108 protein-coding genes and 1 riboswitch (1 of these 109 cut by a window edge) are annotated in these 113,639 nt (G+C 63.3%); of the genes, 49 read left to right on the top strand and 59 right to left on the bottom strand.

Annotation, left to right across the window (positions count from 1 at the left end):
- Window positions 1-29: 29 nt before the first annotated feature.
- The 10 genes from pheT to infC form a co-directional block, all read right to left on the bottom strand.
- A complete protein-coding gene (gene pheT, locus V6765_RS15870; protein ID WP_448430460.1) occupies window positions 30-2,471 on the bottom strand; it encodes a phenylalanine--tRNA ligase subunit beta in 2,442 nt (813 codons plus the stop codon).
- Window positions 2,472-2,586: 115 nt separating this feature from the next.
- Window positions 2,587-2,862 (bottom strand): DUF2442 domain-containing protein, encoded by a 276-nt coding sequence (locus tag V6765_RS15865; RefSeq protein WP_200335658.1) that lies wholly within the window; start codon window positions 2,860-2,862, stop codon window positions 2,587-2,589.
- Complete coding sequence (locus V6765_RS15860; RefSeq protein ID WP_448430458.1) at window positions 2,837-3,079, bottom strand: DUF4160 domain-containing protein; 243 nt, start codon at window positions 3,077-3,079, stop codon at window positions 2,837-2,839. The genes V6765_RS15865 and V6765_RS15860 overlap by 26 nt, the downstream gene beginning before the upstream one ends.
- 7 nt (window positions 3,080-3,086) lie before the next feature.
- Entirely contained in the window at window positions 3,087-3,362 is a 276-nt protein-coding gene (locus V6765_RS15855; protein WP_448430456.1) for a DUF2442 domain-containing protein, read from the bottom strand.
- Window positions 3,343-3,579, bottom strand: coding sequence for a DUF4160 domain-containing protein (locus tag V6765_RS15850; RefSeq protein ID WP_448430454.1), 237 nt, complete (start codon window positions 3,577-3,579; stop codon window positions 3,343-3,345). Before V6765_RS15850 ends, V6765_RS15855 begins: the two co-directional genes overlap by 20 nt.
- A gap of 7 nt (window positions 3,580-3,586) precedes the next feature.
- Window positions 3,587-4,018, bottom strand: a complete 432-nt coding sequence (locus V6765_RS15845) for an ASCH domain-containing protein (RefSeq protein ID WP_448430452.1) — start codon at window positions 4,016-4,018, stop codon at window positions 3,587-3,589.
- The gene (pheS, locus tag V6765_RS15840; RefSeq protein ID WP_448430450.1) at window positions 4,015-5,097 is read right to left on the bottom strand and encodes a phenylalanine--tRNA ligase subunit alpha; all 1,083 of its coding nucleotides are present in this window, start codon (window positions 5,095-5,097) and stop codon (window positions 4,015-4,017) included. The genes V6765_RS15845 and pheS overlap by 4 nt, the downstream gene beginning before the upstream one ends.
- Before the next feature lie 128 nt (window positions 5,098-5,225).
- A complete protein-coding gene (gene rplT / locus V6765_RS15835) occupies window positions 5,226-5,630 on the bottom strand; it encodes a 50S ribosomal protein L20 (RefSeq protein ID WP_448430448.1) in 405 nt (134 codons plus the stop codon).
- Window positions 5,631-5,667: 37 nt separating this feature from the next.
- Window positions 5,668-5,868 carry a 50S ribosomal protein L35 gene (gene rpmI / locus V6765_RS15830; RefSeq protein WP_448430446.1) on the bottom strand — a complete coding sequence of 67 codons (201 nt, stop codon included), beginning with the start codon at window positions 5,866-5,868 and terminating at the stop codon, window positions 5,668-5,670.
- A 209-nt stretch (window positions 5,869-6,077) separates the two neighbouring features.
- On the bottom strand, window positions 6,078-6,614 hold the full coding sequence (gene infC, locus V6765_RS15825; protein ID WP_448430932.1) for a translation initiation factor IF-3: 537 nt from the start codon (window positions 6,612-6,614) through the stop codon (window positions 6,078-6,080).
- Window positions 6,615-6,837: 223 nt separating this feature from the next.
- Between infC and V6765_RS15820 the strand changes: the two genes are divergently transcribed.
- The 5 genes from V6765_RS15820 (at window position 6,838) to V6765_RS15800 (ending at window position 13,300) form a co-directional block, all read left to right on the top strand.
- A complete protein-coding gene (locus V6765_RS15820; protein WP_448430444.1) occupies window positions 6,838-7,647 on the top strand; it encodes an alpha/beta hydrolase in 810 nt (269 codons plus the stop codon).
- Between the two features lie 148 nt (window positions 7,648-7,795).
- Entirely contained in the window at window positions 7,796-8,356 is a 561-nt protein-coding gene (locus V6765_RS15815) for a transglutaminase-like cysteine peptidase (protein WP_448430930.1), read from the top strand.
- A gap of 46 nt (window positions 8,357-8,402) precedes the next feature.
- Window positions 8,403-9,113, top strand: coding sequence for an NAD-dependent deacylase (locus V6765_RS15810; protein WP_448430442.1), 711 nt, complete (start codon window positions 8,403-8,405; stop codon window positions 9,111-9,113).
- 66 nt (window positions 9,114-9,179) lie between these two features.
- A complete protein-coding gene (gene mbfA, locus V6765_RS15805; RefSeq protein WP_448430440.1) occupies window positions 9,180-10,163 on the top strand; it encodes an iron exporter MbfA in 984 nt (327 codons plus the stop codon).
- A gap of 170 nt (window positions 10,164-10,333) precedes the next feature.
- Window positions 10,334-13,300, top strand: a complete 2,967-nt coding sequence (locus V6765_RS15800; protein WP_448430438.1) for a diguanylate cyclase — start codon at window positions 10,334-10,336, stop codon at window positions 13,298-13,300.
- Window positions 13,301-13,329: 29 nt separating this feature from the next.
- Here the strand turns inward: V6765_RS15800 and V6765_RS15795 are convergent, their stop codons facing one another.
- Window positions 13,330-14,238, bottom strand: a complete 909-nt coding sequence (locus V6765_RS15795) for a polyprenyl synthetase family protein (RefSeq protein ID WP_448430436.1) — start codon at window positions 14,236-14,238, stop codon at window positions 13,330-13,332.
- 135 nt (window positions 14,239-14,373) lie between these two features.
- Between V6765_RS15795 and V6765_RS15790 the strand changes: the two genes are divergently transcribed.
- From V6765_RS15790 to rpmF, 3 genes are all read left to right on the top strand, one after another.
- Entirely contained in the window at window positions 14,374-15,099 is a 726-nt protein-coding gene (locus V6765_RS15790; protein ID WP_448430434.1) for a biosynthetic peptidoglycan transglycosylase, read from the top strand.
- Between the two features lie 69 nt (window positions 15,100-15,168).
- Entirely contained in the window at window positions 15,169-15,816 is a 648-nt protein-coding gene (locus V6765_RS15785) for a glutathione S-transferase family protein (RefSeq protein WP_448430432.1), read from the top strand.
- A 168-nt stretch (window positions 15,817-15,984) separates the two neighbouring features.
- A complete protein-coding gene (rpmF, locus tag V6765_RS15780) occupies window positions 15,985-16,170 on the top strand; it encodes a 50S ribosomal protein L32 (RefSeq protein WP_133282438.1) in 186 nt (61 codons plus the stop codon).
- A gap of 98 nt (window positions 16,171-16,268) precedes the next feature.
- On the opposite strand, the gene phaR is transcribed toward rpmF, so the two are convergent.
- On the bottom strand, window positions 16,269-16,820 hold the full coding sequence (gene phaR / locus V6765_RS15775) for a polyhydroxyalkanoate synthesis repressor PhaR (protein WP_448430430.1): 552 nt from the start codon (window positions 16,818-16,820) through the stop codon (window positions 16,269-16,271).
- A gap of 199 nt (window positions 16,821-17,019) precedes the next feature.
- On the opposite strand from phaR, the gene V6765_RS15770 reads away from it, so the two are divergent.
- Window positions 17,020-18,201 (top strand): acetyl-CoA C-acetyltransferase, encoded by a 1,182-nt coding sequence (locus V6765_RS15770; RefSeq protein ID WP_448430428.1) that lies wholly within the window; start codon window positions 17,020-17,022, stop codon window positions 18,199-18,201.
- Between the two features lie 147 nt (window positions 18,202-18,348).
- Here the strand turns inward: V6765_RS15770 and V6765_RS15765 are convergent, their stop codons facing one another.
- The 3 genes from V6765_RS15765 to V6765_RS15755 all read right to left on the bottom strand — a co-directional run bounded on the left by V6765_RS15765 (window position 18,349) and on the right by V6765_RS15755 (window position 19,473).
- Entirely contained in the window at window positions 18,349-18,534 is a 186-nt protein-coding gene (locus tag V6765_RS15765; RefSeq protein WP_448430426.1) for a hypothetical protein, read from the bottom strand.
- Between the two features lie 32 nt (window positions 18,535-18,566).
- Window positions 18,567-18,722, bottom strand: a complete 156-nt coding sequence (locus V6765_RS15760) for a DUF3309 family protein (RefSeq protein WP_018067473.1) — start codon at window positions 18,720-18,722, stop codon at window positions 18,567-18,569.
- A 238-nt stretch (window positions 18,723-18,960) separates the two neighbouring features.
- Window positions 18,961-19,473 carry a DUF6622 family protein gene (locus V6765_RS15755; protein ID WP_448430424.1) on the bottom strand — a complete coding sequence of 171 codons (513 nt, stop codon included), beginning with the start codon at window positions 19,471-19,473 and terminating at the stop codon, window positions 18,961-18,963.
- A gap of 79 nt (window positions 19,474-19,552) precedes the next feature.
- Here V6765_RS15755 and V6765_RS15750 point away from each other — a divergent pair, with 79 nt between their 5' ends.
- The 6 genes from V6765_RS15750 to V6765_RS15725 all read left to right on the top strand — a co-directional run bounded on the left by V6765_RS15750 (window position 19,553) and on the right by V6765_RS15725 (window position 26,847).
- Entirely contained in the window at window positions 19,553-20,362 is an 810-nt protein-coding gene (locus V6765_RS15750; protein WP_448430422.1) for a LytTR family DNA-binding domain-containing protein, read from the top strand.
- Between the two features lie 362 nt (window positions 20,363-20,724).
- A complete protein-coding gene (locus V6765_RS15745) occupies window positions 20,725-23,856 on the top strand; it encodes a helicase-related protein (RefSeq protein WP_448430928.1) in 3,132 nt (1,043 codons plus the stop codon).
- Window positions 23,857-23,860: 4 nt separating this feature from the next.
- Complete coding sequence (locus tag V6765_RS15740) at window positions 23,861-24,244, top strand: RNA-binding S4 domain-containing protein (protein ID WP_448430420.1); 384 nt, start codon at window positions 23,861-23,863, stop codon at window positions 24,242-24,244.
- A gap of 177 nt (window positions 24,245-24,421) precedes the next feature.
- The gene (gene fdxA, locus V6765_RS15735; protein WP_230720070.1) at window positions 24,422-24,760 is read left to right on the top strand and encodes a ferredoxin FdxA; all 339 of its coding nucleotides are present in this window, start codon (window positions 24,422-24,424) and stop codon (window positions 24,758-24,760) included.
- A 443-nt stretch (window positions 24,761-25,203) separates the two neighbouring features.
- Window positions 25,204-25,776 carry a CarD family transcriptional regulator gene (locus V6765_RS15730; protein ID WP_230720069.1) on the top strand — a complete coding sequence of 191 codons (573 nt, stop codon included), beginning with the start codon at window positions 25,204-25,206 and terminating at the stop codon, window positions 25,774-25,776.
- A 207-nt stretch (window positions 25,777-25,983) separates the two neighbouring features.
- Window positions 25,984-26,847, top strand: coding sequence for an RNA polymerase factor sigma-32 (locus tag V6765_RS15725; RefSeq protein WP_448430417.1), 864 nt, complete (start codon window positions 25,984-25,986; stop codon window positions 26,845-26,847).
- A gap of 17 nt (window positions 26,848-26,864) precedes the next feature.
- On the opposite strand, the gene V6765_RS15720 is transcribed toward V6765_RS15725, so the two are convergent.
- The 4 genes from V6765_RS15720 to thiB all read right to left on the bottom strand — a co-directional run bounded on the left by V6765_RS15720 (window position 26,865) and on the right by thiB (window position 32,141).
- Window positions 26,865-28,373, bottom strand: a complete 1,509-nt coding sequence (locus V6765_RS15720; RefSeq protein WP_448430415.1) for a M48 family metalloprotease — start codon at window positions 28,371-28,373, stop codon at window positions 26,865-26,867.
- 103 nt (window positions 28,374-28,476) lie between these two features.
- Window positions 28,477-29,124 (bottom strand): thiamine ABC transporter ATP-binding protein, encoded by a 648-nt coding sequence (locus V6765_RS15715; protein WP_448430413.1) that lies wholly within the window; start codon window positions 29,122-29,124, stop codon window positions 28,477-28,479.
- Window positions 29,125-29,138: 14 nt separating this feature from the next.
- Window positions 29,139-30,755 carry a thiamine/thiamine pyrophosphate ABC transporter permease gene (gene thiP, locus V6765_RS15710; RefSeq protein WP_448430411.1) on the bottom strand — a complete coding sequence of 539 codons (1,617 nt, stop codon included), beginning with the start codon at window positions 30,753-30,755 and terminating at the stop codon, window positions 29,139-29,141.
- Between the two features lie 375 nt (window positions 30,756-31,130).
- A complete protein-coding gene (thiB, locus tag V6765_RS15705) occupies window positions 31,131-32,141 on the bottom strand; it encodes a thiamine ABC transporter substrate binding subunit (RefSeq protein WP_448430409.1) in 1,011 nt (336 codons plus the stop codon).
- Between the two features lie 36 nt (window positions 32,142-32,177).
- Window positions 32,178-32,276, bottom strand: a riboswitch (TPP riboswitch).
- Window positions 32,277-32,504: 228 nt separating this feature from the next.
- Between thiB and V6765_RS15700 the strand changes: the two genes are divergently transcribed.
- From V6765_RS15700 to V6765_RS15680, 5 genes are all read left to right on the top strand, one after another.
- Window positions 32,505-32,942, top strand: a complete 438-nt coding sequence (locus V6765_RS15700; RefSeq protein WP_018064943.1) for an FKBP-type peptidyl-prolyl cis-trans isomerase — start codon at window positions 32,505-32,507, stop codon at window positions 32,940-32,942.
- Window positions 32,943-33,315: 373 nt separating this feature from the next.
- On the top strand, window positions 33,316-34,935 hold the full coding sequence (locus V6765_RS15695; protein ID WP_448430407.1) for a glucan biosynthesis protein: 1,620 nt from the start codon (window positions 33,316-33,318) through the stop codon (window positions 34,933-34,935).
- Window positions 34,919-35,095 carry a hypothetical protein gene (locus V6765_RS15690; protein WP_448430405.1) on the top strand — a complete coding sequence of 59 codons (177 nt, stop codon included), beginning with the start codon at window positions 34,919-34,921 and terminating at the stop codon, window positions 35,093-35,095. Before V6765_RS15695 ends, V6765_RS15690 begins: the two co-directional genes overlap by 17 nt.
- 74 nt (window positions 35,096-35,169) lie before the next feature.
- Window positions 35,170-36,981: a glucans biosynthesis glucosyltransferase MdoH gene (gene mdoH / locus V6765_RS15685; RefSeq protein WP_448430403.1), complete on the top strand. Its 1,812-nt coding sequence runs from the start codon at window positions 35,170-35,172 to the stop codon at window positions 36,979-36,981.
- A 5-nt stretch (window positions 36,982-36,986) separates the two neighbouring features.
- On the top strand, window positions 36,987-38,174 hold the full coding sequence (locus V6765_RS15680; RefSeq protein WP_448430401.1) for an OpgC family protein: 1,188 nt from the start codon (window positions 36,987-36,989) through the stop codon (window positions 38,172-38,174).
- Here the strand turns inward: V6765_RS15680 and V6765_RS15675 are convergent.
- Entirely contained in the window at window positions 38,166-39,677 is a 1,512-nt protein-coding gene (locus V6765_RS15675; RefSeq protein ID WP_448430926.1) for an MDR family MFS transporter, read from the bottom strand. The two genes, V6765_RS15680 and V6765_RS15675, sit on opposite strands and share 9 nt — an antisense overlap.
- A gap of 121 nt (window positions 39,678-39,798) precedes the next feature.
- Between V6765_RS15675 and V6765_RS15670 the strand changes: the two genes are divergently transcribed.
- The 11 genes from V6765_RS15670 (at window position 39,799) to V6765_RS15620 (ending at window position 52,859) form a co-directional block, all read left to right on the top strand.
- Window positions 39,799-40,341, top strand: coding sequence for a MarR family winged helix-turn-helix transcriptional regulator (locus V6765_RS15670; protein WP_448430399.1), 543 nt, complete (start codon window positions 39,799-39,801; stop codon window positions 40,339-40,341).
- Window positions 40,342-40,440: 99 nt separating this feature from the next.
- Window positions 40,441-41,091, top strand: coding sequence for a thiamine diphosphokinase (locus V6765_RS15665; protein WP_448430397.1), 651 nt, complete (start codon window positions 40,441-40,443; stop codon window positions 41,089-41,091).
- A gap of 6 nt (window positions 41,092-41,097) precedes the next feature.
- Window positions 41,098-42,915, top strand: coding sequence for an ABC-F family ATP-binding cassette domain-containing protein (locus tag V6765_RS15660; protein ID WP_448430395.1), 1,818 nt, complete (start codon window positions 41,098-41,100; stop codon window positions 42,913-42,915).
- On the top strand, window positions 42,915-43,469 hold the full coding sequence (locus V6765_RS15655; protein WP_448430393.1) for a gamma-glutamylcyclotransferase family protein: 555 nt from the start codon (window positions 42,915-42,917) through the stop codon (window positions 43,467-43,469). Before V6765_RS15660 ends, V6765_RS15655 begins: the two co-directional genes overlap by 1 nt.
- Before the next feature lie 59 nt (window positions 43,470-43,528).
- Entirely contained in the window at window positions 43,529-44,707 is a 1,179-nt protein-coding gene (locus V6765_RS15650) for an AI-2E family transporter (protein WP_448430391.1), read from the top strand.
- 224 nt (window positions 44,708-44,931) lie between these two features.
- Window positions 44,932-46,458: a sugar ABC transporter ATP-binding protein gene (locus V6765_RS15645; RefSeq protein WP_448430389.1), complete on the top strand. Its 1,527-nt coding sequence runs from the start codon at window positions 44,932-44,934 to the stop codon at window positions 46,456-46,458.
- A gap of 29 nt (window positions 46,459-46,487) precedes the next feature.
- Complete coding sequence (locus V6765_RS15640; protein ID WP_448430924.1) at window positions 46,488-47,456, top strand: ABC transporter permease; 969 nt, start codon at window positions 46,488-46,490, stop codon at window positions 47,454-47,456.
- A gap of 108 nt (window positions 47,457-47,564) precedes the next feature.
- Window positions 47,565-48,479 carry a substrate-binding domain-containing protein gene (locus V6765_RS15635; RefSeq protein WP_448430922.1) on the top strand — a complete coding sequence of 305 codons (915 nt, stop codon included), beginning with the start codon at window positions 47,565-47,567 and terminating at the stop codon, window positions 48,477-48,479.
- A 140-nt stretch (window positions 48,480-48,619) separates the two neighbouring features.
- Window positions 48,620-49,672 (top strand): sugar phosphate isomerase/epimerase family protein, encoded by a 1,053-nt coding sequence (locus V6765_RS15630; RefSeq protein WP_448430387.1) that lies wholly within the window; start codon window positions 48,620-48,622, stop codon window positions 49,670-49,672.
- A 393-nt stretch (window positions 49,673-50,065) separates the two neighbouring features.
- Window positions 50,066-51,250 (top strand): Gfo/Idh/MocA family protein, encoded by a 1,185-nt coding sequence (locus V6765_RS15625; protein WP_448430385.1) that lies wholly within the window; start codon window positions 50,066-50,068, stop codon window positions 51,248-51,250.
- 241 nt (window positions 51,251-51,491) lie between these two features.
- Complete coding sequence (locus tag V6765_RS15620; protein WP_448430383.1) at window positions 51,492-52,859, top strand: GH1 family beta-glucosidase; 1,368 nt, start codon at window positions 51,492-51,494, stop codon at window positions 52,857-52,859.
- A 54-nt stretch (window positions 52,860-52,913) separates the two neighbouring features.
- Here V6765_RS15620 and V6765_RS15615 read toward each other — a convergent pair whose 3' ends face one another.
- The 12 genes from V6765_RS15615 to V6765_RS15560 all read right to left on the bottom strand — a co-directional run bounded on the left by V6765_RS15615 (window position 52,914) and on the right by V6765_RS15560 (window position 62,813).
- On the bottom strand, window positions 52,914-54,050 hold the full coding sequence (locus V6765_RS15615; RefSeq protein WP_448430381.1) for an ABC transporter ATP-binding protein: 1,137 nt from the start codon (window positions 54,048-54,050) through the stop codon (window positions 52,914-52,916).
- Window positions 54,051-54,137: 87 nt separating this feature from the next.
- Window positions 54,138-55,355, bottom strand: coding sequence for an ABC transporter substrate-binding protein (locus V6765_RS15610; RefSeq protein WP_448430379.1), 1,218 nt, complete (start codon window positions 55,353-55,355; stop codon window positions 54,138-54,140).
- Window positions 55,356-55,510: 155 nt separating this feature from the next.
- Entirely contained in the window at window positions 55,511-56,368 is an 858-nt protein-coding gene (locus tag V6765_RS15605; protein WP_448430377.1) for a carbohydrate ABC transporter permease, read from the bottom strand.
- Window positions 56,365-57,249 (bottom strand): carbohydrate ABC transporter permease, encoded by an 885-nt coding sequence (locus V6765_RS15600; protein WP_448430375.1) that lies wholly within the window; start codon window positions 57,247-57,249, stop codon window positions 56,365-56,367. The genes V6765_RS15605 and V6765_RS15600 overlap by 4 nt, the downstream gene beginning before the upstream one ends.
- 11 nt (window positions 57,250-57,260) lie before the next feature.
- Window positions 57,261-58,439, bottom strand: coding sequence for a Gfo/Idh/MocA family protein (locus V6765_RS15595; RefSeq protein WP_448430373.1), 1,179 nt, complete (start codon window positions 58,437-58,439; stop codon window positions 57,261-57,263).
- A 295-nt stretch (window positions 58,440-58,734) separates the two neighbouring features.
- Window positions 58,735-58,944, bottom strand: a complete 210-nt coding sequence (locus tag V6765_RS15590; protein ID WP_448430371.1) for a hypothetical protein — start codon at window positions 58,942-58,944, stop codon at window positions 58,735-58,737.
- Between the two features lie 60 nt (window positions 58,945-59,004).
- A complete protein-coding gene (locus V6765_RS15585; RefSeq protein WP_448430369.1) occupies window positions 59,005-59,241 on the bottom strand; it encodes a hypothetical protein in 237 nt (78 codons plus the stop codon).
- Between the two features lie 58 nt (window positions 59,242-59,299).
- Window positions 59,300-59,536, bottom strand: a complete 237-nt coding sequence (locus V6765_RS15580) for a hypothetical protein (RefSeq protein WP_448430367.1) — start codon at window positions 59,534-59,536, stop codon at window positions 59,300-59,302.
- Between the two features lie 67 nt (window positions 59,537-59,603).
- Window positions 59,604-59,840 (bottom strand): hypothetical protein, encoded by a 237-nt coding sequence (locus V6765_RS15575; protein ID WP_448430365.1) that lies wholly within the window; start codon window positions 59,838-59,840, stop codon window positions 59,604-59,606.
- Window positions 59,841-60,145: 305 nt separating this feature from the next.
- Entirely contained in the window at window positions 60,146-61,102 is a 957-nt protein-coding gene (tal, locus tag V6765_RS15570; RefSeq protein ID WP_448430363.1) for a transaldolase, read from the bottom strand.
- 265 nt (window positions 61,103-61,367) lie between these two features.
- Entirely contained in the window at window positions 61,368-62,252 is an 885-nt protein-coding gene (locus tag V6765_RS15565; protein ID WP_448430361.1) for a methylated-DNA--[protein]-cysteine S-methyltransferase, read from the bottom strand.
- Between the two features lie 75 nt (window positions 62,253-62,327).
- Complete coding sequence (locus V6765_RS15560; RefSeq protein WP_448430359.1) at window positions 62,328-62,813, bottom strand: DUF2244 domain-containing protein; 486 nt, start codon at window positions 62,811-62,813, stop codon at window positions 62,328-62,330.
- A 24-nt stretch (window positions 62,814-62,837) separates the two neighbouring features.
- Here V6765_RS15560 and nth point away from each other — a divergent pair, with 24 nt between their 5' ends.
- The gene (nth, locus tag V6765_RS15555) at window positions 62,838-63,569 is read left to right on the top strand and encodes an endonuclease III (protein WP_448430357.1); all 732 of its coding nucleotides are present in this window, start codon (window positions 62,838-62,840) and stop codon (window positions 63,567-63,569) included.
- 19 nt (window positions 63,570-63,588) lie between these two features.
- On the opposite strand, the gene fdhA is transcribed toward nth, so the two are convergent.
- The 6 genes from fdhA to pgi form a co-directional block, all read right to left on the bottom strand.
- On the bottom strand, window positions 63,589-64,785 hold the full coding sequence (gene fdhA / locus V6765_RS15550; RefSeq protein WP_448430355.1) for a formaldehyde dehydrogenase, glutathione-independent: 1,197 nt from the start codon (window positions 64,783-64,785) through the stop codon (window positions 63,589-63,591).
- A gap of 367 nt (window positions 64,786-65,152) precedes the next feature.
- On the bottom strand, window positions 65,153-66,010 hold the full coding sequence (locus tag V6765_RS15545) for a D-amino-acid transaminase (RefSeq protein WP_448430353.1): 858 nt from the start codon (window positions 66,008-66,010) through the stop codon (window positions 65,153-65,155).
- Window positions 66,011-66,122: 112 nt separating this feature from the next.
- A complete protein-coding gene (locus tag V6765_RS15540) occupies window positions 66,123-66,824 on the bottom strand; it encodes a sulfate transporter family protein (RefSeq protein ID WP_448430351.1) in 702 nt (233 codons plus the stop codon).
- Window positions 66,825-66,915: 91 nt separating this feature from the next.
- Window positions 66,916-67,452 (bottom strand): hypothetical protein, encoded by a 537-nt coding sequence (locus tag V6765_RS15535; RefSeq protein WP_448430349.1) that lies wholly within the window; start codon window positions 67,450-67,452, stop codon window positions 66,916-66,918.
- 429 nt (window positions 67,453-67,881) lie between these two features.
- Window positions 67,882-70,050, bottom strand: coding sequence for a malate synthase G (locus V6765_RS15530; RefSeq protein ID WP_448430347.1), 2,169 nt, complete (start codon window positions 70,048-70,050; stop codon window positions 67,882-67,884).
- A gap of 291 nt (window positions 70,051-70,341) precedes the next feature.
- Window positions 70,342-71,967, bottom strand: a complete 1,626-nt coding sequence (gene pgi, locus V6765_RS15525; protein ID WP_448430345.1) for a glucose-6-phosphate isomerase — start codon at window positions 71,965-71,967, stop codon at window positions 70,342-70,344.
- A gap of 460 nt (window positions 71,968-72,427) precedes the next feature.
- Here pgi and V6765_RS15520 point away from each other — a divergent pair, with 460 nt between their 5' ends.
- Window positions 72,428-73,357 carry an IS110 family transposase gene (locus V6765_RS15520; RefSeq protein WP_448430343.1) on the top strand — a complete coding sequence of 310 codons (930 nt, stop codon included), beginning with the start codon at window positions 72,428-72,430 and terminating at the stop codon, window positions 73,355-73,357.
- Window positions 73,358-73,439: 82 nt separating this feature from the next.
- Here the strand turns inward: V6765_RS15520 and V6765_RS15515 are convergent, their stop codons facing one another.
- From V6765_RS15515 to V6765_RS15475, 9 genes are all read right to left on the bottom strand, one after another.
- On the bottom strand, window positions 73,440-74,129 hold the full coding sequence (locus V6765_RS15515) for an ABC transporter ATP-binding protein (protein ID WP_448430341.1): 690 nt from the start codon (window positions 74,127-74,129) through the stop codon (window positions 73,440-73,442).
- Window positions 74,126-74,875: an ABC transporter ATP-binding protein gene (locus V6765_RS15510; protein WP_448430339.1), complete on the bottom strand. Its 750-nt coding sequence runs from the start codon at window positions 74,873-74,875 to the stop codon at window positions 74,126-74,128. The genes V6765_RS15515 and V6765_RS15510 overlap by 4 nt, the downstream gene beginning before the upstream one ends.
- Window positions 74,868-75,863 (bottom strand): branched-chain amino acid ABC transporter permease, encoded by a 996-nt coding sequence (locus tag V6765_RS15505; protein ID WP_448430337.1) that lies wholly within the window; start codon window positions 75,861-75,863, stop codon window positions 74,868-74,870. Before V6765_RS15505 ends, V6765_RS15510 begins: the two co-directional genes overlap by 8 nt.
- Window positions 75,860-76,774, bottom strand: coding sequence for a branched-chain amino acid ABC transporter permease (locus V6765_RS15500; RefSeq protein WP_448430335.1), 915 nt, complete (start codon window positions 76,772-76,774; stop codon window positions 75,860-75,862). Before V6765_RS15500 ends, V6765_RS15505 begins: the two co-directional genes overlap by 4 nt.
- 75 nt (window positions 76,775-76,849) lie before the next feature.
- Window positions 76,850-78,001, bottom strand: coding sequence for an ABC transporter substrate-binding protein (locus tag V6765_RS15495; protein WP_448430333.1), 1,152 nt, complete (start codon window positions 77,999-78,001; stop codon window positions 76,850-76,852).
- A gap of 397 nt (window positions 78,002-78,398) precedes the next feature.
- Window positions 78,399-79,277 (bottom strand): alpha/beta hydrolase, encoded by an 879-nt coding sequence (locus V6765_RS15490; protein ID WP_448430331.1) that lies wholly within the window; start codon window positions 79,275-79,277, stop codon window positions 78,399-78,401.
- The gene (locus V6765_RS15485; RefSeq protein WP_448430329.1) at window positions 79,274-79,669 is read right to left on the bottom strand and encodes an acyl-CoA thioesterase; all 396 of its coding nucleotides are present in this window, start codon (window positions 79,667-79,669) and stop codon (window positions 79,274-79,276) included. Before V6765_RS15485 ends, V6765_RS15490 begins: the two co-directional genes overlap by 4 nt.
- A 23-nt stretch (window positions 79,670-79,692) precedes the next feature.
- Window positions 79,693-81,315, bottom strand: coding sequence for an AMP-binding protein (locus tag V6765_RS15480; protein WP_448430327.1), 1,623 nt, complete (start codon window positions 81,313-81,315; stop codon window positions 79,693-79,695).
- A 49-nt stretch (window positions 81,316-81,364) separates the two neighbouring features.
- On the bottom strand, window positions 81,365-81,778 hold the full coding sequence (locus V6765_RS15475) for an acyl-CoA thioesterase (RefSeq protein WP_448430325.1): 414 nt from the start codon (window positions 81,776-81,778) through the stop codon (window positions 81,365-81,367).
- A gap of 460 nt (window positions 81,779-82,238) precedes the next feature.
- Between V6765_RS15475 and V6765_RS15470 the strand changes: the two genes are divergently transcribed.
- From V6765_RS15470 to V6765_RS15455, 4 genes are all read left to right on the top strand, one after another.
- Window positions 82,239-84,518: a bifunctional salicylyl-CoA 5-hydroxylase/oxidoreductase gene (locus V6765_RS15470; RefSeq protein ID WP_448430323.1), complete on the top strand. Its 2,280-nt coding sequence runs from the start codon at window positions 82,239-82,241 to the stop codon at window positions 84,516-84,518.
- Window positions 84,515-85,258, top strand: coding sequence for an SDR family NAD(P)-dependent oxidoreductase (locus V6765_RS15465; RefSeq protein ID WP_448430321.1), 744 nt, complete (start codon window positions 84,515-84,517; stop codon window positions 85,256-85,258). The genes V6765_RS15470 and V6765_RS15465 overlap by 4 nt, the downstream gene beginning before the upstream one ends.
- A 68-nt stretch (window positions 85,259-85,326) precedes the next feature.
- A complete protein-coding gene (locus tag V6765_RS15460; RefSeq protein ID WP_448430319.1) occupies window positions 85,327-85,746 on the top strand; it encodes a RidA family protein in 420 nt (139 codons plus the stop codon).
- Between the two features lie 72 nt (window positions 85,747-85,818).
- Window positions 85,819-86,280, top strand: coding sequence for a MarR family winged helix-turn-helix transcriptional regulator (locus tag V6765_RS15455; RefSeq protein ID WP_448430317.1), 462 nt, complete (start codon window positions 85,819-85,821; stop codon window positions 86,278-86,280).
- Window positions 86,281-86,545: 265 nt separating this feature from the next.
- Here V6765_RS15455 and V6765_RS15450 read toward each other — a convergent pair whose 3' ends face one another.
- From V6765_RS15450 to V6765_RS15420, 7 genes are all read right to left on the bottom strand, one after another.
- Entirely contained in the window at window positions 86,546-87,349 is an 804-nt protein-coding gene (locus V6765_RS15450) for an SDR family NAD(P)-dependent oxidoreductase (protein WP_448430315.1), read from the bottom strand.
- Window positions 87,346-88,188 (bottom strand): fumarylacetoacetate hydrolase family protein, encoded by an 843-nt coding sequence (locus tag V6765_RS15445; RefSeq protein WP_448430313.1) that lies wholly within the window; start codon window positions 88,186-88,188, stop codon window positions 87,346-87,348. The genes V6765_RS15450 and V6765_RS15445 overlap by 4 nt, the downstream gene beginning before the upstream one ends.
- Window positions 88,189-88,216: 28 nt before the next feature.
- On the bottom strand, window positions 88,217-88,642 hold the full coding sequence (locus V6765_RS15440) for a cupin domain-containing protein (protein ID WP_448430311.1): 426 nt from the start codon (window positions 88,640-88,642) through the stop codon (window positions 88,217-88,219).
- Between the two features lie 339 nt (window positions 88,643-88,981).
- A complete protein-coding gene (locus V6765_RS15435) occupies window positions 88,982-89,914 on the bottom strand; it encodes a TIM barrel protein (protein WP_448430920.1) in 933 nt (310 codons plus the stop codon).
- A gap of 23 nt (window positions 89,915-89,937) precedes the next feature.
- Window positions 89,938-91,440, bottom strand: a complete 1,503-nt coding sequence (locus V6765_RS15430; protein WP_448430309.1) for a glycerol-3-phosphate dehydrogenase — start codon at window positions 91,438-91,440, stop codon at window positions 89,938-89,940.
- Window positions 91,437-93,050, bottom strand: coding sequence for an FGGY family carbohydrate kinase (locus V6765_RS15425; RefSeq protein WP_448430307.1), 1,614 nt, complete (start codon window positions 93,048-93,050; stop codon window positions 91,437-91,439). Before V6765_RS15425 ends, V6765_RS15430 begins: the two co-directional genes overlap by 4 nt.
- 12 nt (window positions 93,051-93,062) lie before the next feature.
- The gene (locus V6765_RS15420) at window positions 93,063-94,028 is read right to left on the bottom strand and encodes a sugar-binding transcriptional regulator (protein WP_448430305.1); all 966 of its coding nucleotides are present in this window, start codon (window positions 94,026-94,028) and stop codon (window positions 93,063-93,065) included.
- A 479-nt stretch (window positions 94,029-94,507) separates the two neighbouring features.
- On the opposite strand from V6765_RS15420, the gene V6765_RS15415 reads away from it, so the two are divergent.
- The 8 genes from V6765_RS15415 to V6765_RS15380 all read left to right on the top strand — a co-directional run bounded on the left by V6765_RS15415 (window position 94,508) and on the right by V6765_RS15380 (window position 104,102).
- On the top strand, window positions 94,508-95,176 hold the full coding sequence (locus V6765_RS15415; protein ID WP_448430303.1) for a DUF2291 family protein: 669 nt from the start codon (window positions 94,508-94,510) through the stop codon (window positions 95,174-95,176).
- On the top strand, window positions 95,173-96,714 hold the full coding sequence (locus tag V6765_RS15410; protein ID WP_448430301.1) for a sugar ABC transporter ATP-binding protein: 1,542 nt from the start codon (window positions 95,173-95,175) through the stop codon (window positions 96,712-96,714). Before V6765_RS15415 ends, V6765_RS15410 begins: the two co-directional genes overlap by 4 nt.
- A 28-nt stretch (window positions 96,715-96,742) precedes the next feature.
- Window positions 96,743-97,855 (top strand): ABC transporter permease, encoded by a 1,113-nt coding sequence (locus V6765_RS15405; protein ID WP_347446378.1) that lies wholly within the window; start codon window positions 96,743-96,745, stop codon window positions 97,853-97,855.
- A 76-nt stretch (window positions 97,856-97,931) separates the two neighbouring features.
- Window positions 97,932-98,885, top strand: coding sequence for a substrate-binding domain-containing protein (locus tag V6765_RS15400; protein WP_448430299.1), 954 nt, complete (start codon window positions 97,932-97,934; stop codon window positions 98,883-98,885).
- A gap of 323 nt (window positions 98,886-99,208) precedes the next feature.
- Window positions 99,209-100,063, top strand: coding sequence for a DeoR/GlpR family DNA-binding transcription regulator (locus V6765_RS15395; RefSeq protein ID WP_448430297.1), 855 nt, complete (start codon window positions 99,209-99,211; stop codon window positions 100,061-100,063).
- Window positions 100,064-100,141: 78 nt separating this feature from the next.
- Window positions 100,142-101,671, top strand: a complete 1,530-nt coding sequence (locus tag V6765_RS15390) for an FGGY-family carbohydrate kinase (RefSeq protein ID WP_448430294.1) — start codon at window positions 100,142-100,144, stop codon at window positions 101,669-101,671.
- The gene (locus tag V6765_RS15385; protein WP_448430292.1) at window positions 101,668-102,444 is read left to right on the top strand and encodes a DeoR/GlpR family DNA-binding transcription regulator; all 777 of its coding nucleotides are present in this window, start codon (window positions 101,668-101,670) and stop codon (window positions 102,442-102,444) included. Before V6765_RS15390 ends, V6765_RS15385 begins: the two co-directional genes overlap by 4 nt.
- Window positions 102,441-104,102 carry a glycerol-3-phosphate dehydrogenase/oxidase gene (locus V6765_RS15380; RefSeq protein WP_448430290.1) on the top strand — a complete coding sequence of 554 codons (1,662 nt, stop codon included), beginning with the start codon at window positions 102,441-102,443 and terminating at the stop codon, window positions 104,100-104,102. Before V6765_RS15385 ends, V6765_RS15380 begins: the two co-directional genes overlap by 4 nt.
- Window positions 104,103-104,219: 117 nt before the next feature.
- Here the strand turns inward: V6765_RS15380 and V6765_RS15375 are convergent, their stop codons facing one another.
- From V6765_RS15375 to V6765_RS15355, 5 genes are read right to left on the bottom strand one after another with little or no spacing between them, the layout of a single operon-like run.
- The gene (locus V6765_RS15375; RefSeq protein WP_448430288.1) at window positions 104,220-105,065 is read right to left on the bottom strand and encodes a dipeptide ABC transporter ATP-binding protein; all 846 of its coding nucleotides are present in this window, start codon (window positions 105,063-105,065) and stop codon (window positions 104,220-104,222) included.
- Window positions 105,062-105,907 carry an ABC transporter ATP-binding protein gene (locus V6765_RS15370; RefSeq protein ID WP_448430286.1) on the bottom strand — a complete coding sequence of 282 codons (846 nt, stop codon included), beginning with the start codon at window positions 105,905-105,907 and terminating at the stop codon, window positions 105,062-105,064. The genes V6765_RS15375 and V6765_RS15370 overlap by 4 nt, the downstream gene beginning before the upstream one ends.
- Before the next feature lie 5 nt (window positions 105,908-105,912).
- The gene (locus V6765_RS15365; protein ID WP_448430284.1) at window positions 105,913-106,821 is read right to left on the bottom strand and encodes an ABC transporter permease subunit; all 909 of its coding nucleotides are present in this window, start codon (window positions 106,819-106,821) and stop codon (window positions 105,913-105,915) included.
- A gap of 10 nt (window positions 106,822-106,831) precedes the next feature.
- Window positions 106,832-107,839: an ABC transporter permease subunit gene (locus V6765_RS15360; RefSeq protein WP_448430282.1), complete on the bottom strand. Its 1,008-nt coding sequence runs from the start codon at window positions 107,837-107,839 to the stop codon at window positions 106,832-106,834.
- Window positions 107,840-107,898: 59 nt separating this feature from the next.
- Window positions 107,899-109,494 carry an ABC transporter substrate-binding protein gene (locus tag V6765_RS15355; protein ID WP_448430280.1) on the bottom strand — a complete coding sequence of 532 codons (1,596 nt, stop codon included), beginning with the start codon at window positions 109,492-109,494 and terminating at the stop codon, window positions 107,899-107,901.
- Between the two features lie 399 nt (window positions 109,495-109,893).
- Between V6765_RS15355 and V6765_RS15350 the strand changes: the two genes are divergently transcribed.
- From V6765_RS15350 to V6765_RS15335, 4 genes are all read left to right on the top strand, one after another.
- A complete protein-coding gene (locus V6765_RS15350; protein ID WP_448430278.1) occupies window positions 109,894-110,424 on the top strand; it encodes an NUDIX hydrolase in 531 nt (176 codons plus the stop codon).
- Between the two features lie 40 nt (window positions 110,425-110,464).
- Complete coding sequence (locus tag V6765_RS15345) at window positions 110,465-111,361, top strand: NUDIX hydrolase (RefSeq protein ID WP_448430276.1); 897 nt, start codon at window positions 110,465-110,467, stop codon at window positions 111,359-111,361.
- 154 nt (window positions 111,362-111,515) lie between these two features.
- A complete protein-coding gene (nadA, locus tag V6765_RS15340) occupies window positions 111,516-112,487 on the top strand; it encodes a quinolinate synthase NadA (protein ID WP_448430274.1) in 972 nt (323 codons plus the stop codon).
- On the top strand, window positions 112,484-113,639 hold the 5' portion of the coding sequence (locus V6765_RS15335; RefSeq protein WP_448430272.1) for an L-aspartate oxidase. 362 nt of this gene lie beyond the right edge of the window; only the first 1,156 of its 1,518 coding nucleotides appear in the window; its start codon is at window positions 112,484-112,486; its stop codon lies beyond the right edge, outside the window. The genes nadA and V6765_RS15335 overlap by 4 nt, the downstream gene beginning before the upstream one ends.

Genomic DNA, 113,639 nt, shown 5'->3' with positions numbered 1-113,639 from the left:
GCGCGCACCTGCCTCCCGCAAGGGGCCGTTTACGCCCGGATCACGCCGCCGGTCGATTTACCGACATTGGCGACGATCTTCTTCGTCAGCGCCTCGAAATCCTCATCCGTCAGCGTGCACTCGGCCGGCTGGATCGCGACTTCGATCGCCACCGACTTCTTGCCCTCGCCGAGCGAGGCGCCCTCGAAGATATCGAAGACGGTGACGCCAGTGATCAGCTTGCGGTCGGCGCCGGCCGCCGCGCGCTCGATTGCGCCTGCTTCGATCGTGCGGTCGACCACGAAGGCGAAGTCGCGTGTCACCGTCTGGAACGGCGACAGCGTCAGCGCCGGCTTGGTGCGGGTCGGCTTCTTCTTCGGCTCCGGCATGGCGTCGATGAAGATCTCGAAACCTGCCAGCTTGCCGGAAACGTCCAGCGCTTCCAGCGCCTTCGGGTGAAACTCGCCGAAATGGCCGAGCACGATCTTCGGGCCCATCCTGATGGTGCCGGAACGGCCGGGGTGATACCAGTCCGGCCCGCCGGCAACGATCTGGACATTGCCCATCGGCACGCCGCAGGCCTCGATCACGGCCAGCGCATCGGCCTTGGCGTCGAACACGCCGACGGCGCGTCCCGCGCCGGTCTCGCCGTTCGACCACATCCGGCCGGAGCCGGAAAGCGTTGCCGTGCCGCGGCGGATGCCGCCGGCAACCCGGCGCTGGCCTTCCGGCCTGTCGTTTTCGTAGGTTGCCGCGACCTCGAACAGGGCGACATCGCCATGGCCGATCGCGGCATTGCGCCGGGCAGCCGTTAGCAGGCCGGGCAGCAGCGAGGGACGCATGTCCGACATATCGGCGGCAATCGGGTTCGACAGCTTCAGCGCCGGCGCGCCGCCGCCGAATAGCCTCGCCTGATCCTCCGGAATGAAGGACCAGGTGACCGCCTCCAGCATGCCGCGCGCGGCAAGCTCGCGCCGGGCCGCGCGCGAGCGGATCTGCAGCGTGGTCAGGATCTTCTCGTTGACAGCGCCGGCCGCCGGCAGCGGTTCCGGCCTGATGTTGTCGACGCCATGGATGCGCATGACCTCTTCCACCAGATCGGCCTTGCCCTCGATATCCGGCCGCCATGACGGCACCTTGACGAACACGCGCTCGCCCGCGCCATCGACGGTGAAGCCGAGGCGAGTCAGAATATCGCTGCTTTCGCGCGGCGAGACATCGAGCCCGGTGAGGCGCTTCACCTCGGAGAACGGATAATCGATCACCTTCGGCGCATAGCCGTCATAGCCCTCGACCTTCTTCTCCGCAGCCGTGCCGCCGCACAGTTCCAGCACCAGTTCGGTCGTCCGCTCCAGCCCGGGCACCATATATTCCGGATCGACGCCGCGCTCGAAGCGATAGCGGGCATCGGTGATGATGCCGAGATCACGGCCCGAACGGGCGATGTTCATCGGGTCCCACAGCGCCGATTCGATCAGCACATCGGTGGTGTTCTCGTCGCAGCCGGAATGCTCGCCGCCCATGATGCCGCCGATCGATTCGACGCCGTTGTCGTCGGCGATGACGACATTGTCATGGTTCAATTCATAGTCGCGCTCATCGAGCGCCAGCAGCGTTTCGCCTTCCTTCGCCCGGCGCACCACGAGCCCGCCCTTGACCTTGGCCGCGTCGAAGACATGCATCGGCCGGCCCTGGTCGAAGGTCATGTAATTGGTGATGTCGACCAGCGCGTTGATGGGGCGAAGGCCGATCGCGATCAGGCGCTGCTGCATCCATTTCGGGCTCGGCCCGTTCTTCACGCCGCGGACCAGCCGCAGCGCGAAGCCGGGGCAGAGGTGCTTGTCTTCGGCGGCGAAATCGAGCGTGAGGTCAACCGAGGTCTCGCCTTCGGTTTTGAAGGAAGGCGCTGGCCGCGTCTTCAACGTGCCAAGGCCGGAGGCGGCAAGATCGCGGGCGATGCCATAGATGCTGGTGCAATCCGGCCGGTTCGGCGTCAGGTTGATCTCGATGACCGGATCATCAAGCCCTGCATATTCGGCGAAGCTTGCGCCCACCGGCGCATCCTCCGGCAGGTCGATGATGCCGTCGTGGTTGTCCGACATGTCGAGCTCTTTTTCCGAGCACATCATGCCCTGGCTCTCGACGCCGCGGATCTTGCCGACCGACAGCGTGACATCGATGCCCGGCACATAGGTCCCCGGCAGCGCCAGCGCGCCGACAAGCCCGGTGCGCGCATTCGGCGCGCCGCAGACGATCTGAAGCGGCTTGCCGCCATTGACCGCCGGCCCGGCATCGACGGTGAGCACCCGCAGCCTGTCGGCATCCGGATGCTGCTTCGCCTCGGTCACGCGGGCAATGGTAAATGGCCTGTAGGCCGCCTTGTCATCGACCTCTTCAACCTCAAGCCCGATCGTCGTCAGCCGATCGCAGATTTCCTCAAGCGAAGCCTCGGTCTCAAGATGGTCCTTCAACCAGGACAGTGTGAATTTCATTGTCGTCTTCCTGTATTTCCGCCCGGACCATCCCCAGGCTTATATGCTCACAACATCGCGTCAGAGAGGATTGGATGCTCGGGCCAAGCCCGAGCACGACGCATGTGGTATTTCGTCAAGCTACTTCCCTCGGCTCAACCGCGTTCGGATACTTCCACCCACTCAGCATCCCGCGAACGGACAGGTCTTCATCCACATCAGGCCAATGAACGCCATCAAGCATCAGCTCGACATTGTTCCGCTCGGCCGGGCTTGCCGCCAGGAGCCGGGGATACCACCAGAGCGGCGTCACCACTTCGCGGTCATCAGCGAGGCGCACATGCACATGCGCCGGATCGCACCATGCTGCGACCGGTCGCTCATGTTCAGGATACGGATCCGAAGAAGTCATCCCATGCCTCCAAAAACTCGACCTTGTGTTCTTCAACCACCGACAGAATACGCTTCACATCGACGGTATTGAAGCCTTTGCATTCCGCCATCTCGCCGGAATGGAGCCAGACCTTTGCCTTTCCGCCCTGACCGGACGCATGGATATGCGGCGGCTCGCCCATGTCCGAACCGTAGAAGTGGAAACGTATGCCGTATTTTCGAAGAACCGTGGGCATCGCATTCCTACGCCACCCCTTCCGGTTCTTTGGCTCCCGGCATTTTCTGCCCAAGAAACATACTCTTCACCGAAATCCCCTCGTCGGCCCGCGTCCACCAGATGCCCTCATACATGAGCTCGATATCGTTCAGTCCATCCGCATCAAGTCCGTTCAGAAACGGATACCACCAGAGCGGGACGGATATGGTGCGGCCGTCGGCGAGGGTCACATGGACCTCACCATTCGTGCACCATGCTTTCACCGGACGCATTGCCTCGGTCTCAAATTCCAAAGAAGTCATTCCACACTCCGATCCACTCGTTTCGGTGTTCGGCGATGACCGCCCGTACCCTTTCGATCTCGCGTTCATTGTACCCAATGTTGCGGGCGACGGCCATTGTCTCCAACCAGACCTTAAGGGACTTTCCATCCTTCACGACATGAACATGCGCCGGCTCGCCCTGATCGAGGGCGTAAAACCGAAACTTGTAGCCATGCCAGATCAGCAGTGTCGGCATTCCTTCCTCACGACTCCGCCCCGCGCCTGTATTCACCCAGCGTCTCCACCAGCCGGAACCGTTCGCAGATCAGCTCCATGTCCGGCGCAAAGCCGCCATTGCGGGCGAAATAGGCCTCGTGGCCTTCGCGCCAGTATTCGAGCGACAGGTCGCCCTCGCCTTCGTCCCGCGCGAACGCCTCGTCAACCTCGTCAAACCGGCGAACCGTCACCTCGGTCGTCTCGATGACGGCGGCGGGCTTGCCGGCGCCGTCGAGCACCACGTCGCGGCGGCCGATCTCGGGCATCGGTTCCTGCGCGTCCTTCACATCCCTGAGCGCGGTGCAGGTCGCCGTCTTCTTGCCCTCGAGCACCAGCGTCAGAAGCTCGTCCTTCAGCGCCGGCGTATCGCCGAACTCAAACTGGACGGCGTCCCTGTAGCGCTCCGGAAGCTCGGTCATGACGACAGACCGCCGAATAGCGTCGGGATATCCAGCGGGCGGAAGCCGTAATGGCTGGTCCAGCGCTCGTCAGCGGCGAAGAAGTCGCGGAGATCCGGCATGCCGTATTTCAGCATGGCGATGCGGTCGAGGCCCATGCCCCAGGCGAAGCCCTGATAGACATCCGGATCGAGGCCGCAATGGCGCAGAACGTTCGGGTGCACCATGCCGCAGCCGAGAATTTCCATCCAGTCCGTGCCGGTGCCGAACTTCACCTGGTCGCCGGAGCGGTCGCACTGGATGTCGACCTCGAAGGAGGGCTCGGTGAACGGGAAAAAGGACGGGCGGAAGCGCATGGTCACGCTGTCGACCTCGAAGAAGGCCTTGCAGAATTCCTCCAGCGTCCAGCGCAGATGGCCGACATGGGTGGTCTTGTCGATCACAAGGCCTTCGAGCTGATGGAACATCGGCGAGTGGGTGGCGTCCGAATCCTGCCGGTAGGTCTTGCCGGGCGCGACGATGCGGATCGGCGGCTCCTGGCTTTCCATCGAGCGGATCTGCACCGGCGAGGTGTGGGTTCGTAGCACCTTGCGCTCGCCGTTTTCGTCCGGATTGAAGAAGAAGGTGTCGTGCATCTCGCGGGCGGGATGGCCTTCCGGGAAATTCAGCGCGGTGAAATTGTAATAATCGGTCTCGATCTCCGGACCCTCGGCTATCGAAAAGCCCATATCGCCGAAGATGGCGGTGATTTCGTCGATCACCTGACTGACGGGATGGATGCGGCCGGACAAAGACGGAGAGGGCCGTACCGGCAGCGTCACGTCCACCGTTTCGGCGGCGAGACGCGCGGCGATCGCTGCATCCTTCAGTTCGGCCTTGCGGGCGGAAATCGCATCGGAGACCTCGGTCTTCAACGCGTTGATGGCGGCACCGCGGGTCTTGCGCTCCTCCGGGTCCATCTTGCCGAGCGTCTTCAAAAGCTCCGACACCGAGCCCTTCTTGCCGATGGCGTTGACGCGCACCGCCTCGATCGCCGCCTCGTCGGAGGCCGCCGCGATCTCGTCCATCAGCTTTGTCTTCAGATCATCAAGATCGGACATGTTCTCGTCTTCCTGCTGCCGCCTGGACCGATAACGGTCCGTAAGTGTGATCGTCTGAATGCGAAAAACCCGCACTGGTCCTGCCAGCGCGGGTTTCCCAAATGTCGTATAGGTCGGGAAGCGCTGGCTTAAGCTACAGCGCTTTCAAACTCGTTGGCGGTACCTTCCTTCTTGAGGTACTCCAGGCCCTTCTTCGCAGCGGCAACCAGGGCTGCGAATGCCTCCGGCTCATGGATCGCCATGTCGGACAGAACCTTGCGGTCGACTTCGATGCCGGCCTTGTTCAGACCGTCGATGAAGCGGCCATAGGTCAGGCCATGTTCACGCACGGCGGCGTTGATGCGCTGGACCCACAGAGCGCGGAAATTGCGCTTGTTCACCTTGCGGTCGCGATAGGCGTACTGCTTGGACTTGTCGACAGCGGCCTTGGCCGTGCGGATGGTGTTCTTGCGGCGGCCATAGAAGCCCTTGGCTTGCTTGATGACCTTCTTGTGCTTGGCGTGGGCGGTAACGCCACGTTTTACGCGAGCCATATCATGATCTCCTTAAATCTATCTCGGTTAGCGGGCGTTACTTGCTGTAAGGCATGAACTGCTTGACGATCTTGGCATCCGGCTCCGCCAGAACCATCGTGCCGCGCGCATCGCGGATAAACTTGTTGGAACGCTTGATCATTCCATGGCGCTTGCCGGCGGCTGCCGACTTCACCTTGCCGGTCGCGGTAACCTTGAACCGCTTCTTGACCGACGATTTCGTCTTCATCTTGGGCATTTTGCTACTCCGTTTTATTGATTGCGCCGGGAGACGAACCCCGGCTTCGCATTTGGAGCGGACACGGCATGCCCTGCCGGCCCGCTCGGACGGCGCGTGTATACGCGCTTTGCCCTTATTGTGCAACCTCTCCGCCGCGACAAAAAGACAGAGACCGTCACGGGCGGTTTTCCCGGACGGCCTGTCATCATTCGTCGACGGCGAGAAGCTTATTTCGGCGCCAGCACCATCAGCATCTGGCGTCCTTCGAGCTTCGGCTCGGCCTCCACCTTTGCGATTTCGGCGGTGTCTTCCTTGACCTGGGACAGAAGCTTCATGCCCAGTTCCTGGTGCGCCATTTCGCGCCCGCGGAAGCGGAGCGTGACCTTCACCTTGTCGCCTTCCTCGAAGAACTTGTTCATCGCCTTCATCTTCACCTGATAATCATGGGTGTCGATGTTGGGACGCATCTTGATTTCTTTGACTTCGACGATCTTCTGCTTCTTGCGTGCCTCGGCGGCGCGCTTCTGGTTGGCATATTTCAGCTTGCCCAGATCGAGAATCTTGCAAACGGGCGGCGTCGAGTTGGGGGCGATCTCGACGAGATCAAGCCCGGCTTCCTCAGCCATTCTCAACGCATCTTCAGTCAGTACGACGCCCTTGTTCTCCCCGTCCTCGTCAATCAACTGGACTTCGCGGATGCGGATGTCACGGTTGGCGCGGGGACCTTCCTTGGTCGGGGGAGCGGCTCTGTGGGGTCTGCGAATGGTCGTTGTCTCCTCAAATTGTTGAAATTCGACGACTTGTTGAAATTCGGCTGCGTAAGCGCCAACTGCACAAAAACTTGCACGTGTTGGACACAAATGGTTGTTACAGCCGATGTGTCAATAACACAGCGGAAAAAGAAAATCACCTGCCGATCGCCAAAAGCGCGCGTTTGCAGGCGTTTTGAGGGTCGCGGCGGCGCCCGGGACGAGGATGGAGAGCACGATGAACGACGAGAGCCAGCTGACCTACACCGAAATCGATCACGGCGACGGGCCGCTCAAGATCGCCATGCGCCTTCGCAAGGGGCGGGGCGATGCGCCCACCCTCGTCTGGTTCTCCGGCTATGGCTCGGACATGCTGGGCTCCAAGGCGGAGGCGCTCGACGCTTATGCCGGCGAAAACGGGCTTTCCATGCTGCGCTTCGACTATACCGGCCATGGCGAGAGCGAAGGCGCGTTCAAAGACGGCACGATTTCCCGCTGGCTTGCCGATGCACTCGCGGCAATCGAACATGCCGCGCCCGAACGGGTCATCATCATCGGCTCGTCCATGGGCGGCTGGCTGGCGCTTCGCGCCGTGCAGGAGCTGAAGGGCAAGGAAGGCGCGCCGGCGATCGACGGGCTTCTGCTGCTCGCGCCCGCACCCGACTTCACCAGCGAACTGATCGAGCCCGACCTGACGGACGCCCAGTGCAAGGCGCTGGCCGAGAACGGCTATTTCGAGGAACAGTCGATCTACGGGCCGGAACCGACCATCTATACCGCGGCGCTGCTCGATGACGGCCGGCGCAACATGGTGCTGACCGGCATTATCGAGACCGGCTGCCCGGTGCACATCATCCAGGGCAAGCAGGACCCGGACGTGCCCTACAAGCACGCGCTGAAGCTGATGTCGCATCTGCCGGCGGACGATGTGGTGCTGACGCTGGTGCAGGATGGCGACCACCGCCTTTCGCGGCCCGAGGACATTGCCCGCATGCTGACCGCGCTTTCCGGCCTTCTTGAGACGGCGGCTGAACACCGCGCCGGTTAACCATTTCTTAAGATCTCCGTCCGCCGGCCCCCTACGCTGATTGACTCATCGCCCTATTTCTCCTTAACTCTTTGTTAAGAATTCAAGGGCGGATGGGTATAGCGTGCCTCGTTTGGATAGACTGATCATCTCGGCTCTCTGCGCCATTATGGGCCTCGGCTTCGCGGCGCCCGCGCTTGCCGCGTCCGCCATGCCGGTGGGCGGGGTCACCTCCCAGCCGATCGGCCATTTCGAATTCTGCGAACAGCACCGCCGCGATTGCGCGCCCCACACCGCAAGCACGATCGCCGCCCGGCTGACGGATTTCGGCTGGAAGACGGTGGTTGCCATCAACAGCGCGGTCAATGCCGAAATCGAGCCGATGACCGACGAGGAGCTTTACGGCCGCGAGGAAGTCTGGGCCTATCCCGTGAGCGGCGCCGGTGATTGCGAGGATTTCGTGCTGGAAAAGCGCCGCCGCCTGATGAAGGTCGGCATCTCCGCCTCCGATTTGCTGATCACCGTGGTCCGTAAGCCTAACGGCGAAGGCCATGCGGTGCTGACGCTGCGCACCAATGACGGCGACTTCATTCTCGACAATCTGAATGACGATGTGCTCGCTTGGTCGGATACGCCCTACACCTTCCTCAAGCGCCAGGCCTCCTTCGACAGCGGCCGCTGGGTCAAGGTCGAAACCGGAACCGACCTGCCTGTCGCCTCGTTGCGTTGACATCAACCCCAGGCGATGCGCCCGGGGCCCGAGACAGGCGTGACCCATGAAGATTGACACCAGCTCCCCGATCGTTGTCCTCACCGGCGCCGGCATTTCGGCGGAATCGGGCCTTGCCACATTCCGCGATCAGGGCGGGCTCTGGGAGGGGCACAGCATCGAGGACGTGGCGACCCCCGAGGGGTTTCACAGAAACCCCGATCTGGTGTTCGATTTCTACAACATGCGCCGCCGCGAGGCCGCGAAGGCTTCGCCGAACGCCGCCCACAATGCGCTTGCTGCGCTCGAAAACGCCTGGGACGGCGATTTCCTGCTGATCACCCAGAATGTTGACGACCTGCATGAACGGGCTGGCTCGAAGCGGATGCTGCACATGCATGGCCGGCTCGATTCCGCGCTATGCTATGAATGCGGCAGCCACCAGCACTGGGAAGGCGATCTCGACCGCGACTGTTTCTGTTCAAGCTGCAGCCGCCCCTCACTGCGCCCCGATATCGTCTGGTTCGGCGAAATGCCCTACGATATGGACGCGATCGAGGTCGCGCTGGAAAAGGCCGCGCTGTTCGTGGCGATCGGCACGTCCGGCACGGTATATCCCGCCGCCGGCTTCGTGGCGGCGGCCGCATCCGCGGGCGCGCATACGGTCGAGATCAATCTACAAGCGACCGGGAACAGCCTGTTCAGCGAATGCCGGACCGGTTCGGCCTCGACCGCCGTTCCCGATTTTGTTGCAGCGCTTATCGGCAAGAAACCCTGATTACCCATTTGACCTTCGGCGATTTCCGATTTAGAATTATTCTAAACTAAAACCGGAATCAGTCCCATGGTCCTGCCCCTTTTTGGTCGCGCCAAGCGCGACTTCTCGTCCCTGAGCGAAGCCGAAATGCTGGCGCTTGCGATCTCCTCCGAGGAAGACGATGCCCGCATCTACAAGGCCTATGCCGCCCATCTGCGCGGTGAATTTCCCGACAGCGCCCGGATTTTCGACGATATGGCCGAGGTCGAGGACAGCCACCGGCGCATGCTGATCGACATGTTCAAGCGCCGCTTCGGCGATGACATACCGCTGGTCCGGCGCGAGCATGTACGCGGCTTCCTCGAACGCCGGCCCGACTGGCTGATGAAGACGCTGTCGCTGGAGAAGATCCGCCGTCAGGCGGTGCTGATGGAGGAGCAGGCCCAGCGTTTCTACCGCGCCGCCATGAACCAGGTTTCCGATGCCGATACCCGCAAGCTCCTGGGCGATCTCGCCATCGCCGAGGAGGCGCATGAGGAGCTCGCCGAAACGCTGACCGAAAAACACGCGCCGGAAGACGTACGCGACGAGGAGGCCGCCAAGGAACACCGCCAGTTCTTGCTGACCTGGGTGCAGCCGGGCCTTGCCGGGCTGATGGACGGCTCGGTCTCGACGCTTGCGCCGATCTTCGCAGCCGCCTTCGCCACGCAGGACACCTGGCAGACCTTCCTGATCGGCCTGTCGGCGGCCGTCGGCGCCGGCATTTCCATGGGCTTCACCGAGGCCGCCCATGACGACGGCAAGCTTTCCGGTCGCGGCTCACCGATCAAGCGCGGCATCGCCTCCGGCGTGATGACCATGCTCGGCGGGCTCGGCCACGCGCTGCCCTATCTGATCCCCGAATTCTGGACCGCGACGATCATCGCCATCGTGATCGTGTTCTTCGAACTCTGGGCGATCGCCTTCATCCAGAACAAATATATGGAAACCCCGTTTATGCGCGCCGCCTTCCAGGTCGTGCTCGGCGGCGGCCTTGTGCTGGCCGCCGGCATGATCATCGGCAGCGGCTGAGGCGGGAGGGGAAGCTGCCCCTCCAATCCGGCCGCCGAAGGCGCTTGGACCTGTTGCCGGTCTCAGATGCCCGCCATGTCAAAACGGCCTTGCTGCGGAAGTAAGCTTGGCGCGGGCCAGTTGTGTGCTATTTGATATTGGAACGGTGAGCCATAAACTGAGAAGGCAGCATGGATGAGACCAGCCTGAGCGAAAATCGCGGCCCGACATCGGCGACAGGCATTTTCCGAAAGCTGGCGACGCCGGTCTTCGCCCTCATTCTGCTGTTAACGACCCTTGCGGCCGGCGCGCTTGCGGCCGAGCCGCTCGACCTCACCGATGAGGAACGGGCCTATATCGCCGCCCACCCGGTGGCGAGCGTCGGGCTCGTGGCCGACAATGAGCCCTATTCCTTCTACCTCAACGGCAAGATCATGGGCTGGTCGGTGGACGTGCTGGACGCGATCTCCGAAATGACCGGACTTGATTTCGCTGTCCGGCTGGGCTTGTGGCCGGAGATATACGGACAATTCCGCCAGGGCGGGCTGGACGCGATCGCGGATATTTCCTTGACCGAAGAGCGCGCGCCCTTCATCGCCTTCACCGAACCCTATCACCTGCGCCGCACCATATTGTTCGAAAATGTCGACAATCCGCTTGGCGACCTCACCGACCTGGAAGCGCTTAAAGAGCGGCGGCTCGGGGTGATCCGCGACATCTACTTCGCCAACGCCTTGAAAGACGCCGGCTTCCAGGTCCAGGAATATGAAAGCTATCGAGACCTGATGGCCGCGGTAGCCTTCGGCTGGGTCGATGGCGCGCTCGGGGCCGAGCTCACCGGCAATTTCTTTATCCGCGACAACGGGTTTACCAATGTGGCGGTCGCCGGCGCGCTCCCGTTGACAGCGGTGTCACTCGAGGACTTCCGGCTTGGCGTTCTCGACCGGCCCGGCGACAACGCGATACTTGCCTCGATCCTGCAAAAGGCCGTGCTGGCGCTACCCGCCGAAACGCTGGACGAAATCACCGGGCGCTGGCTGACCTACCGCACCGGACGCGCGGCGAATGCCGGCCTGCTCAGGCTGCTGCCGGAGGAGCAGGTCTTCATCGAGGAGGCGCCGCCGCTGTCGATCGGCTTCATTATCGACTACCAGCCCTTCAGCTATCTTGAAAACGGACGCGGACAGGGGCTTGCCGTCGACCTCGCCCAGTATATCAGCGCCAGCACGGGGCTTTCGTTCGAGCCGGTCTATGACAATTGGGCCGAACTGTTGCGGCGGTTCAAGGCTGGCGAGCTCGATATCATCACCAATATCTCGTACACCGAAGCGCGCAGCGACTTTACGCTGTTTTCCGACGAATATCACCGCATCCCAAATGCGGTTTTCGTGCGCTCCGGCTTCGGGCCCTACCGGGATATCGCCGATCTTGACGGCAAGCGGATCGGGATCGGCCGCGACATCTATTATGCCGAGGCGGTTTCGGCGCGGTTTGACGACGTGCGCCAATATGACGGCCAGGAAGCGCTGATGCATGCCCTTGCCGATGGCGAGATCGACGCGGCCATCATTTCGCTGAGCAACGGCAATGCCATCATCCGCCGCGACGGTCTGATCAATATCGAGATCGGCGGCGAATTCCTGATGGACGGCGTCGAGCGCGAGGACCTGCGCTTCGGCGTCTCGCCGAAATATCCCTATCTCGCGAGCATTATCGACAGCGTGCTCGCCTCGATCCCGACCGCGCGCTGGCAGGAAATGGAAAACCGCTGGCTCGGCCCGCCACTGGCCGGAATCGACCGCAGCCGGCCCGTGCTCAATGAAATCGAACGCGGCTATCTTGACGCAAAAGGGCCGCTCAGGGTGTGCGTTGATCCGCAATCTCCGCCCTACACACTGATCGAACGCGACGGCGATTTTACCGGCGCGGTTGCCGATATTCTTTCGCTTTTAAGCCAGAATGGCGATTTCTCCTGGCAGATCCAGCCGGTGCCGCTGGCAGACGAAAGCGAACGCAACGCAACCCTGGCCGATTGCGACGTGCTGCCCTTTGTTGTGAATGATGATTTCACCGCGAAGGCGTTCGAGCTAGCGCCTGCCTATCTCGACGTCGCGCTCGCGGTGGCAAGCCCGCTGCAAGCGCCCTTCGTGGAGAGCATGCGCGACCTTGCGGGACAGCGCGTCGGCGTGGTCCCGAGCCATGCGCCGCTGGCTGTCTTGAAGTCGCGCTATCCCGACGTGATCCTCGTTGCGCTCACCAGCGAGAGCAAGGGACTTGATGCCGTGCTCAGGGGCGAGCTTGATGCGGTCGTCGGCCCGCTCGATACGCTCGTCTATCTGATTGCCGCCAAGGGGACCAATGACGTCAAGATCTCGGGCCGGATATCCGAAAACGTCCAGGTGGTCGCCGCCACCGCGGCCGACGAGCCGGCCCTTGGCGATATTTTCGAAAAGCTGATCGCCACGCTCGATCCCACCGAGGTCAACCGCATCCTCAACCGCCAGAAGCTTGCACCGTTCAAGCGCACGATCGACTATCGCCTGCTGTTCGCAACCGCGGCGCTGATCGCCATCGTGTTCCTCGTCTTCCTCTACTGGGTGCGTAAATTAAGACTGCTCAACAGGGCGCTGAACACGGCCAACGACCTGCTGCAACAGACCTCGATCACCGACGGCCTGACCGGGCTCTATAACCGCACCTATTTCATTACCCGCGCCGAAGAGATCTTCGAACAGTGCCAGCGCGATGGCGAGCGCTTTACCCTGGCAATGCTCGATGTCGACCATTTCAAGCCGATCAATGACCGGCTGGGTCATGTTTTCGGGGATGCCTGCCTTGAACATCTCGCCGCAATCTTCCGGTCCCATTTCCTCAGGGACGAAGATCTGGTGGCGCGCTATGGCGGCGAGGAATTCATTGCCTATCACATCGCCGGAGGGCCGCAGGAGATCCACGCTTTTCATGAAAACCTGCGCGCCAAGGTGGAGGCGCGGCCGGTAGAGCATGGGGAGAATGTCGAGCCGCTGACGGTGAGCATCGGCTACTACTCCGCCATTCCCGTGGAAGGCGACACGCTTGACCGCTTCATCGCCGAGGCCGACCAGCGGCTCTACGAAGCCAAGGAAGCCGGGCGCAACCGCGTCATCGGTAACGACTGAGCGCAGCCTTCATCCGCTCCGCGCAGACCTCAGTTCTCGCGTGAGGCCACGAAGCGGGCGGCGGCGATCAGCGTCGCGGCCCGCGCGCCGAAGGGGCTAAGCAGGGCCTCGGCCTCTTCGACCAGCTCCGTCAGCCGGCGTTCCGCCCAGGCATCGCCGTTAAGCGAGACCAGCGTGCCCTTGCCGCGCCCGGCATCCTTGCCGGTTGCCTTGCCCATGGTCTCGGCATCGGCCCTCAGATCGAGAAGGTCGTCGGCAAGCTGGAAGGCAAGGCCGATCACCGCGCCGAACCGGGCAAGCCGGGCACGCTCGTCTATCCCCGCGCCGGCAATGATCGCGCCGGCCTCCGCCGCGAACCGGATCAGCGCGCCGGTCTTCATCGCCTGAAGGGTGACGATTCCGGCCTCGTCCGGCGGGGTCTTTTCCGCCGCCAGATCAAGCGCCTGGCCGCCCGCCATGCCGCCGATGCCCGACGCCCGCGACAGCGCGCTGACAAGGGCAAGACGGGCTGCGGGCTCAAGCCCGGTCGCATCGTCGGCGATGATATCGAAGGCGAGCGTCAGCAGGCTGTCGCCGGCGAGGATCGCGGCGGCCTCGTCGAAGGCCTTGTGCACCGTCGGCCGGCCCCGACGCAGATCGTCGTCATCCATGGCCGGCAGGTCGTCATGGATCAGCGAATAGCAGTGGATGCATTCAAGTGCTGCGGCCACCCTGAGCGCCGCATCCGCCGGCCCGCCGAGAAGCCGGGTGGTCTCGATCACCAGAAACGGGCGGAAGCGTTTGCCGCCGTTCAGCACGCCGTGGCGGATCGCCGCCATCAGCGTTTCCGGCCGCGCGGTTTCGCCGTCAAGCGGCTCGGGGCCGAGCAGTTGGTCGAGGCAGGCTTCGACGTCCTTGCGGGCGCTTTCAAGGCGGGTGGTGAATTCGGTCTCTGACATGGGGCCATGTCTTGGCACGAGGGGGCGCGGCGTTCAAGCGGTTTCGCGCGCGCTTCCATGCACGGGCGCCACGGCTTTTCTTGGCGCCCGCATCACGCTATGGAAGGGGCGGATTTCACGAAAGCTAAAGAACCGATGCGCGACGATGACATGCCGGAAGACGATGAGGATGAGGCTCCCCACCGGTCGCTGTTTCGCCGCCTGATCCGCTATGGCGTGATCGTCATCATCGTGATCGTGCTTTTGCCCTACCTGCTGCTGCCGCTCTACCGGCCTTCCTTCGTGCACCCCGTATCCGTGCCGATGATGACCCGGCTTTTTACCGGTTACGACCGGCAGTGGGTGCCGTTCGATGAGATCGCGCCGGTGCTGGTGCAATCGGTGATGATGTCGGAGGACGGGCAGTTCTGCAATCACGACGGCATCGACTGGGGCGAGTACAAGGCCGTGGTCGAGGATGCGCTGGCCGGCAAGGCGGTGCGTGGGGCGAGCACGATACCGATGCAGACGGTGAAGAACCTCTACCTCTGGAATAGCCGCTCCTATATCCGCAAGGCGCTGGAACTGCCGCTGGCGATCTCCGCCGATATCGTCTGGCCCAAGAAGCGGATCATGGAGATCTATCTCAACATCGCGCAATGGGGACCGGAGACCTTCGGCATCGAGGCGGCGGCGCGCGAACAGTTCGGCGTCTCGGCTTCGGAGCTGACGGCGCGGCAGGCGGCACTGCTCGCCGTTTCGCTGCCCGATCCGGTGGGCCGGCAGGCCGCGGCCCCGAGCCGTCACATGCAGAACCTTGCCGCCCGCGTAGAGCGGCTGGCCGGGCGCTCGGGCGCCTATATCACCTGCCTTTATGACTGACATTCGACATTGTTGTTGGCGCCGGGCGGGAAAATGCGTTTAACTCCCGCGCAAACGGAAGGGTGAAGCATGAGCGATTTGACACTTTATATCGGCAACAAGAAATACTCCTCATGGTCGCTCAGGCCATGGCTGGCGATGGAGGCTGCCGGGATTCCGTTCAAGGAAGTGCTGATCCCGTTCGATTTTCCCGCCGGCAACCCGCGCTTCCGCGAGGTCTCGCCGGTCGGTCAGGTGCCGGTGCTGCATCACGGCAAGTTCCGGGTCTGGGAATCGCTCGCGATCATCGAATATGTCGCCGAACTCTACCCGGAAGCCCAGCTCTGGCCCGTCGACAGGGTGGAGCGGGCGGCGGCGCGCGCGGTCTCGGCCGAAATGCATGCCGGTTTCAGGGCGCTGCGCGGCGCCTGCCCGATGAATTTCGGGCGCAAGCCCGCGCCGATTGCCATCGATGACGCCGTCAAAGCCGATGTCCGGCGCATCGAAACACTGTGGGCCGACGCGCTTGAGGCCTCGGGCGGGCCATTCCTGTTCGGCAGCTTTTCGGCGGCCGATGCGATGTATGCGCCGGTGGTCAACCGCTTCGAAGTCTATGAACTCATCGACAATGCGACATCGCTCGCCTATATGAATGCCATCAAAAGCGTGCCGGCCTTCCAGCGCTGGCGCGACGGCGCGCTTGCCGAAAGCTGGGTGGTTCCCGAAGACGAAGTCTGAGGCCCGGTTTCGTCCCGGTTGCCGCAAGAGTCAAAAAAATGCCGGGGGGACTGGTCAAACGCCGGTTTGCCCTGTATAAGCGCGCCAAATTTCAAGAATTCCAGGGACGATCTTGCGGTGGTTTCACCCGCCGTCGATTGAGCCTTGCGCCTCAAGTGGAGTAGTCCAATGGCTGTACCGAAAAGAAAAACGACCCCGTCCAAGCGCGGTATGCGCCGTGCTGCAGACGCTCTCAAGGCTCCGACCTATGTCGAAGACAAGAACTCCGGCGAACTGCGCCGCCCGCATCATATCGATCTGAAGACCGGCATGTATCGCGGCCGCCAGGTCCTGACGCCGAAGGAAAACGCCTGATCCATCAGGCAGCATTTCCGCTGAATTGAAAAAGCCGTCCCGTGGGGCGGCTTTTTGCTGTTGCGCGTCGAATTCCGGGCGTTTCCGCCCGGCCTCGCTCACATATTGTCGATACGGTCCTGCAGCACCCGCAGCTGGCGGCGCAGGTCATCGAGGTCGCCGGCCGCGGCATTGTGCATGCCTTCGAGTTCTTCCTCTTCCGCCGCATCGCGATACCGTGTCGCGGCGAGGCCCGCCTGACGCGCGGCCTCTTCCTTGCGGTAATATTCGCGTTTCAGCGGATTGGCGTAGAGCGCCTTGTCCATCTGCTCGCGCATATGGGTCTGCTGCTCGGAAAATGCCTTCATGGCGTTGTCGAGAAAGCCCGGCAGCATGGCCTGCATCTGGTCGCCGTAATAGCCGATGATCTCGCGCAGGAATGACACCGGCAGGATCGCCTGATCGGACTTCGCCTCCTGTTCGAAGATGATCTGGGTCAGTACGGTGTGGGTGATGTCGTCGCCGGCCCTGGCGTCCTTCACGGTGAAATCCTCTCCTCTTTTCACCATGTCGGCCAGGTCTTCCAGCGTGACGTAGCTGCTGGTGCCGGTATTGTAGAGCCGGCGGTTCGCGTATTTCTTGATGATTGTCGGTCCGTCGCTTACGGGCATTGTGCCTCCTCCCGCGATCTGTTTCCTCTTCCCGCTCTGATGTAACCTCAAAACCGGCCCCGGTACAATGATTTTGTCGCAATGCAGCGACGCCGGCGGCGGGGTCTTTGCTGCGGGGCAAAGCGGCGGCGGCGGCCCGTTTGACTTCGCAAACCGGCTTCTGCACAGTGCCGCTATCGTGAAATGGGGAGAGAGAAACATGTCCGGTTCGGCCATTATTATTGCAGGCGCGGCGCGCACGCCGATCGGCGTTCTGGGCGGCGCGCTTTCCAGCGTGCCCGCCCATGAGCTGGGGGCCGTGGCGATCGCCGAAGCGCTTGCCCGGTCGGGCGTTTCGCCGGCTGATGTCGACGAGGCGATCCTCGGCCAGGTGCTGACGGCGGGCGCCGGCCAGAACCCCGCCCGTCAGGCGGCGATGGCCGCCGGCATGCCGGCCGAGAAGACCGCCCTCGTCATCAACCAGCTCTGCGGATCGGGGCTTCGGGCCGTCGCGCTCGGCATGCAGCAGATCATCGCCGGCGATGCCGAGATCGTGGTGGCGGGCGGACAGGAATCGATGTCGCTGTCGCCGCATTGCGCCCATCTTCGCAGCGCAACGCGCATGGGCGACGCCGCCATGGTCGACACCATGCTGAAGGACGGGCTGGTCGACGCCTTCTATGGCTATCACATGGGCGTGACGGCGGAAAACATCGCCGAGCGCTGGGGTCTGAGCCGGGCGGTGCAGGACGATTATGCCGCTCGATCGCAAAACCGCGCCGAGGCCGCCCGCGCAGCAGGCCGCTTCGCCGACGAGATCGTGCCGGTCACGGTCGCCGGCCGCAAATCCGAGGTGGTGGTCGATCAGGATGAGGGCATCCGCGAGGGCATGACCGCGCACGCGCTTGAGCGCCTGCGCCCGGCCTTCATGGATGGCGGCAGCGTGACCGCCGGCAATGCCTCCGGCATCAATGACGGCGCGGCGGCGCTGGTGCTGATGGATGCGGCCAATGCCGAAAAGCGCGGCATCGCACCGCTGGCGCGGATCGTGTCATGGGCGACCGCCGGCGTCGATCCGCAGGTGATGGGCACGGGCCCGATCCCGGCATCGCAAAAGGCGCTGGCGAGGACCGGCTGGCAGGTCGGCGATCTCGACCTGATCGAGGCCAACGAGGCGTTTGCGGCGCAGGCCTGTGCGGTGGTGCGCGAACTGGCGCTCGATCCGGAGAAGGTTAATGTCAATGGCGGGGCGATCGCGCTCGGCCATCCAATTGGCGCGTCCGGCGCGCGGGTGTTGACCACGCTGCTTTACGAAATGCGCCGGCGCGACGCGAAAAAGGGCCTCGCCACGCTCTGCATCGGCGGCGGCATGGGTGTTGCGATGTGCGTGGAACGCGCCTGAGCACAAAAGAAAAGGCGTCGCAAAAAGCGACGCCTGGATCGACGAGCGGGGGGATGCTGCGAGCCGATCTTGACGCGACAGCCCTGGGCGCGCGCCGCTTTCGATAAGGATCGCCGGCCGGGGTTCGCCCGACCGGCGCGTTGGCGATCAGTTGGCCGTTGCAGCGCCGATGCCGCCGCCGATCAGGCCGCCCGCCACGGCGCCGCCGGCACTGTTGGTGGCAAGCGCGCCCACGCCCGCGCCGATGCCGGCGCCGGCAGCGGTGTTGCGTTCCTGCGTGGTGCAAGCGGCCAGCGGAAGAATGAATGCGATGGCGATAACGGTCTTCTTCATGATGTCAGGTCTCCAATGTTCTTCAGTCTTTGTCAGATATAGCCCGCCAGAAGCAGGATTATGACGATCAGCAGCACGAGGCCGAGACCGCCGGACGGCCCGTAGCCCCAGTTGGTGGAATAACCCCACCGCGGCAGCGCGCCGATCAGCAGCAATATCAGAATAATAAGAAGAATGGTGCCCAGCATGTGATTGCCCTCTCCGGTCATATGTTCGCAGCCTAAACGCGGCCGGGCAAAATTTTGTTCCCAGCCCATCTTCCGAAGGCGCCGCGGAAAAGGTTAACGGCGGCGCGCGTCCCCCGCGCCAACCGCTTGAAAAATATGGTTAACAAATCCTTCCCGCACCATATCTAGCGGTGAACAAAACCGGAAGATCGACCGGTAAGCGATTCGTCGCTGATTCGTTCCGGCTTTGACCTGAAAGTTAATGCGAAGCACTTTCACCGGCTTTTGCGAACCTCTTTACCTTGAGCAGATAGGCCGCGGCGCGAGCGGTGGAAAAGCCGGTGGCAAGGCCGATGACGGCGTTGACCGCGAGCATGAACGGCACGTTGTTGGCGAGCGCCGGGTTTACGGCGAGGCCGGCATTCTGCGCATAGAGCGCGGCAAACAGCGCCAGAACCATCGCCAGCGTGTGCCATTCGCCCTCGACATGGGCGCGGTTCCCGCCGGCATAGGAAAGCCGATCCTGCGGCCGCAGCATGACCGTCTGCAACGCGCCGACAATGAGGCCGCCGACGAGCCCGACAAGCACCGCATGGGTGTAGTCAAGCGTAGCCAGCCGGTGACCTGCGAGAAACAGAAACAGAAGCGGCAGGATCACGAAGGCGCGCAGATGAACATCGCGCGGATAAAGCCGCTTCACGCCGCGATAGACGAGCAGCGCCAGGATGAGCCAGACGTAAAGGGGCGTGCCGGTGATAATGTCGATAAACATGTCCGCTGTTCCTTTCATCTTCGGGAAACGATAACCTCTGCCGCTGCCATAACATTCCGAGCCAGCGGGAAAACAGGGAATGAACGAACTGCGCGAAAACTTCGCGAATGACAGCGGCCTGCAATTCACGCTTCGCCAGATGCGGCGCGATCTCGCCAATTGGCGGGTGCATGGCCTGCTTCTTATCCTCGCCGCCGTGCTCGCCTGGTCCGGCCCTTTCGATACGCAATCGGCGTTTTCGCTCGCCGGGCGCTTCGCCTTCTGGGCGGCAACCACGTTTCTGACCTATTGGGCGGCGCATTTCTTTGCGAAGTGGACGCGGTTTCACCTGAGAGCCCGCCGGACGCCGCGCCATTACGCGCTTGTGGCCGTCGTTTTTGTCGCGGGCCTTGCCGCCACCATCGCCGTGCTGCCTGTCACGATCGCGGTCGAGGGCCTTGCGGCGCTCGCGCCCGCCGCGATTGCCGCGACCGCGACCCATGCCTTCATCATCGCCACCGCCGCCGTTGCGGCAATGGAGCTTCTTGCGCGCGACGAGTCGGTGGAAGCGGAGACGCCGCAAAGGCCCGAACCGCCGCGACTGCTAACGCGCCTGCCGGTCGAAAAACGCGGACCGCTGATCTCGCTCAGCGTCAGCGACCACTATGTCGAGGTCACCACCGGAGCGGGCCGCCACATGCTGCTGATCCGGTTGAAGGATGCCATCGAGGAGACCGCGCCGACAGCGGGTCTGCAAATCCACCGCTCCCATTGGGTTGCGCTTAAGGCCGTTTCCGCCGTCCGGCGCGAGAACGGCAAGGTGTTCGTCGAAACCACCGCCGGCGACCGCCTCCCCGTCAGCCGTTCCTGTCTCGATGACCTGCGCCAAGCGGGTCTTCTGCCGCGTTGAGGCAAATGGTTAACGCGACGGCCGAATCCGGTCCTCCGCCGGCATCCCGCGAAAAAACCGAATCCAGATGTGGACCGCGCACAGTCCGTTTCCGCAATATCTAGCCGTGAACAAATCGGGAAAATAGCAGAGTCAGCGATTCGTCTGTGATTCGTTCGCATCTGTTCCAAAACTTAACGGAACGGCGTTTTCGCAGCCGAAATCCGGAGGGCCCTCTTGCTTGTCGGCGATCGGCAGGCCATCTATAGGCGAGCGACCGCTGCGGGCCGATGGAGCCGGCCCGCGCGGATATCAAAGACCGTCGGGGGCGAGACTTTGGCCCCGGCCATATCATTCGGGACCGGACATTGAATTCTGAAGCAATGATCTTGAGCGGGCGCGGCGTTACCGCGATGCTCGGTCCGACCAATACCGGCAAGACCCATTTCGCGATCGAGCGCATGGTGGCGCATTCCTCCGGCGTCATCGGCCTGCCGCTGCGCCTTCTGGCGCGCGAGGTCTATACCCGCATCGTCGAACGCGTCGGCGTCAACAATGTCGCGCTGATCACCGGCGAGGAGAAAATCGCCCCGCCCAAGGCGCGCTTCAGCGTCTGCACCGTGGAAGCCATGCCGCGCGAGGCCGATGTCGCCTTCGTCGCCATCGACGAGGTGCAGCTCGCCAGCGACATGGAGCGCGGCCACATCTTCACCGACCGCATTCTGCATCTGCGCGGACGCGAGGAAACGCTGCTTCTCGGCTCGTCGACCATGCGGCCGATCCTGCAGAAACTGCTTCCCGGCATTTCCGTGGTCGAGCGGCCCCGGCTGTCGCAGCTTTTCTATGCCGGCCAAAAGCGGATCACGCGCCTGCCGCGGCGCTCCGCCGTCGTCGCCTTTTCCACCGACGAGGTCTATGCGATCGCCGAGCTGATCCGCCGCCAGCGCGGCGGCGCGGCCGTGGTGCTGGGCGCGCTTTCGCCGCGCACCCGCAACGCCCAGGTCGAGCTCTACCAGAACGGCGACGTCGAATATCTGGTGGCGACCGACGCGATCGGCATGGGGCTCAATCTCGATGTCGACCACGTCGCCTTCGCCCAGGACCGCAAGTTCGACGGCCATCAGTACCGCAACCTCAATCCCGGCGAACTCGGCCAGATCGCGGGCCGCGCCGGACGCCACATGCGCGACGGCACGTTCGGCGTCACCAGCCGGGTCGCGCCATTCGACGATGAACTCGTGGAACGGCTGCAATCACACCAGTTCGATCCCGTCCGCGTGCTGCAATGGCGTTCCAAGGCGCTCGATTTCTCCTCGCTCGACAGCCTGAAGGCGAGCCTTGACGACGTACCGCGCGTGCCGGGCCTGACGCGGGCCCTGCCGGCAGTCGACCAGCGCGCGCTCGAATTTCTGGCGCGCAATCCCGACGTTGCCGGCAAGGCCGATCGCCGCGCCCGCATCGAGCTTTTGTGGGAGGCGTGCGCGCTGCCGGATTATCGCCGGATCACCCCCGCCCAGCATGCCGAACTGATCGCCTCGCTCTATCTGGACCTTGTCCAGCACGGCACGGTGGACGAGGATTTTCTGGCAAAGCAGGTAAAACACGCCGACCGGATCGATGGCGAAATCGACACGCTGTCGGCGCGGATTGCCCAGATCAGAACATGGACTTATGTTTCGAACCGGCCCGGATGGCTTGCCGATCCGACACACTGGCAGGAAAAGACACGGAAAATCGAGGATCGGCTGTCAGATGCGCTGCATGAGAGGTTGACGAAACGCTTCGTTGACCGCAGGACATCTGTGCTGATGAAGCGCCTGAGAGAGAATGCGATGCTTGAAGCTGAAGTGAGCGTGAATGGTGATGTCTTTGTCGAAGGACATCATGTGGGGGAACTGGCGGGCTTCCGTTTCAAAGCCGTGTCCGGGGCCGAGGGTCCCGATGCCAAGGCGATCGAAGCGGCGGCGCTGAAGGCGCTCGCGCTGGAGTTCGAGGCGCGCGCCGCGCGGCTGCATGCCTCCGGCAATGGCGACCTGGCGCTTGATGCGTCGGGCACCGTGCGCTGGCTCGGCGATCCCGTGGCCCGGCTTGTCGCCTCCGACAACGTGTTGCGCCCGCGCGTGATCCTGCTTGCCGACGAGCAGCTGACCGGTCCGGCGCGCGATCATGTCGCAGCCCGTATCGAACGCTACGTCAATCACCAGATCCAGACCGTGCTGAAGCCGCTCGACGATCTCGCCAATGCCGAGGATCTCGAAGGCATTGCCCGCGGCCTCGCCTTCCAGCTTGTCGAAGCCTACGGCGTGCTGTTCCGCCGCGATGTCGCCAATGAGGTCAAGTCGCTGGATCAGGATGCGCGCGCCTCGCTGCGCCGCTACGGCGTGCGGTTCGGCGCCTATCACGTGTTCATGCCCGCTTTGCTGAAGCCGGCGCCGGCGGAGATGATCACGCTGCTTTGGGCGCTGAAGAATGACGGACTTGAGAAGCCCGGCTATGGCGACCTGATTTCGGTGCTGGCCGCCGGCCGCACCTCGGTCGTCACCGATCCGTCCTATGAGCGCGAATTCTACAAGCTCGCCGGTTTCCGCTTCCTCGGAAAGCGCGCCGTGCGCATCGACATTCTCGAGCGTCTCGCCGACCTCATCCGCCCGCTGACGCAGTGGAAGCCGGAAGGCGGTTCGCCCCGGCCGGAAGGCGCGTTCGACGGTCGCCGCTTCGTCACCACGCCGGCGATGATGTCGATCCTCGGCGCGACCGCCGATGATATGGAGGAAATCCTCAAGGGCCTCGGCTATCGCGCCGACATCGCCTCGGAAGAAGAGGTCGCGACCCTTGCCGAAATCCAGGCCGCGCGCGATGCCGAAAAGGCCGCCCGCCAGGCCCCGAGCGGCGTGACTGTGGAAACCGTCGCCAAGAAGGCCGTCGCGGAAAAGCCCGTCGAAGCCGAAAAGCCTGCCGAAGAAACTGTCGATTCATCGACGGCGAGCGAGGAATCCGCTGCGGTCGAGTCGGCAGACAACGAAGCAGCCTCCCCGGCGGAAACGGAAGCCGCCGAGGCTGAAACCGCGCAGCCGACCGCCACGCCGGCTGAAGAACCGGCGAGCTCGGACAGCGCCCGCGCCGCCGAAAAGGCTGAAGAGACCGGCGAGACAACGGGCGATGACAAGCCGGAAGAAGAGCCCAAGCCTGTCCTTCTCTGGCGCCAGGCCGGCCGCAATGAACGCAACGCCCGTCCCCAGCATGGCCGTGGCCAGCAGCGCGGCGAAGGCCGCGGGCGCGGGCAGCAGGGCGGCCGCAAGGGCGGTGGCGAGGCCGGTGAGAACCGCGGCGACGGCGAGCGTTTCGGCAGGAACGACCGCGGCGGAAAGGGCGGGAAAGGCGGCAAGGGCCCGCGCCGCGACCGCAAGGACGATCACGCGAACCAGCGCCCGCCGCGCCGCGAAAAGGACAAGCCGATCGATCCCGATTCGCCGTTCGCCAAGCTTGCCGCCCTGAAAGAGCAGATGAAGCGCTAGAACCATGGACGAGGCCGCCGAAAAACAGCGTATCGACAAATGGCTGTTCTTCGCGCGCATCGTAAAATCGCGCTCGCTGGCGCAGAAACTGGTGCGCGACGGCCATGTCCGGCTCAACGGTTCGCGGGTCATCCGCCCGAGCGTCGATGTCGGCGACGGCGACAAGCTCGTCGTTGCGCTGGAGCGACGCGATGTCCACGTGATTGTGCGCGCGCCCGGCACTCGCCGGGGGCCGTTTGCCGAAGCGCAGACGCTCTACGAGGATATCAGCCCACCGCCGGAAGCGCGTGAAAAGCTCAACGCCTTCGAACAGGCCCAGCGGGTCCCCGGTTCCGGCCGGCCGACCAAGAAGGAGCGCCGCGACCTTTCGAAACTGCGCGGCGACTGAATTGTCGGCGCGGGTTTGGAAAGTTCTACCCGTCACGCCCCGGTTTCGAGCATGAAATGGTCTTGCCCGGCCGTTTGAAAGCCGGTAGTTCCGGGCAGAGTTTATGGGTGCGAAGCCCGCGGCGAACCGGTTTTCGGTTTCAATGGGCGCGCGCCGGCCGCTTTTCTGGAGTCTTTCATGACCTATGTCGTGACCGATAATTGCATCAAGTGCAAATATACCGATTGTGTCGAAGTCTGCCCGGTGGACTGTTTCTACGAGGGCGAGAATTTTCTCGTCATCCACCCCGATGAGTGCATCGATTGCGGCGTCTGCGAGCCGGAATGTCCCGCCGAGGCGATCAAGCCCGATACCGAGCCCGGCCTCGACAAGTGGTTGAAGCTGAACGCCGATTTTTCCGAATCCTGGCCCAACATCACCATCAAGAAAGAGCCGCTGCCCGAGGCGGAGGAGATGGACGGCGTCGAAAACAAGTTCGAGAAATTCTTCTCCGACAAGCCCGGCGCGGGCGACTGAGCGTCGCGCCGACCGGCTTATTCCGGCATGCCCCGGTAATTGACGCATCGTCAACGACCGCAGCTTTTTTTCCGGCCGGGGCACAATTTTGGGCTTGGCGAAGCGCGCCAATTCGGTTACGTGTCGGCCATGGACCACCCTCCCGCCGGTGACGATGCGTCACGGGTGCACGGCTCATTGATTTCTGCTGCGTGACATGCTATATAATTGGCACTGACCCATAAAACGGCAGCTTTGTCTTAAAAGCCGAAGAAAGAAATCAATCCAAACGTCGAATAATCGGAATTTTTGAGGGCCTTGCCTTCAGATCGGGATTTCGCGTCGCTTTTCGTTGCCCGTTCGATGGAAACAGTGGGTGGCAACCTCCGTTGCCCCACCCTCCGGATCATGCATGTCCGGAACCGGCGCCCGCCGGATGCGTAACAGGGAGTTTTTGAAAGCCTATGACAGTACAACAGAAAAAACCTGCCGGCCGCCACGGTTTCAAGCCCGGCGAGTCGATCGTCTACCCTGCCCACGGCGTTGGCACGATCAGCGCGATCGAGGAGCAGGAAGTGGCCGGCATGAAGCTCGAGCTTTTCGTCATCGAATTCGACAAGGACAAGATGCGCCTGAAGGTGCCGGTGGCCAAGGCCATGAGCATCGGCATGCGCAAGCTGTCGGAGACCGATTTCGTCGAGCGCGCGCTGAAGGTTGTGCAGGGCAAGGCCCGCGTGAAGCGCACCATGTGGTCGCGCCGCGCGCAGGAATATGACGCCAAGATCAATTCCGGCGACCTGATCTCGATCGCCGAGGTGGTCCGCGATCTCTATCGCGCCGAGAACCAGCCCGAGCAGTCCTATTCCGAACGCCAGCTCTATGAGGCGGCGCTTGACCGCATGGCGCGCGAAATCGCCGCCGTCAACAAGATGTCGGAAACCGAGGCTGTCCGCCTGATCGAAACCCACCTTGCCAAGGGCCCCAAGCGCGGCAAGGCGGCGGAAGACGAAGACGACGCCCGCGAGGAAGCGGCCTGATCAAGGCGCTTCCAGCAGTGTATCGAATGAAAAATCCGGTCTTTTAGGCCGGATTTTTTTATGATCCAGCCCTTTGAACTGAAAAAATGAATTCTACGTTGAACTAAATGGCCCCGCTTTGCGTTGATCTTTTCGAGGAGCAACGGATGCGCTTGTCGTCCCGAAGCCCTCGTTGGCCCAAACAACGCGCCTTCCGGGAGCCACGCCATGGATATCGACGTACAGGACCACCGCATTGCCAGCGCAGCAATGGCAGCGCCTTATCTCTCACGCGAACAGGAAACCGAGCTTGCCACCCGCTGGCGGGTGAAGGACGACAGCGATGCGCGCGACGATATCGCGATGGCGCATCTGCGGCTGGTGGTCTCGATGGCCGGCAAGTTCCGCGGCTTCGGCCTTCCCAAGTCGGATCTGGTGCAGGAAGGCTATGTCGGCCTTCTGGAAGCGGCCGCACGGTTCGATCATCAGCGCGGCGTCAGGTTTTCGACCTATGCAAGCTGGTGGGTCCGGGCCTCAATGCAGGATTACGTGTTGCGCAACTGGTCGATCGTACGCGGCGGCACCAGCTCCACCCAGAAAGCGCTGTTCTTCAAGCTTCGTCGCCTGCGCGCAAAGATCGCCGCGCGCGACCGCAGCATGAGCTCGCAGGCGATCTACGAAGAAATCGCCGCCAGCCTCGGCGTTTCGGTCTCGGACGTGCAGGTCATGGACGCCCGGCTTTCCGGCAATGACGCCTCGCTTCAGGCCCCCGTCGGCAATGACGGCGAAGAGGGCGCCGAGCGGATCGACCTTCTGGTTTGCGACGCGCCGCTGCCCGAGGAGCAGGTCTCCGGCATCATCGATGGCGAACGGCTTCATCTGCGGCTGAAGCGCGCCCTGACCAAGCTGACCGCCCGGGAAAACCGCGTGATCCGCGCCCGCAAGCTTGCCGACGACAGCGCCACGCTCGCCGAACTCGGCGCGGAGCTTGGCATCTCCAAGGAACGCGTCCGCCAGATCGAAACCAGGGCGCTTGAAAAGCTGAAGATGGCGATGACATCCGAAAACACCGGGGAACTGGCGATCGCCTGAAGGCGTTGGCCCGCCCGTTACTGCGAAACGATCTTCACTGTTTCGCCCGCCGACAGCGTTGCGCCCGGCGGCAGCGCGTTCAGCACCTGAAACAGCGCGAGCTTGCGGTTGGTGCCCATCATCTTCGCGGCGAGGCTGGCGACCGTGTCGCCCGGCTGAACGGTGACGATGCGAATTCTCAATGGCTTCAGATCGGCGGCCTCGGCGGGCGACAGCTTGCGGAACGAAGACCGCACGGAAAAGGCGGTATCCTCCAGCGCGCCGCTGCCGCGCGGTGCGGCGGTCAGCAGGCGATAGATATCGCCGCCATCGCGGATAACCGTGACATCGAACACCCAGTCGCCGGCAACCGCCTTCGCGGTCGCGGCCGGCATGCCGTTGACGGTGGTCGACTGGACCGAGCCATCGACCAGCCCCGTCACCCAGCCGCTCCTGATATATTCCTCGAGATCGCGCCGGCCATTGGCCTTGACCCCATCGAAACGGATAGCGACATCGCCGGGTCCGGTGGCGACCACCGCATTGGCCTTGTCCGTCATCACGAAACCAGGCGGCACCTGGAAGGCGATCTGCAGCTTGGGATGATAGAAATCGCGGTTGCGGATATAGCCCTGGTCCGGATTGCTGCCGTAAAGCAGCCCGTTGATTCCGTTCAGGAAATAATCGCGGCCGACTTCCGAGGCGCCGACATTGTCATAGAGCGCGGCCTGCTGGGCGGCAAGTTCGATACGGCGCGGCGTGTTGGGATGGCTCGACAGGAAGTCGAGGCTCTCGCCCTCCGCGCCCGCCGATTCATACTGCGCATAGGCCGCCATCGAGCGCAGGAAACGCGAGGCGGCATAGGGGTCGTAGCCGGCTTCCGCCAGCATGCGGATGCCGATCGCGTCGGCTTCCAGCTCCTGCTGGCGCGAGAAGGCGGCAAGGCGCATCTTGCCGCGCGCGGCGATCTGGTCGACCTCCGGATTGCCCGGCAGAACCTCGGAAATCACCTCGTTGGAAATCGCTTCCGCTTCCTCGCGGCGCTGGCGCTCAATGCCGTGATTGGCGGTGACATGCGCCATCTCGTGCGACAGCACGGCGGCGATCTCGGAGGCATCGGTGGCAAGCGCCAGCAGCCCGCGCGTGACATAGAGATAGCCGCCCGGCAGCGCAAAGGCATTGATGCTGGGCGAATTGAGGATGGTGATCCGGTAGGTCTGGCGCGGATTCTCCGAAACCGCCGTCAGCGCGCCGGCCACGCGGGCCACCAGTTTTTCCACCTGCGGGTCGCGGTACTGGCCGCCATAGCTCTCGAGAATGCGCGGATGCTCGCGCGCGCCCATCGCCGCGTTCGGATCGTTGCGGGTCAGCGCGTCGACGGTCTGCTCGGCGCTGGCAGGCGTTTCCGGCAGGATGAAGAAGGTATCGTTGGTCTGGCACGAGGCGAGCCCCAGCGCCGCGATCAATACGAACACGGATGGCCGCACTCCCGGCAGGAAGCGCCTGCGTCTGTCTTGCGTGAGGCCGCGGCCGACCTTATTCACCATGCCTGTCGCGTCCGGATGAACGCGTCCCTGATCACTGCGGTCCGGCGAAAGCCGCCCGGCGCCTGTTTTACTTTATCATATTTGTCGTTTCGTGCGCCAAGGGTCAATAGCGCGCGGAAAGTCGCCCGTTCTCGACAACCAGCCGGTGGTCGGCGATCGCCTCCACCTCGTCCGGCTCGTGCGAGACGATAACGACGGTATTGCCGGATTCGCGGTGAAGTTCAAGCAGCAGCCTGCCCATCTCGCCGCGCATATCGGGATCGAGCGCCGCGAATGGCTCGTCGAGCAGCAGAACCGGCCGGTCGCGTACCAGTGCCCGCGCAAACGCGGCGCGCTGGCGTTCACCGCCCGATAGTGTCGCGGGCTTGCGCCCGTCATAGCCTTCGAGCCCGACCCGTTTCAACGCGTCGCACACTTCCTCCCGTCCGGCCTCATCGAGCTTCAGCGCCGGGTCCAGGCCGAGGCCGACATTGGTGAAGATATCGAGATGGGCGAACAGGTTGTTTTCCTGAAACACCACCGTCACCGGGCGATCGGAGACGTGCAGCCCGTTCATCCGCTCGCCGGCAATCAGGATGTCGCCGCTGTCGGGCTTTTCGAAGCCCGCGATCAGGTTCAGCAGCGTCGTCTTGCCGGAGCCGGAGCGGCCGGTCACCGCGCTCACCTTTGCGCCCTCGATCTGGCCATCGAAGCGGAAATCCTTGTCGCCGAGTTTGAGGGCAACATCGTCAAGCGTGATATCGACGGGCATGGTCGCTTTCCCTTTCATCGCGCGGCCTGCCGGCGCGTGCCGGCGACCATCAGGATAAGGCAGATCGCGCCGAGGATCAGCGCCAGCCCGTTGGCATCCGCCGTGCGATAGCTGCCGAGCCGGCTGTAGAGCAGCCAGGGCAGCGTGGTCAGGTCATCGCCGCCAAACAGCGCCACCGCGCCGAGATCGCCGAGCGACAGCGCCATGGCGAAGGAGAGCGCCGTCAGAAGCGGCCGTTTCAGCCCTGGCCAGTCGACAATGCGCAGCCGAGAGAGACCAGAAAGGCCGAGACTTGCCGCAAGCCGCGCGGTGCGCGCCCTGTGAACCGCGATCGCCGGCTGCAGCACCCGCAGCACGAAGGGCAGCGCCATCAGCGCGTTGATGCCGGCGACCACCAGCGGCGCGGCCGCATCGGTCAGCCCGAAGGGGCGGAGCAGCAGAAACCAACCGGTGCCCAGCACGATCGGCGGCACCAGCAGCACCAGAGATCCCATCGCAGCCATCGTCGCGCTGAAACCCTTCTCGACGGCGCTCGGACGTTTTGCCGCTGCCACCGCGCCTGTCGCGGCAATGAAGGCGAGCGCCACGAGAAGCGAGAGCAGTGCCGCACCAAGCGCAATCGAAAGGCTGGTCGCCGTCGCCCGCAGAAAAATCCTTTCGCCGAGCAGCTTGATGAGGTCGGCCTCCACGCCCTTGATGACGATCATGGCGAGCGGGAGCGCGAGGGCAACCGTGAACAGCGCGATGATGGTGGCGTCGGCCAGCGCCTTCAGCCGGCCAGCGCCATCCGGGCGGGCGATGGCGGTGTCGGCACTTGTGCCGGGATCGTCGGCCTTGGGCAGAAAGGCGAGCGCGATCAGCACCAGGCCGGTCAGCGCGATCTGCATGCCTGCAAGGGCGACGGCGCGGGCGGGATTGAAATCGAAGCGCAGCGCCTGATAGATCGCGACCTCGATCGTGGTCGCCGCCGGTCCGCCGCCGAGAATGAGCACCAGCGTGAACGAGGTGGCGCACAGCATGAAGATCAGCCCGGCGACGCCGGCGATCAGCGGCGCGATCACCGGCCATTCGACAAAGCGGAACACCGCGCGGCCGGGCATGGCGAGCATCGCCGCCGATTTGAAATATTCCTGCGGCACCCGCTCCAGCCCCGCCAGAAACAGGCGGGCGGCGAGCGGCAGGTTGAAATAGACATGGGCCAGCAGAATGCCCTGCAGACCGTAGATCTGGAGCGGGCGACCGAAACCGGCCAGCGTCAGCAGATCGTTGAATATCCCCTGCCGGCCCCAGATACCGATCAGCCCCAGCGCGCCGATCAACACCGGCAGGCCGAGCGGCACCGCCATCAGCCGCACGATCCACAGCCGGCCCGGAAAATGCGGACGCCGCGCCAGCGCCAGCGCAACCGGAATGGCCAGCGCCACCGAAATCAGCGTCGACAGCGTGGCCTGCCAGAGCGTGAAGCGCAGGATGCGCCAGACATAGGGCTCCTCGAACACCGCCACCGAAGCCTGCAGCCGCCCGAACCCGGAAAGCGCTATAATGGCGATCGCGATAAAGCCGATGACGCCGGCGAGGGCTGCGATGCCGTAGCCATAGCTGCGGCGGCGTTCGGAGGAGGACATCAGCATGGCGCGGCCCTCTCGCTCAGGCGCAGGCGGGCGGATGAGCCCGGCAGCGCGTGGAGAATGAATCTGCAGCCTTGTGCTGGACCCGTCGGCCACCTCGCCTTTCAGGGAGCGGGTCTATTGCGTATGTGCCGCGCGTCTTGCTTCCAGTATTCTCTCCCGCTGGCGGGAGAGATGCCCCGAGAGGGGCAGTGAGGGTGGCGCGGCGTATCAGATCGTGAGGGCGTTTGCGGGGAAAGACTCCCCCCTCACTGTCGCTGTCGCGACATCTCTCCCCTCCGGGGCGAGAAGATTGGGGGGCTATGCGGCGCGGTTCGCCGCACTGCGCCGGAGGCGAGGTAGCCTCGCGCTCGCGCCTCACCGCCGGACCTATCGCTCTCACCGCGCGCTCATGGCGTTCAGCCATTCGTCGATCCATTTCTGGCGGTTTTCGGCGACGACGCCGGGGGCAAATTGCAGGGTCTTTTGCGGTTTGACGGCGTTTTCGAAGGCGGCGGGCAGCGGTTCGCTGGTCGCGGCCGCCGGCATCATCCAGTTATGGGTCGGGATCGCGTCCTGGAAGCCGGGGGTCAGGATGAATTCGAGGAAGGACCTTGCAAGGTCGGGATCATCGGCCATCGTCGTCATGCCGGCGACCTCGATCTGGATGTAGAGCCCGTCCTGGAAATCGATCGCCTTGTAGCGGCCGCTCCCCTCCTCGATCTCGTGATAGGCCGGCGATGTGGTGTAGGACAGCACCATTGGCGCCTCGCCGCTGGTGAACAGGCCGTAAGCCTCCGACCAGCCCGGCGCGACCGTCAGAATCCGGTCGGAGAGTTTTTCCCATTGGGCGGCAGCGTCATCGCCATAGACCGATTTCATCCACAACAGCATGCCGAGGCCCGGCGTCGAGGTGCGCGGGTCCTCGATCACCAGTTTCTGGTCGGCGGGGCCGTTCACCAGTTCGTCGAGCGTTGTCGGCGGGTTGTCGATGCTTTCGGTATCGTAGACGATGTCGAACCAGCCGTAATCGAACGGCACGAAGATATCGTCGGAAAAGCCGCCGGGGATATCGGCCGCCTCGGTCGAGACGCCGGATTTTGCGAAGAAGCCGGTTTCCTTCGCCTCGTGCACAAGATTGTTGTCGAGGCCCAGAACGATATCGGCCGGGCTCGATTGGCCTTCGAGCTTCAGCCGGTTGAGGAGCGCAACGCCGTCCTCGACGCTGACGAATTTCAGCGTGCAGCCGCAGGTCTTCTCGAAGGCTTCCTTCACCAACGGCCCGGGTCCCCATTCGGCATCGAAGCTTTCATAGGTATAGACGGTGAGGACCTTGTTCTCCTGAGCGCCTGCCGGCAGCGCCGGAAGGGCCGCAAGCGCGAGAATGGCGATGGTCGTGCGATAGGTCATGACGCCTCCTTGTGTTCGGTACTGAAGGGGAAAACGGCGTCCTGCGCGTCTAATCCCTCCGCCGGTGCTAGCCGGATCAGGTTCTTCGGGTTGGCCGCAGGCCTCTCAGCGAAAATCGCACCCCGTTAGAGCTGACCAAACACCTATCGCGGCGGTCCCGGCATTTCAAGAGGCGCACGATTTGAAAAAACGGCCCGGAAGCACTAGGTAGAGGGCGTGTCCGGCGTGCCGGACGAAAAGTCGGTCGTCATGCGAAATAAAGCGTGTCGGCTCATCCTTCAGGGGCGAAAGCACTCTGGAAAACCGAAAACGGCGCGGCCGATCTCGGCCAGCGTGCAGTGTTTCAAGGAAGGAGCACACGAGATGACAGAAGCAAAAGCGGGCGATACCGTTCGTATTCACTACACCGGAACTCTCAATGACGGTTCGACCTTCGACAGTTCCGAAGGCCGCCAGCCGCTGGAATTCACCGTCGGCGCCGGCCAGATCATTCCCGGCCTCGACCGCGAGATCGCCGGCATGAATGTTGGCGACAGCCGCGACGTGAAGGTCGATTCCAGCGAAGCCTATGGCCCCCATGACCCGCAGAAGGTGCAGGTCGTGCCGCGCTCCGCCATGCCGCAGGAAGTGGAAGTTGCCCCCGGCATGCAGCTTCAGGCGCGCACGCCCGACGGCCAGACCGTGCCGCTGATCGTGACCAAGGTCGAGGAACAGGAAGTCACCGTCGACGCCAATCATCCGCTCGCGGGCCAGGATTTGAATTTTGCCGTCGAACTGGTCGAGATCGTGAAGGCCGCCTGATCAGGGCCTTCCGCGCCGTTTTCGAACTATGTGAAAATATTGCGGCGCGAAGGTGGCACATTGCCATGATTTTGCCATTCTTTGGCTGAATGGCTTTGCTAATAATGGGCTGGTACGCAAATGTGTGTGTCAGCCCTTTTTGATGAGCCATCCCCATGCCGGATTCCCGGAACGTCTATTTTATCGATCGAAAATATTCTTCTTCAGCGATGGAACCGAAACGGGCCTGCCTCGTTTGTGACTCGTCCGCGCCCGTCTGGGGACGGGCGTTCGCGCAACCGCGCCTGCGCGCTTCCGGCGGGCGAAGGGAATGAGTATGCTGCTCTGCACCATTTCATTTTATCTATCCATTTAAAGCCAACGGGATTTACGCATGAAGAGACGAACCTTTCTGGCCCAGACCGCGGTCGGCGTGCTCGCTCTTTCGGGGGTGGGCGGCAAGGCCTTCGCGCAGCAGGCGGTCGAGCCGGGAAAGATGCCGGAAGCCAATGCAACGGTCGAGGCGTCAGCGCCGCCTCCTGACGCGTTCAATTTCGACACGCTTACCGAACAGATGAAGGCCAAGGCCGGGGAGGCTTACGAGGAGCCCTCCCAGGAGGTCCCCGAACCGTTCCGGGACCTTCAATATGATGATTACCGCGCGATCCGCTACGATCCCAACAAGGCGATCTGGCGCGACCAGTCCGATTTTCAGCTTCAGGCCTTCGCGCTCGGCTGGCTGTTCAAGACGCCGGTCGATATCTACGAGGTCGCCGACGGCGTTGCGCAGAAACTCGAGTTCACCGGCGATGACTTCATCTACCGCGCGCCGCTCGACGTCGAGCAGTTTCATGGCGTCAAGCTGCCGGGGGTCGCGGGCTTCCGGATCAACTATCCGCTGAACCGCCCGGAAGTTTCCGACGAGCTGATCTCGTTCCTGGGCTCGTCCTATTTCCGCGCGCTCGGCCAGAACAATCTCTATGGCCTTTCGGCGCGCGGCCTTGCGATCAATACCGCGACCAGCCAGGGCGAGGAGTTTCCGCGCTTTTCCGCCTTCTACATCATGCGGCCGGGCACGGAGAAGGACAAGATCACCGTTTTTGCGGCGCTTGATGGTCCGAGCGTGACCGGCGCCTACCGTTTCGTGATCACGCCGGGCAAGAATACGCGCATGGATGTCACCGCGCGACTCTTTTTCCGGAACGATATCGAGCGTCTCGGCGTTGCCCCTATGACTTCCATGTTCCTGTTCGGTCCCGCCAACCATCATGCCTTTGATGATTATCGGGAGCGGGTCCACGACAGCGAGGGTCTCAAGATCGTGCGTGCCGACGGCACCGAGCTTTGGCGCAATCTGCAGAATGCCAAGACGCTCGCCAATTCGTTCTTTGGCGAGACCAATCCGCGGGCGTTCGGCCTCTACCAGCGCCATCGCGGGTTCGAGGATTATCAGGACGCCGAGGCCCATTACGAGCGGCGGCCGTCGCTTCTGGTGGAGCCGGCCGGAAACTGGGGCAAGGGCACGATTTCGCTGGTCGAGATCCCGACCGACAAGGAAGTCAACGACAATATCGTCTGCTTCTGGCAGCCGGAAGCGCCCGCCAAGAAAGGCGGATCGGCCGAGTTCGGCTACCGGCTGACCTGGGGCGCGATCGAGGAAGACCAGGCCCGGCTTGCCCGCGTTGTCGATATCCGCAGTGGCGAAGGCGGCGTATCGGGCGTAGCCAATGACGATGACGACGTGCGCAAGCTCGTGGTCGATTTTGCCGGCGGCCCGCTGGATGACATGGCGCCCGGCTCGGAACTGCAGGAGCGCCTGCACATTACCAATGGCGAGGTCGTGCATTCCACGGTCTCGGCGATCAGAGGCCAGGGCGTCTGGCGTCTGGCAATCGATATCAAGCCCGCCGGCGACGCGCCGGTGGAAATTGTCGGGGCGCTGACGGACGGCAGCCGCGACGTGAGTGAAATCTGGTTATATCAGTGGAGAAAAGGCGATGACCAACCAAATTGACGGGTCGGATCAGAACATGGAATTCAGCCGGTTTCTTCCGGCGTCCGCGCCGCTTCCCATGCCCGAGCAGCTTTTGGAGCGCCCGCGCCGCCGCGGCGTGATCGCGACGATCCTGTCGCCGGTTCTCGTGTGGCAGCGTCCGCGCTCGGCACGGCTCTAGGAACCGGAAGGTAACTTTTCCGGGCGGCCTTCCGTTTTCAACGGTGAGGCCCGCAAGGACCAAAGGGATAACCGATGCTGGCCTTCAGACGGACCTTTTCGATCGTATTCGCCGCAATCATCGCGATTGCGGCGTCTCGCATCGCGATGGACGTTTTCTTCGCCGACGGCGCCGACTGGGTCGACTTCGTGCGGATCGCGCTGTGCGCTGCGACCGCCGCTTGGATCGCCTGGGGCGCTGCACTCGGCATCGGCGGCCTTATCGGCCGCAGGTTCAAGACGCCGCCGCGCGCCTCGCTTGCCGAAAGCGGCCAGGCGGCAAAGACCGCCATCCTGATTCCGGTCTACAATGAAGACCCGCGCGCGACGTTCTCGTCGGCCGCCGCCATGGCGCATTCGCTGGCGCAAACGCCCTATGCCGGGCTTTTCGACATCGCCATCCTCTCCGACAGCCGCGATCCCGAGGTGATTGCGCAGGAGGAGGCGTGGTTCCTCACCCTTCACGCCGACATGCCGCGCGGGATCGACGCATATTATCGCCGCCGCACCGACAATAGCGGCAAGAAAGCCGGCAATATCGGCGATTTCGTCCGCCGCCACGGCGCGCGCTACCCCTATATGCTGATCCTCGACGCCGACAGCCTGATGGAAGGCGAGACGATCGTGGAAATGCTGCGCCGGATGGAAGCCGATCCGCGGCTTGGCCTCTTGCAAACGCTGCCCAAGATCATCGCGTCGAAGACCTGGTTCGCTCGTGCGCTGCAGTTTTCCGCCGGCCTGTTTTCGCCGATGTTCACCCGCGGCCTTGCCCGTATCCAGGGCGAGGAAGGCCCGTTCTGGGGCCACAACGCCATGGTGCGCACAAACGCCTTTGCCGAAAGCTGCGGGCTGCCGGCGCTTTCCGGCGCGCCGCCCTTTGGCGGACATATCCTGAGCCATGACTATGTCGAGGCGGCGCTCCTCAGGCGTCGAGGCTGGATCGTGCGGGTCGACCCCGATCTTGAGGGCTCTTACGAGGAAGGGCCGCAGAACGCGATCGACTATGCCAAGCGCGACCGCCGCTGGTGCCAAGGCAATCTCCAGCATATCCGCCTTGTGACCGCGCCCGGCCTGCATGGCTGGAACCGCTTCACCTTTCTGCAGGGCGTGATGGCCTATATCAGCTCGCCGCTGTGGATGGCGTTCATTGCCGCCTCGATTGTCGCGCCCCTGTTTGCGCCCGCGATCGACTATTTTCCAAGCCCCTATCTGCCGGCGATCTTTCCGCGCGCCGAGACGGCGCTTGCGGTGACGCTGCTGGTGGGCGTCGGCGGGCTTCTGATCGGGCCGAAACTGCTGATCGCGTTGCGCGCCGGGCTTTCCGGCGAGGCCCGCCGTTTCGGCGGATTTTTCCGGGTGTTCCTCTCCACGCTGGTCGAGATCATCTGGTCTTCGCTGCTTGCGCCAATCACGCTGATGTACCAGAGCCGCTCGGTGATGCAGGTTATCTTCGGCATGGATGGCGGCTGGCCGTCCTCCGACCGCGAGGGCCAAACTCTGAAATTCGGCGAGGCTTTCCGGGCAAGCTGGTGGATCGTGCTGACCGGCATTCTGACGCTCGTCGGCTCGTGGACGCTCGCGCCGGACCTGTTCTGGTGGCTGACGCCGATTGCCGGCCCGCAGATCATCGCCCCGCTGCTGATCGCCGCAAGCTCATCGCCGGCAAGCGGTCGGTTCGCCTATCGCTGCCAGCTGTTCCGCACCCCCGAGGAACTGGCGCGTCCGGCCATCGTCAGGGAACGCGACCGCGTTCTTGCGCGTTGGAAGGAGAGACCCGCTGTTGACCGGGAGACCGCCGCGCCGAGGACGGATGCAATCGAGCCCGCCTATTCGGCCGCGCAGGGATAACGCCTTTGGACGCAAACAGGAGCAATGCCGCCGCCCCGGCGGCGCCGGTGAAAAGCAAGCGCGATCCGCGCCTCGATGTTCTGCGCGGCCTGGCGCTGATCATCATCTTCATCGACCATGTGCCAGAAAACCTCTATTCGTTCTACACGATGCGAATGTACGGGTTTTCCGATGCCGCCGAAGCCTTCGTGCTGATTTCGGGCATTTCGGCCGGCCTTGCCTATAGCGGCCGGTTCGTCGCGGGTTCGCTGATGGAGACGGCCAAACGCATCTGGCGGCGGGCGGGCACGATCTATGGCGCGCATCTGTTTTCCACGCTTGTCGTGCTGGCGCTTGCAACGCCGTTTCTGGTGCGCTTCGGCATGGAGGAATTCGCCGAGCTGAACGGGCTTTCGTGGCTGTGGGAACAGCCGCTCGGCACGGTCGCAGGCTCCGCCCTGCTCACCTACCAGGTCAGCTATTTCAACATCCTGCCGCTTTATATCGTGCTGTTTGCGGCCCTGCCGGCGCTGCTATTGCTCGGCAAGCGCAGTATCAGCCTGATGCTGTCAGTCTCGTTCGCGGTCTGGCTGGTGGCGCGCTATTTCGAGATCCGGCTGCCGGCCTATCCGGCCGACTGGGCGTGGTTCTTCAATCCGTTCTGTTGGCAATTGCTGTTTGCGATCGGCCTTGCGGTCGGCATCGCCAACCGGCGCGGCAAGGCGCTGGTCGCGTTTCATCCCGCGCTTTACGCCGCGTCCGTCGCCTTCGTGGTCTATTCGGTGTGGTGGCGGCTGATCGGGGAGTATAATTTCCCCTTCCCCGCCTTCATGCCGGACTTCATCGCCGATACCAGCAAGGAATGGCTCAGCCTGCCCCGTATCGCCCACATTCTGGCGCTCGCCTATATCGTGGTCTACATGCCGGGGCTCAAGCGTTTCCTGTCGCTCCCGGTGTTCGAGCCCATCAATGTCATGGGTCGGGCGAGCCTCGCCACCTTCGTCACCGGCTCACTGACCGCCTTCGCGTTTCAGATCCTGCGCGAAATGACCGGAATCACGCTCCTGGGAGATAGTATGTTGCTGCTGGCGGGCATCGCGATCCAGTATTTCGCCGCCCGCACCGCACTTGCCCGCGCCGGCAAGGCCAAGGCGGCTGTGATACCGCCCGCGATCACGCCACCGCCGGAGGCCGCCATCAAGCGGTCAGGCTGATTCCGCAGCCTGCGCCGGCGCGCCAAGGAGCACGGGCCGCAGCGCAAGGGCTGCGACAAGACCGACCATACAGACGGCGGCCGCAAACATGAACAGCATGGTGAACGTGTCGCCGTAGCCGCCGATCGCCAGCGCGCGGGCGGGTTCCGGCAGCGCGGCAATGGCTGTCGGCGAAAGATCGGTAAGCGCGCCGACGCCCGGTATGATCGCGGAGCGGCCGAGGCCATGGGCCAGGATCGCGCCATAGATGGAAATGCCGGCCGACGCGCCCACCATGCGCGACAGCGTCACCGTGCCGGTGGCCGCTCCGACATCGCCGCCGCGCGCGGCGTTTTGAACGCCGAGCACCGGCACCTGCTGGCCGAAGCCGATGCCGAGCCCGTGCAGGCCGAGGATCAGCGCCATCAGCGCCAGCGACGCGGAAACGGCAAACAGCGAAAGCGTCACAAAGGCCAGCGTCGAGAGCGACAGGCCGAGAATGGCAAGCGGCCGGTATCGTCCGGTGATCGACATTAACCGCCCGCCGGTGAGCGCGCCGACAGCCAGACCAATGGTGACCGGAATGAAGAACAGGCCCGCCGCCGTGGGCGATAGCCCGTGAACGGTCTGCAGGAACAAAGCGAGATAATTGACCATGCCGATGGCGATGCTGCCGCTGGCAATCGAGATGATCAGAAGCAGGACCACGGTTCGGTTTGAAAACAGCGAAAGCGGGATCATCGGCTCGGGCGCGCGCCGTTCCACCATCACCCACAAGCCGGTGAGCACGGCGACCGCGGCCACCACGCCGAGGCTTGCCGGCGACAGCATCGAGCCGAAGATTTCGCCGGAATCGCACCACAGCACGATCCCCGTCACCATCAGCGCCAGAAGCAGCGCGCCGAGGAAATCGATCTTCGGCTTGCGCCCGGTTTTGCGATTGGGGAGCAGAATATGGAGGCCCGCAAGCACGACGAGCCCGACCGGCAGGTTGACGAGAAAGATCGAGCGCCAGCCGAAGGCGGCCGTCATCGTGCCGCCAAGGATCGGGCCGAGCGCGCCCGACGTCATCAGCACAAGGCTGGCATAGCTCTGGTACTTGGCCCGTTCGCGCGCGGGAAACAGGTCGGCGTTGAGCGAGAAGATCGACACCATCAGCCCGCCGCCGCCGAAGCCCTGGAGAACGCGCGCGGCAATCAGCGTGTTCATCGAGACCGCAAGCCCGCAGGTCAGCGATCCGACCAGAAAGATCACGATCGCCGCCATCAGCACATATTTTCGCCCGATAAGATCGCCAAGCTTGCCGTAGATCGGCATCACCGCACAGGAGGCCAGCAGATAGGCGGAGGCGACCCAGCCGAAGCGTTCGACGGCGCCGAACTCGCCGACGATCGTCGGCAGCGCGGTGGAGACGATCTGGTTGTCGAGCGTTGCCAGGAACATCGACATCAGCAGGAACAGGAAGGCGATGACGCGACGGCGCGGATGTTCGACCAGCGAGACGAACTGGCTCTGTTGGTCCATGGGCGGGGCAGTCTCGGTGGAGCGCATCGCCGATACATGTGCTGAAAGCAAGTATTTGTCAACAGCATGGATATGCACTATGCATGTTTCAAAATTTCCGATGATCTGATAGACAGGAAGCATGGACGAAAAGCGCGACACGACACCCCCCGGCCAGGCCGACGCCATGGACCGGATTTCCGACGCCATGACGCAGCAGCGGCTGATGATGCGCCGCCGCATCATCGGGCGGATCGCGATCGCCAATGTCGCGCCGGCGCTGGAGATCACCCATCTCGATGTGCTCGACGTGGTCTATCGCGCCGGCGAAGACGACCGCGCGACGATCGGCTCGGTTGCCGAAGGCATGCGCATCGACCCCTCGCGCGCCAGCCGCATCGTCGCCGAACTCGTTTCCCAGAATGTGCTGGAACGCCGCGTATGCCAGAATGACGCTCGCCGTTCGATCCTGGTGATCACGGCGAAGGGCAAGGTGCTGCTGAACGAGGTTCACGCAGTCAAGCGGCGGCTTCTCGAAGGCGTCACGGAAAACTGGTCGGCCGAGGACCTTGATGCGTTCTCCAGGCTCTATCAGCGCTTCGTCAACGGCCTCGAGGACTACGCCCGCATCCATGCCGCCGGCGAAGCCTCCGAGATCGCGCCCAAGGCCCGCTCGGCCAGTTAGACAACAGGCGGGATCCATGAGCCCTGTGGGCTCTTTCCAGTCTCACGCGCCGCCTGACCGCCCTTCCCTTTGCGCCCGATCCGCTCTATTGCGTAGGCGATGAACGAGACCTTCACGATATTGCTGGGCGGTGCGCTTGCGGTTGATGACCGGGTGCTGGCGCTTGTGGCAGGAAGCCGAGTGATCGCCGCAGATGGCGGCATGCGCCATGCCGGGGTGCTTGGCGTGCAACCGGAAGTCTGGGTCGGGGATTTTGATTCCACCGATGCCGATCTGGTGGCCCGCTTTCCCGAGATCACACGCAAGAGCTTTCCGCCCGCCAAGAACTTGACGGATGGCGCGCTCGCCGTCGAGGAAGCGCTGGAGCGGGGTGCCGCGCGGATCGTGATGGCCGGCGCGCTGCAGGGCGAGCGCACCGATCACGGACTGATGAACCTGCTGCTCGCCGTGCGGCTCGCCGGCGATGGCATCGAGATCGTGCTGACGTCGGGCGAAGAAGAGGCCCATCCGCTGCTTGCCGGGGAAACGGTGGTGGAGATGCCGGAAGGTGCGCTGTTCTCCGTGCTCGGCGTCTCAGACCTCGCCGGGCTTTCGATCGACAACGCCGTCTACCCGCTTGAGGACTTCGCCCTGCCCTTTGGTGCTGCGCGCGGCGTCTCGAACAAGGCGAAGGGCGGGCCGGTGCGCTTCGGCTTGAAAAACGGATCGGGGATCATCATTCTCCGGCCGCATGATTTTTCGGGAGTATGAGGCTTTATGCCGCCGATTTTGAAACTGGACGATATTCATCTGAGCTTCGGCGGAACGCCGCTGCTGGCCGGCGCGGGCCTGCAGGTCGAGCCGGGCGACCGGATCTGTCTTGTCGGGCGCAACGGATCGGGCAAATCGACGCTTCTGAAGATCGCCGCCGGCCTGGTCGAGGCGCAGTCCGGGGAAATCTTCCGCCAGCCCTCGGCCACCATCCGCTATCTCGAACAGGCGCCGGATTTTTCCGGCTATGCCACGGTCGAGGCCTATGTCGCTGCCGGTCTTGCGCCCGGTGACGAGCATTACCGCGCCGACTACATGATGGAGCATCTCGGCATTTCGCCCTCGGCCGACCCGAGAAAGCTTTCCGGCGGCGAGGCGCGCCGTGCGGCCCTTGCCCGGGTGCTGGCGCCCGAGCCGGATATCCTGCTGCTCGACGAGCCGACCAACCATCTCGACCTCACCACCATCGAATGGCTGGAAGAGGAGCTTGCCGGCACCCGCTCGGCCATGGTGCTGATCTCGCATGACCGGCGCTTCCTCGAAAACGTCTCGACCGCCACCGTCTGGCTCGACCGCGGCATCGCGCGCCGGATGGACCGGGGCTTTGCCCATTTCGAGGAGTGGCGCGACAAGGTGCTGGAGGAGGAAGAGGCCGAGCAGCACAAGCTCGCCCGCGCAATCGTGCGCGAGGAACACTGGCTGCGCTACGGCGTCACCGCCAGGCGCAAGCGCAACATGCGCCGCCTCGGCGAACTGCACGACATGCGCGCCCGCCACCGCGGCCATCAGGGCCCGCAGGGTACGGTCAACGCAACGGTCAGCGATGTGCGCGAAAGCGGCAAGCTGGTGATCGAGGCCGAAAACATCACCAAATCCTTCGGCGACCGCGCGATCGTGAAGCCGTTTTCGCTGAGGGTGTCGCGCGGCGCCCGCATCGGTCTCGTCGGCCCGAACGGGGCTGGCAAGACCACGCTTTTGAAGATGCTGACCGGCCAGCTTGCGCCCGACAGCGGCTTTGTGCGCCTCGGCGTCAATCTGGAAATCGCGGTGATCGACCAGAAGCGCGAGGAGCTCGATCCCGACGACACGCTGGCGCATTACCTCACCGACGGGCGCGGCGACACGCTACTGGTCAATGGCGAGCAACGTCATGTCGCGGGCTACATGAAGGACTTCCTGTTCCAGCCCGAACAGGCGCGCACGCCGATCCGAAACCTTTCCGGCGGCGAGCGCGCGCGGCTGATGCTCGCCCGCATCCTGGCGAAACCTTCCAACCTGCTGATCCTCGACGAGCCAACCAACGATCTCGATATCGAGACGCTGGACCTGCTGCAGGAGATCGTCGCCGGTTTTGCCGGCAGCGTCATCCTCGTCTCCCATGACCGCGACTTTCTCGACCGCACCGTCACCTCGACGATCGCGCCGGCCAACCCGCTGTCGCCGGATGGCGAATGGCTGGAATATGCCGGCGGCTATTCCGACATGATGGCGCAGCGCAAGGGTGCTGCCGCCGAAGCGAAGGCGGCCGAAAAGAAGGAAAAACAGGCCGCCCGGGAGAAGGCTGCGCCCGAGCCGGCCAAGGCAAAAGGAAAACTTTCCTACAAGCAGAAATTCGCGCTGGAAAACCTGCCGAAGGAAATGGCGAAGATCGAGGCGGATATCGCCAGGCTCGAGGAACGTATGGCCGATCCGCAGTTCTTTGCCCGCGACCCGGATGGTTTCTCCAAGGCCGCGAAAGTGCTGGAACGCGAGCGCGAAACACTGGCCGCCAAGGAAGAGGAATGGCTGGAGCTGGAAATGCTGCGCGAGGAACTGGAAGGCTGATGGCCCTCCTCTATTTCGCCTATGGCTCCAACATGCTGACCGAACGGCTGACGCGGCGCTGTCCGTCGGCAAGACCGGTCGGCCCCGCCGTGCTGGAGAACCACGCGCTCGCCTTTTCCAAGATCGGCAATGAAGGATCCGGCAAGGCAACGATCGTGGAGCGGCCAGGCGAGGCAGTGTTCGGCGTGGTGTTCACGCTCGACCTGAACGAACGCGATCTGCTTGATGCGTTCGAGGGCAAAGGCAAGGGCTATGACCGCACCGATGACTGCGCGGTGCGCCTCCTGAAGGACGATGCGACGGTCTCAGCCTGTACCTACAAGGCCCCGCCCGCCTTTCGCGATCCGACGCTGCTGCCCTTTGACTGGTATCATGCGCTGGTGGTTGCCGGCGCGCGCCAGCACGATCTGCCGGCGGATTACGTCGCCCGGCTCACCGCCGCCCCTTGCCGCGTCGATCCCGACCCTTCGCGTCCGTCCGGTGTGGAGGCGAGAGAGGTTCTGGCCAGCGCGGGCTTTGAAGGCGACGGGGCTTTTGCTGGCTATCGACCTTGAAAGGCGATATGGGGGCAGCATAGATAATGCCGGGCTGTCCGACGAGAAAGAAACAGGCGATGGATCAGAAACCGCATCACAGGACGCAAAGCTGGATCGGCACGGCAGCCGCCGCCCGCGCGCCGCTGATCCCCTCGGTCACCGCCGCGCGCTGGCTGCTGCTCGGCGTGGCGCTCGCCGCGATCTATTTCTTTCACGGCTTTCTGGTGCCGGTGCTGGCGGCGCTGATCATCGCCTTTGCCTCGCAGCCCGTTTATCGCAAGCTTGACCGCCGGCTTGGCGGGCGGCGCAAGATTTCCGCCGCGATCGCGATCTTCCTGATCCTGCTGTTTTTGATCCTGCCGATCGTGTTCGCGGTGATCTACATGTCGCGCGAGCTCGAGGCCTGGATCACCTGGGCTGCGGAGGCCAACCGCGTCGGCGCGCCGGTGCCCGACTGGATTTACAACCTGCCCGCCATCGGCGCATGGGTTGCGGCGAAGTGGCAGGAATATCTCGGCCAGCCCGGCGATATCGGACAACTGATCCAGGCCGTCAGCGGCGAGAATATCGGCAGCATCTATCGCACCGCCCTGTTCGTCGGCGGCCGGGTGTTCGGTCTGGCGCTGGCGGCGCTGTTCATGCTGATCGCGCTGTTCTTCCTCTACAAGGACGGCGACAAGTTCGCAGCCCAGCTCGACATGATCGGCGAGCGGCTGTTTCCCGATCGCTGGTACCGGATCTCGCGCGTGGTGCCGGCGACCATCTCCTCGACCGTCACCGGCATGACGCTGATTGCCATGGGCGAGGGCATCGTGCTTGGCACGGCCTACTATCTGGCCGGCGTGCCGAATTTCGTGTCCTTCGGCCTTTTGACGGCGGTGATGGCGATGGTGCCGGGCGGCGCGCCGCTGACCTTCACGCTGATCTCCGCCTATCTGGTGGCGCGCGGCACACCGATCCACGGCATCGCGCTGTTCGCCTGGGGCACGATCGAGCTTTTCATCGTCGACAAGACGCTGCGGCCGCGCCTTGTCGGCGGGCCGATCAAGCTGCCCTTCCTGCCGACCTTTTTCGGCCTTGTCGGCGGGGTCAAGACCATGGGGCTGATCGGGCTGTTCGTCGGCCCGGTGCTGATGGCGCTGATCGTCGCGATCTGGCGCGAATGGGTGCTGGAGGCAAACCTCGCCGCCGCCGAGAAGCCGGCCGAGGCCGAGCCCCCGCCTTCGCAAGGCCCGACCGCAATTAGCCAGGACTGAACCCGCATCGCCTGAACCCGCCTCCTGGAGTCATTTGCGACGGCGAAAGATGCTTTACGTACATCATTTTTCCCGCTAGGCTCATCAGGGAAAGGGCAGCCGTCGCCGCAAGGGCGAAGCCGCGCCCGTTTTGCGCTGCTCGGGAAGGCGGCGCGGAGGACCATCTTCCGGCGCGGCGCGCCGGAGAGAAATGAGCGCTTCAAGACCGGCGCCTGGGGAGGATCATGATTGAGAAAGCGGGCGGAAACGCCGCTATTCTGCAGACCGAGGGGCTTAGAAAATCCTTCGGCCCGATCGAGGTGCTGCACGGCATCGATCTTTCCGTTCGCGCCGGCGAAATTCATGCCGTGATCGGCGAAAACGGCGCCGGCAAATCCACGCTGATGCGCCTTCTGGCCGGCAATCTGAAACCCTCGGCCGGCTCCGTGAAGGTCGACGGCGCGCCGGTTAGTTTCGAAAACCCTGTCGAGGCGGAAGCCGCCGGCATCGTGCTGGTGCATCAGGAAATCCTGCTCGCGCCCGATCTCACCGTCGCCCAGAACATTTTCCTCGGCCGGGAGGTCCGCCGCGGCCTTGCCGTCAATGACCGGGTGATGAACGCCGAGGCTCACAAGGCGCTCCTTGAACTCGGCGCCGATATCGCGCCCGATACCCCCGTTTCCAGGCTCTCGATCGCCAAGCGCCAGCTCGTGCAAATCGCCCGCGTGCTGTTGACCCCGCACCGGGTGGTGATCTTCGACGAGCCGACCGCCTCGCTGACGCCGTTCGAGACCGAGGCGCTCTTGAAGGTCATCCGCGCGATTCGCGACCGCGGCGTCGCCGTGCTATTCATCTCCCACCGCCTCAACGAGGTGAAGGCGATCGCCGACACGGTGACCGTTCTCCGCGACGGCCAGTTGATCGCCAGCCGCGACGCCGATACGCTCGAGCCCGCCGACATGGCGAGGCTGATGGTCGGCCGCGACGTCTCCAAGCTTTACCCCGACCGCGCCCATGACGGCGCCGGCCTGCCGGTGCTGGAGGTCGAGGACTTTACCGTGCCGGGCTATGCCGAACGCTGTTCCTTCACGCTGAACAAGGGCGAAATCCTCGGTTTTGCCGGCCTGATCGGGGCCGGGCGCACAGAGCTGATGGAAGGGTTGCTGGGGCTCAAACCCGGCAGGGGCACGGTGCGGCTGAATGGCCGGTCGGTCAACTTCAATGCCCCGATCGCAGCCCTTCGCTCCGGCATCGTCTATCTTTCCGAGGACCGCAAGGGCAAGGGACTGCTCTTGACCAAGGACCTTCGAACCAACCTCACGCTTTCCGCTCTCGAGCGGTTCACGAAGAACCTTCAGGTCGACCGCAAGGCCGAGGACAAGGCGCTTGACGAGGCGATCCGCGATTTCGATATCCGCACCGGTTCGAAGGAACTTGCCGCCGGCGAACTGTCGGGCGGCAACCAGCAGAAGCTGCTGCTTGCCAAGATGATGCTGCTCGAACCCGAGATCGTGATCATCGACGAGCCGACGCGCGGCATCGACATCGGCAACAAGGAACAGATCTATAAATTCATCGCCGACCTTGCCCGAAACGGGCATTCGATCATCGTGGTCTCCTCGGAAATGCCGGAACTGATCGGCCTTTGCGACCGGATCGTGGTGATGCGTTCGGGCGAGATCGCCGGCGAGGTGACGGGAGAGGACATGAACGAAAACGAGATCGTGGTGCTGGCGACCGGCGTTTCCGGCAAGCGGGAGATGGCGTCGTGAGCGGGCAGGCTGAAACCAATTCCGGCTTCATGAGCCGGCTCGACCTTCGGGTGCTGGCCCCCTTTTTGGCGCTGGCGCTGCTTCTGGTGCTCGGCGCGTTCTCAAACCCGAACTTCCTGACGGTCACCAATCTTATGAATGTGGCGACGCGCTCGGCCTTCATCGCGATCATCGCGGTCGGCGCGACATTCGTCATTTCCGCTGGCGGGCTCGATCTTTCGGTCGGCTCGATGGTCGCCTTCGTCGCCAGCCTGATGATCATGTTCATCAACACGGCGGTGATTTCCAACCCCTATCTGCTGATCGCCGCCGCCATGGTGCTCGCGATCCTGATCGGCATGGCCTGCGGGCTCTTGAACGGGGTGATCACCACCGTCGGGCGGGTTGAACCCTTCATCGTCACGCTCGGCACGATGGGGATATTCCGGGGGCTGACGACATGGCTATCGCAGGGCGGCGCGATCACGCTGAAGGATTTCGATGTCCAGTCCGCCTATCGCCCCGCCTATTTCGGCACCGTGTTCGGGATTCCGGTTCCCGTGATCGCGATCGTGGTGACGGCGCTGATCGGGGCCTTCGTGCTTTACCGCACCCGCTTCGGCCGCCATGTCACCGCCGTCGGCTCCAATGAAGAGGTGGCGCGCTATTCCGGCATCTCGGTGCGCAATATCCGGATCATGACCTATCTGATCCAGGGGCTCTGCGTCGCCGTCGCCGTCTTGTTCTACGTGCCGCGCCTCGGCTCGACCTCGGCGACCACCGGCATATTGTGGGAGCTGCAGGCGATCACCGCCGTGGTTGTCGGCGGAACCGCACTCAGGGGCGGCGTCGGGCGCATCTGGGGCACGATCTGCGGCGCCTTCATTCTGGAGGTTGTCGGCAACATCATGCTCTTGTCGAACTTCATTTCCGAATATCTGATCGCCGCCATCCAGGGCACGATCATCATCATCGCCATGCTGGTGCAGCGCTCGCTGTTCAACCGGCAAAAAAGTTAACGCACTTGCGGGCTTTACGGACCGCCCGCAGCCCGGACATTCCGGACTGAACCGGTCCGCCACTTGGGAGGAGTAAACATGAAACATATGGTATTGGGCGCGACCCTTATGGCGGCGACATCGCTTGTCGGCGTTACGCAAGCGCAGGCGCTGACGGTCGGCGTATCCATCCCGGCCGCCGACCATGGCTGGACCGCCGGCATCGTCTATCACGCCGAGCGCGTGGCCGAGGAACTGATGGGCGAGTATGAAGATCTCGACATCATCGTCAAAACCTCGCCCGACCCGGCAAGCCAGGCGAACGCCGTGCAGGACCTGGCCGTGCAGGGCATCGACGCGCTGGTGATCCTGCCGACCGACCCGGATCCGCTGGTCAACGCCATCATGCAGGTCAAGAACCAGGGCGCCTTCGTGACGCTGGTCGACCGCGCGCCGTCGAACAACGACAACAGCGTGCGCGACCTCTATGTCGCCGGCAACAATCCGGCACTCGGCGCCGTCGCCGGCGAATACATCGTCGACACCACGCCGGACGCCGAAGTGGTCGTCATCCGCGGCCTGCCGATTCCGATCGACCAGCAGCGCCAGGACGGCTTCGACGCAGCGCTCGAAGGCTCCAACGTCAAGGTTCTGGAAAAGCAGTTCGGCAACTGGAACCGCGACGACGCCTTCCGCGTGATGCAGGACTATCTGACCAAATATCCGAAGATCGACGTGGTCTGGGCGCAGGATGACGACATGGTCGTCGGCGTGCTGCAGGCGATCGAGCAGTCCGGCCGCGACGACATCCAGTATGTCATCGGCGGCGCGGGCTCGAAGGACATGATCAAGAAGGTCATGGACGGCGACAGCATGATCCCGGTCGACGTGCTCTATCCGCCGGCGATGATCGGCACGGCCATGGAGCTGACGGTCGCGGGCCTGATGGATCAGGTGCCGGTGGCCGGCAGCTACATCCTCGACGCCACGCTGGTGACCGAGGACAATGCCGAGGACTACTACTTCCCGGATTCGCCGTATTGATCCGGTAGGCCGCCCCCATAGGGCGGCGTGACAGAATACCCCGGCGGAGCCTCCAGCCCTGCACGAGCAGGGCCGCTTCGCCGGAAACCCGAGGTGCATGCCACCGACACGACGCGACCGCATAGAACGGAGGAAATATCATGAAGACGATCAAGGGACCGGCCATCTTTCTCGGTCAGTTCGCGGGCGACGAGGCCCCGTTCAACAGCTGGGACGCGATCACCAAATGGGCGGCCGATTGCGGCTATGAGGGCGTTCAGGTGCCGACCTGGGCCGGCCAGCTCATCGACCTGAAGAAGGCGGCTGAATCGAAGGACTACTGCGACGATTTCAAGGGCCAGGCGCGCGAGAACGGCGTCGAGGTGACCGAGCTTTCGACCCACCTCCAGGGCCAGCTGGTCGCCGTGCACCCGGCCTATGACGAGGCCTTTGACGGCTTTGCAGCGCCGGAAGTGCGCGGCAACCCCAAGGCCCGTCAGGAGTGGGCCGTCAACCAGGTGAAGATGGCGATCTCCGCCTCGAAGAATATGGGCATCAACGCCCATGCGACCTTCTCCGGCGCGCTCGCCTGGCCGTTCCTCTATCCCTGGCCGCAGCGCCCGGCGGGCCTGGTGGAAACCGCCTTTGCCGAACTCGCAAAACGCTGGACGCCGATCCTGGACCACGCCGAGGAAAACGGCGTCGACATCTGCTACGAGATCCATCCGGGCGAAGACCTGCATGACGGTGTGACCTTCGAGATGTTCCTCGACCACGTCAACAACCACCCGCGCGCCAACATGCTCTACGACCCGTCGCATTACGTGTTGCAGTGCCTCGACTATCTCGACAACATCGACATCTACAAGGACCGGATCAAGATGTTCCACGTCAAGGACGCGGAATTCAACCCGACCGGCCGGCAGGGCGTCTATGGCGGCTATCAGGGCTGGGTCGATCGTGCCGGGCGGTTCCGTTCGCTCGGCGATGGCCAGGTGGATTTCGGCGCGGTGTTCTCGAAGATGGCCGCCAATGATTTCGACGGCTGGGCCGTTGTCGAGTGGGAATGCTGCCTGAAACACCCGGAAGACGGCGCCCGCGAAGGCGCGGAATTCGTGCGTCACCACATCATCCGTGTCACCGAAAAGGCTTTCGACGACTTCGCCGGCGGCGGCACCGACGAGGCCGCCAACAAGCGGATGCTGGGGCTGTAGGTAATTGCTGACGCAGGCGGTTCCCCCCTCACCCCAGCCCTCTCCCCGGAGGGGCGAGGGGGCTTGCTGATCGGGTTGAGGGGCAGAGAACCAGCCCCACGATCCCTTCTCCCCGCCGGGGAGAAGGTGGCGGCAGCCGGATGAGGGGCGCAGGCGCAACGAGGAAACGGAGAAGAGCGGCAGCCGAAACGCTGCAGACAAACACAACGGCTGGCGCGGGCTGACAGCCTCCCCCCTCACCCCAACCCTCTCCCCTCCGGGGCGAGGGAGTTCGCTGGTCGGGGTGATGGGCAGAGAACCAGCCACACGGCCCCTTCTCCCCTCGGGGGAGAAGGTAGCGGCAGCCGGATGAGGGGCACCACCCCGGACAAAGACAATTCAGGAGAACACGACATGGCGATTGAAGGCAAAGACGAGAAATATTCCGGCCGCATCCGGCTTGGCATGGTGGGCGGCGGCTCGGGCGCGTTTATCGGCGGCGTACACCGCATCGCGGCGCGGCTTGACGATCACTATACGCTGGTCGCGGGCGCGCTGTCGTCAACGCCGGAAAAGGCGCTGGCCTCGGGCAAGGAGCTCGGCCTCGATCCGGAACGCACCTACGGCTCCTATGAGGAAATGGCCGAGAAAGAGGCCGCGCGCGAGGACGGGATCGAGGCGGTCGCGATCGTCACCCCCAACCACATGCATTTCGGCCCGGCCAAGGCCTTCCTCGAAAAGGGCATCCATGTCATCTGCGACAAGCCGGTGACCTCCAATCTGGAGGACGCCAAGGCGCTGAAGGCGATCGCCGACAAGGCCAATGCGCTGTTCATCCTCACCCATAACTACACCGGCTATCCGATGATCCGCCAGGCCCGGGCCATGGTGGAAAAGGGCGATCTCGGCGATATCCGCCTGATCCATGCCGAATATCCGCAGGACTGGCTGACCGAGCCGGTTGAAAGGCAGGGTTCGAAACAGGCGGAATGGCGCACCGACCCGAAACGCTCGGGCGCCGGCGGCGCGCTGGGCGATATCGGCACCCACGCGCTGAACCTTGCGCTGTTCGTCTCCGGGGCAGAGGTCGAGAGCCTCGCCGCCGACCTCGACAGTTTCGTGGAAGGCCGACAGCTCGACGACAACGCCCATGTCATGCTGCGCTTCAAGGAGAAGAACGGCGTCAGGCCCAAGGGCATGCTGTGGGCAAGCCAGGTGGCGCCCGGCTTTGAAAACGGTTTGAAAATCCGCATCGCCGGCACCAAGGGCGGGCTCGAATGGGTGCAGGAACACCCGAACATTCTGTGGTTCACCCCGTTCGGCCAGCCGAAGCAGATGCTGACCCGCAACGGCGCCGGCGCGCTGCCGGAATCAACTCGCGTTTCCCGCATCCCCGCCGGCCACCCGGAAGGCTATCTCGAAGGCTTCGCCAACATCTATTCGGAGGCCGCGCTCGCCATCAAGGCATACCGCGATGGCGGAGAAGCCCCCGACGTGATCTACCCGACGATCGAGGACGGCGTGATCGGTCTTGCCTTTGTCGAGGCCTGCGTCGAATCGGCCAAGAAGGACGGCGCCTGGGTAAAGCCCGACGTCTGATGCGCTTCGGCCCTGCATGCGCGCTCAACGGCGCCATGCGGGGCCGGGTGACGCAATTCGGCAACGTTGCGCGGATAACTTCTGTAACGTTACAGATTTGCCGCTGGCGTTCTGTACAAAGCGCTTTGGATTTTCTAGAGATCGGCCTCGAAAAAGCCGTTGCGCCCTGGCGTTGCGGCGGCGAGACGACTGAAACCGGGTGGCATCGTCCTCATCCGGTCGAGACGAAAGGATATCCAGCATGATCGATCCCAAGGCCCTGGCCGGACGCTTTCCCTCCGATTTCATGTTCGGCGTCGCGACGGCCTCCTACCAGATCGAAGGCGCTGCCCGCGAGGATGGCCGCAAACCGTCGATCTGGGATGCGTTTTCCCACATGCCGGGCCGCACTTTCAACGGCGACAGCGGTGATATCGCCTGCGATCACTACCATCGTCTCGACGAGGACCTCAACCTGATCAAGTCGCTCGGCGTGGAGACCTACCGGTTTTCGATCGCCTGGCCGCGCATCATTCCCGATGGCCGCGGGCCGATCAACGAGGCCGGGCTCGATTTCTATGATCGCCTGATCGATGGCTGTAAGGAGCGCGGCATCAAGACCAATGCGACGCTCTATCACTGGGACCTGCCGCTGACGCTTGCCGGCGATGGCGGTTGGGCCGCGCGCTCCACGGCCTATGCCTTCCAGCGCTATGCGCAGACGGTGATGAAGCGACTCGGCGACCGGCTCGACATGGTCGCAACCTTCAACGAACCCTGGTGCATCGTCTGGCTCAGCCATCTCTACGGCGTTCACGCGCCGGGCGAAAAGTCGATCGACGCCGCTCTTGCCGCGCTCCACACGATGAACCTCGCCCATGGCCTCGGCGTCGAGGCGATCCGCCAGGAAGCGCCGGAGGTGCCGGTCGGCATCGTCTGCAATCATCAGGCGCTCGAGCCGGCAAGCGACAGCGCCGAGGATATGGCTGCGGTCGAACGGGCCTTCCAGTTCCACAATGCCTGCTTCTTCGATCCGATGCTGAAGGGCGAATACCCGGCCGATTTCATGGCCGCCTATGGCGAACGCATGCCGGAGATCGAGGCCGATGACCTGAAGACAATCAACCAGAAGCTTGACTGGTGGGGGCTCAACTACTACCGCCCCATGCGCATCGCCCATGATGGCAGCCCCGACGCGGCATTTCCGGCGGCAAGAGAAACGGCCCCGGTCAACAATGTCCTCACCGATATCGGCTGGGAAGTCTACGCCCCGTCGCTCGGCAAGCTGATCAAGCAGCTCTACGACCGCTACGACCTGCCGGACATGTACATCACCGAAAACGGCGCCTGCTATAATATGGAGCCGGTCGACGGGGTCGTCGACGATGCGCCGCGCACTGAATATCTCTCCGAGCACATCTCTGTCTGCGCCGACGTCATTGACGCGGGCATTCCGCTCAAGGGTTACTACGCCTGGAGCCTGATGGACAATTTCGAATGGGCAGAGGGCTACCGCATGCGGTTCGGTCTGGTGCACGTGGATTACGACACGCAGGAACGCACCATCAAGGACTCCGGCAAGTGGTACAAGGCGCTTGCCGAAACCTTCGGCGAAAGCGAAGAGGCCTGATCGGCCGACCGTGAGCTTGACGCCAGCGGCGGTGCGCCGCTGGCCGAGCCCGGCTCAGGCTTGGGCTTCGGGCGCCAGCACTTTCTCGAAATCGAAATCCTTGAGCTCGACGCGGCGCTCCAGCGCGTTGCCGTCGCCATCGAACAGGTGGCAGTCGGCGGCGTTGATGCCGATCACGGTCTCCACGTCGGCGCGCACCGGGGCCGAGCCCGAAGTCAGCGAGCAGAAGGTCTTGTCCTCGCCGAGCGCTGCATAGGCGATGGTGTTGATGCCGAGGCGTTCGATCACCGTCGGCTTGATGGTGATCGCAAGTTCGCCGCCGTCGAGCACGGTATGCTCCGGGCGAATGCCGAGCGTCAGCGTCTCGCCGACAAGGCCGTCGCGGGGCTCCACCGGAACGGTGAGCGTCTGGCCGTCATATTCCACGGTGACGCCCGATTGATCGGCGCCGGTGCAGGTCACCTTCAGGAAATTCATCGGCGGATTGCCGATAAAGCCCGCGACGAACAGGTTTTGCGGCTTGTGGTAAAGCTCAAGCGGCGCGCCGACCTGGGCGATGTCGCCGGCATTCAGGACCACGATCCGGTCGGCCATGGTCATGGCCTCGACCTGGTCATGGGTCACATAGATCATGGTCGCCGCAAGGTCGTGGTGCAGCCGGGTCAGCTCGATGCGCATCTCGCCGCGCAGCGCCGCGTCGAGGTTGGAGAGCGGTTCATCGAACAGGAAGATCTTCGGCTTGCGCACGATCGCGCGGCCGATCGCCACGCGCTGGCGCTGACCGCCGGACAGCATGCCGGGCTTCTGCTGCAGGCGCTCGCCGAGCTGCAGGATATTCGCCGCCGCCTCGACGCGCTCGCGCACCTCCGGCTCGGCCATTTTCTGCACGCGCAGCGGAAAGGCGATGTTCTCGTAGACCGTCATGTGCGGATAGAGCGCATAGGACTGGAACACCATCGAGATGCCGCGCTTGACGGGGGCGAGATTGTTGACGCGTTCGCCGTCGATCGTGATGTCGCCGGAGGTGATGTCCTCAAGGCCGGCGATCATGCGCAGAAGCGTGGACTTGCCGCAGCCCGACGGGCCGACGAAAACCACGAATTCGCCCTCATGCACCTCGAGATCGATGCCCTTGATGACATCGTAGATGCCGTAATTCTTGTAGATGTTTTTGAGATTGAGCTGTCCCAAGAGGTCTCTCCTGCCGCATCCGGGCCGCCATTCCAGGCAACCCGCAAATGGGAAGCCGCCCGGCGGGGTCGCCGGGCGGCCGTCGTTTTACTTGTACTCTTCGATCTCGGCCGCGGTCGAGGAGAGGATCTCGGCCGGCTCGGCGGAACCGATGACGACGGACTGAACCATGTCGACCATGGCGTTCTGGAACGCCTGGTAGTCGGTGAACAGCGGCTCCGGACCGCCGAACTCGATACCGTCGAGGAAGGGCGCCCAGGTCGGATCCTCGGCCACCATTTCCTCAACGCCCGGCACCGGACGCAGCGGCGTCAGGCCGTGGGTCTTTTCGTAGTAGAACTGGTTTTCCGGGTTGGTGAGCCACTTGGCGAGGCTGATCGCCTGTTCTTCCACGCCGGAGCCGTCGAACACGGCCATGCTGTCGGTGATCAGCAGCGTGCCGGGGCCTTCGCCCTGCGGGCCAACCGGCAACAGCGCAACGCCCCAGTTGAGATCGTCATTGACGCGGTTTCTCACCCACGGACCCTGCTCGATCATGGCCACCTGGGCGTCGTTGAACAGCGGCGTCAGCTCGTCCTGCTCGTAAGCCGTCGGGCCTTCTTCCGACACGTCCACCATCTTGCCGTACCATTCCAGCGCCTCAAGGTTCTGCGGGCTGTCGAGCACGATATTGCCGTCGGCATCGATGACCTGGCCGTTATTGGTGTAAACCCAGTGCAGATACTGGTGCATGGTGTTGTCGAAGCTCTTGGCGGTCAGGCCGAAACCGGGCGTGCCGGTCTTTTCCTTGATGGTTGCGGCCATGTCGTAGAGTTCCTGCCAGGTCTTCGGCGGGGTTTCCGGATCGAGGCCGGCCTGTTCGAACAGGTCCTTGTTCCAGTAGAGCGCCTTGGTGGAGAAGGCCACCGGAACGCCCCACTGCTGGCCGTCAAAGGTGACGGTGTCGACGATGTGCGGATAGTAGGAGGCCTTTTCCTCCTCGCTCATCGGGATCGGCACGATCAGGCCGTTTTCGGAAAGCTGCTTGAGGGTGCGCGAGCCCATATAGGCGAGCGCGATCGGCGTGCCGGCAACGGCGAGGTTGGTGGCCTTGTCCTGGCACTGGCCCCAGCCGACAACCTCGGTCTCGACCTTGTAGCCGGGATTGTTTTCTTCCCATTCGGCGATGAAGCCGTCATAGCCTTCGGCGAGCTCGTCGCCGCACTGGATCATCGAGACGACCTTGTCGTCGGCGGAGGCGACGGAGGCCGAGGCGACAAGCGCGAGCGTTGCGACGCCGAGGCTGAGTTTCTTCAGATCAGGCATTTCAAATTCCCCTATCTTTCGTCCAGTCGATGATCGCCCGTGGACGGTGCGGGCCTTTGCGTTTCGGCAGTCAAACCCCTGCCGTTCAAACTGGCGGTCGCATGCAGCGCATGTTCTCCCGATCGCCAAATCAGTGGGCGGCCGAAACCGCCGGGTCAGGTCTTCACCGCGCCCGCCGTCATGCCGGCGACGAGGTAGCGCTGAAGGAACAGGAACACGATGAACACCGGCAGGATGCCGACGAAGCTTGCTGCCATCAGCTCGTTCCAGATCACCTCCTGCCGTCCGAAGAAGGCGTAGAGCCCGACCGGAAGCGGCATGTATTCGGTCTTGGAATTGAAGGTCAGCGCGAAGATGAACTGCTGAGCGTAGATCGTCAGGAAGGCGGCGATCGCGATCACGGCGATGCCGGGCATGGCGAGCGGCACGATCACCCGGCGGAAGGTGTAGAACCGGCTCGCGCCATCGACCAGCGCCGCTTCCTCCAGTTCGCGCGGGATGCGCAGCATATAGGTTCGAAGCAGCCAGATGCCGGTCGGGATGGTGAAGGCGACGCCGGGCACGATCATCGCGAAATAGGTGTTGATCAGCCCGAAGGAGCGCATCAGACGGAAGAGCGGGATCAACAGCACCGCGCCGGAGAACATGTTGACTGCCAGAAACGCGCCGAGCAGCGGCCCGCGGCCCTTGAACTCGAAGCGCGCGAAGGCATAGGCCGCCGGCGTCACGAAGATCACCGAAAGCGCCGTGCCGATGCCGGCGATCAGGATCGAGTTGAAGATATAGCGCCCGAGCAGCGGCACCCGCTCCCACATGTCGAAATAGGCGGCAAGCGAGGGATCTTCCGGCCAGAACTTGTAGGGCGCGGAAAACAGGTGGTTGAGCGGCTTCAGCGACACCATGAAGCCCTCGAAGAACGGCGCCAGCACGAAGGCGAGAAACACGGCGAGCCCGGCATAGACGCCGATCAGCTCGTACCATTTGTAATGATGGATGCGGGCGGTGGGTTTCATCGTGCGGCCTCCCCGGAAAAGCGGCTGACGGCGCGGAAATAGACGAAGCAGAAGATCGACAGGAAGATGCAGATCAGCACCGCACGCGCCGCACCGGCGCCGAACTTGTAGGAGCCGATCGCGACCTTGTAGGTGTCGATGATCATGGTCGTGGTGGCATTCGACGGGCCGCCCTTGGTCAGGATCCAGATGATGTCGAAGGAGTTGAAGGTCGAAATCAGCGAGATCATCGACATCGTCACCAGGGCCGGCACGATCAGCGGCAGGGTGATGCGGCGGAAGCGGTAGAAGCGGCCGGCGCCATCGGTCCAGGCGGCCTCGTAGAGATCGGCCGGGATCGACTGGACGGCGGCCAGCATGTAGATCGTGACCATCGGCACGCCGATCCAGACATCGGTGACGATGGTGGCGATGAAGGCCGACGTACCGGTGGCGAGAATCGGGAACGGGCCATCAAGCAGGCCGAAGCGCTGCAACAGGCCGGAAATCATGCCGAACTGGCCGTTATACATCCAACCCCACATGAAGATGCCGATCGCCATCGGCACGATCCATGGCGGCATGGTCAGCACTCTGAAAAGCGTGCGGCCTGGCACGGCGGCGCTCAAAAGCACGGCACCGAACACGCCGATCACCATTTTCGCGGCAACCGAGAAGAAGGTCCAGATAAAGGTGCGCAGGATCACCTCGCCGAAGCCGCGCTCGAAGATCTTGAAATAATTCTCCAGCCCGACCCAGTCATAGGTCCGCTTCAGCGAAGCATCGGTGAAGGAGAGGTTGATCGTGTCGAGCAGCGGATAGGCAACGATCAGCAGGATATAGATCAGGGCGGGGGCGAGAAGGAGCCAGGCGAAAATGACGGCTGAGCGTTTGGTATCCATCCCGGTCCCCCTCAGCCTGCGGCTTTCGCTTCGACGGTCTCGCCGTGAAGCAGCGCGTCATAGCGCGCCCAGATCGGCGCGAGGTCGATGACCTTGCGCTCGCGCCGGGCCTCATCCATGGCGAGCGCCAGAATGCCGGCCTCGATGGCGTCGAGCGCGGAGACCGGCAGGGCCGCGCCGCGGGTGATATGGGCGATCACGTCCTCGGCCATCTGCTCGTCCGCGCCGTAATGCTGCGAGCGTTCGGATGGGGCGGAATAGGTGCGCGACACGGTCTTCTCGCCGGTACGGGCATCATGGACATCGAGGAAGCCGCGCACGAAATCGCCCTCCGCCATGCCCTTCGCGCCGATCACGCAGAAGCGGCGGAACTCGTCGGGCACATTCAGATTGGTGTGAAACGTCATGGCGACGCCGTTTTCATATTCGACGGTTGCGGTCTGGTAATCGATGATGTCGCCGTCGCTGTCGAACACCTTGTCCGATCCCATCCAGCCGCTCGGCTTGCGGTGATAGACCTCGATATCATTGGCGCCGGCGCCCTGGGGCGCATTGGCCGGCGTGAAGCTCTTGCGGCCGCCGAAGCTTGCGACATAACGCGGCCGCGCGCCGACGACGCCATTGTAGAGGTCGAGGTCGTGGCAGCATTTTTCCAGCATGAACGGCCCGGAATAGCGCGTGTTGCGCCGCCAGTCGCGCATGAAGAACGCGCCGTGATAGGGCGCGATATGCTCCGACGCCTCGATCGAGACCACATCGCCCAGCCGGCCATCGGCCTGGGCGGCGCGCAAATCGCGGTAGAGCGGGGAATAGCGCAGCACGAGGCCGACCAGCAGCCGGTCGTGGCCATAGGTATGGAGGAGGGCCGCGAGCGCGTAGCTTTCCTCGATACTCATCACGATCGGCTTTTCGGTGAAAACGGTCAGTCCCGCCTCCAGCCCGATGCGGATATGGTCGAGATGCATGAAATTGGGCGAGCCGATCATCAAGAGATCGAAGGTCTCGTTTTCGATCAGCGCTTCAGGCGTCTCATACGCCTTGCCGGGAGAAATGCCGTCTTTTTCAAGCGTTTCGAGCCCGGCGGGCGCCGGATCCACATAGCCCACGATCTCGAAATCGGGGTCCAATTCGGAAAACACCGCGCCAAGATAACCCAGACGGAAACCGAGTCCGATAATAGCGACCTTCATGGAGGACTGTTCCCAACATTTTCGTAATTTATTTTCTTCAGACTGAGACAAGAAAGCCGAAACGTCAACAAACTTTCGCTAAAAAAATGACTTCATGAAAATGATTTTCAGAAACTTGGATTGGGTGTGGCGCTGATGCGAGGGCCGGACGCGTTCCGGCAACGCCGGCACATGACAAAAAAGGCCCCGGAAAACCGGGGCCATGTTGAGGTGTAGGGGGGCAAGTCACCTCGGGCATTGCAGCCAATGTCGGGCTTCGACGGCGCTAACGGCGAAAGCCGCATTTTGCTCGATTTCAGTCGACGGGCTGCTGGGCCTCGTCGCTGGCAGTCATTCGGGCGCTTTCCGCGGCGTCGAAGGGCTCGGCGCTTTCAATGTCGACGCTGCCGGCGGACACCATCATCCGCAAACCGTCCATCGGGATCGCCGAGGGCTGGAGAGCGAAGGCCGCCGGCGCGGTGGCCAGCAAAAGGACCAGGGCTGAGGGGACCGTGAACCTTGTCATTGCCATTGCTCCTGAAAGCGTGCGACGCCGGAGACCGACGCGCACGGGTTATCTGACGCGTCAGTCGTCGCTCTGGCGAACCTGGTCAACGAGCTTGAGCGAGCCGTCATCGGCCACGCGGAAATAGTTCACGTAGCGGTCGCCGAACTTGTCGGTGCTGTTGATCTGAACCGTCGAGCCGACCGGAGCCTTGGAAAGCGTGCCGGTGTCCGGAACGGCCGAAGGCTGGATGGCGAAGGCCGCGGGGGCTGCTGCGAGAGCTGAGACCAAGGCGGCGGTTGCTGCGATCTTTTTCATTGTTGTTACTCCTTGAGAGGGGTGCGGCGCCACTGCCGGCGCCGGCGCCCTGCTTTTCTTAGTCGTTGCTCTGGCGAACCTGGTCGACCAGCTGCAGCGAGCCGTCATCGGTCACGCGGAAGAAGTTGACATAGCGGTCGCCGAAATTGTCGGTGCCATTGATCTGGACCGTGGAGCCGACCGGGGCCTTGGAGAGCGTGCCGGTGTCCGGAACTGCCGAAGGCTGGATGGCGAAAGCCGCGGGGGCTGCTGCGAGAGCGGAGACCAGAGCGGCGGTTGCTGCGAACTTGTTCATGATGAATACTCCTTGGGTATTTCAGTCGGATGCTGCGCCGTTTTCCGGCGCGCGATTATTGGTTGTTTCAGTCGTTGCTCTGGCGAACCTGATCGACCAGCTTGAGCGAACCGTCATCGGCCACGCGGAAATAGTTCACGTAGCGGTCGCCGAAATTGTCGGTGCTGTTGATCTGAACCGTTGAGCCGACCGGTGCCTTGGAAAGCGTGCCGGTATCCGGAACGGCGGACGGCTGGATGGCGAAGGCCGCGGGGGCTGCTGCGAGAGCGGAGACCAGGGCGGCGGTTGCTGCGAACTTGTTCATGATGAAACTCCTTTGATCATCATTGTGTCGTTTGATGACCGGGAGATGGGATTTAATCAGTTGATTAACAAGTCTTCATTTTAGAGCCGCTGCGTCGTTTTTTTGTTGACGGTCCACTCCGAAGTCTTTGATGCCGCTCCATTTTTCAGAACAGAGCGGCCTGAAGCGCGCAACAATTTCCATTATAAATCAACTGATTAAATCAGTATTGACGCCACCGTTTACAAGCCTTCCGGCGCTGTTTCGGGCAATAAAAAACCCGGCCGCGAGGCCGGGTTGATAGCGTCATTTTTTTGTAAAAAACTTCAGGCGTCGAGCTTTTCCGCCACCAGCGTGCGCAGTTTTCCGAGGTCCTTGGCGAAATTGCGGATGCCTTCGGCAAGCTTTTCGGTCGCCATCGGGTCCTCGTTCATCATCCAGCGGAAGGTCTTCTCGTCCATCTCGATCTTGTCTTCGGCCTCAAAGACATCGGGCGTCAGCTTGCGCTCCAGCTTGCCCTCGTCGGCGGCGAGTTCTTCCAGGAGGTTCGGGGAGATCGTCAGCCGGTCGCAGCCGGCAAGGCCTTCGATCTCGCCGGTATTGCGGAAAGAAGCGCCCATGACCACGGTCTTGATGCCGTTGGCCTTGTAGTAATTGTAGATCGAACGCACCGACACAACGCCCGGATCGGTTTCCGAGGTGTAGGTCTCGCCGGTGTCCTTCTTGTACCAGTCCAGGATACGGCCGACGAAGGGCGAGATCAGGAAGGCGCCGGCATCGGCGCAGGCGATCGCCTGGCACTTTGCGAACAGCAGCGTCAGATTGCAGTCGATGCCTTCCTTCTGCAGGATTTCGCAGGCGCGGATGCCTTCCCAGGTGGAGGCGAGCTTGATCAGGATGCGCTCGCGGCCGATGCCGCGCTCCTCATAGGCCTTGATGATCTCGCGGGCCTTTGCGACCGAAGCCTCGGTATCGAAAGACAGGTCGGCGTCAACCTCGGTAGACACCCGGCCGGGGACGAGATTCACCAGCGCCGCGCCGACATCGATGGCGAGCCGGCTTGCGACGGCGGCGACGACGTCATCCTTGGCGCCGCCCTGTTCCTTGCCCCATTTGATCGCCGCGTCGAAGGCATCGTCGAACATGTCGGTGGACAGCGCCTTCAGCACGATTGAGGGATTGGTGGTGCAATCGACCGGTTTCAGTTTCTCGACAGCGCGGATATCGCCGGTATCGGCAACGACCGTGGTCATCTCGCGCAATTGGTCTAGCTTGGAAGCCATTATCCTCATCCTTCCTTCTATGGCGCGGCCCATAAGGCCGGCCGCAATCCTGTTCCGCCGAAGTCGTCGCGGCGCTCCCGCGATGATAGCGGGTCGCGGTGATGCGTTCATGACTGTTCGCAGACATCGGCCCGCCATGCAAGGGCGGTCGTTTCCCGGCGACTATCGCAAGCGGGACTTTTCAAAGTCAAGGAAGGATATGGAAACGAAGGACCGAAACGGCAACCGGTTCGGCTGAAATATCCGTTTCGGTCAAGCGCGGCGCTCACGCCTTGCCGGCCTCCCAGCCGAGCATCGCCCGTTTGCGGGTCACGCCCCAGTGATAGCCGGTCAGGGCGCCGGACTTGCCGAGCGCGCGATGGCAGGGAACGACGAAGGAGACCGGGTTTCGCCCGATCGCGGCGCCGACGGCGCGCGAGGCATTGGGCCGGCCGATCTCGGATGCGATCTCGGAATAGGACTTTGCCTTGCCGAAGGGTATCTTCAGGAGGCTTTCCCAGACCTGTATCTGAAAGTCCGTGCCGATCAGAACGACCTTGAGCGGCCGGTCCGAGGACCATTCCTTCGGGTCGAATATCCGCCGCGCATAGACCGCGGTCGCCGGCTCGTCTTCTATATAGGTCGCATTGGGCCAGCGCGCAGTCATGTCCTCGAAAGCGGTGCGCTCCTCGCCGGGATCGGCAAAGGCGACGCCGGCAAGGCCGCGATCGGTGATCATCAGCAGCGACCGGCCGAAGGGCGAGGCATGAAAGCCGTAACGGATCACCAGGCTCTCGCCGCCGCTCTTCCATTCGCCCGGCGACATCGCCTCGTGGGTGACAAACAGATCGTGCAGCCGACCGGGGCCGGACAGACCGAGTTCATAGGAGGTGTCGAGCACCGGAAGCCGCTCCTTGCCGAGCAGTTCCTTGGCGTGGTCCAGCGTGATCGCCTGTAAAAACGCCTTGGGCGACAGGCCGGCCCAGCGGGTGAAGGTCTTCTGCAGCCCGGTCGGCGACATGCCGAGCCGCTCGGCGATGGTCTCGAGCCCCGGCTGTTCGCGATAATCCTCGCTGATCATGGTAATGACGCTACGCACCGTGTCGTAATCGGTCCCGCAGGGCGTGGTTTCCACGGCGCTGTCGGATATGGTTTCAAATAAGGCGTTCATCGGCTTCGTGCTCCTTCGTCACGGCAGGAAGCACGGTTTTCACGCGCGCCGCCACCCGATTCTTGCCAGAGGCGCTCAAATGCGCTGTTTCACGGTGGCGAGCGCCTGCCGGAACGCCCTGGCGAAGCTCTCGCGGTCATCGGGATTGAGGAAAGCGCCGATCTCGGTCCGCCGCCCCTCGCCGGCAAGCGCCATCTGCGTGATGCCGAATTCCTCGTGGCGGTCGACGGTGAAGCGCGCCCAGAACGGATTGTAATGCGCCTCGAGCCGCTTACCCGCCGGCGTCACCTTGGTGACGGATATCTCCAGCCGCGACACCCGGACATGCTCGCGCTCGAGCGCGCTGCGGTAGGACAGCCGCAAGGCGGCATAGAGACCGGCAAAGGCTGCAAGGCAGTAAAGCGCGATCGGCCAGGCGCCGTGGACGGTGAAATAGAGCACGTTCGGCACGAAGCCGAGGGCCGCGAGCATGAGCAGCACGCGAAAACCCTTGCGCCCCAAGGAGCGATGGGGGAAAAGTTCAGCCGAAAAGACCGGCCTGTCATCAAGCGCTTCGGTCATTGCGCGTCGAGCCAGATTGAAAAAATGACAAAAACCAGAACCACAGTCAGCACCCAAAGGCGCAAAAAGTCAAATCGCACGCGGCCAAGCGCCTATAGCGAGGCGGAGATCCGCGAGATCTTCCGCCGCTTCTCTGTCCAGCGGCCGGAGCCGAAGGGCGAACTGGAACACACCAACCCGTTCACGCTGCTGGTGGCCGTCGCCCTTTCCGCCCAGGCCACCGATGTCGGCGTCAACAAGGCGACCCGCGCGCTGTTTGCCGAAGTCGAGACGCCGCAGCAGATGCTGGACCTCGGTGAGGAACGGCTGATTGCCCATATCAAGACCATCGGCCTTTACCGCAACAAGGCCAAGAACGTGATCGCGATGAGCCGGAAGCTGATCGACGATTTCGGCGGCGAGGTGCCGAGATCCCGCGAGGAACTCGTCACGCTCCCCGGCGTCGGCCGCAAGACCGCCAATGTGGTGATGTCGATGGCATTCGGCCATGCGACGATCGCGGTCGACACCCATATCTTCCGCATCGCCAACCGGATCGGCCTTGCGCCCGGCAAGACGCCGGACGAGGTGGAGGCGAAGCTGGAACGGGTGATCCCGGACGAATACCTGTTCCACGCCCACCACTGGCTGATCCTGCACGGCCGCTATGTCTGCAAGGCCCGCAAGCCCGACTGTCCGGCCTGCGTGATCGCCGACATCTGCAAGGCGGCGGAAAAGACCTCCGAGATGCCGGCGCCGCTGGTGCCGATCGGGTGAGCCGGTCTCCGCCAGTTTTTCAGGCGGCGACCATGCCATGCGGGTCGATGACGAATTTCTTCGCCGCCCCGCCATCGAAATCGGCATAGCCGCGAGGAGCATCGTCGAGAGTGATGAGTTCGACATTCACCGCCTTGGCGATATCCACCCGGCCATACAGGATCGCCTGCATCAGCGCCCGGTTATAGCGCATCACCGGGCACTGGCCGGTGTGGAAGGAGTGCGACTTGGCCCAGCCAAGGCCGAAGCGCAGGCTGAGCGAACCCTTCTGCGCCGCCTTGTCCGCCGCACCCGGATCCTCGGTAACATAAAGCCCCGGAATGCCGATCTGGCCGCCGGCGCGGGTCAGGTCCATGGCCGAATTCAGCACGGTCGCGGGCTGTTCATGGCTATGATCATGGCCGCAGCCATGGGCCTCGAAGCCGACGCAATCGACAAAGGCATCCACCTCCGGCGTGCCGGTGATCTCGGCCACCATATCTCCCAGCGTCGCATCCTGCCTGAGGTCTATGGCCTCGCAGCCGAAGCTTTTCGCCTGTTGCAGGCGCTCCGGGATCATGTCGCCGACGATGACGCAGGCAGCCCCCAGAAGCCGCGCGGAGGCCGCGGCGGCGAGACCCACCGGCCCGGCGCCGGCGATATAGACGATCGAGCCGGGCCCCACGCCCGCCGTCACGCAGCCATGAAAGCCGGTCGGAAAGATATCGGAGAGCAGCGTCAGGTCGGTGATCTTCTCCATCGCCTGCTCACGGTCGGGAAATTTCAGCAGGTTGAAATCGGCATAGGGCACCATGACGTATTCGGCCTGCCCGCCGACCCAGCCGCCCATATCGACATAGCCATAGGCGGCACCCGGGCGCGACGGATTGACGTTGAGGCAGATGCCGGTCTTGCCCTCCTTGCAGTTGCGGCACCGCCCGCAGGCAATGTTGAACGGCACCGAAACGATGTCGCCGACGCTGATGAACTCGACATCGCGGCCGCACTCGATCACCTGGCCGGTGATCTCATGGCCGAGCACGAGGCCCTTGGGCGCGGTGGTGCGGCCGCGCACCATGTGCTGGTCGGAGCCGCAGATATTGGTGGTCAGGATCTTCAGGATCACGCCGTGATCACACCGGCGTTCTCCCAGCGCCAGTTTCGGAAAATCGATCGTTTCGACAGTCACTTTTCCGGCGCCCTGAAATATCACGCCGCGGTTCGATGCACTTGCCATGTCTTCCTCCCAGGCTTTGCTACGAACCTGCATCATCCGCCCGCGACGCGATCGGTTCAGGCCTGAATGCGACATGATCGCATATCAAAAAGGCCGCCATGGACATAGCGGCCTCAGACTGCTGAAAAACCCTTGCATGCGTGGGTGACGTCTGCACTGGCGTTCCCCCAAAGGAGTCATGCTCGGACCTGACCCGGACATCCAGGCCATTGAATTTCAGCAGACTTGTTGCGATCCCTTGCCGTGTTGCCTGGATCCTCGTGTCAAGCACGAGGATGACGCCCCGTGTAAGGAAAGGTTTGTCAACAAACCGAGGTCGCCATAGGCATGAAGAGATCCGGCAGCGCGGCTGCAGGCAACCGCCCGATCAGATCGCGTTCGCCCGCCGGTCTTCGATATAGAGCTCGCGCAGCTTCAGGCTGATTTCGCCCGGCTTGCCGTCGCCGATCTTGTGGCCGTCGATCGCGATGACCGGGGTCACAAAATTGCTGGCGGAGGTGTAGAAGGCTTCCTTCGCGGCCTTCGCCTCTTCCACCGTGAAGGCGCGCTCTTCCACCTTGAAGCCGTTGCGGGCGGCGATTTCGAGCGCGGTGGCGCGGGTGATGCCCGGCAGGATTTCGCGCGAAAGCGGGCGGGTGACGACCACGCCGTCCCCAGTCACGATATAGGCGGTTGCCGAGGTCTGCTCGGTGATGAAGCCATCCTTGACCATCCAGGCATCGTCGGCGCCCTTGTCATGGGCCTCCATCTTGGCAAGGCTCGGATAGAGAAGCTGCACGGTCTTGATGTCGCAGCGGCCCCAGCGCAGATCCTCCACCGTGATCACGGTGATGCCGTTCTTGCCCGTCGCCGCGCCGAGCACATTCTTCTTCTGGGTGAACATCGAGAAGGTCGGCGTCATGTCCTTTTCGAACATGAAGTCGCGGTCGCCCGGGTTGCCGCGCGAGACCTGCAGATAGATCAGCCCCTCGGTCATGTCGTTGCGTTTGGCGATCTCACGATGCAGCGCAAGCAGCGTGTCGTCATCGGTCGGCATGGCGATGCCGATCGCCTTGGTCGAGCGCTTCAGCCGCGCGGCATGACCGTCATAGTCGAGCAGCTTGCCGTCCAGCACGCAGGTGACCTCGTAAATCGCGTCGGCAAAGACATAGCCGCGATCGAAGATTGAGACCTTGGCCTCTTCCTCGGGCAGCCATTCTCCGTTGAGATAGACGATACGGCTCATCGCGCGCTCCTGCGTTTTCGTGGTATGAAAATGTCATAGCGGCTCGCAGGCTTCGATTCAAGCGCGAAATCTTCGCAGTTTGTTGCGAATGGAAATCATTTTTCCGCACGAATCACGGCTTTGCCGGATCCATGCGCTTGAAGAGGTGCATCATGAATGCCGTGGCGAAGAGCGGGGTCGCGAGATTGACGATCGGGATCGCCACGAAGCCGGCGACGATCAGGCCCGCGAGGAACACCGTCAATCCGCGCTTGCGCCGGAAGGCCCTGGCCTCGGGCGGCCCCATGAACCGCATCGCCGCGAATTCGAAGAACTCGCGGCCGAGCAGATAGCCGTTGACAATGAAGAACGCGATGAGATTGACGCCCGGCACCAGCAGGAGCAGCAGGGCGAAGATATTGCCGACAATGACGACGCCGAGAAAGGCGAGCGCCTCCTTCATCGCGGCAAACACCGGCAGCGCCTCGCCCGGCGGATCGTCGGGATAGTGATTGCGCTCGATATGCTCGGCCGCTTCGTCGAGAAAGATGCCGGCGACCAGCGCGGAGACCGGCGCCATCAACAGCGCGAGACCGAGCGCCAGCCCTACCGCGGCGAAGATCAGCAACACGAAGGTGATCCAGCCGGTCCATTCCGGCATGGTCGGAAACAGGTTCTGAAGCCAGGGAACGGCAAGCCACATGAACAGGCTGCGGATCGCGACCCATAACCCGATCAGGCAGAGCAGGGAGAGGCCGAGCACCTTCCACAGGATGGCGCGCATCTTCGGGTCGATCAGATCGTAAAGCGCCCGGCGGGCGGCATCTATCAGCATGGTCGGCTCCGCGACAGGCCAGCCTTGCGTCCTACACCGCACAAGGCTCGTTGTGCGATGTAGGGTTGGTTTGCACGAGAGACAAGCGGTTTCAGGAGCCGCGGTGCTGCTGCTGGGCCAGCCATTCGAGGCTTTCGCGGAAGCCGGTGAGGTCGGCAGTGGCCACTTCCTGGGTTTCCGGCCCTTCATAGGTCACCATGATTTCGTCCTCGCCGACCTTTGCCGCCGCCAGCACCGGCTGAACGATCTTCGGATCGGTGGTCACATAGCCGCCCTCGTCGTCATCCTGCTTGAGCTGGCTGACCTTGATGGAGGAAATCTCCTCGCCATCGACCGAAATGGTGAACTTGCCATCCTTGGCAAGCGTGTCCCAGCCGTCAATCGTCGGCAGCACCATCATGACCGGCGACTTCGCGCCACTGGTGCGCACGAAGGAGGGGATCGCCAGACCGCCGTCATTGGCCGGCAGGTCGCTGGTTGTCAGCCGGCAGGTCATGGCGGCGTTGCAGGCCGCATTCCAGGTGGCGCCGGTATCGAGCACTTCGGCCGCCGAAGCCGTGGTCTGGAGCGAAAGCACGCCAACCACCGAGGCCGCCAGCCCCGCATAGACAAGTGAACGCATTTTCATGAGTGTTTTCCTTTCTGCACGTTGACAGCGCGGCGACAATGGCGCGCAGTTCACGCCCAAATTGTGACGTGTGCGAAAGGCATTTTTTGAGCGATTGCTGATGGAAAACAGTGGGTTGTTTCGTTGGGCGAGGCGCCGACGACGCGGTCATTTCCAGCGGTGGCGTGACACCTTTTTAATCTCTCCCCTTGAGGGCAGGGTTATCGCATTTGGCGTAGCAGCTTGCTTCCTATATTCTCTCCCGCTGGAGGGAGAGATGCCCCGAAAGGGGCAGTGAGGGTGGTGCAGCGTTTCGAATCGTAAGGGCGATCGCGGGGATGGACTCCCCCCTCACTGTCGCTTTCGCGACATCTCTCCCCTCCGGGGCGAGAAGATTGGGGGGCTATGCGGCTGGGCAGAGCCCCCGTCATTTACGTTTCGAGCCGTCTCTCAGCCCGCGTCCTTCGCCTTCAGCTCCAGACGGCGTTTGTGCAGAACCGGTTCGGTATAGCCGTTAGGCTGTTCTCGGCCCTTCAGCACCAGATCGAGCGCGGCCTGGAAGGCTATGGATTCATCAAAATGACCGGCCATCGGGCGGTAGAGCGGATCGCCCTCGTTCTGGCGGTCGACGACGGCGGCCATCTTCTTCATGGTCGCCACGATCTGCTCCTCGCTGACGACGCCGTGATAGAGCCAGTTCGCCATGTGCTGGGAGGAGATGCGCAGCGTGGCGCGATCTTCCATCAGGCCGACATCGTTGATGTCCGGCACCTTGGAGCAGCCGACGCCCTGGTCGATCCAGCGCACCACATAGCCGAGAATGCCTTGCGCATTGTTGTCGAGCTCGGCCTGGATTTCCTCCGGGCTCCAGTTCGGGCGCACGGCCACCGGAACGGAGAGGATGTCCGTGAGGCTGGCGCGCGGGCGGTCCTTCAGTTTTTCCTGAACCTTGGCGACATTGACGGCGTGGTAATGGGTGGCATGCAGCGTTGCCGCCGTCGGCGACGGCACCCAGGCGGTGTTGGCGCCGGCCTTGGGCTGGGAAATCTTCGCTTCCAACATGCCAGCCATCAGGTCCGGCATCGCCCACATGCCCTTGCCGATCTGGGCGTGGCCCGCAAGGCCGCATTCGAGACCGATATCGACATTCCAGTCCTCATAGGCCGCGATCCAGGGCGCACCCTTCATGTCGCCCTTGCGGATCATCGGGCCGGCTTCCATCGAGGTGTGGATCTCGTCGCCGGTGCGGTCGAGGAAGCCGGTATTGATGAACACGACCCGGTCCTTCGCCGCCCGGATGCACTCCTTGAGGTTGACCGTGGTGCGGCGCTCCTCGTCCATGATCCCCATTTTCATCGTATTCGGCTTCATGCCGACGATCTTTTCGACGCGGCCGAACAGTTCCGACGCGAAGGCGACCTCTTCGGGCCCGTGCATCTTCGGCTTGACCACATACATGGATCCCGCGCGCGAATTCATGTGGCGGCCGTTTTCGCCAATGTCGTAGAGCGCGATCAGCGCGGTGACGGCGGCATCCATGATGCCCTCCGGCACCTCGCGGCCGTCCTTGTCGAGGATCGCCGGATTGGTCATCAGGTGACCAACATTGCGCATAAGCATCAGCGAACGGCCGGGAAGCGTCTTCGGCGCGCCATCGGCGCCGGTGAATGCGATGTCCTTGGCAAGCTTGCGGGTAAATGTCCTGCCGCCCTTGGTAACCTCCTCCGTCAGGTCGCCCTTCATCAGGCCGAGCCAGTTGGAATAGGCAAGCACCTTGTCCTCGGCATCGACAGCGGCGACGGAATCCTCGCAATCCATGATCGCGGTGATGGCCGATTCGAGCGCGATATCGCCGATGCCCGCCGGATCGTCCTTGCCGATCATGCTGTCAGGATCGACGAAGACCATGGCGTGGAGGTTGTTGTTGACGAAATAGAGCCGGAAGGCATCGCCCTCCTCATCTTTGAAACCGGCATATTGCGCCGGATCGGCAAGGCCGGTTTCACCGGCTGCCGTCTTCACGATCAGCGCGCCGCCATCATAACCGAAGCCGGTGACTTCGGCCCATTTGCCACCAGCAAGCGGAATGTTCTTGTCCAGGAAATCCTTGGCCCAGGCGATGACCTTCGCCCCGCGCTTCGGGTTATATCCCCTGCCCTTTTCCGCGCCGTCATCCTCGGCGATCGCATCCGTGCCGTAGAGCGCGTCATAGAGCGAGCCCCAGCGGGCATTGGCCGCGTTCAGCGCATAGCGCGCGTTCATCACCGGCACGACCAGCTGCGGGCCGGCAATGGTGGTGATTTCCGGGTCGACATTCTCGGTCTCGACGGCGAAATCCTCGCCTTCAGGCAGAATATAACCGATCTCGCGCAGAAACGCCTCATAGGCCGCCATGTCGGCCGGCGCGCCGTTTTCCTTATACCAGGCGTCGAGCTTTTCCTGCATCGCATCGCGGGTTTTCAGCAATGCGCGGTTCTTCGGCGCGAGGTCGCTCACAATCGCGGAAAACCCCTCGAAGAAGGCATCGGCGTCGACATTGGTGCCGGGCAACACCTTTTCGGTCAGGAAATCATAAAGCGCCTTGTCATAGGCAAGGCCGTGTTTCTCGATGCGGGCCATGAATCCACCATCCCTGTCACTGGAATTTTCGTTGTCGCCACTCTAGCGGCAAAGGGCGCGGGGTCAATTCGGAATAAATACCAAACATTTTTTCCGTCTGGGCATAAATAGCCGTGACACGAGACCTCGCCTCTACCGATCTCCCCCTCAAAGGCAGGGAGACGGGAACTCCGCAGCGTTTTCAGAACAAGCGACAAAGCAGGTGCCGCCATATTCCCCTTCTCCCCTTGGGGAGAAGGTGGCCGAAGGCCGGATGAGGGCGCGGCCTTTCAGCTTGGGCGAAGGCGCCCGCTACTTCGCCGCTTCCAGCAGCGCCGCAACCAGGCCCTTGGTCGAGGAATCATGCCCTTCGGCGCTTTCCTTGCCCGCGACAACCGGCAGAAGCCCGGTGGCGAGTTCCTTGCCGAGTTCCACGCCCCACTGGTCGAAGGAGTTGATGCCGAACAGCACGCCTTCCACGAACACGCGGTGCTCGTAAAGCGCGATCAGGCGGCCGAGCGCGTAGGGCGTCAGACTGTCATAGACGAAGGTGATCGACGGGCGGTTGCCGGAAAACACCCGGTGCGGCGCGATCTTCTCGGCCTTTCCGGCATCCATCCCCTTGTCGAGAAGCTGGGCCTTCGCCTCCTCCAGCGAACGGCCCTTCATCAGCGCTTCCGACTGGGCGAGGCAATTGGCCATCAGCAACTGGTGCTGGTGCCTCAGATCGCTCTCGAACCCATTGGCGGCGATCATGAATTCGATCGGGATGATGTTGGTGCCCTGATGCAGAAGCTGGAAGAAGGCATGCTGGCCGTTGGTGCCGGGCTCGCCCCAGACGATCGGCCCGGTCGGCGTCGTCACATGTTCGGAGCCGATCGTCACCGACTTGCCGTTGCTTTCCATGTCGAGCTGCTGGAGATAGGCGGCAAAGCGCGACATCCGCTGGTCGTAGGGGATCACCGCGCGAGAGGGATAATCGAGGATCACCCGCTGATAGAAGCCGACCAGCCCGAGCAGGAAAGGCAGGTTTTCCTTAGCCGGGGCCTCGCGGAAATGATTGTCGATCGCATGGGCGCCATCGAGGAATTTTCCGAAATTCTTCTCGCCGATCGCGATCATCAGCGGCAGGCCGATCGCCGACCAGATCGAATAGCGCCCGCCGACCCAGTCCCAGAAGCCGAAGACGCGCGACTGATCGATGCCGAAATCGGCGACCTTGTCGAGCGCGGTCGACACCGCGCAGAAATGATGCGCGACCGCTTCCTCGCCAAGTGCCCCGGCGATGAACTTGCGCGCCGTCTTGGCATTGGTCATGGTCTCGATCGTGGTGAAGGTCTTGGAGGCGACGATGATCAGCGTCGCCGCCGGATCGAGCCCCTTCAGCGTGTCGGCGATATGGGCGCCGTCGACATTGGAGACGTAATGCAGCCTCGGCCCGTCATGGAAAGGGGCGAGCGCCAGCGTGGTCATCGCCGGGCCGAGATCGGACCCGCCAATGCCGATATTGACGACATCGGTGAACGGCTTGCCGGTGGCGCCGCGAATGGCGCCGGTGCGGATGCCCTCGGCGAAATCGCCCATGGCCTCCAGCACCTCGTTGACATCCGGCATCACGTCCTTGCCGTCAACCATCACCGGCGTGTTGGCGCGGTTCCTGAGCGCCGTGTGCAGCACGGCGCGGTCCTCGGTGATGTTGATCTTCTCGCCGGCAAACATCGCCGCGCGCTTTTCGGCAACGCCGGCCTCGTCGGCGAGCTCCACCAGCAGATCGAGGATCTCGTCGTTGACCGCGGACTTGGAAAAATCCATCAGCAGATCTTCGAAGGAGACGCTGAATTTCGAAAACCGCTCCGGATCGGCGGCAAAGGCCGCGCGCAGATCGGTGGCGTTGTCGCGCTCGGCCGTTTCCCTGAGCTTGGCGATGAGGGTGTTCATATCAGTGTGCTCCCTGACTATGGGGTGGGGCGATAGGTGTTACCTAGAACCCTTCAGGCGGAATTGGAAGCGTTCGGCCGCATTGAAGGCGGGCGGGAAGCGAAAATCAAGCGCTGGAGCGATTTGTTTTTGACGGAACGACCGGCTCGCTCCCGATACTCTCTCCCGCTGGCGGGAGAGATGCCCCGCAAGGGGCAGTGAGGGTGGCGCGGCATTTCAAATTGCACGGACGTTCGCGTTGATATTCTCCCCCCTCACTGTCGCTTTCGCGACATCTTGTAACTTGAATTCCACCACGTGTGATATTGTTTCGCCCGCGGTGGCGGATGGAAAGCCGAACGGCATCCGGGACGCCAAGCCCGTGGGAGAGCAAGGGGTTCCATCCGCCGTTCCATCGAACCCGAACAGTCGCCAGGGCCGCTTGCGCAAGCAAAGTCCGTTTAAGCAAGGATGGGTGAAGATGGATATCGTGGTTGGAATCGATGTTTCGAAAGATCGTCTGGATGTGGCCGTGGCGCCGTCTGGCCTGGCGTTTGCGGTGGTCAACACACAAGCCGGGATTGACGAGCTGATAGCGCGCCTGCAGTCAGTCAAGGCCGACGTCGTTGCGCTGGAAGCGACGGGCGGTTTCGAGACGCCTGCTGTGGCGGGGCTGTCGTCAGCGGGGCTGCCCGTCATCGTGGTCAACGCGGCCCAGGTTCGCGCCTATGCCCACGCGATCGGCCGCAAAGCCAAGACAGATCTGATCGATGCGGGTTTGATCGCCGCCTTCGTAATGGCCACCAGACCCGCGCTTCGTCCGCTCGAGGACGCCGAGACGCAGGCGCTGTCGGCGCTGGTGGCGCGTCGTCGGCAGATCGTGCAGATGATCGTGGCCGAGGAAAACCGGGCACGCATGGCGCTGGCCAAAGAGACGCAAAAGAGCATCAGGCGTCTGCTGAGTGCGCTGCGGCACGAGCTGGAAAGCCTGGATGCCGATCTCGATGATCACATCCGCAAATCGCCACTGTGGCGGGTGCGCGAAGGCCTGCTGACCTCGGTGCCTGGGGTGGGACCTGCAACAGCCCGCACGCTCCTGGCCGAGATGCCCGAACTCGGTCGTCTCGACCGGCGGCAGATCGCCTCGCTTGCCGGCCTTGCGCCCTGGACACGACAATCGGGTTCTTGGAAAGGCAAGAGCTTCACCGGCGGCGGCAGGGGCAAGGTGCGCTCGGCGCTCTTCATGGCAGCGCTCGTGGCCAGCCGTCACAACCCCGTTCTCAAGGCCTTCCGTGAACGCCTCGTCGCCACCGGAAAACCCAAGATCGTCGCCATCGTGGCAACCATGCGAAAACTGCTCACCATCCTGAACGCCATAATCCGGGATCAAAAGCCATGGAAAAACGCTTGACCGCCAAGACAGTCGCTCTCCCCTCCGGGGCGAGAAGATTGGGGGGCTGTGCGGCAAGGTTTGTTGCGATTTGTCCGCCGCTCTAGACGCCGAGATACCGGTCCGTCAGCTCCGGCGTCAGCGCATTGATGCCGCCCTGCCAGACCGTTTCGCCGCGCTCGATGATCACCGCGCTGTCGGCGACGGAGACGATTTCCTTCAGCGACTTGTCGACCAGCAGGATCGAGAGACCCTCCGCCTTCAGGGCGCGAACGCCGGCCCAGATTTCCTGACGCACCACCGGGGCAAGGCCCTCGGTCGCCTCATCGAGGATCAGAAGGCGCGGATTGGTCATCAGCGCGCGGCCGATCGCCAGCATCTGCTGCTCGCCGCCCGAGAGCGTGGCCGAGGTCTGGCGCATGCGCTCCTTCAGCCGCGGAAACAAAGTCTGGACGCGTTCAATATCCCACGGCCCGGGACGGGCGGCGACGACCAGATTTTCGGCAACCGTCAGCGGCGCGAAACAGCGCCGCCCCTCCGGCACAAGGCCAACGCCGAGCTGGGCGACCTTCGGCGCGGAGACGCCCTTGAGGTCACTCCCGGCAAAGCTGAGACGGCCTCCCGAATGCTGCAACAACCGGCTGATACAGCGGATCGTGGTGGTCTTGCCCATGCCATTGCGCCCCATCAGGGCGACGACCTCGCCCTCGTCCATGGCAAGCGAGACGCCGAACAGCGCCTTGACCGCGCCATAGGCGGCCGTGACGTTTTCCAGTTCCAGAAGCCGGCTCATGCCTCTTCTCCGAGATAGGACCGGCGGACATCCGGGTTTGCGCGGATTTCGGCGACGCTGCCGGAGGCGATGATCTTGCCGTAGACCAGCACCGAAATGCGGTCGGCGAGCGCGAAGACGGCGTACATATCGTGCTCCACCAGCAGGATCGGAGCCTCGTGTTTCAGTTCCGCAAGCATGGCGGTCAGTTGCTGGCCGCCCTCCAGCCCCATGCCCGCCATCGGCTCGTCCAGCAGGAAGGCGCGCGGGCGCATTGCGAGCGCCATCGCGATCTCGAGCTTGCGGCGTTCGCCGTGGGAGAGCGCGGAGGCGATGACATTGGCGCGATCCTTCAACCCGGCTTCGGCGATATGAAACAGCGCCGGCTCGGTGAGCTTGCGGTCGGAAAGTGCCGGGATATGGAAGCGGAACACCCGGCCCGAGGCGCCTGCGACAGCGAGCATGACATTCTGCAGCACCGTGAAATCCGCAATCACCGAGGAGACCTGAAAGCTGCGCGCCAGACCCAACCGGGCCCGGGCGGCGGCATCGAGGTCGTCGATCACCTGCCCCTCGAACCGCATCGTGCCGTGATCGGGCCGGACCTCGCCGACGATCTGCTTGATGAGCGTCGACTTGCCGGCGCCGTTCGGCCCGATCAGCGCATGGATCTCGCCGGGCATCAGGGTGAGGCTGACATCGTCGGTGACGGTGAGCGCCCCATAGGCTTTGCGAAGGCCGGTGATTTCCAGGATCGGCTCATGCATCGCGGAACTTCCTCCCGGGCAGGTGGCGCGTAATCAGCCCGATCAGCCCGCCCGGCGAATAGATCACGATCACCAGAAGCAGCAGGCCGAGCAGCGCCTGCCAGTATTCGCTGACATCGCCGAGCAGATGCTCCAGCAGGATATAGATCGCAGCACCCGCGACCGGCCCGCACAGCCTGCCGACGCCGCCGAGGATAACAAACACCATGATTTCGCCCGACATGTGCCAGGAGAGCATAGCCGGGCTGACGAAGCGGTTGAGATCGGCATAGAGCGAACCGGCGAGCGCAACGATCATGCCCGAGAGCACGAAGGCGACCAAAAGCACGCCATAGGGCCTAATGCCGACGGCCATTGTGCGCTGGCGGTTCTGCCTTGCCGCCTGCAGCGCCAGGCCATAGCGCGACTGGGTGACGACGGCGGTGAAGAGCAGCGCGATCGCCAGAAGTACCGCGCAAATCGCAAAATACTGGATCGGGTCAAAGGTGTTCATGCCCGGAAAATTGTTGCGGACATAAAAGCTCAACCCGTCCTCGCCGCCATAGCGCGGCCAGCTCACGGCGAAATAATAGACCATCTGGGCGAAGGCGAGCGTGACCATGATGAAATAGACGCCGGTGGTGCGAAGCGACAGCGCGCCGATGGCAAGCGCCAGCAGACCGCCCGCCACCATCGCCATCGGCCAGATGCCGAGCATGTCGTTGCTGCCGGCGAGCGTGAAGGGGAAGGTCAGCACCGGCGTGCCCGACATCGCATGGCTTGCCAGAATGCCGGTGACATAGCCGCCAATGCCGAAGAAGGCGGCATGGCCGAGCGAGACCAGCCCGCCATAGCCGAGCGCGAGATTGAGCCCGACGCCGGCGAGCGCGAAGATCGCCGCCTTGGTGGCAAGCGTCACGGCAAAGCCGTTGCCCATCAGATGCGCGCCGATGGCGAATGCGATGAGGGCAACGAAGATTGCGAGATTGATGATGGTTTCGCGGGTCATGCTTTCGCCTCGAACAGGCCCTGCGGGCGGATCACCAGAACCACGGCCATCAGGATATAGATCAGCATCGATGCGACGGTGGCGGCCATGGCATTGGCGCCCGAACCGCCGCCAAGTGCGGCAAACAGGCCCGGCAGCAGCGCCTTGCCGAGCGTATCGGTCATGCCGACCAGAAGCGCGCCGATCAGCGCGCCCTTGATCGAGCCGATGCCGCCGATGACGACGACCACGAAGGCGAGGATCAGCACCGGCTCGCCCATGCCGACCTGCACCGACTGGATGGAGCCGACCAGCGCGCCGGCAAAGCCGGCAAGTGCTGCACCGAGCGCGAAAACGATGGTGTAGAGCTTCGCGATATCAACGCCGAGGGCTGCAATCATCTCGCGGTCGGCCTCGCCGGCGCGAATGCGGATGCCGAGACGCGTGCGGCCGATCAAGAGCCAGAGGCCGATGGCAACCGCCGCACCGAAGAGAATAATCACCAGCCGGAACATCGGATATTGCAGCCCGCCCGGCAGCGTGACCGCGCCCGACAGGAGCTCCGGCAGGTTGAGATAGAGCGGGAACGAGCCGAAGACCCAGCGCGTGCCTTCGGAAAACACCAGGATCAGCGCGAAGGTCGCCAGAACCTGATCCAGATGATCGCGGCCATAGAGCTTGCGGATCACGCCGACCTCGATCAGCGCGCCGACGCCGGCGGAAACCAGCAGGCTTGCGGCAAGGCCGAGCCAGTAGTGCCCCGTTGCCGCAGCCACGAAGGCGCAGGCAAAGGCGCCGATCATGAACAGCGAACCATGGGCAAGATTGATGAGCCCCATGACCCCGAACACCAGCGTCAGGCCGGCTGCCATCAAAAACAGCATCATGCCGTATTGCAGGCCGTTCAAAGCCTGCTCGACCAAGAGCGACACACGCTCCTCCTTCGCGAAAAATGAAGACGCCGTCCGACGCTTGAACGCCGGACGGCATGCGGTCTGGAAAAGACCTTACATCTTGCACTCGGCGGCGTAGGCGTCGGCGTGATCGGTCATCACGGTGCCGACAAGCTTGTTGGTCAGCACGCCATTGTCATCAACCACTTCGCGGATCACGAAATCCTGGATCGGATGCTGGTTCGGGCCGAACTTGAAATTGCCGCGCACGCTGTCGAAATCGGCTGCGGCAAGCGCCTTTTGGAAGGCATCGGCGTCGGTGACGTCCGCTGCGGCGATCGCCGACAATAGCAGATTGCCGGTGTCATAAGCCTGGGCCGCATAGAGCGAGGGCAGACGGCCATATTCGGCCTCGAAACCTTCAACGAAAGCCTTGTTGGCCTCATTGTCGAGGTCCGGCGACCAGTCGGAGGTGTTCTTGACGCCGATCGCGGCTTCGCCCATGGCCGGCAGAATATCCTGGCTGAAGCTGAAGGCCGGGCCGATCAGCGGCTTGTCGACGCCGGATTCGGCATATTGCTTCATGAAGGAAATGCCCATGCCGCCGGGCAGGAAGAAGAACACCGCATCGGCGTCGCTGTCGCGGATCTGGGCGATCTCGGAGGCGTAATCGGTGGCGCCAAGCTGGGTGTAGACTTCGCTGACCACCTCGCCGTCATAGAAGCGCTTGAAGCCGGTGAGCGAATCCTTGCCCGCCGGATAGTTGGGGGCCATGATGAAGATCTTCTCGATGCCTTCCTGGCTTGCATAGGCGCCGGCAGCCTCGTGAAGATTGTCGTTCTGGTAGCTGACCGCAAAATATTTCGGGTTGCAGCCCGCACCCGCGAGCTGCGAGGGCGCGGCGTTGGTCGAAAGATAGAACTTGCCTTGCGCCACCGCTGACGGCACCACCGCCATCGCGAGGTTCGACCAGACGATGCCGGTCAGCACGTCGACCTTGTCGGACTGGATCATCTTGTCGGCGATCTGGACGGCGACGTCCGGCTTCTGCTGGTCGTCCTCGACCACGACCTCGACCTCGGAAGCGGCATCGCCCGCCTGTTTCAGCGCCAGCATGAAGCCGTCGCGGCTGTCGACGCCGAGCGACGCGCCGCCGCCCGAAAGCGTGGTGATGACGCCGACCTTGACCGGATCAGCATGCGCAACGCCGGCAGCGCCGATCGCGAGCGCCATGACGCCGCCTTTCAGGAAAGTGCTGAGTTTCATAGATGTCCCCTATCTGTTGTTTGCGATTCCTGCGGAATTCGTCTTCGGCCTCAGGCAACGCCCCTCGTGCCCACGCGGGCAGTCTAGTCTAAGCATGTCGCCATGATAAGCCGTTGAAGTGTAACCTGACATAATTCAATTTTTACATCAAACTTAAAATAGTTTTCGGATGCATTTTAGGTATTGGGGGAGGCGCTTCTGGCGCTGGATAGGCTTTCGTCCGGCGTGATCTGCATTGGCTCATCGGCTCGCGCTGCTGAACCTCCCGCTGCCCCAAGCCTTCCCACTCTCGGCGTCATCCTCGGGTCAAGCCCGAGGATGACGCTGAGGGGATGAGAGGAAGAACCAGACGGAGAGCCAGAAAATACTTTAATATTAAACTTATTGCCAGCTTGACTCACGCAACGCCGATCTGCTCCAGCACCATTTTCCCGAACGGATGGTGCGGATTGGCCATGGCGTCGAGGATCGAATAGTGGTGATGACCGGGAACGTCGAGCAGGAGGCAGTCGCCGCCCGACGCTTCGATATGGTCGCAATAGAGCAGGCTCTGGCGATGGAATTCATCGCTTTCGAGCGCGCCGATGGCAGCGATCACCGGCGGGACTTTCGCCGGCAGCGGGTGATCGACGGGACTGTTGCGGCGGACGGCCTCCGCATCCATGCCGAGATCGTCATTGAGGCTCGTCAGCCGGATCGGCTCAAGGTCAAAAAGTCCACTCACCGCCGTCACGCCCTTGATCGGAAAGCCGGAGACCGAGCCAAGCCCGGACCAGTCGGCGGCAAGCAGCATGCCCGCGATCTGGCCGCCGGCCGAATGCCCGGAGATGAACACCCGCGCCTCATCGCCGCCGAAGGAGGCGGCGTTGCGCCAGACCCATTCGAACGAGCGGCGGCATTGTTCGGAAATCGTGTCCATGGTGACGGCGGGGCATAGCCCGTAATCGGGAAACACCACGGTGACGCCGCGCTCGACAAACGGGCGCGCGAGAAACCGGTACCAGGACTTGTCGGTCGAGCGCCAGTAGCCGCCATGATAGAACACCAGCACCGGGGCCGGCCCGCCATCGAGCGCGGGGAAGATGTCGAGCCGCTCGGCAGCGCTTTCGCCATAGGCGACATCGAGCTGGCAGGGCAGGTCTTCCGCAGCCTTCGCGCTCTGTTCCTGCCAGCGCTTCGCATAAGCGGCAAAGGCGGGAACGGCGTCGCGGGCGATATATTGCGCATTCAGCCCGGCTGCGTCATAGCGTCGAAAGGCGTCGCGGTCGGCGTTCATGCCGCCGGCTCCAGGGCCGCCTCAAGCTTCGCCCGGATTGCTTCCGGCCAGGGTTGCGGGCGGCCGCTGTCGTTGATGAACACGAGGCGCGCCTTGGTCTCGAACCGCTTCTCGTCACCGCACCATGCCGTCATCCGATAGGTGAACGAGGTGCGGCCGACATGTTCGACGTCAAGCGCGATCACCAGATGATCGCCATGCAGGCTGGGCGCCGTGAAGCGGGTCTCGATCGCCGCCGTCGGCACGCCCTCGCGCCCGATGAAATCCTCGAACGGCCATTCCAGAACCTCGGAAAAGAAAGTCTCGACGCAGTCGTTCATCATCTCGAAATAGCGGGGGAAGAACACGATCCCCGCCGGATCGCAATGTTTGAACAGGACTTTCTGCTTCATTTCAAAGGTCATGCGACGGCCTTTCAGGACTGCAACCGGAACCGCTGGATCTTGCCCGTGGAGGTCTTCGGCAGCGCCTCCACGAATTTGATGCTGCGCGGGTATTTATAAGGCGCAATCGTCGCCTTGACATAGTCCTGAAGCTCTTTCACCAGCAAATCGCTCGGCGCATGGCCGGCGGCGAGCACGATATGGGCCTCGACGATCTGGCCGCGATCCTCGTTCGGCGCGCCGATGACGCCGCATTCCGATACCGCTTCATGGCGCAGAAGCGCCGCCTCCACTTCCGGACCGGCGATATTGTAGCCGGCAGACACGATCATGTCGTCATTGCGGGCGGCGAAGTGAAAGTAACCGTCCTCGTCATGCACGAAGGTGTCGCCGGTGATGTTCCAGCCATCCTGGACATATTCGTTCTGGCGTTCGCCCTTGAGATAGCGGCAGCCGGCGGGTCCGCGCACGGCAAGCCGGCCCATCGTGCCGCGCGTCGCCTCCGTGCCGTCCTCGGCCAGCACCTTCGCCTCATAGCCGCCGACGGGCCGGCCGGTGCAAGCGGGGCGATGGTCGTCAAACCGGTTGGTGATGAAGATATGGAGCATTTCGGTGGAGCCAATGCCGTCCAGCATCGGCTTGCCGGTCTTTTCCATCCACGCCTCATAGACCGGCGCCGGCAGGGTTTCGCCGGCGGAGACGGCGGCCCTGAGGCTCGAAAGGTCGGCCCCGTGATCCATCGCCTGCAGCATCACCCGATAGGCCGTCGGCGCGGTAAAGCAGACGGTGGCGCGGTATTTCTCGATGATCTCGATCATGTTGGCCGGCGAGGCGACCTCGAGCAGCGTCGCCGCAGCACCAAAGCGCAGCGGAAACACGGCAAGCCCGCCAAGCCCGAAGGTGAAGGCGAGCGGCGGCGAGCCGATGAACACATCCTCCGGCGTCACGTTCAGCACTTCCTTCGCGTAACCATCGGCGATGATCAGCAGATCGCGGTGAAAATGCATCGTCGCCTTCGGGTCGCCGGTCGAGCCAGAGGTGAAACCCAGCAGCGCCACATCATCCTGCGCAGTATCGACGGCATCGAACTGCACGGATTTTTCCAGCGCCAGCCGGTCCAGCTCGGCGTCGTGATTGGCGGTGCCGTCGAAACCGATCACCTTTTTCAGGAAGCGGCTTTCCTTGGCGCAGGCGACAAGCTCCTCCATCAGCCGCGTATCGCAGAGCGCGAATTCGATCTCGGCCTTGTCGACATATTTGGCAAGCTCGCCGGCCCTCAGCATCGGCATGGTGTTGACCACCACCGCGCCGGCCTTGGTGGCCGCCAGCCAGCAGGCGACCATGGCGGGATTGTTGGCCGAGCGGATCAGCACCCGGTTGCCCGGCTTGACGCCAAGATCGTCGACCAGCACATGGGCGAGCCGGTTGGTCCAGTCGGCCATCTCCTTGTAGGTGCGCCGCCTGCCATTGCCGATCAGCGCAACCCGGTCGCCATATCCCTTGGCGACCATCGCATCGGTCAGTTCGACGGCTGCATTCAGCCGATCGGGATAGTCGAAGCCATCGAGCAGAAGATCGGGCCACGCCTCAAACGGAGGCAGGTTGTCGCGGGCGAAACTGTCGGTATGGCCGGTGGGCCGGAGGTGCTGAGGCATGGTCTGTTCCCGTTGTTTTTATGAGTGAACGCTGCCTGCTTCTTGTCTGTCAGGCCGGCGGATCCATATAGGTCTCCAGCCCGGCGCGGACATCGTCCGGCCATGGCCGCGACCTGTGATCCTCGGTGGAGGTGAGCACGATGCGCTGGCGCACGGACCAGATCACATCGCCCCTGACGCGGGCGAAGGTTTCGAGATCGAGCGAGGAATTGCCGATGCGCCGCACATGCATGGAAAAATCCAGCACATCGCCGAAGCGCGCAGGCTTCTCGAACGCAATATCCATCTTCAAGACCGGCATGCCGAGATTGCGCTCCAGCATCATCTCCTCCCAGGAAACGCCGAAGGAGGCAAACATGGCGCGGTTGACTTCCACCAGCATGGAGAAATAGGCCGGGTGATAGGCGATCCCGGTGAGATCGCAGTCGCCGAAGCGCAGGGCCTGAGAGGTTTCAAACGGCAATGACGGGCTCCCTTGTTATTGTGGCTGATATTGGCCGCGTTTTCCGGTTATATGGGAACCATAGAGGAGACGGATTATTAGTTCAATATTGAAATATTGCCTCGTCCCTCTCTCTCCGCGCCTCGCCCATAACTCAGCGTCATCCTCGGGCTTGACCCGAGGATCCAACCACGGATGTCGCGAGAAGCGTTGGCGGTCTTCACGGCGAGACCGCGTGCGATTGTCCTCGCCTGTCAACTCCTTTCGCGTCGCGATGTGCATGGATCCTCGGGCCAAGCCCGAGGATGACGCCCGTGGGGAGGAGGACGCGCCTGAACATGGGCAGCTTGCGATCAAACAGAGCTGCCTGACACCATCGCCGACCAAACCCGCGCTTGACACCACCCCCAAACCCAATTTATTTTAAATTCAAATTAATTTTCGCATCAAGCACCACACGCAGCGACAGGGGAAACCAGACATGAAAATCGCAGTTCTGGGCGGCGGGCCCTCGGGCCTTTATTTCGCGATCTCGATGAAGCTGCGCGACAGCGGTCACGACATCACCGTCTATGAGCGCAACCGCCATAACGACACGTTCGGCTGGGGCGTGGTGTTTTCCGACGAAACGCTGGAAAACTTCAAGGGCAACGACCCGGTCGTGGTCCAGTCGATCCGCGACAATTTCGCCTACTGGGACGATGTGAAGGTGGTGCGTGGCGAGGAAAGCATGACATCCTGCGGCCACGGCTTTTGCGGCATCGGCCGGATGCGGCTGCTGGTTCTGCTGCAGGAACGCGCCCGCGAGCTCGGCGTCAATCTGGAATTCGAAGCCGAGATCGATGACGCCGCCATCGAAAGACTGCGCGCCGAGAACGACCTCGTGATCGCCGCCGACGGGCTGAACTCGCGCACCCGCAAGCTTTACGAAGACAAGTTCCAGCCGTCGATCGACATGCGCCGCAATCACTTCGTCTGGCTCGGCACCAAACAGAAATTCGACGACGCCTTCACCTTCATTTTCGAGAAGACCGAAAAGGGCTGGATCTGGGCCCATGCCTACCAGTTCGACAACGATACCGCGACCTTCATCGTCGAATGCGGGCCGGAAGTGTTCGAGGCCTATGGCTTCGGCGAGATGAGCCAGCAGGAAAGCATCGCCACCTGCGAGGAGATCTTCGCCCGTCACCTGGACGGCCACAGCCTGATGACCAATGCCAACCACATTCGCGGTTCGGCCTGGATCCGTTTCCCGCGCGTTGTCTGCGAAAACTGGCATTTCGACAATGTCGTGCTGCTCGGCGACGCCTCGGCGACCGCGCATTTCTCGATCGGCTCCGGCAGCAAGCTCGGCATGGAAAGTGCAGCCGCCCTTGCCGACGAGCTGAATTCCGGCAAGCCGCTCGACAAGGCGCTGGACGATTACGAGGCCGAGCGCAAGCTGCAGGTGCTGCGCGTCACCTCGGCTGCCCGCAACTCCACCGAATGGTTCGAGGAGGTGGAGCGCTATCTCGATCTCGACATGATGCAGTTCAACTATTCGCTGCTGACTCGCTCGCAGCGCATCGGCCACGAAAACCTGCGGCTGCGCGATCCCGAATGGCTGGCGACGGCGGAAGCCTGGTTCCAGAAACAGGCCGGCAGCCAGTCGACGCGGCGGCCGATGTTCGCGCCGTTCAAACTGCGCGCCATGGAACTCAAGAACCGCGTCGTGGTCTCGCCGATGGCGCAGTACAAGGCCAAGGACAGCATGCCGACCGACTGGCATTTCGTCCACTACGCCGAGCGCGCCAAGGGTGGCGCGGGCCTCGTCTTCACCGAAATGCTCTGCGTTTCGCCGGAAGGTCGGATCACGCCCGGCTGCCCCTGCATCACCGATGAACAGGTGCCGCTCTGGAAGCGGCTGACCGACTTCGTCCACGCCGAGACCGAGGCAAAGATCTGCGCCCAGATCGGCCATGCCGGCCGCAAGGGTTCCACCCGGGTCGCCTGGGAGGGCATGGACATGCCGCTTGTCGACGGCAACTGGCCGCTGATTTCCGCTTCCCCAATTCCCTATACGCCCGAAAGCCAGACGCCGAAGGCGATGGACCGGGCCGACATGGACATGGTGCGCGACCAGTTCGTCGCCTCCGTGAAGGCCGCGGATGCGGCCGGGTTCGACATGGTGGAAATGCACGCCGCCCACGGCTATCTGCTCGCCTCCTTCATCTCGCCCGTCACCAACCGGCGCGAGGACGACTATGGCGGCAGCCTGGAAAACCGGATGCGCTTCCCGCTCGAAGTCTTCGCCGCCATGCGCGCGGCCTGGCCTGCCGAAAAGCCGATGACGGTGCGCATCTCCGCCCATGACTGGGTGGGCGAGGCAGGTGTCGAGCCCGACGAGGCGCTGAGGATCGCCGAAGCCTTCAAGGAAGCCGGCGCGGATGCCATCAATGTCTCCTCGGGCCAGACCACCAAGGACGAACAGCCGGTTTATGGCCGCATGTTCCAAGTGCCGTTCTCCGACCGGGTGCGCAATGATATCCACCTGCCGACCATGGTTGCCGGCAATATCTACGAGGCCGATCACGTCAACTCGATCCTGATGGCCGGCCGCGCCGACCTGGTGCTGCTCGCCCGCCCGCATCTGGCGGACCCCTACTGGACGCTGCACGCTGCCGTCGAACTCGGCGACACCGAACAGGCATGGCCCGCCCCCTATGAGGGCGGCCGCCGGCAGGCCAACACGCTTGCCGAACGCGCGAAGGCGATGTCATGACGCTTTCCGGCAAAAAGGCGCTGGTCACCGGCGGCGGCTCGGGCGTGGGCGCCGTGATTGCCCGCGCGCTGGCCAATGCCGGCGCCGAGGTGATCATTTGCGGGCGCAGGCGCGAACCGCTCGAAACGATTGCCGAAAGCCACACGGCGATCTCGGCGATGACCTGCGACATCACCGATGAAGCGCAGGTGACCGCGCTGTTTGCCGCCGCCGGGCCGCTCGATATCGTGGTCGCCAATGCCGGGGCATCCGAGAGCGCGCCGTTCGCCGCGACCACGCTTGAAAGCTTCAACGCGATGGTGGCCGTCAACCTGACCGGCACCTTCCTGACGCTGCGCGAGGGCGCGAAGGCGATGGCGGGGCGCAAGGGCCGGCTGATCGCGATCGCCTCCACCGCCGGGCTGAAGGGCTATGCCTATGTCGCGCCCTATGCGGCAGCAAAACATGGCGTCGTCGGGCTGGTCAGATCGGCGGCGCTCGAATATGCCCGCAAGGACATCACGGTCAACGCCATCTGCCCCGGCTTTCTCGACACCGAGATGACCGAGCGCTCGATCGCCCGGATCGTCGAGACCACGGGCCGCAGCGCCGAGGACGCGCGGGCTGCCCTTGAGGCCACCAATCCGATGAAGCGGCTGGTACCGCCGGAGGATGTGGCCGAGGCCGTGCTCTGGCTTGCCTCCGACGGGGCCGCCATGGTCACCGGACAGGCGATTTCGATCTCGGGGGGCGAGGTATGAACACGCCCTCCGCCCATCTACACACCGCGGAAAGACCGCCCATCAAGATCGTATTTGAAAGTTCAGGCATGACATCGTACTCGCAATCGCCGCACCAGTTTCTCGAACCCGCAGGCTGGGTCCCCGCCCGCGGCTACGCCAACGGCATGGCCGCCACGGGCCGGATGGTCTTCACCGGCGGTCTGGTGGGCTGGAATGCCCGGCAGGAATTCGAGCATGACGATCTCGTCGGCCAGTTCGAACAGACGCTGCGCAATATCGTCGCCGTGCTCGCCGAAGCCGGCGCCCGGCCGGAGCACGTCGTGCGGCTGACTTGGTACATCACCGACAAGCGCGAATATCTCGACAACCTCAAGGAGCTTGGCCTGGTCTACCGCAAGGTCATGGGCCGCCATTTCCCGGCCATGGCCGTGGTTCAGGTCGTCGCCCTGATGGAAGACGCGGCCAAGGTGGAGATCGAGGCGACTGCGGTGATCCCCGCCGGGTAAGACCTGCCGCAATCTGGTTGAGGTTTGAAGCAAATGCGGCTAGAGCGGTTACGGAAGCAGAGAGAATCCGCCATGACCGCCCATGAAATCAAAGACCCGGCCCTTGCCACCCAGCGCGTGCGCCTCTGGCTGCAGATGCTGAAGGCGGTGCGCCATGTGGAGGGCAATCTGCGCGAGCGGCTGCGCGAGAATTACGGCATGACGCTGCCGCGGTTCGATGTGATGGCAGCACTTCACGCGGCCCCCGAAGGGATGCGCATGAGCGAGCTTTCCAAACAGCTCGTGGTCTCCAACGGCAATGTCACCGGCGTGATCGAGAAACTGGTCGCCGACGGCCTTGTCGAGCGCGAGAACCAGGAGACCGACCGCCGCGCCTTTCTGGTGCGCATCACCGCCAAGGGCAAGGCGCTGATGGACGAGGCGACCGCTGTCCATCGCGGCTGGATCGACGAGATCTTCGCTGAAATCGCCGAACCGGACATCGCCCGCGCAATCTCGATCATGATGGATATCCGCCACAAGCCGCATTCGTGAGAGGTTGGCGGGCGTACAGCCGCTTACCCTTCATGATCGGATAGCCGCTGCCCTCACCCGGCGCATACGCGCCACCCTCTCCCCTGCGGGGAGAGGGGGAGCATGCTGCGTTTTCGGAGCAAGCGGCAAGGCAGAGCCGCGCCGTCTTCCCCTTCTCCCCGCCGGGGAGAAGGTGGCCGAAGGCCGGATGAGGGGAAGCAGCGCCTCCACGCATGGAGAGCATGCGCCGGGTGAGGGGTAAGCCCCCTCCCCGCGACGCAGCCCCTCAGTAAATCCCCGTCTCCCGCGCCACGCGGCGATAGGCCGCGCCGCCGGTGAAGCCGCCGTCGATGACGAAATCCTCGCCGGTGATGAAGGCGGAGGCGTCGGAGGCCAAAAACAGCACGAGCTGGGCCACTTCCTCCGCCTCGCCGCTCCTGCCCATCGGCGTCATCTCGATCATCGGCTTCAGATGCGGGGAGTTGCGGTTGAGATCGGTGACGATCAGGCCGGGGCAGATCGCATTCACGCGCACGCCCTTTTCGGCATATTCCATCGCCGCCGTGCGGGTCAGCCCGCGCAGCGCCCATTTGCTGGCGGTGTAGGCCGGGTCGTAATGGCCGGAAAAGCCGCTGTTAGACGAGATGTTGATGACCGAGCCGCCGCCGGTTTCCGCCATCAGCGGCAGCGCCGCCTTGAGCCCGGCAAATGCGCCGGTAGCGTTGACGTCCAACACCTTGCGCCATTCGGCGACCGACATGTCGGCGATCGTCTTGCGATTTATGATGCCGGCATTGTTGACCAGGACATCGAGACTTCCGGCCCACGCCCGCACGGCGTCGACCACCGCCTGCCAGTCCGCCTCCGACGTCACGTCGAGCTTCATGAAGCGCGCGTCATGGCCCGCCGCGCGCAGTTTTTCTGCCTCGGCCTCGCCCTCATCGACCAGCACGTCGCACAGCATTACCCGCGCGCCGGCCTCGGCCAGAAGGGCGGCTTCCACCGCCCCCTGCCCGCGCCCCGCGCCGGTGACGATCGCGGTCTTGCCGGAGAGATCGTTCAGCGCCGCCTTTGCCTCTGCCAAGCTCATGCCTGCACCATCTTCTGCCGCTGTTTGCCAAGCCCGGCCGCGCCAAGTGTGACGATCTGGCCTTCCTTGAGGAAGGTCGGCGGCTTCATGCCCAGCCCGACGCCGGGCGGGGTGCCGGTGGAGATGATGTCGCCGGGCTCCAGCGTCATGAATTGTGAGATATAGCTGACGAGGTGCTTGACCGAAAAGATCATGGTGCGGGTATTGCCGGTCTGCCGGCGCTCGCCGTCGACATCAAGCCAGAGGTCGAGATTCTGGATATCCTCGAATTCCTCCGGCGTCACCAGCCACGGGCCGGTGGGGCCGAACGTGTCGTGGCTCTTGCCCTTGATCCACTGGCCGGCGCGTTCCGACTGGAATTCCCGCTCGGAGACATCGTTGACGAGAACATAGCCGGCCACATGAGAAAGCGCGTCTTCCTCGGGGACATACTTCGCCCGCTTGCCGATCACGATGCCGAGCTCGACCTCCCAGTCGGTGCGCGACGAGCCGCGCGGAATTTCGACGTCGTCATTCGGACCGCAGACGGCCGTCGTCGCCTTGGCGAACAGCACCGGTTCGGGCGGCGGCGCCTTGCCGGTCTCGGCGGCATGGTCGGCATAGTTGAGGCCGACGCAGATGAACTTGCCGATCTTTCCGACCGGCGCGCCATAGCGCGGGCTGCCGTCGACAAGCGGCAGGGTTTCGGGCTCGAGGCCGGCAAGCTGCGCAAGCAGCTCCGGAGACAGCGTTTCGGAGGAAATGTCCCCGATCACGCCCGAAAGATCGCGGATCGCGCCGTTCGCATCGAGGACGCCGGGCTTTTCGGCGCCCACTTCACCGTATCGTACCAGTTTCATAGTCTACTCCAGCTTTGAGAATCGTCAGTCAGGCGCGACGATAACCCTCAAGCTGCTCGTCGGGAACATCCGGCAGGTTTGTCACCAGATTATCCGGGGTGCGGCAGGTGAGCCAGACCAGCTCTTCGGTCGTGCTCATATTGACCTCGACATGCGGCATGAAAGGCGGGACGAACACGAAGTCGCCCGGATACATGTCGGTATAATCCTTGTAGTCCTCACCGAAATAGATGCGGCCATGGCCGGACAGCACGTAACCGCCGGTCTCGGCTTCCTCGTGATGATGCGGCGGGGAACGGTGGCCCGGCTCGTTGGTGACGCGACCGAACCAGATCTTGGTGGCGGGCGTGTGCTGCGGGCTGACGCCGGATTTGCGGACGCATTCGCCCGATTGCAGGGTCTGTTCGCCAAGCTCGCTGCTGCGGGTGACGACGGGTACGACTTTAGCGCTCATGGTTTCCTCCAAATTTAAAATTTCTACACCGGACGGTGGCTTCTGTGCTGGCAAGAACAATCAGCAGCCGTCCTTCAAGACCTTGATGGAGAAACGATATAATCGGCGATCCGAAATTACAAGAATGCCGCCCATATATTTTAAATTTAAATTATTAGTCGCAGCCACAGCAATTCACAAGCCAGCTTGACATTCATCAGATCGCCACCGGAATTGGCATAGAATATCAATGAGGCCTGCCGATAAAACGGCGAACCTTCGACTGCGACAAACTGGCGCAATGCAGGAACCGGCTATCCGTTTGCGGGAAGGCCGGAATGTCAGGGGCTTTCCGAGGTTTCAGATTTTCAGGTCGCCGGCGCCGGTATCGATATAGGGCGCCCAGAAGGCCACGCTTTCGGCGATCTGCGGGATCACCTCGCGGTCATTGGGCTCGCGCTCCTTGAAGCTGAGTTCAAGGCAGATCTCGTTGTCGACCGCCCCGCCCTCGGCAAAGGCGGCAAGCAGCGGCTCGGGCTGGATCCGACCCTTGGCGTTGAAGGCCGCGGTGAACGGGCGGTGGCCGCCCTTGTCCATAAGGCTCTGCTTGATGTGGATGATCGGCGAGACCTTCGGCACCGCCCGCGCCCAGGCATAGGGGTCGAAGTCATCCGGATTGTCGGAGGTGACGTCGCCATGGTCGATGTCGGCCATCATCCACATCGGCACCGCCATGTTGGCGGCCGTCAGGCGATCCTGCAGCGCCATGCATTCCGCGATCGTGTGGCCGAATTCACGGCCGACCGACATTGGCTCCCAGAACACATAGGAAAGGCCAGCGGCCTTTGCATGTTCGGCCACTTCGACCCAGCAGTCTATCGCGATCCGGATCAGTTCCTCGCGGCGTTTCGGATCGTCGTAATCGGCATAGGTGAAGATCGCGAACTGGGTGCCGACCGAAGTGCCGCCGAGATCGCCAATGATGTCGGCGAAGGTCTTGAACCAGTCGACATAATAACGCCGCACATCCCGATCGGGATGGCCGAAATGGTTGAGCCTGCCATAGGGACCGGTCATGCCCGACGTGACCCTGACCCCGGTGCGGTGGAGCGCGCCATCCATCTCCCGCGTCAGCCGGCGGATAACCGGGGCGGGCCAGGACGGGTTGATGAATTCATGGGTCAGCTGAAGGTCGCGCAGCTTCAGGTCGCGCGCGGTGGTCTCGATCAGGTCGACCGGATCTGCGAAGCGGTTGACGAGCGGATTGGTGTTCAGGGAAAGCGTCAGCGGCATCGCCCAGGCCTTTCGTTTTGAATTCACTTCAGTTCGGCGTCGAACCAGACGGTGAAGGCGGCCTGCTCGGCATCGCTCAGGTGCAGGCGATGCTTGGTGCGCCGCCACAGCACATCCTCTGCGGTGCGCGCCCATTCATTCTCGACAAGATAACGCGCCTCGGCCTCGTAGAGATTGCCGCCGAAATGACGGCCCAGCCCCTCGATACTATCGGCTGATCCGACGATAGCGGCGATTGCCGTCCCGTAGAGCCGGCCATAATGGCGGCGCAGCGAAGACGGCATCCACGGATAGTCGGCCTTCATCCGGTCGCGGAAGGTCTCGTAATCGGCGTTTTCCATGTCGCCGCCGGGCAGCGGCGCGCTGTCGGTCCAGTCGCCGCCCATGCCGGGGAAGAATTTCTTGAGCTTGTGCATGCCGCGCTCGGCAAGCTCGCGAAACGTAGTGATCTTGCCGCCGAAGACATTGAGCATCGGCGCGCCGCCGGTCTCGTCGAGATCGAACACATAGTCGCGGGTCACGGCCGACGGATTGCCCTGGCCATCATCGAACAGCGGGCGCACGCCGGAGAAGGTTTCCTCGACATCGTCGCGCGTAAGCTTCTGCTTGAAGTATCGGTTGACCACGTCGAGCAGGTACTGAATCTCGCCCTCGTCGGCCTGCACTTCCTCGGCGCGGCCCTCATAGGCGATGTCGGTGGTGCCGATCAGCGCCTTGTTGCCCTCATAGGCATTGATAAAGATCACCCGCTTGTCGTGGTTCTGGACGAGATAGCTGTGCGGCCCCTCCCAGAATTTCTCGGTAATGATATGGCTGCCCTTGACCAGGCGGACATTGCGGCTGGAGTTGGAGCCGGCGACGCGGCGCACGACATCGTTCACCCAGGGGCCTGCCGCATTGACCAGGATTTTCGCCCGGAAGGTCCGCGCCTCGCCGGTGATCATGTCCTTGGTCTCGATCGTCCAGCCGCCATCCTCGCGTCGGGCGGAAACGCAAGGGGTGCGGGTCAGCACGGTAGCGCCCTTCCTTGCGGCATCGACGGCGTTCAGCACCACAAGGCGGGCATCATCCACCCAGCAGTCGGAATATTCAAAGCCGCGGGTATATTTGTCGAGGAGCGGCGCGCCGACCGGATCGCGCTTCAGGTCGAGAACGCGTGTGCCGGGCAGCTTCTTGCGGCCGCCGAGATGATCGTAGAGAAACAGGCCGAGGCGCACCAGCCAGGCCGGCCTGTCATCCGGCGAATGCGGCAGCACGAAGCGCAGCGGCCAGATGATATGCGGCGCGTTGTTCATCAGCACCTCGCGCTCGATCAGCGCCTCGCGCACCAGCCGGAATTCGTAATATTCCAGATAGCGCAACCCGCCATGGACAAGCTTGCCGGAACGCGAGGACGTTCCTTCCGCAAGGTCGTCCTTTTCGCAAAGCACCACCGAAAGCCCGCGGCCTGCGGCGTCGCGGGCAATGCCGGCGCCATTGATACCGCCGCCAATCACAAACAGATCGATCATCCCGGCTTCGCTCATTTCGTAGTCCTTTCATCGGCGGCATCGGCCGCGCCATTGCGTTCGGCGCGGCGATCCTTCGCCATTGCATTCCAGATCGGTTCCAGCGCGCGCCGCGCGGCGGCATAGGTCGGGTAGCGCCGCTGATAGAGCGCGGTCAGCGCGGGATCGGGGGTTTCAGCCTCGCCCAGAAGCGGGGTGACCCATTCGCCGATACAGCGCTCCATATCGGGATAGACGCCGATTGCGACGGCGGCCATCATCGCTGCGCCAGCCGCGCCCGCCTCCTCGCGCGCGGAAACCCTGACCGGCGCGCCGATTGTCGCCGACAACACGCTGCGAAGGCCGCGCGAGCGGGCGGCCCCGCCCGTGAGGCGGAGTTCGCCCGGCATATCGCCCATTTCGGCGTAGCAATCATGCGCCGCCATCGCGAGGCCCTCGACCACCGCGCGCACGAGATCGGGGTATCGATGGTTCGCCGACAGGCCGATGAAGCCGGCACGGGCATCGGCGTTGATGAAGGGCCCGCGCTCGCCGGCCTCGGAGATATAGGGGTGGTAAAGCAGCGTTCCCGGCCTCGCCTCGGAAAGCCAGCCATCGATCTTCCCGACCAGATCGCGGTGGGAGACCTCGACGCCCATATCGGCAAGCAGGCCGCGGCCCACCTCCAGCACCCAGTCGAGATTGAGCGTCGCGGCCATATTGGTCTGGACCTGGGTAACCATGTCCGGGACCGGCAGCGCGATGACATAGCCGGTATTGTCGTCGTTGAGCCGCACGCCCGAGGCATGGACGGCGCGCATATGCACGCCGGTCGAGCCGATGGTGGAACAGGCGGTGCCCGCATCGCCGGTATAGACGCCAGCGCCAAGCGCGGTCATGACCATGTCGACAAAACCGAGGCTGACGGGCGTTCCGGCAAGAAGGCCGGTCTGGCGCGCCGCATCGGCGCTCAGGGGATGCGTCACCTCTGTGCCGTCGATGATTTCGGGCAGGAGATGACGGAAATCGTGGAGGCCGAGCGCATCGATGACGGCATCATCATAGGCGCGGTTGCGGAAATTGCCGAAGGTGAAGCTCGCTTCGGAGGGATCGGTCGCCCGCACGCCTGTGAGATTGAGATAGAGCCAGTCCTTGCAATGCAGCGCCACTGCGGCATTTGCGAGAAGCGCCGGCCGCGTTGCCGCCATATGCGCCATCTGCGCGCCCTGCTGGCAGGTGTTGAGGCCGGTGCCGGTCGCCTCGAAGCGGGCCCGTTCTCCGGCGCCCTTGTTCAGCCGGTCGACGGTGGGGGCTGCGCGGGCATCGAGCCAAAGCCAGGCATCGCCGACCGGCCTGTTGTCCGCGCCCGCAAGCCAGGTGCCGTCGCCCTGCCCCGTCACGGCGATCGCCGCCGTGCGCGCAGCCAGCCCCTCGACCTTTTCGCCGAGATGCCGGAGCGCCTCGGCGCAATCCAGCCAGATTTCTTCCATCGACTGGGTCGCGGATCCATCGCCGCCGGTCCGGTAGCGGTTCTTGACCGCCGCCTCGGCGATCTGCCGGCCAGAGAGGTCGAAGGCGACCGCCTTGATCACCGAGGTGCCGGCATCGATGCCGATCAGAATATCGCCCTGTCCATTGTGACTGGCCATGATGCTGCCTCCCTATCCGGTCCTGCCGTCCGCAAGCGCGGTCGCAGTCGCCTCGTCGGTGATCAGGCCGCTGATCGTGCCGCTGCGCAGCACGGCGGCCATGGCATTGAGTTTCTCCTCGCCGCCCGCGATCGCGACGATCCGGCGCTTGCCCAGCGCTCTGATGTCGAGCGACACGGTGCGGGCCGAAAGCGAGGTCTCTACAAGCTGACCGTCGCGGTCGAAGAAGTGACCGAGCACCTCGCCCGCGCCGCCGCGCTCCCGCACCTCGCCGATCTCAGCGACATCGATCATGTGGGACGCGACAAGCTGCGCGCCCGGATTGGCGGTGCCAATGCCGACCAGCATCAGGTCGGAGCGGGCCGCCAGATCAATCACCTGCGATACGCCGCGCTGGGCGAGAAACACCTCGCGGTCGGCGGCCGTGTTGGCGAAGAACGGGATCGGCATGACATAGGCCGAGGCGCCGGTCTTTTCGGCAAGCCGATGTATGACGTCATGCGGATTGGCGGCATAGTTGCGGGTCAGACCGCCCATCAGCGACACGAAGCGCACGCCGTTGGCCGTAATGCGCGGCAGCGCGTCCACCGCGCTCGCGAGCGTCCGGCCATGACCGACGCCGATCACCTCCGAGCGCTCGGATTCGATTTCCTGGCGGATGAAGCGCGCGCCGGCAATGCCGAGCGCCCTCAAGGGCATGCCGCGTTCGCCGAGATCGGGAACCACCTCGCAATGGGTCAGGCCGAATTCTTCGGCAAGTCGGGTCTCGAGCGCGACGCATTCGGCGACATCGCCATCGATCGAAACCTTCACGGCACCGCTCTGGTTGGCCCATGCGATCAGCCGGTGGGCCTTGACGGTGGAGATGTCCAGGCGCGCGGCGACCTCGGCCTGGGTCAGCCCGCCGCCGTAATGAAGCCACGCGGCGCGCAGCGCCATGCTCTCGTCAAAATCGCGCCGTCGACCCGCTCGCGCCATGCTCTCTCCCTTTTTGTAATTTTTTATATTTATGGCAATTTATTTCACCAGAACCGCATTCTGTCAATGAAGCGAACTTGATGTTGCCTGATGAGGCAGGCCGTACAAACCGCCTTTCATCGCCAAAACTATGGGGAATAGCGTATCCGGAAAGGATAGGACTCGGCTGCGATCAAGCGCCCGTCAAGCGGATTTTGACCCCGGTGATTGACAGCCAAGTTTAATTATAACATAGTTTGCCGAATAGATAACATAGCGATAACACGAACTGTTATCCGTGGCCGCCGGTTCAGCCGGCCGTGCCGAAGCAGCGAGAGGACGCTGCGGAGGCGCGCCATCATGGAGCCGCAAGGGAGGAGCGACCTGATGCCAACACTGCCATCAATCTGCCGTGTCCGCCTTCCGGCGTCGCCTGCTGCCCGCGGGGCCGGCGGCGCGCTTTCATGTTCAAAATTCCAGCGTCTGAAGGTCACCTCCTGATGAGTGCACAAACCACAAACCCTTCTTCCGGTCATTCCGCCCGTCCGCGCGGCTCGAAACTGCCGATGATCATCGGCACGCTTGCGGTCGTGGTCGTCATTGCCGCCATGGCGCTCGATACCAAGGTCGTGCGCATCGGCACCGCCAAGCATGTGACGGAAGACGGTTTCTCGCCGGACGCCTTCGGCGCCGAGAACTTCCCCATTGTTCAGAAAAGCGTCGAGGACCGGGCCGTCGATGCGGCAACGCTTGCCAGCGACATCGCCGCCGACAAGGACGCGGCGATCGAGAAATACGGCGTCAAGGCCGGGATCGGCGCAGTCATGCCGGTCAGCTTCACCGGCGTTGCCGGCGAGGCCAAGAGCGGCATCTATCCCGTTTCCGTCGAAGGGGTGCCGGAAGAGATCACCATCCGCGTCCAGACCGGCCCGGCGATCAACGGCACCGACCTGCGTGATGCCACCGGCACGATCGCCTTTGGCCAGTTCAAGAACCAGATCGAATATCAGGATGCCGGTTCCGCGCTGAACAACGAGATGAAGAAGGACGTGCTCACCGATATCGACACCGCAAGCCTTTCCGGCAAGACGATCTCCGTCACCGGCGTTTTCAAGCTGATCAATCCGAAGAACTGGCTCGTCACGCCGGTGGAGATGAGCGTAGAATGACCAGGACAACCGACAACCCGCGCAGCAGGGACGAGGTCGTCCTCGCCGCCCGCAACATCGCCAAGTCCTATGGCAATATCCACGCGCTGAAGGGCGTCAATTTCGACGTCCATTACGGCAGCGTCACTACGCTTTTCGGCGAGAACGGCGCCGGCAAGTCGACGCTGATGAAGGTGCTTTCCGGCATTGTGCGCCCCACCTCCGGCGAGATCATTCTCGACGGCGCGCCTGTGACCTTTACCTCGGCCGCCGATGCGGCCTCGCAAGGCATCTCGATCATCCACCAGGAGCTCAGCCTCGCGCCCAATATGAATGTGCGCGACAACATCTTCATGGGCCGCGAGATCCGCACCGCGAAAGGTGTCGATTTCGCCGAGGAGGAGCGCCAGACCCGCATCCTGATGGAAGAGCTGGAGGAAGACATCGATCCGCTGACGCCGGTGGAGGATCTGCGCCTCGGCCAGCAGCAGATCGTCGAGATCGCCCGCGCGCTCTCCGTCAATTCCCGCATCCTGATCATGGACGAGCCGACCTCGGCACTCAGTGCCTCGGAGGTCGAGGTGCTGTTCAAGGTGATCGCGGACCTGAAGAGCCGCGGCGTCTCGATCGTCTACATTTCGCACCATCTGGAAGAAGCGCTGCAGATCACCGACCATGCCGTGGTTCTGCGCGACGGCACCATGACCGCTTTCGGCGAGCGCAAGGATATCGATCTCGAATGGATCGTGCGCAACATGGTCGGCGACAATTTCGACCTCGGCTCGCCGCCGACCGGCTATGAATTCGGCGATGTGAAGCTGTCGCTGCGCGATCTCTGCGTCGAGGATGCCTCGGGCACCGGGCGGCTTGCCGTCGACCATCTGTCGCTCGACCTGCGCGCCGGCGAAATCGTCTGCATTTACGGGCTGATGGGCGCCGGACGCACGGAAATGCTGGAATGCATTGCCGGGCGCAGCCGCAGCGTCGGCGGACAGATCCTGCTCAACGGCGAGGACGTGTCGCATCTCAGCATTGCCCAGCGGATCGAGGCCGGGCTGGTGCTGGTGCCGGAAGACCGGCAACGCGACGGGCTGGTGCAGACCATGACGGTCGGCCGCAACCTTTCGCTCGCCTCGATCCCCAGTTTCACGCGCCGGGTCTTCACCTCCCGCAAGGCCGAGCGCGGCATCGTCGATGGCGCAATCGACGATGTTCATATCAAGACCGATGGCGGCGGCGCGCCGATCGGCTCGCTTTCGGGCGGCAACCAGCAGAAGGTCGTGATCGGTAAGATGCTCGCCACCCATCCGGGCGTGATGCTGCTCGACGAACCTTCGCGCGGCATCGACATCGGCGCCAAGGCGGAGGTGTTCAAGCTGCTTGGGGAACGCGCCGGGCGCGGGCTTGCGGTGATCTATTCCACCTCGGAAGTCGGCGAATGCTTCAGCGTCGCCCACCGCATCATCGTCATGGCGCGCGGGCAGATCGTCGCCGAGTTCGACCCGTCGGTATCAAAAGAGGAAATCATGGCCGCATCCGGCGAAGCCGTGGCCGCGTGATTTCAGCGTAAAATTTCGGAGCATAATAATGACCGACACACGTCAAGTTCAAAAATCCTCCAGCTCCGGCCGGCGCGGCGGCTTCAGCCTCGGGCGTATCCTGCTGGAAGGCCGGGCGTTCTTCGCGCTGATCGCGATCATCGTGGTGTTCTCGCTGCTGTCGCCGGTTTACCTGTCGACCAACAACTTCCTGATCATGTCCTCGCATGTGGCGATTTTCGGCCTGCTGGCGATCGGCATGCTGCTGGTGATCCTGACGGGCGGCATCGACCTTTCGGTGGGCTCCACGCTCGGGCTTGCGGGCTGCATTGCCGGTTTCCTGATGCAGGGCGTCCAGCTCGACATGTTCGGCGTGGTGCTGTTTCCGCCGGTCTGGGTGGTGGTAATCCTGACCTGCCTTGTCGGCGCGCTGATCGGCACCATCAACGGCGTGCTGATCGCCTTCTTCAAGGTGCCAGCCTTCGTGGCGACGCTTGGCCTGCTCTATGTCGCGCGTGGCGCCGCGCTGCTGATGACCAACGGTCTGACCTACAACAATCTCGGCGGCAAGCCGGAGCTTGGCAATACCGGTTTCGACTGGCTCGGCTTCAACCGCCTGTTCAACGTGCCGATCGGCGTGCTGGTTCTGGCGGTTGTCGCGATCATCTGCAGCATTCTTCTGACCCGCACGGCTTTCGGCCGCTGGGTCTATTCCACCGGCGGCAATGCCCGCGCGGCGGAGCTTTCCGGCGTGCCGGTCAAGCGGGTGACGGTGTCGGTCTATGTGCTTTCCGGCATCTGCGCCGCGATCGCAGGCCTCGTTCTGTCCTCGCAGCTCACTTCCGCCGGCCCGACCGCCGGCACCACCTATGAGCTGACCGCGATCGCCGCCGTGGTGATCGGCGGGGCGGCGCTGACGGGCGGACGCGGCAATGTCCGCGGCACGCTGCTCGGCGCCTTCGTCATCGGCTTCCTGTCCGACGGTCTCGTGATCATCGGCGTGTCGTCCTACTGGCAGACCGTCTTTACCGGTGCGGTCATCATTCTCGCGGTGCTGCTCAACAGCATCCAGTACGGACGCCGCAGGGCCGCTAAGCCGGCCGATGGCGACGCTTCGACCAATACCCCTTCCGCCGCGGGGGCCAAGACCAAAACGGCTTGATAGAGCGCGGAAAACCCCGCCGGGCAACCGGCATATGAGAAGCATTGAACTGTTCAACCAAGGGAGAGAGAATACCATGTTCAACAAGAGACAGTTTCTGATGTCCATGGCAGCCGCCATCATCGCGGTTCCGCTTGGCGCGGGCGCGGCGATGGCCGACGGCCTGATCTCGATCATCGTCAACGATCCGTCCAACCCCTACTGGTACACGGAAGGCGAAGTGGCCAAGGCGGAAGCCGAAAACCTCGGCTATTCGGCAACGGTTGCCGCCCACAAGGGCGACACCAACACCGAAAGCAACCTGATCGACACCGCCATCACTAACAAGGCCGTCGCGATCATCCTCGACCCGGCCAATGCCGATGGCTCGGTGGGCGCGGTGCGCAAGGCCGTCAATGCCGGCATTCCTGTGTTCCTGGTCAACGCCGAAATCAACCAGGAGGGCCTTGCCAAGTCGCAGCTCGTCTCCAACAACGCCCAGGGCGCAGCGCTCGGCGCCATGCAGTGGGTGGAAGATGTCGGCGACAGCGGCAATTATGTCGAACTGTTCGGCGCGCCATCCGACAACAACGCCCAGACCCGCTCCAACGGTTATGAAACCGTGCTGAGCCAATATCCGGATCTGGTCAAGGTCGGCCAGGATGTCGCCAACTGGGACCGCACCCAGGGCTACAACAAGATGCAGAGCCTGCTGCAGGCCCATCCGGACATCATCGGCGTTATCAGCGGCAATGACGAGATGGCGCTCGGCGCGATCGCCGCGCTGAAGGAAGCCGGCCGTCTGGAAGACGTGAAGGTCGGCGGCTTTGACGGTTCTCCGGATGCCGTGGACGCGATCAAGGCCGGCGAGCTGGAATACACCGTTCTCCAGCCGGTCGCGATCTTCTCCAAGGAAGCCGTCAAGCAGGCGGACTCCTTCATCCGGACCGGCAGCACCGGCGTCGACGCCGAAAAGCAGCTGTTCGATTGCCTGCTGATCACCAAGGACAATGTCGACGACTATACCGGCCCGTTCGTTCTGGCCCAGTAAGACCTGACAAAGGGAAGGGGCGAGAGCGGCTCGTCATGAGTGCTGAAAGCCCTCCTCCTCTCCATGCGTCACCCTCGGGCTTGACCCGAGGGTCCAGGCAGCGCACTCCGTGTGGCCTGGATGCTCGGGTCAAGCCCGAGCATGACTCATGAGAGGGTGGAGGGTCCGTCCAGCAACGCCCGCGCCCCCTCCTCACGCAAAAGCGGCCCAGCATGAAAGCGGGGCGAACAGGCCGCCCTGTAAAACAGCATTCACCTCAGCGACCGGGCCGCCTATAACAACATCCTTCAGCCGCGAGACCAATGCCGCCGACGGGAACGGGAATGACGAGTCAGAGCAACGACGCCATGGATCATCTGATGTCGGAGGAGATGCCCTCCGATTCCAGACAGGCCCGCCAACTCGCCCGCCGCCAGTTGATCACCGAAACCGTGATGCTGGAAGGGCCGATGCGGATCGAGGACCTGACCGAGCGTTTCGGCATCAGCCTGATGACGGCCCATCGCGACCTCGACGATCTCGTGAGCCGCGGCCTGTTGCGCAAGACGCGCGGCACGGTTTCGGCCGCGCCGACAAGCCTGATCGAGGCGAGCGACGTCTACCGCTCCAGCCGCCAGTCGCCGGAAAAGGCCGCGATCGCCGCCGCTGCCGCCGGCTTCATCGAACCGGGCCAGGCGATCTTCGTGGATGATTCCACCACCGTTCTCCACATGGTGCCGCACCTGCAGGACCATGCGCCCCTGACCGTGATCACCAACTCGCTGACGATGATGAACGAGCTGCGCGGCCTGCGCGACATCACCCTGCTGGCGCTTGGCGGCGAGTTCCGCAACTGGTGCAACGCCTTTCTCGGCCGCATGACCACCAATGAAATCGCCAATCTGCGCGCCGACACCGTGTTTCTGTCGATGGCGGCGATCACCGACGACATGGTGTTCCACCAGTCCTCCGAGATGATCGACGCCAAGCGCGCCATGCTGGACGCCGCCTCGAAGCGCATACTGCTCGCGGACCACACCAAGTTCGAGCGCCGCGCGCTCCACAGCCTTGCCGCCCTTTCCGATTTCGATACCGTCATCGTCGATGACGGCACGCCGCCCGCCCATATCAAACGGATGCATGCCAAGGGCATCAATGTGGTCGTCGCGCCGCGCAAGACCGATAAACAGGCTAAATGATATAATTGACTATATGTAACGCTCTTTGATATTAACTTAACAGATTTGATGGTTAAGTTTGCCCATTGGGAGCGTCCCATGCCGAGTCTTCTTGGAATCGATAACGGCCTGACGGTCACCAAGGCCGTATTGTTCGACACGGACGGGACGGTGCTTTCCGTCGCCCGCCGCCGGGTTCCGCAGTCAATCCCCGCGCCGCGCTTCGTCGAGCGCGACATGGACGGGCTCTGGCGCGCCACCGCCGAGGCGATTGCCGAGGCCGTTTCGCTCAGCGGCCGCCCCGCCGCCGATATTGCCGCGATCGCCGCCACCGCCCATGGCGACGGGCTTTATCTGCTCGATGACGACAGCAGGCCGCTCGGCCCCGGCATTCTCTCGCTCGACAGCCGCGCCGGCGACGTTGTCGCCGAATGGGAGAAGGACGGCACGGCCGACAAGGCGCTGACGCTGACCGGACAGATGCCGCATCTCTCCGCCCCATCGGCCCTGCTCGCCTGGATCAAGCGTAACCAACCGGAGCGTTATGCCCGCATCGGCGCGGTGCTCGGCTGCAAGGACTGGCTGACCTTCTGCCTGACCGGCCATGTCGGCACCGACCGCACCGAGGCCAGCACATCCTTCACCGATGTGAACAGCCAGGACTATTCGTCCGCAGCCGCTGAGCTTTACGGCCTTGAGGAGATTTTTGAGAGGCTCGCGCCGAGCGCCCATTCGGCGTCCGTGATCGGCCATGTCAGTGCCGAGGCCGCCCGCGCGACCGGCCTTGCCGCCGGAACGCCGGTCGCCGCCGGGCTTCATGACGTGACGGCATCGGCGCTCGGGATCGGCGCGCAGAAAAGCGGCGTCATGGGCGTCGTCGCCGGGACCTACTCGATCAACGAGATCGTATCGGACAGGCCGCTCACCGATCCGCGCTGGTTCTGCCGCAATGCCATCGAACCCGGCCAGTGGAACGCGATGTCGATTTCGCCGGCCTCGGCCGCCAATTACGACTGGTTCCTCGACACCCTCTGTCAGGGCGACCACGACAAGGCCGCCGCCGGCGGCCTCCCGATCCATGAGGCCCTTGCCGGCGAGATCGAAGCCGCGATCGCGCGTCCCTCCAGCGTGCTGTTCCATCCCTATCTCTTCGGCTCGCCCCATGGAGCTCCCAGTAGCGGCTCCTTCGTCGGCCTGCACGGCTGGCACAATCGCGGCGACATGCTGAAGGCGGTTCTGGAAGGCATTGCCTTCAACCACCGCGAACATGTCGACGCGCTGGAGGACGGCTTTCCGTATGATGAGGTGCGGCTCACCGGCGGCATCTCGCGCAACGCCGCCTTTGCGCAGATGTTCGCCGATATTCTCAACCATCCGGTCACCGTGACCGCGACCGAGGAGGCCGCCGCCTGGGGCGCTGCCCTTTGCGCCGGCGCGAGCGTCGGGCTTTACAAGTCCCCGACCAACGACCCGCGCGATCTCGACGCCATCAGCCGGACATTCCGACCGAATGCCGAGAAGGCTGCGGCCTATGACCGCCGCTTCGCCGTCTACCGGGATATATCGGAAGCGTTGAAGCCCCACTGGCAAAGCCTCGAAGCGCTTGGCGACAGGGAGAACGGACAATGACCACGGCAGACAGCCGACGCGAGGAAATCGCGGATTACGTAATCGCCCACGGCCAGGTGCGCATCGACAAGCTGGTCGAGCATTTCGGCGTGTCGCGCATGACCATTCACCGCCATATCGACCAGCTCGCCGCCAAGGGCGTGCTGCGCAAGCTGCATGGCGCGGTGACCGCGCAGCCCTCGGGCATCTATGAAAGCCTGCACCGCTATCGCGCCACCGTCGCCACCACTGAGAAACAGGCCCTGGCAAAGGCCGCGCTGGCCCATATCGAGCCCGGCCAGGTGATCTTTCTCGATGATTCCACCACCGCCGGCGCGATCGCGCCGTTCCTCAACGAGATCGATCCGCTGACCGTGATCTCCAACAGCGTCGCGGTGGCGAACGCGCTCGTGGACGCCGATGTCGTCGATTTCATCTGCCTCGGCGGCCAGTATCACCGCACCTACAACGCCTATATCGATCATATCTGCCTGCGCGCGATCGAGGCGCTCAGGGCCGATCTGCTGATCTGCTCGGCCTCCGCGATCGAGGGCACCACCGCCTTCATCCAGGACCAGCAGGTCGCGCGCGTGAAACAGACCATGGTCGCCTCCGCCAGCAAATCCATCCTGCTTGCCGACCACACCAAATTCGGCAAGGTCGCCCTCAACGTCTTCGGCGATCTCACCGCCTTCGACACCGTGATCGTGACCGACAGCCTTGATCCGGGCGAAATCGAGCGGCTGCGGAAGGCAGGGGTCAATCTCCAGATCGTGAAGGGCGCTTCCAAATGAGCGACGACACCGCTTTCGACGTGGTCATCATCGGCGCGGGCGTCAACGGCGCCGGCCTTTTCCGCGACCTCTCGCTTCAGGGCATCAACTGTCTGATCACCGAAAAGGCCGATTTCGGAGCCGGCACCAGCGCCGCCCCCTCGCGGCTGATCCATGGCGGGCTGAAATATCTCGAGACCGGCGAATTCGGCCTCGTCGCCCAGTCGACGCTAGAGCGCAACCTGCTGCTGCGCAACGCGCCCCATTGCGTCGAGCCGCTGCCGACCATGATCCCGATCTTTTCCTGGACCAAGGGTATCTGGGCGGCGATCCGAACGCTGTTCGGCTCCACCAGCGCGCCGCGCAGCCGCGGGGCAATCCTCGTCAAGATCGGGCTCTGGCTCTACGATTTCTATGGCGCGCGCCACAGGGTGATGCCGCGCCACAAGCTCGTCGGCAAACGCCGGGCGCTGTCCGACATGCCGGGGCTGACGGATACGATCGTCGCCGCCGGCACCTATTATGATGCCCGTATCACCCAGCCCGAGCGCCTTGTGATGGAAATGATCCGCGACGGGCTTGCAGCCAACCCCGGCTCGGCGGCGTTCAACGCCGCGAATATCCGTGAGGCCGATGCCAACCGGATCGTCTTCGGATCCGAAGCCGGCGAAACCCTCTCCGTCAAACCCGGCCTTGTAGTCAACGCCGCCGGCCCCTGGATCGATCACGTCAACGCCATGCTCGGCCTCGAGACCAAGCTGATCGGCGGCACCAAGGGCTCCCATGTGCTGCTGCGCAATGACGAGCTGGTAAAGCGGCTTGCCGGCCGGATGATCTATTTCGAGGCCGATGACGGGCGCATCTGTCTGGTCTACGAATATCTCGGCCTTGCGCTGGCCGGCTCCACCGATATTCCCGCCGACAACCCGGATGAAGTGCGTTGTGAGGATGACGAGATCGCCTATTTCATCAACAGCCTCAAGGCGTTGCTTCCGGGCCTCGAAATCGGCGAGGACCAGATCGTCTATGCCTATAGCGGCATCCGCCCGCTCCCGGCCTCCGACGCCGATATTCCGGGGCTTATCAGCCGCGACCATTCCGCTCCGGTTCTGGAAGCCAACGATGACCGGCACTTCGCGATCATCCCGCTGATCGGCGGAAAGTGGACGACATTCAGAGGCTTTGCCGAGGAGGTCGCCGATGCCATTCTCAAACGCCTCGGCCGCGACCGGCGCATCTCCACCGAGAAAAGCCCGATCGGCGGCGGCAGGGATTTTCCGACCGACGCGGCGGCACGGCGGGCATGGATTGCCGATGCGGCCCATGCAACCGGCCTTTCGGAAGCCCGGATCGACGAACTGCTGACCCGCTACGGCACCACCGCCCGCGCCATCGCCGCCTATGAGGCGAGCTTCGGCAATCAGGAGCGCCTGCCGCAGGCCAGCGAATATTCCGTGGCCGAGATAGACTGGATAGTCCGCAACGAATTCGTCACCCACCTCGCCGACATCGTCATGCGCCGCACCACGCTTGCCATCACCGGCAGGCTGCACAGGAGCGATATCGAGCGCATTGCCGAAGTGGCTGGCGACGTGCTCGGCTGGAGCGCGGAAACCCGCGCGGCCGAAATCGCGACGGTGGAAGAGCACCTGCGCTCGGTGAACCGGGTGCGGCTGTAGTCGGCGGATCGCCGCTGCCGGCCCGATATCCTCCACGCATCGGGGACGCGCCCTCATTCCTTTCATCCCGGGGGGAGAAAGGAATGGTGATTGCACTGGAGAGGCAAGGCCTCGCCCTCAGCTCCCCGCCGCCATCTTCGCCTGTTTGGCGGCAAGGCGGGCGCGGATGCTTTCGACGTCGGCGCGTGGCGTCGCCTTGAACAGGGTCTGGGTGTATTCGTGCTGCGGGTCGGAGAACACGGCGTCGCGGGTGCCGCGTTCGACCACTTCGCCGAAATACATCACCATGATCTCGTCGCAGATATATTTCACCACCGAAAGATCGTGGGAGACGAAGATATAGGTGAGGTCGAACTCGTCCTGGAGATCGGCAAGCAGGTTCAGGATCTGCGCCTGCACCGAGAGATCGAGCGCGGAGACCGGCTCGTCGAGCACCAGCAGCGACGGGTTCAGGATCAGCGCCCGGGCGATCGCGATGCGCTGGCGCTGGCCGCCGGAGAACATGTGCGGATAACGGTCGAAATGCTCCGGCCCGAGGCCGACCTTCTTCAGAAGGTCGTGGGCCTTGTGGCGGCGGTCGTTTGCCGTGTCGTCGGTGTTGAGCAGCAGCGGCTCCATCAGCACGTCGCCGATCTTCTGGCGCGGGTTGAGCGATCCATAGGGGTTCTGGAACACGATCTGCACCTTGCGGCGCTGCTCGGGGGTGGGGCGCGTCTTTGCGATGTCGATCGTCTGGCCCTCGATCGCAAGATCGCCCGCCGTCTGGGCATCGATCATGGTGATGATCCGGGCAAGCGTGGACTTGCCGCAGCCCGATTCCCCCACAAGCGCCAGCGTCTTGCCGCGCTCGACGGAGAAATCGACGCCCTTCAGCGCCCGCACCGTGCGGGCGGACTTAAACATGCCGCCCGGCACGACGTAGTCGCGGACAATGTTCTTTCCTTCAGCAACGATCTCGCTCATGCCGCGCCTCCCGTATAGTCGGCGGAATAATCGATGGTGGGCAGCCGGTCGCCGGTGGCGTTTTCCGGCAGCGCCGAAAGCAGTGCCTTGGTGTAGGCGTGTTTCGGGTTTTCGAACAGCGACAGCACGTCGGCCTCTTCCATCAGCCGGCCCTTGTACTGCACCGTCACCCGGTCGGCGGTTTCGGCAACCACGCCCATGTCGTGGGTGATCATGATCAGCGCCATGCCGGTCTCGGCCTGGAGATTGGCCAAGAGTTCGAGGATCTGCTTCTGGATCGTCACATCCAGCGCGGTCGTCGGCTCGTCAGCGATCAGCAGTTTCGGCGAACAGGCCATGGCGATCGCGATCATGATACGCTGGCACTGGCCACCCGACATCTGGTGCGGATAGGCCTTCAGCCGGTCTTCCGGGTTCGGCAGGCCAACGGCCTGAAGCAACTCGATGGCGCGGGCGTGGCGGGCCTTCTTGTCAAGATCGGTATGCTGTTTCAGCACTTCTTCGATCTGGAAGCCGGCGGTGAAGCACGGATTGAGGCTCGCCACCGGCTCCTGAAAGATCATCGCGATATCCTTGCCGATGATCCGCCGGCGATCCGTTGCCGAAAGGTTTGAGATATCGCGGCCCTCGAAGACGATGCGATCGGCCTTCACGGTGGCGGTCGTCGGCAGGAGGCCCATCACGGCGAGCATGGCGACCGACTTGCCGGAGCCGCTCTCGCCGACGATGGCCAGCACCTCGCCCCGGTCGATCCGGTAGGAGGCGTTGTGCAGCACCGTGGTTTCGCCCGCCGCGGTCGGGAAGCTGACGGAGAGGTTTTGAACGTCGAGGAGTGGTTCCATGGTCTCTAGCTCCGCTTCAGCTTGGGATCGAGCGCATCGCGCAGGCCGTCGCCCACGAGGTTGATCGCCAGAACCGTGATCAGGATGGCAAGGCCGGGGAAGGTGACGACCCACCAGGCGCGCAGGATGAACTCGCGCGCTTCCGCCAGCATCGTGCCCCATTCCGGCGTCGGCGGCTGCGCGCCCATGCCGAGAAAGCCCAGCGCCGCCGCCTCCAGAATGGCGTTGGAGAAGGAGAGCGTCGCCTGCACGATCAGCGGCGCGAGGCAATTGGGCAGGATGGTCTTGAACATCAGCCTGAGATTGCGCGCGCCGGCCACACGGGCCGAGACTACATATTCGCGGCGCGCCTCCGCCATCACCGCCGCCCGGGTCAGCCGCGCGAAATGAGGCTGCAGCACGAGCGCGATCGCGATCATGGCGTTGAACAGGCCGGGGCCGAGAACGGCGACTAGCACCAGCGCCAGAAGCAGCGGCGGGAAGGCGAGGATCACGTCCATCACCCGCATGATCGCGACATCGACCCAGCCGCGGAAGAAGCCAGCCAGAAGCCCGAGCGTGATGCCGAGCAGCAGCGCCACCGACACCACCACAAGGCCGATCACCAGCGAATAGCGCGACCCGTAGATCAGGCGCGAGAGCATGTCGCGGCCGACCGCATCGGTGCCGAGCGGGAAGGTCCACGTTCCGCCCTCCTGCCAGAAGGGCGGGGTCAGGAACATGTCGCGATATTGCTGATCGGGATTATGCGGCGCCAGAAGCGGCGCGAAGATCGCCATCAGCACCAGAAGGACGATGACGACGAGGCCCGCGACAGCACCCTTGTTCTGGCTGAAATAGTGCCAGAATTCGGAAAGCATCTGCAGGCGGATATTCCGTTTTTGGACCGGCTGGCCCAGCGTGCTGTCTGACATGGCTGAGCTCCTATTGGTGACGGATGCGCGGATTGATGAGGCCGTAGGCGAGATCGACGAGCAGATTGACCAGCATGACCAGACCGGCGATCAGCACCAGCCCGCCCTGGACGACCGGATAGTCGCGGCGCGAGATCGAATCGATCATCCATTTGCCGATGCCCGGCCAGGAAAAGATCGTTTCGGTCAGGATCGCGCCGGCCATCAGCATGCCGACCTGCAGGCCGATCGTGGTAATCACCGGGATCATCGCGTTTCGAAGCGCGTGGATGCCGATGACGCGCCTGCCGGAAAGCCCCTTGGCCCGGGCGGTGCGGACATAGTCTTCGCCGAGCACCTCCAGCATCGCCGAGCGCGTCTGTCGCGCGATCACCGCCAGCGGAATGGTGGCGAGCACGACCGACGGCAAGATGAGGTGGGAAACCGCCGAGGCGAATGCGCCCTTTTCGCCCGAAAGCAGCGAATCGATCGTCATGAAGCCGGTGACCGAGGGGAAATAGTAAAGCAGCGAGATCCGGCCCGAGACCGGCGTCCAGCCGAGGATCCCGGAAAACAGGATAATCAACAGCAGGCCCCACCAGAAGATCGGCATCGAATAGCCGGTGAGCGCGATGCCCATGGTCGCCTGGTCGAATACCGAACCGCGCTTGACCGCGGAGATGATGCCCGCCGGAATGCCAATGATGACGGCGAGCAGCATCGCCGAAATCGCAAGCTCGGCGGTGGCCGGAAACAGGTTCAGGAACTCCTGGAACACCGGCTGCTTGGTGGCGATCGAAACGCCGAAATCGCCATGCAGCAGGCTCCAGACATAGTCCAGATACTGGACGACGATCGGGCGGTCATAGCCGAACTGGTGAAGGAGTTTCTGGTATCGGTCGGGGTCCATGCCGCGTTCGCCGGCCAGAAGCAGCACGGGATCGCCGGGCAGGACGCGCACGAAGCCGAAGGCAACAATGGTGATCCCGATAAAGGTCGGAATAATCAGCAATAGCTTGCTGAACAGAAATCTGAGCATGGCGATTCCCGAAAACGGAAGAGGGCCGCATTTCCGGCCCCCTTCTCTTGTGCGAGGCCTTATTCGGCGATGGTTACATCATCGAAGCGGTGATAGCCGAGCGGGTCCATGACGAAACCCTCGACCGAGTTGGTCATGGGCATGAACACCTTGGAATGGGCGATCGTGTTCCACGGCGCCTGTTCCTTGAAGATCACCTGAGCCTGCTTGTAGAGCTCGGTGCGCTCCTCGGTGTCGGAGGTGACCTTGGCCTTCTGGATCAGCTCCTCGAAGGGCTCGTAGCACCACTGGGCACGGTTGGAGCCGCCAACGGCATCGCAGCCGAGCAGCACGGCCAGGAAGTTGTCCGGGTCGCCATTGTCGCCGGTCCAGCCGAGAAGCACGGCGCCGTCGCGGTCTTCAGCGGAAGACCGGGCCAGATACTCGCCCCACTCATAGGAAACGATCTCGGCATCGACGCCGACCTTGGCGAGGTCGGCCTGCATCAGCTCGGCCATGCGCCGGGCGTTCGGGTTATAGGGACGCTGCACCGGCATCGCCCAGATCTTCATCGAAAGATCGGTGACGCCTTCCTCTTCCAGCATCGCCTTGGCGGCTTCCGGATCGTAAGGGTCGTCCTGCACCTCGTCATTATAGGACCACATGGTCGGCGGGATCGGGTTCTTGGCAACCTCGCCGGCGCCCTGGAACACCGATTCCAGAATGGCTTCCTTGTCGACCGCCATGTTCAGGGCCTTGCGGACCTTCGGATTGTCGAAGGGCGCCATCTTGGTGTTATAGGCGAGATAGCCGACATTCAGGCCTTCCTTGGCCATGACCGTGATGTCGTCATTGGATTCCAGCGCTTCCAGATCGGCGGGCGCGGGATAGACCATGATCTGGCACTCGCCGGCTTCCAGCTTCTGGCGGCGAACAGCGGCGTCGGTGGTGATCGCGAAGATCAGGGTGTCGAGATCTTCCTGGCCCTTGTAATAGTCCGGATTGGACTTGTAGCGGATCACAGCATCCTGCTGGTAGTTCACGAAGGTGAACGGGCCAGTGCCGACCGGCTTCTGGTTCAACTGCTCCAGATTGCCGGCTTCTTCGAGCTGGTCGGCATATTCCTTCGACATGATCGAGGCGAAGTCCATGGCGAGGTTCGCGATCATCGGCGCTTCCGGCCGGTTGAGCACGAACTTGACCGTCATGTCATCGACCTTTTCGATGCTCTTGATCAGGTCCGGCATCGACATGCCGTTGAAATATTCCCAGGAGATGCCCGGCGCATACTGGTACCAGGGGCTTGATTCATCCATCTGGCGCATGAACGAGAAGATCACGTCGTCGGCGTTCATCTCACGCGTGGGGGTGAAATAATCGGTCGTCTGGAACTTGACGCCCGGACGCAGGTGGAAGGTGTATTCCAGCCCGTCATCGGACACGTCCCAGCTCTCTGCAAGGCCGGGCTCAACCTCGGTGGAGCCGTGCTTGAATTCGGCGAGGCGATTGTAGATGGCGCGCGAGGAGGCGTCGAAGGTGGTGCCTGCGGTATAGGGCGCCGGATCGAAGCCCTCGGGGGAGCCTTCCGAGCAGTAGACCAGCGTTGATGCGCTGGCGGCGCCGCCAAGCGATACGAAAACGCTCGTGGCGAGCGCCAAAGCCTTCAGTTTCTTCATCATTTTCCCCTTGTGGTTGATGTCGTCGACGGCCTCTCGCCGCCAAAGGTTTCGCACTTCCCGGCACCGCTCTCGGCTTTTTCGCGATCCCGAATTATGCTGAACTTCATGCGGGTCTGCGCCCAACCGCAAACGTCACACTGATGGCGAGACTAGCGCTTTTTATTGACCATGCAATCAAAAAACTTCAGGCTGGCTTGAAGTCGGGAAAATGCAAGACGCTGAATTTTTTGCCTATTTCGCGAGATCGGACCAAAGTGGAAAAATATGACCCATGCTGCGCAATTCTGTTTCGAAAGGCCGCCGCACGACTTTAAGATGATTGCTTCACCGCGTGCACCGGAGTGACCCTACGAAAAAAGCTTGGTGCTTTGAAACCTCAGGTCAGGAAGGAAAAGAGTGTCCGAAGAAGACCATATCGCCGAACTGATAGCGGACTATGATGCTCGCTGGGCCACACAATACGGGGACTTCATCCGCGGCGAGCGCGATTACCGTTCTCGGCACACTTATCCTGTGCATGTCACAGCCTCACTGTTCCCCTTGGCGCCGGACCTTTCAAGCACCGTCTTCATTCATCACAGGGCGACTGGCAAATGGTTTCAGCCGGGTGGCCATGTCGATCCAGGGGAAACGCTGCAGCAGGCGGCCCGGCGGGAATGTCTTGAGGAAACCGGGCTTGCGGCAGACCTGCCTGACGACGCCCGGCCCGTCAGCATCGACCTGCACCGGATTCCGGCAAATCCGCACAAGGCCGAGCCAGAACACTATCACCTCGACATTCGCTTTGCGGCCATCGTATCGGGCACGATCGCAGCAGACCTTGCCGAGGTTCATGCCGCTCGTTGGTGTCCAATTGAAGACCTTGATGCTGTTGACGAGCGCGTACGCCCACGGCTTGCCGCGACGCTTTGCACCACGGCAGATTGATGCTACCTCGCAAGAAGCAATATCGCCGGGGGGCAACGTTGTGACCGAAGCCCGCGTCCATGCCGAACTGATCGCCGTTCTCACCGCGCTTACAAATGATGCGCCGCGGGTGATGACCGTGCGCATGGGCGCGGCCCTGCCCTCCGGCCCGTTCGAGAACGGCCACCGCACTCTGCAGGGCGGGCTCAATTCCTGGATCAGGGCCCAGACCGGGCATCCCGTCGGCTATCTCGAGCAGCTCTACACCTTCGCCGATCGCGATCGCGGCTTCGACGGCGAGCGCACCATCTCGATCAGCTATCTGGGCCTTGTGCGCGAACAGCCGCCGCCCGGCAGCGGCGGGCCGCTGTGGAAGGACTGGTACACCTATTTTCCGTGGGAGGACCTGCGCGAGGGCCGGCCGGAAATCCTGGAACAGGTCAGCGACCTGATGATGCAGTGGGCGATGAGCGAGCGGCCGGGCCGGGCCGAGCGCCGCCAGCGCATCCGCTTCGCCTTCGGCGTGGATGGCATGGTCTGGAACGAGGAACTGGTGCTGCAGCGCTTCGAACTGATGTATGAGGCGGGCCTGATCGCCGAGGCCGGACAGACGCCGGCCTTCTGGTTCGGCAAGCCGATGGCCGCCGATCACCGCCGGATTCTGGCGACCGCGATCGCGCGGCTGCGCGCCAAGATCAAATACCGACCGGTGATCTTCGAACTCATGCCGGAGAGCTTCACGCTGCTGCAGCTTCAGAAATGCGTCGAGGCGCTGGCCGGCCTCAAGCTGCACAAGCCGAATTTCCGCCGCCAGATCGACCAGCAGAACCTGATCGAGGAAACCGGACAGACCTCCGACAAGGCCGGCGGCCGCCCGGCCCGGCTCTACCGCTATCGTCATGCGATTGTCGAGGAACGGGCGCTGACGCTTTCAAGGCTCCCGATCGCGCGTTCTTGACTCCCCGTCAATAAGGGCGTAATGCTTGCGCCCATGATATACTCAGATTGAGTATTAATCGACCAGCGCGAGGTTGCCCCAACGCCTCCCCTGGCAGGCCCGGCGCGGCTTCCCCGATTCTTCCGCGCCGGGCCGAACACAGGAGATAACGCCGATGAACGCGCCCTTTTCCGCCGATGCCCTTTATGACCGGGTCGCAAACGTCATTCCCAAGGCGGAATGGCTGAGCTTTTCCGACGATATCGGGGCGATCCATCGCCTGAAGCGGGAGCGCAACGCCGTCATCCTCGCCCACAACTACCAGACGCCGGAAATCTTCCACGGCGTCGCCGACATCGTCGGCGACAGCCTGGCTCTGGCGCGCGAGGCGACAAGGGTCGATGCCGACGTGATCGTGCTGGCCGGCGTCCACTTCATGGCCGAGACGGCGAAGCTCCTCAACCCGGAAAAGACCGTACTGATCCCGGATATGGGCGCCGGCTGTTCGCTGGCGGATTCGATCACGCCGGAAGACATCGCGCTGATGCGGCAGGCCCATCCCGGCGCGCCGGTGGTCACTTATGTCAACACCTCGGCCGCGGTGAAGGCCGCCTCCGATATTTGCTGCACCTCGGGCAATGCCAGGAAGGTGGTGGAATCGCTCGGCGTGCCGAAAGTGCTGATGCTGCCGGACGAATACCTCGCCCGCAACGTCGCCCGCGAGACCGATGTCGAGCTGATCGCCTGGCGCGGCCATTGCGAGGTGCACGAGCTGTTCACGGCGGAAGACGTGCGCGAGATGCGCGCGGCATGGCCGGGTGTCACCATCATCGCCCATCCCGAATGCCCGCCCGAAGTGGTGGCCGAGGCCGATTTTTCCGGCTCCACCGCCGGCATGTCGGATTATGTCCGCGATGCCAAACCGGGCCGGGTCGTGCTTCTGACGGAATGCTCGATGAGCGACAATGTCGCGGTCAATCATCCGGACGTCAATTTCGTCCGCCCCTGCAATCTCTGCCCGCACATGAAGCGGATCACGCTTTCCAACATCAAAGAAGCCCTGCAGGAGATGCGCCACGAAGTCACCGTCGATCCCGCGATCGCGGATGATGCGCGCCGAGCCGTCGAACGGATGCTCGCGGTATGACCGTCGCAGTCATCGGATCAGGGATCGGCGGGCTGGCGACGGCGCTGGCGCTTGCGCCGTTGCCGGTGACGCTGGTGACCAAGGCGGCGCTCGGGGCCGAGACCTCCACCGGCTGGGCGCAGGGCGGCATTGCCGCAGCCCTTGGCGAAGACGATAGCGCCGAGCTGCATCTCGCCGATACGCTCGCCGCCGGCGACGGATTGTGCGATCCCGAAGCGGCCGCGCGCATATTGCAGGGCGCGCCCGAGGCGATCGCCTTTCTCGAGCGCCACGGCGTCGTCTTCGACCGCGACCCCGAGGTTGGGCTAGCCTTCGGGCTGGAAGCCGCCCATTCCCGCCGGCGGATCATCCATGCCGGCGGCGATGCCACGGGCGCGGCGATCGTCAAGGCGCTGACGCAGGCCGTTGCCGAAACGCCTTCAATCACTGTCATCTCCGGGGCGGAGGTGCGCTGCCTGCTCGTGCACGACAATGCCGTCTGTGGGCTTGCCGGCGTAAGGGATGGCCAACCGTTTCGGCGTCCGGCCTCCCGCATCGTGATCGCGACCGGCGGCATTGGCGGGCTCTACGATGCCTCGACCAATCCAGCGGGCAATTTCGGTCAGGGCGTGGCGCTCGCCGCGCGCGCCGGAGCCCAACTTGCCGATATGGAGTTCGTGCAGTTCCACCCGACGGCGCTCGCAACCGACATCCGCCCGCTGCCTCTGATCAGCGAGGCGGTGCGCGGCGAAGGGGCCCTGCTCCTCAACGAGCGGGGCGAACGCTTCCTCGCCGCAACGCCCGGTGCGGAGCTTGCGCCCCGCGACGTCGTCGCCCGCGCGATCGCCGCCGAGATCGCCCGGGGCGGCCGCGTTTTCCTTGACGCAAGGCAAGCGCTCGGCAGCCGGTTCAAGCACCGCTTTCCCGAAATCTTCGCGATCTGCGCCCGCGCCGGTATCGACCCGACGACCGATCTCATTCCGGTGCGCCCCGCCGAGCATTATCACATGGGTGGGATCGCAGTGGATGCTGCGGGCCGCAGCTCGGTTGAAGGCCTCTATGCCGTCGGCGAGTGTGCTGCCACCGGGCTCCACGGCGCCAACCGGCTCGCCAGCAATTCGCTGCTGGAGGCTGCTGTTACCGGCCTTGCCGCCGCCGCCGAAATCGCCGCTG

It is taken from the genome of Martelella sp. FOR1707 (assembly GCF_053484265.1).
This window is presented reverse-complemented; position numbering and strand designations above follow the sequence as displayed.

Excerpts from the sequence above, each read along its gene's own strand:
- pheT (WP_448430460.1), bottom strand. The coding sequence starts at position 2,471 with ATGAAATTCACACTGTCCTGGTTGAAGGACCATCTTGAGACCGAGGCT.
- V6765_RS15865 (WP_200335658.1), bottom strand. The coding sequence starts at position 2,862 with ATGACTTCTTCGGATCCGTATCCTGAACATGAGCGACCGGTCGCAGCA.
- V6765_RS15860 (WP_448430458.1), bottom strand. The coding sequence starts at position 3,079 with ATGCCCACGGTTCTTCGAAAATACGGCATACGTTTCCACTTCTACGGT.
- V6765_RS15855 (WP_448430456.1), bottom strand. The coding sequence starts at position 3,362 with ATGACTTCTTTGGAATTTGAGACCGAGGCAATGCGTCCGGTGAAAGCA.
- V6765_RS15850 (WP_448430454.1), bottom strand. The coding sequence starts at position 3,579 with ATGCCGACACTGCTGATCTGGCATGGCTACAAGTTTCGGTTTTACGCC.
- V6765_RS15845 (WP_448430452.1), bottom strand. The coding sequence starts at position 4,018 with ATGACCGAGCTTCCGGAGCGCTACAGGGACGCCGTCCAGTTTGAGTTC.
- pheS (WP_448430450.1), bottom strand. The coding sequence starts at position 5,097 with ATGTCCGATCTTGATGATCTGAAGACAAAGCTGATGGACGAGATCGCG.
- rplT (WP_448430448.1), bottom strand. The coding sequence starts at position 5,630 with ATGGCTCGCGTAAAACGTGGCGTTACCGCCCACGCCAAGCACAAGAAG.
- rpmI (WP_448430446.1), bottom strand. The coding sequence starts at position 5,868 with ATGCCCAAGATGAAGACGAAATCGTCGGTCAAGAAGCGGTTCAAGGTT.
- V6765_RS15820 (WP_448430444.1), top strand. The coding sequence starts at position 6,838 with ATGAACGACGAGAGCCAGCTGACCTACACCGAAATCGATCACGGCGAC.
- V6765_RS15815 (WP_448430930.1), top strand. The coding sequence starts at position 7,796 with ATGGGCCTCGGCTTCGCGGCGCCCGCGCTTGCCGCGTCCGCCATGCCG.
- V6765_RS15810 (WP_448430442.1), top strand. The coding sequence starts at position 8,403 with ATGAAGATTGACACCAGCTCCCCGATCGTTGTCCTCACCGGCGCCGGC.
- mbfA (WP_448430440.1), top strand. The coding sequence starts at position 9,180 with ATGGTCCTGCCCCTTTTTGGTCGCGCCAAGCGCGACTTCTCGTCCCTG.
- V6765_RS15800 (WP_448430438.1), top strand. The coding sequence starts at position 10,334 with ATGGATGAGACCAGCCTGAGCGAAAATCGCGGCCCGACATCGGCGACA.
- V6765_RS15795 (WP_448430436.1), bottom strand. The coding sequence starts at position 14,238 with ATGTCAGAGACCGAATTCACCACCCGCCTTGAAAGCGCCCGCAAGGAC.
- V6765_RS15790 (WP_448430434.1), top strand. The coding sequence starts at position 14,374 with ATGCGCGACGATGACATGCCGGAAGACGATGAGGATGAGGCTCCCCAC.
- V6765_RS15785 (WP_448430432.1), top strand. The coding sequence starts at position 15,169 with ATGAGCGATTTGACACTTTATATCGGCAACAAGAAATACTCCTCATGG.
- rpmF (WP_133282438.1), top strand. The coding sequence starts at position 15,985 with ATGGCTGTACCGAAAAGAAAAACGACCCCGTCCAAGCGCGGTATGCGC.
- phaR (WP_448430430.1), bottom strand. The coding sequence starts at position 16,820 with ATGCCCGTAAGCGACGGACCGACAATCATCAAGAAATACGCGAACCGC.
- V6765_RS15770 (WP_448430428.1), top strand. The coding sequence starts at position 17,020 with ATGTCCGGTTCGGCCATTATTATTGCAGGCGCGGCGCGCACGCCGATC.
- V6765_RS15765 (WP_448430426.1), bottom strand. The coding sequence starts at position 18,534 with ATGAAGAAGACCGTTATCGCCATCGCATTCATTCTTCCGCTGGCCGCT.
- V6765_RS15760 (WP_018067473.1), bottom strand. The coding sequence starts at position 18,722 with ATGCTGGGCACCATTCTTCTTATTATTCTGATATTGCTGCTGATCGGC.
- V6765_RS15755 (WP_448430424.1), bottom strand. The coding sequence starts at position 19,473 with ATGTTTATCGACATTATCACCGGCACGCCCCTTTACGTCTGGCTCATC.
- V6765_RS15750 (WP_448430422.1), top strand. The coding sequence starts at position 19,553 with ATGAACGAACTGCGCGAAAACTTCGCGAATGACAGCGGCCTGCAATTC.
- V6765_RS15745 (WP_448430928.1), top strand. The coding sequence starts at position 20,725 with ATGATCTTGAGCGGGCGCGGCGTTACCGCGATGCTCGGTCCGACCAAT.
- V6765_RS15740 (WP_448430420.1), top strand. The coding sequence starts at position 23,861 with ATGGACGAGGCCGCCGAAAAACAGCGTATCGACAAATGGCTGTTCTTC.
- fdxA (WP_230720070.1), top strand. The coding sequence starts at position 24,422 with ATGACCTATGTCGTGACCGATAATTGCATCAAGTGCAAATATACCGAT.
- V6765_RS15730 (WP_230720069.1), top strand. The coding sequence starts at position 25,204 with ATGACAGTACAACAGAAAAAACCTGCCGGCCGCCACGGTTTCAAGCCC.
- V6765_RS15725 (WP_448430417.1), top strand. The coding sequence starts at position 25,984 with ATGGATATCGACGTACAGGACCACCGCATTGCCAGCGCAGCAATGGCA.
- V6765_RS15720 (WP_448430415.1), bottom strand. The coding sequence starts at position 28,373 with ATGGTGAATAAGGTCGGCCGCGGCCTCACGCAAGACAGACGCAGGCGC.
- V6765_RS15715 (WP_448430413.1), bottom strand. The coding sequence starts at position 29,124 with ATGCCCGTCGATATCACGCTTGACGATGTTGCCCTCAAACTCGGCGAC.
- thiP (WP_448430411.1), bottom strand. The coding sequence starts at position 30,755 with ATGCTGATGTCCTCCTCCGAACGCCGCCGCAGCTATGGCTACGGCATC.
- thiB (WP_448430409.1), bottom strand. The coding sequence starts at position 32,141 with ATGACCTATCGCACGACCATCGCCATTCTCGCGCTTGCGGCCCTTCCG.
- V6765_RS15700 (WP_018064943.1), top strand. The coding sequence starts at position 32,505 with ATGACAGAAGCAAAAGCGGGCGATACCGTTCGTATTCACTACACCGGA.
- V6765_RS15695 (WP_448430407.1), top strand. The coding sequence starts at position 33,316 with ATGAAGAGACGAACCTTTCTGGCCCAGACCGCGGTCGGCGTGCTCGCT.
- V6765_RS15690 (WP_448430405.1), top strand. The coding sequence starts at position 34,919 with ATGACCAACCAAATTGACGGGTCGGATCAGAACATGGAATTCAGCCGG.
- mdoH (WP_448430403.1), top strand. The coding sequence starts at position 35,170 with ATGCTGGCCTTCAGACGGACCTTTTCGATCGTATTCGCCGCAATCATC.
- V6765_RS15675 (WP_448430926.1), bottom strand. The coding sequence starts at position 39,677 with ATGGACCAACAGAGCCAGTTCGTCTCGCTGGTCGAACATCCGCGCCGT.
- V6765_RS15670 (WP_448430399.1), top strand. The coding sequence starts at position 39,799 with ATGGACGAAAAGCGCGACACGACACCCCCCGGCCAGGCCGACGCCATG.
- V6765_RS15665 (WP_448430397.1), top strand. The coding sequence starts at position 40,441 with ATGAACGAGACCTTCACGATATTGCTGGGCGGTGCGCTTGCGGTTGAT.
- V6765_RS15660 (WP_448430395.1), top strand. The coding sequence starts at position 41,098 with ATGCCGCCGATTTTGAAACTGGACGATATTCATCTGAGCTTCGGCGGA.
- V6765_RS15655 (WP_448430393.1), top strand. The coding sequence starts at position 42,915 with ATGGCCCTCCTCTATTTCGCCTATGGCTCCAACATGCTGACCGAACGG.
- V6765_RS15650 (WP_448430391.1), top strand. The coding sequence starts at position 43,529 with ATGGATCAGAAACCGCATCACAGGACGCAAAGCTGGATCGGCACGGCA.
- V6765_RS15645 (WP_448430389.1), top strand. The coding sequence starts at position 44,932 with ATGATTGAGAAAGCGGGCGGAAACGCCGCTATTCTGCAGACCGAGGGG.
- V6765_RS15640 (WP_448430924.1), top strand. The coding sequence starts at position 46,488 with ATGAGCCGGCTCGACCTTCGGGTGCTGGCCCCCTTTTTGGCGCTGGCG.
- V6765_RS15635 (WP_448430922.1), top strand. The coding sequence starts at position 47,565 with ATGGCGGCGACATCGCTTGTCGGCGTTACGCAAGCGCAGGCGCTGACG.
- V6765_RS15630 (WP_448430387.1), top strand. The coding sequence starts at position 48,620 with ATGAAGACGATCAAGGGACCGGCCATCTTTCTCGGTCAGTTCGCGGGC.
- V6765_RS15625 (WP_448430385.1), top strand. The coding sequence starts at position 50,066 with ATGGCGATTGAAGGCAAAGACGAGAAATATTCCGGCCGCATCCGGCTT.
- V6765_RS15620 (WP_448430383.1), top strand. The coding sequence starts at position 51,492 with ATGATCGATCCCAAGGCCCTGGCCGGACGCTTTCCCTCCGATTTCATG.
- V6765_RS15610 (WP_448430379.1), bottom strand. The coding sequence starts at position 55,355 with ATGCCTGATCTGAAGAAACTCAGCCTCGGCGTCGCAACGCTCGCGCTT.
- V6765_RS15605 (WP_448430377.1), bottom strand. The coding sequence starts at position 56,368 with ATGAAACCCACCGCCCGCATCCATCATTACAAATGGTACGAGCTGATC.
- V6765_RS15600 (WP_448430375.1), bottom strand. The coding sequence starts at position 57,249 with ATGGATACCAAACGCTCAGCCGTCATTTTCGCCTGGCTCCTTCTCGCC.
- V6765_RS15595 (WP_448430373.1), bottom strand. The coding sequence starts at position 58,439 with ATGAAGGTCGCTATTATCGGACTCGGTTTCCGTCTGGGTTATCTTGGC.
- V6765_RS15590 (WP_448430371.1), bottom strand. The coding sequence starts at position 58,944 with ATGACAAGGTTCACGGTCCCCTCAGCCCTGGTCCTTTTGCTGGCCACC.
- V6765_RS15585 (WP_448430369.1), bottom strand. The coding sequence starts at position 59,241 with ATGAAAAAGATCGCAGCAACCGCCGCCTTGGTCTCAGCTCTCGCAGCA.
- V6765_RS15580 (WP_448430367.1), bottom strand. The coding sequence starts at position 59,536 with ATGAACAAGTTCGCAGCAACCGCCGCTCTGGTCTCCGCTCTCGCAGCA.
- V6765_RS15575 (WP_448430365.1), bottom strand. The coding sequence starts at position 59,840 with ATGAACAAGTTCGCAGCAACCGCCGCCCTGGTCTCCGCTCTCGCAGCA.
- tal (WP_448430363.1), bottom strand. The coding sequence starts at position 61,102 with ATGGCTTCCAAGCTAGACCAATTGCGCGAGATGACCACGGTCGTTGCC.
- V6765_RS15565 (WP_448430361.1), bottom strand. The coding sequence starts at position 62,252 with ATGAACGCCTTATTTGAAACCATATCCGACAGCGCCGTGGAAACCACG.
- V6765_RS15560 (WP_448430359.1), bottom strand. The coding sequence starts at position 62,813 with ATGACCGAAGCGCTTGATGACAGGCCGGTCTTTTCGGCTGAACTTTTC.
- nth (WP_448430357.1), top strand. The coding sequence starts at position 62,838 with ATGACAAAAACCAGAACCACAGTCAGCACCCAAAGGCGCAAAAAGTCA.
- fdhA (WP_448430355.1), bottom strand. The coding sequence starts at position 64,785 with ATGGCAAGTGCATCGAACCGCGGCGTGATATTTCAGGGCGCCGGAAAA.
- V6765_RS15545 (WP_448430353.1), bottom strand. The coding sequence starts at position 66,010 with ATGAGCCGTATCGTCTATCTCAACGGAGAATGGCTGCCCGAGGAAGAG.
- V6765_RS15540 (WP_448430351.1), bottom strand. The coding sequence starts at position 66,824 with ATGCTGATAGATGCCGCCCGCCGGGCGCTTTACGATCTGATCGACCCG.
- V6765_RS15535 (WP_448430349.1), bottom strand. The coding sequence starts at position 67,452 with ATGAAAATGCGTTCACTTGTCTATGCGGGGCTGGCGGCCTCGGTGGTT.
- V6765_RS15530 (WP_448430347.1), bottom strand. The coding sequence starts at position 70,050 with ATGGCCCGCATCGAGAAACACGGCCTTGCCTATGACAAGGCGCTTTAT.
- pgi (WP_448430345.1), bottom strand. The coding sequence starts at position 71,967 with ATGAACACCCTCATCGCCAAGCTCAGGGAAACGGCCGAGCGCGACAAC.
- V6765_RS15520 (WP_448430343.1), top strand. The coding sequence starts at position 72,428 with ATGGATATCGTGGTTGGAATCGATGTTTCGAAAGATCGTCTGGATGTG.
- V6765_RS15515 (WP_448430341.1), bottom strand. The coding sequence starts at position 74,129 with ATGAGCCGGCTTCTGGAACTGGAAAACGTCACGGCCGCCTATGGCGCG.
- V6765_RS15510 (WP_448430339.1), bottom strand. The coding sequence starts at position 74,875 with ATGCATGAGCCGATCCTGGAAATCACCGGCCTTCGCAAAGCCTATGGG.
- V6765_RS15505 (WP_448430337.1), bottom strand. The coding sequence starts at position 75,863 with ATGACCCGCGAAACCATCATCAATCTCGCAATCTTCGTTGCCCTCATC.
- V6765_RS15495 (WP_448430333.1), bottom strand. The coding sequence starts at position 78,001 with ATGAAACTCAGCACTTTCCTGAAAGGCGGCGTCATGGCGCTCGCGATC.
- V6765_RS15490 (WP_448430331.1), bottom strand. The coding sequence starts at position 79,277 with ATGAACGCCGACCGCGACGCCTTTCGACGCTATGACGCAGCCGGGCTG.
- V6765_RS15485 (WP_448430329.1), bottom strand. The coding sequence starts at position 79,669 with ATGAAGCAGAAAGTCCTGTTCAAACATTGCGATCCGGCGGGGATCGTG.
- V6765_RS15480 (WP_448430327.1), bottom strand. The coding sequence starts at position 81,315 with ATGCCTCAGCACCTCCGGCCCACCGGCCATACCGACAGTTTCGCCCGC.
- V6765_RS15470 (WP_448430323.1), top strand. The coding sequence starts at position 82,239 with ATGAAAATCGCAGTTCTGGGCGGCGGGCCCTCGGGCCTTTATTTCGCG.
- V6765_RS15465 (WP_448430321.1), top strand. The coding sequence starts at position 84,515 with ATGACGCTTTCCGGCAAAAAGGCGCTGGTCACCGGCGGCGGCTCGGGC.
- V6765_RS15460 (WP_448430319.1), top strand. The coding sequence starts at position 85,327 with ATGACATCGTACTCGCAATCGCCGCACCAGTTTCTCGAACCCGCAGGC.
- V6765_RS15455 (WP_448430317.1), top strand. The coding sequence starts at position 85,819 with ATGACCGCCCATGAAATCAAAGACCCGGCCCTTGCCACCCAGCGCGTG.
- V6765_RS15450 (WP_448430315.1), bottom strand. The coding sequence starts at position 87,349 with ATGAGCTTGGCAGAGGCAAAGGCGGCGCTGAACGATCTCTCCGGCAAG.
- V6765_RS15445 (WP_448430313.1), bottom strand. The coding sequence starts at position 88,188 with ATGAAACTGGTACGATACGGTGAAGTGGGCGCCGAAAAGCCCGGCGTC.
- V6765_RS15440 (WP_448430311.1), bottom strand. The coding sequence starts at position 88,642 with ATGAGCGCTAAAGTCGTACCCGTCGTCACCCGCAGCAGCGAGCTTGGC.
- V6765_RS15435 (WP_448430920.1), bottom strand. The coding sequence starts at position 89,914 with ATGCCGCTGACGCTTTCCCTGAACACCAATCCGCTCGTCAACCGCTTC.
- V6765_RS15430 (WP_448430309.1), bottom strand. The coding sequence starts at position 91,440 with ATGAGCGAAGCCGGGATGATCGATCTGTTTGTGATTGGCGGCGGTATC.
- V6765_RS15425 (WP_448430307.1), bottom strand. The coding sequence starts at position 93,050 with ATGGCCAGTCACAATGGACAGGGCGATATTCTGATCGGCATCGATGCC.
- V6765_RS15420 (WP_448430305.1), bottom strand. The coding sequence starts at position 94,028 with ATGGCGCGAGCGGGTCGACGGCGCGATTTTGACGAGAGCATGGCGCTG.
- V6765_RS15415 (WP_448430303.1), top strand. The coding sequence starts at position 94,508 with ATGAGTGCACAAACCACAAACCCTTCTTCCGGTCATTCCGCCCGTCCG.
- V6765_RS15410 (WP_448430301.1), top strand. The coding sequence starts at position 95,173 with ATGACCAGGACAACCGACAACCCGCGCAGCAGGGACGAGGTCGTCCTC.
- V6765_RS15405 (WP_347446378.1), top strand. The coding sequence starts at position 96,743 with ATGACCGACACACGTCAAGTTCAAAAATCCTCCAGCTCCGGCCGGCGC.
- V6765_RS15400 (WP_448430299.1), top strand. The coding sequence starts at position 97,932 with ATGTTCAACAAGAGACAGTTTCTGATGTCCATGGCAGCCGCCATCATC.
- V6765_RS15395 (WP_448430297.1), top strand. The coding sequence starts at position 99,209 with ATGACGAGTCAGAGCAACGACGCCATGGATCATCTGATGTCGGAGGAG.
- V6765_RS15390 (WP_448430294.1), top strand. The coding sequence starts at position 100,142 with ATGCCGAGTCTTCTTGGAATCGATAACGGCCTGACGGTCACCAAGGCC.
- V6765_RS15385 (WP_448430292.1), top strand. The coding sequence starts at position 101,668 with ATGACCACGGCAGACAGCCGACGCGAGGAAATCGCGGATTACGTAATC.
- V6765_RS15380 (WP_448430290.1), top strand. The coding sequence starts at position 102,441 with ATGAGCGACGACACCGCTTTCGACGTGGTCATCATCGGCGCGGGCGTC.
- V6765_RS15375 (WP_448430288.1), bottom strand. The coding sequence starts at position 105,065 with ATGAGCGAGATCGTTGCTGAAGGAAAGAACATTGTCCGCGACTACGTC.
- V6765_RS15370 (WP_448430286.1), bottom strand. The coding sequence starts at position 105,907 with ATGGAACCACTCCTCGACGTTCAAAACCTCTCCGTCAGCTTCCCGACC.
- V6765_RS15365 (WP_448430284.1), bottom strand. The coding sequence starts at position 106,821 with ATGTCAGACAGCACGCTGGGCCAGCCGGTCCAAAAACGGAATATCCGC.
- V6765_RS15360 (WP_448430282.1), bottom strand. The coding sequence starts at position 107,839 with ATGCTCAGATTTCTGTTCAGCAAGCTATTGCTGATTATTCCGACCTTT.
- V6765_RS15355 (WP_448430280.1), bottom strand. The coding sequence starts at position 109,494 with ATGAAGAAACTGAAGGCTTTGGCGCTCGCCACGAGCGTTTTCGTATCG.
- nadA (WP_448430274.1), top strand. The coding sequence starts at position 111,516 with ATGAACGCGCCCTTTTCCGCCGATGCCCTTTATGACCGGGTCGCAAAC.